Genomic DNA, 115,343 nt, shown 5'->3' with positions numbered 1-115,343 from the left:
GTTCGCTTCGAAGTTCCGCAAGGATGACGGGACCGAGGTCGGCTTTCGCCCGCCAACCATGCATGTCACCTCGAAGATCCGGCATGCCACCCCGATTCAGGGGCCGGATTTCGACTATCTTGCGGGACAGGTAACGCGAACACCGAAAGTCAGCATTCCGTCGCCTTCGATGCTGCATTTCCGGGGTGGGCGTGAAGCCATCTCGACAGAAATCTATCCGGATATGGAAGATTTCTACGCCGACCTGGCCGCCGCCTATCGCGATGAAATTGCTGATCTGGCCGGCCGTGGCTGCCGCTATCTGCAACTCGACGACACCAACCTTGCCTATCTTTGCGATCCGCAGATCCGCGAGGCCACAAAGGCGCGCGGATATGATCCTGACGACCTGACCCGGCTTTATTGCCGGATGATCAATGAAGCCATCCGCGACAAACCGGCGGACATGGTGGTGGCCACTCATCTTTGCCGCGGCAATTTCAAAAGCGCCTGGGTCGCACAGGGCGGCTATGAGCCGGTGGCTGAAATCCTGTTCAGCGAGATGGCCGTCGATGCCTTCTTCCTGGAATATGACGACGAGCGGTCAGGCGATTTTGCCCCCTTGCGGTTCATGCCGAAGGACAAATCCGTGGTACTCGGCCTGATGAGTTCCAAGACAGCGGCAGTCGAACCGGTCGATGCCATCCGCAAACGCATTGATGAGGCCGCTGCCTATGTCGATCTCGAACAATGCGCACTCAGCCACCAGTGCGGCTTTTCCTCCACCGCCCACGGCAACGATCTCGGCTTCGACGATCAGTGGCGGAAACTTGGCCGCTGCGTGGAAATCGCCCGGACCGTCTGGGGCGACAAATAAGCCCGGTAGCGGGTCAATCAGGTCGGCGGAAGATGATCATGATCGCAGTGCTCGTGATCGCTCAGGGCCTGAACGATACGACAATCGGCAACCCTGCCTCCGGCACAGGCGCTGATCATATGCTCCAGTTCGGTCTTCAGGCTGGTCAGTAGCCGGATGCGGTTATTGACCTCCTCCAGCCGCTCCCGGGCAATCGCATCAATCTCCTCGCAGGACTGTGCAGGTTTGTCGGCAAGGCTGAGCATCTGCCTTACATCATCAAGCGAGAAACCCAGCGCACGGGCATGCCGGATGAAAGCCAGCCGGCTGACCGACCCGTCAGAATAAACCCGTTGATTTCCCGCAGTCCGCGCCACCGCCGATACAAGTCCGATCTGTTCGTAATAGCGAATCGTCTGAACCTTGCAGCCTGCGGCGCTGGCGGCTTCACCAATGGAAAAATTCATCAAACCCTCTTGAAGCTCTAGTTACTGTAGGTATTAGGTAGGGTGTCATGGAACATCATTCAAACCGGAGGCAAACCCCATGAGCGGCTGCTGTCACCATGACCATCCTGAAGTTTTTGACGGCATGTCGAGCGGGTTTCGCCGTGCACTCTGGGCTGTCATCATCATCAATGCGGTCATGTTTGTTGTCGAGATGACCGCCGGGCGGCTGGCAAATTCACAGGCCATGCAGGCTGATGCGCTGGATTTCGCCGGTGATGCGGCAACCTATTTCCTGAGCTTCATCGTCCTCGGCAAATCCCTGAAGACCCGCGCCACCGCCGCCATGGCTAAAGGCATCAGCCTCGCCCTGCTTGGCCTCTGGGTCTTCGGGTCAACCGTCTGGCAGGTTTTCATCCTGGGCCTGCCGGAAGCCACAATCATGGGCTGGATCGGCGGTCTGGCACTGGCAGCCAATCTGGTCAGTGTTCTGATTCTGATGAAATATCGTGATGGCGATTCAAATGTCCGTTCGGTCTGGCTCTGCAGTCGCAATGACGCGATCGGAAACATCGCGGTGATTGCGGCCGCCGGACTGGTTATCGCAACGGGCACCGCCTGGCCGGACCTTGTCGTCGCCGGGATCATGGCCTGTCTGTTCCTGTCTTCTGCCTTCCAGATCATTCGTCAGGCGCAGGGCGAAATGCGCAACGCCGGAAACTGATCACCATGGCGGGCAGGCAACAGGGCAAGACACCGCCGGTCGCCAATGGGGAAACCCTGCGCCGTGCCGCCGAGCGCTATGTTGCCCGCTATGCCAGTTCTGCCGAGCAGCTCCGGCGTGTTCTGAACCGCCGTGTCCTGCGATCAGCCCACGCGCATGACACGGACCCGGAGGAAGGCGCCCGCATTGCCGAGGAGATCGTCAGCCGGTATGTCAGGCTGGGCATTCTTGACGACGCAGCTTTTGCCCGTGGTCGCACTGCCGCCCTGTTCCGGCGTGGCGCCAGTGCAGGTGCCATCCGGGGACGCCTGATACAGCAGGGGCTGGAGGCTGAGGATATCGAGAATGCCATCCGGCATCTGCTGGCGGAAACGCCGGAGATCGACACGGTCCCGGATATGGACCGCGCAGCCGCCGTCTCCTATGCCCGCCGCAGCCGGCTGGGCCCGTTCCGGCGCAAACCGGCCGACGCGGACCAGCGCCAGCGTGAAATGGCCCGGCTTGCCCGCCGGGGATTTTCCTATGAGGTTGCGAAATGGATTATCGACGCCGAAACTGAAGACGACCTGACTGATTGACCGACGATGGAGAATTGAACGAGATGACCGTCATTTATCACAACCCCCGCTGTAGCAAATCCCGCCAGACCCTCGCCCTGCTGACGGAAAACAATGTAGAGCCGGAAATCGTCGAATATCTCAAGACGCCACCGACCACCGGCGAACTTGGCGAGATTCTGGTCAAGCTCGGCATGAAGCCTGCCGAGATCCTCCGTCGCAAGGAAACGAAAGAAGCCGGTCTTGATCCCTCAACCCTGTCGGATGCCCAGATCATCGCTGCAATCTCTGCGAATCCGGCCATTATGGAACGGCCGATTGTCGTCAAAGGAGATCGCGCTGTGATGGGTCGCCCCCCGGAAAACGTTCTGGAACTTTTGCGTTAGTCCTCGTGAAGTAAGGACAATCCACAGTTTCCCGCTGAAACGGATTATCGCATAAAGCCGTCATGAAAGACGGCGCGAAACAGAGAACCACAAGTAAGCTTGCGGCATTGTGCCCGATGAAAGTCGGCGCGCGGGGCATTCTGCTTGGCAGTATCTGCGGCCTGATCATCCTCTCGTCTCTCGGTGTCATCCTGATGGGAAAGGTTGCGGAGAGCCTGATAAAACAACAGGCAGAGCACGAATCCCTGTCTGCCGCGACTCTGATTGCCCTACAATTACCGAATATCGAACAAATCGCCGACACCGGACAGATGAATACAGCAGAACGCGCCCTGCTCGAAAGTATCCGGCAGATGGGGCGCATCTTTCGCTTCAAGCTGTTTGATGCATCCGGAAATCTGTCACTTGTCTCTGACGATCTCACCAAACCAGAAAAGCAGGAAAGCAGACTGGCGGATCACAATGAGACGGCGATCAACGTTCTTGCCACGGGAAAGCCCTATGTGAAACTCGCGGATGGAACCGGCAAGCCTGACCGCCCGGACCTCTATGTCGAAACATATGTTCCGGTCATCCGCGAGGGGCGTCGGGTCGCTATTGTCGAGGTCTATGTCGATATGTCTGCATTCAGGACCGGCATTACCCGCAGCTTTACGATCTATGGCCTCCAGATATCCGGACTGACTATTCTGGTTCTGTTGCTGCCCCTCGGAGGCGTCATTCTGCTTATGCGCCAGTTGCAGCAACAAAATCAGGAACTGGATCAGGCCCGCCTTCATGCACTTGACGCAGAACGGGCCAAGACAACCTTTCTGGCCAATATGAGCCACGAACTCCGGACTCCCCTGAATGCCATTCAGGGGCTGACACAGGTCATGATCCGGGGCGATCTTGGGCCGCTGGAACATCCGAAATATCTTGAATATGCCAAGGATATCAATGCCAGCGGAAACCATCTCCTGTCCCTGATCAATGACATTCTCGACATCTCGAAAATTGAACTCGGCGAACAGGCATTGCATGAATCCCGCTTTGATCTGGCAGCGCTGCTGACCGAGACGGTCAGGATCGTCACGGCATGGGAAAAAAGCAGCGACCTGACATTCATCACTGAAGGGACCAAACAGCCGGTATTCGTAATTGGCGACCGCAGAGGCATCGCGCAGATTGCCCTGAACCTGTTATCCAATGCCGTAAAATTCACCAAGAAGGGCGGAACCATCACAACCACCCTGCAGCGTATGAAAAACGGTGCTGTTCAGATCGATATTTCCGATACCGGCACAGGCATCGACGCGCAGGACATTGCTCATCTCATGCAGCCATTCCGGCAGGCGGGAAACAGCGCCCATGTCGCCAACGAAGGCGGTGTCGGACTGGGGCTGGCGCTTTCCAGAGCCATCATCCAGGCACATGGCGGAGACATCACAATCAAAAGCAAGGCCGGCGTCGGGACCACTGTTACCTTTGAGCTGCCCGCGCTGCGGGTCATGCGCCCCGCACAATCCCTGCTCGATACTCCGGGGCCTGCGAACGCAGAAAGCTAGTCGGGCACAGTCACGACAAGCTTCAGACGCGCCCGCACAGAGTCCGGAAAGCCGTCTGATACAGGGGGCTCTGCAGTCACACGGGATATATTGAGGTCCTTGCCAGTGGACAGAACATCCTCGACCAGTGGAAACAGCAATGCTTCTTCCCGGCGGATATGCCGATGATAATTATCAATGAAACAACGACAGTTTCGGGAAAAAACCTCTCTGTCGACGACCTGACCGTCAAGAAGATGCCGCAACAGATTCAGGATATCCAGAGCCGCAGAACGCAGTTCCTCATGCTCACCGAGGAGGATCCGCAAAATATCCCTGACATCCGGATATTCCTGTAACAGCCTCTGAACGAGATACTCTTCGGTCCGGTGATGAGACTGATCCGGGTAATCCAGACTGTAGCGCAGAATATCATCCAGCAATTCATAGTCTGGTTCGCCATCCGCATCGAGCAGGCTCAGTTCGCGGGCGAAAGCATCCAGCAATCTCAGAATGTTGCGATGGTCCTTTCTCAGTCCGTTCAGAATGTCCTGCATTCCCGTCTCCCTGTTTTTCTTTCAGAACGGCGCCACCCCCCCTTTTGCCCGGACGATTGTTCTGACGGTTCACAACGTCGCACTATCGCACCGTCAATCAGGCTTCCGCATTGATTCAGCGCAATGCTCCCCGCTGACTATTGCTTTCCGGCTTGTGTTCGACCATTTTCCGGCTGTCCAGAAACCAGCGAAGCACCCCGCATGTCCGGCATCACACTCTCTGCCCCGATCGCGCCAGGCGAACTGATCGACAAGATCACGATTCTCGAAATCAAGTCAGAGCGCATTGAAGACCCGGCGAAGCTCGCCAATGTCGAGACCGAACTGAAAACCCTGTCGGCGACACGGGACCGGCATATCGGGGCGTCAGACGAGATGATCGCCCTGACCGCCAGCCTGAAATCAATCAATGAAGAACTCTGGGTTATCGAGGACGACATCCGCGATTGCGAACGCAATGGTGACTTTGGCGAGACATTTATCAGGCTGGCACGGGCTGTCTATCGCACCAATGACCGCCGCGCTGATGTAAAGAAACAGATCAATATCCTGCTCGGCTCCAGCCTTGTGGAAGAGAAATCCTACGCAGCCTATTGACGGTCCGGCGCTGGCAACGGTTAATCCCGATATGAATGGCGATACCAACACACAACCGGCAGCACAGACCGACCTGTCTGCCCAGCCGGCACATATCCAGATGTTCGCGCGGGCGGCAGATGACCACAAGAAAGGTCGTATGGATGCCGCCGTGGCCGGCTATGCCGAAACACTCCGGCTGAAACCGGATTTTGCCGACGCCCTGAACAATATGGGCGTCGCGCTGCGTGCCCAGGGCAAGTTTGAGGCCGCCGTCGCCTGCTACAAACGGTCACTTGCGCTGCGCCCGAACAATCCCGGCGCCTGGTCAAACATGGGCAATGCGCTGCGGGAAGTCGGACGGCTTGAAGAAGCCTGTGTCGCCCATCGCAAGGCCGTCGAGCTGAAGGGGGATGCGCCGGAGGGTATCTATAATCTTGGTCTGGTGCTGCGGGATCTCGGCAAGATCCGGGAGGCGATGGATTGCTTCAACCGCGCCATCGCCATGCGGGACAACTATTTCGACTGCCTGTGGGACCGGGCGCTGACCTGGCTGCTGATCGGCGATTACAAACGCGGGTTCGATCACTATGAATGGCGCTGGAAACTGGACCGCAGCCCCCCACGCAAGTTCGATATGCCGGTGTGGGATGGCAAGGATCTCGGCGGCAAGTCGATCCTGCTGCATGCCGAACAGGGTTATGGCGACATGATCGAATGGGCCCGCTTCATCCCGCTGGTGAAGCAACGGGGTGCCGGTCGGGTGATCGTAGAATGCCAGACCGGTCTGCTGCGTCTGCTGGCCACTGTCGATGGTGTCGACGAAATGCTGATCAAGGCACAGAAACCACCGAAATGTGATGTCTATTATCCATTACTGTCCCTGCCCAAAATGTTTGGCGTGACGATGGAGACCCTGCCCAACACCGTCCCCTATCTCGGCCCGCCTGAAATCCACGGCAAGAAACTGCCCGCCGTCAATGGCGCAAAGCTGAAAGTCGGCATCGTCTGGGCCGGCAAGACCACACCGAAAGACCGTTCCTGTGGCCTTGAACATTTCATCGAAATCATGGATATGCCCGGCGTCGCCTTCTACAGCTTCCAGAAAGGAGGCCGCAAGGACGATATCGTCCGGCTTGGCGCGGAAACCCTGATCACCGATCTTGATCCGCTGATTGAGGACTTCGCAGATTCCGCTGCCTTCATGTCCCAGCTGGACCTCGTCATCACCATCGATTCAGCCCCTGCACATCTGGCCGGGGCGGTGGGGGCAAAGACCTGGTGCCTGCTGATCCATAACGCAGACTGGCGCTGGCTGCTCGACCGTGACGACTGCCCCTGGTATCCGACGATGCGACTGTTTCGCCAGCCCCGGCCCGGCGACTGGACAGCTGTCTGGAAGCAGGTCACACCTGCATTCCGGGAATGGGTGGCAACAGAGATGGCCAGCCGGCAACCGTAAAGCGAGGCTCCGGCGGGCTCCCCGGACAGGGCACGCAGAATTGATCTGCCGAACTCCAATAAAGTTCCTGAATATCTTTGCCTTTCAATCAGTTCGGGCGTAGTTTCCTGACTGGTTACAATTCCCTCTTGGTTACAGGACAGGCATGCTCAAGCGCCGTTTCACCGTCGCAACCCGGATTGCCGTGGCGCTGGCCGTGGTCATCGGTGCGACAACGGCAAGCTCGTCTACGCTTACCTTTCTGCATATGGGCACCGGGTCCGCCAGCGGAACTGTCTTCCCGCTGGGAGGATTGCTCGCCGGCATTTTCTCGAACCCTCCGGGATCACGGGACTGCGAGCGCGGTGGAAGCTGCGGCGTCCCCGGCGTTATCGTCACCGCCACCTCCAGCGAGGGGTCGGTGGAAAACATCACCGAAATCCAGGCAAAGAATTTTGATCTGGCGCTGGTACAGGGCGATGTCGCGTTCTGGGCCTATTACGGCCTTGGCCCCTACAAGGGACAGGAGCCGATACGTTCGCTCCGCGCAATAGGCTCGCTTTATCCGCAGGCCGTGCATCTTGTCGTTCCCGCCGATTCCGACATCGAAGATCTCAGCGACCTTGCCGGACGACGGGTTGCCGTCGGCGAACTGGGTTCCGGTACGCCGGTGATGACCGATGTCGTGCTGGCCGAACGCGGCATAAAGAAAGGCGATTACGAAGCCTATTACATGAAACCCGGTGCTGCGGCTGACTCACTTGCCGCCGGCGCACTGGATGCAGCCTTCTTTGTAACCGGATATCCGGACGCCTCGATTTCAGGTCTGGCCCAGCGCCTGCAAATCCGCCTCGTGCCGCTGACCTGGGATGATTTTGACGAGTTGATCACCAAGTACAGCTTCATCACCGGCGGTGTCATCCCGGCTGATTATTATCCCGGAATTCCCGCGACACTGACCCTCAATGTCTCCGCCCAGCTGATTGCCCGCGAAGACATGGACGAGAAACTGGTCTATGGCGTTACCCGTGCTCTCTGGCACGAAACCAGCCGCAAGAAGCTTGAAAAGAACCACCCGCGCGGTGCCCAGATCCGTCTGAAAGCTGCCCTGAACGGGGTCGGTATTCCCCTGCATCCGGGCGCACGGAAGTTCTATCAGGAAGTCGGTCTGTTAAAGTCCCCCTTCTGATTCCTTCCTTCCGCCTGCCAAAACAGTAGCCAGTTTATCCCGGATCGGGATAGCATATCCGCGCATCCGTATCGGGGGATCTGATGATGAAAATAACCGGATTTAAAACCTGGACCGGAACAGTCGTTTTTACGGCCAGTATCCTGCTGTTCGCACAGGCCGGCCTTCAGGCATTCTTTGGTCTGCCCGACAACAAGGTCTCGGTGCGGACGGACAGCGACTATCGCTACATCACATCAAATGCGATACCCGATCATTCTCCCGGCAATTTCCCCAACCGGCGCAACCCCAACAGCATCTCCGAACAGTCATTAGCCTTTCGTGTGCCGCTGCATCCGGCGCTGACCGGTCGCCAGACATCTGTCGGCATGAATGTTTTTGCCGTTGCGACAAATGGTGTCCCTTTTGATCCCTCCGCTGCGGAATGGTGGCAGCGCGACCGCAATTCCGGATGGCAGTACGAGCCACTGTCTTCTTCTGTCGACCTTGGCCTCGACAAGCATAATGCGCATGTACAGCCAAACGGCACCTATCACTATCACGGTATTCCGACCGGACTGGTCGAGGACGTAACCCCGGACCGGCATTCAAAACTGATCGCCTATGCGGCAGACGGTTTTCCGGTTTACCTGCGTTATGGATACAGCGACCCGGAAAACCCGGCGTCGGCGGTGGCCGACCTCACCCCAAGCTGGCGGCTCAAATCCGGATCACGTCCCGGCGGGCCGGGCGGGCGCTACGATGGCAGCTTCATCGAAGACTATGAATATGTCGCCGGTCTTGGCACACTGGATGAATGCAATGGTCGCCAGACCGTCACCCCCGACTATCCCAATGGCACCTATGCCTATTATCTGACCCGGGACTGGCCTGTCATCCCCCGTTGCCTGAAGGGAGAGCGGGACCGCAGCTTCCTTAAAATGGGACCGGGCGGGCCAACACGAGGGTCAGGCGGACGAGGCGGGGCATCTGCTTCGATGCATAACGACCGGCCGGGCGGTGGTGGCCGTCCCGGTGGTCCCCCGGACTTCAACAAAGCCGGAGAAATGCTGGGAATAGACGGCGAAACCCTACGCCGTGCACTGGGCCCGCCCCCACCGGATTTCGACAGCGCCGCCCAACGGCTCGGTATCCCGGTTGAAAAACTGCATGAGGCCATGCGGGCAGCAGGTGGCGGACGACGGCCCTAGGCCGTTCCGCATCTGGCAAAGTTGTCATTCGGGAACAAACCGGATCATCCCCTGAACAATAAAAGTAACAATCCGGCGAAGGTCCGGGATATTCAGTCAACGTAATTTGAATTCACAGACATACCTGAAGCAAATAACTGGGCTAAGATAAGCTTGTATTAAGCTACTCTTTTCCATCAGCCGATGGATAAAATGCTTTATCAGGAGAAAGCATTTGACCACATCCGCCCGGGATTTTTACAGAATTGCGCGCAATGACGATAAAATTCTTGACCGTTTGTCAGGCATTCAAGACGAAGCCGTTTTCATTGGTACCATTGAAGACATCGCTCGCGAACGGGGCATCACCCTTACTTCCGAGGAAATACGTCAGGCCATCTTCAATCTGACGGAAATCGTGCAGAGCGTTGCAAACGACGACGAACTGACCGATTTCGAACTGGAAATGATCGCTGCCGGGGTACCTGTGAACTGTGAGAGAGAAACCATAAAAGCATAGATAATCCAGTATCCGGCTAAACCAGCAGCAGCGGGCAGAGTTAGCCGCTAGCTGCGTCCGCCGATATCGCGGAAGCCACCCAGCGCCTTTCGGGTGGCTTCCGTATCCGTGCCGTATGCGATAAAGCGATAACCTTCCTGCAACCGGCCGTTCAGGGCATCCATATCCGGATCAACCTGATGAATGCCCATTGCCTTGCCGGTTGCCGAGCAGGCTTCCCGATATGTCGCACAGGCGGCTGTAAACGGGCCTGCGGTAAAGTCTCCCGCGCATCCAAGATCAGCATACAGATCGTACGGCCCTAAGCCGTTCCGCATCTGGCAAGGTTGTAATTCGGGAACAAACCGGATCATCCCCTGATCGATAAAAGTAACAATCCGGCGAAAACCCGGGATATTCAGTCAACGAAATTTGAATTCACAGTCATACCTGAAGCAGCTTACCGGGCTAGGATGAGTTTGTAGTAATCTACGCTTTTTCATCAGCAGATGGATAAAACACTTCATCAGGAGAAGGAAATTGACTACATCCGCCGAAGACTTCTACAGAATAGCGCGCAATGACGATGAAATTCTTCACCGTTTGTCAGGCATTCAGGACGAAGCCGTTTTCATTGGTACCATTGAAGACATCGCTCGCGAACGGGGTTTCTCCCTTACTTCCGAGGAGATACGCCTGGCCATCTTCAATCTGACGGAAATCGTGCAGAGCGTTGCAAACGACGACGAACTGACCGATTTCGAACTGGAAATGATCGCTGCCGGAATACCCATAAACTGTGAGCAGGAAACCGTAAAAGCATAGATAATCCAGTATCCGGCTAAACCAGCAGCAGCGGGCAGAGTTAGCCGCTAGCTGCGTCCGGCGATATCGCGGAGGCCACCCAGCGCCTTTCGGGTGGCTACCGTATCCGTGCCGTATGCGATAAAGCGATAGCCTTCCTGCAACCGACCGTTCAGGGCATCCATATCCGGATCAACCTGATGAATGCCCATTGCCTTACCGGTTGCCGAGCAGGCTTCCCGATATGTTGCACAGGCGGCTGTAAACGGGCCTGCGGTAAAGTCTCCGGCGCATCCAAGATCGGCAGACAGATCGTACGGCCCGAGGAAGACCGCATCGACACAATCCAGCCCGGCGATTGCCGCGACATTGGCAATGCCACGGGCGGATTCGATCTGTGGCGCGATCACCGGGGCAAAACCCTTGTGATAATCGGCAAAGTCATCACCCCAGGCATTCATTCGTGACAGGCAGACCCCGCGTTTGCCCGCCGGGGGATAGACCAGATGGTCCGCAAAATCCTGCAACGCCCCGGCATCTTCGACCTGGGGAACAATGAAGCCGTGAGCGCCAATATCCAGAAGCCGCCGTGCAAGAATCGGATCGGCTTCCGGCAGGCGCACCAGCGGTGCCACATCATAACGCTCGCAGATGACGAAAATCGCTTCCGCCGTCGCAAGGCCGGTTGCCGTATGCTCCATATCCACGGCGATCCAGTCGAACCCCAGCGTTGCCATCGCTTCCGCCATGGCGGGCGATCCGCTGCAAACCCAGCCACCAATTGTTGCTGCACCCTCACCAAGTGCTGTCTTCAACCGGTTCTGATACTGCCGTCCGCTGATGCTCATGGCTCAAACTCTGCGTGATTTGGGGGAAAGCCGCAACCAAAGGCCCCGGATCAATGGCGGAAATGCCGCATACCGGTCATCACCATCGCAATCCCGGCTTCATCGGCGGCGGCGATAACCTCGTCATCCCGCATCGATCCGCCGGGCTGGATGACGGCGGTTGCACCCGCATCCACTGCGGCCATCAGGCCATCCGCAAACGGGAAGAAAGCATCTGAGGCAACGACGCAACCGTCTGTGCGCTTGGTCTTGTCACCGGCTGCCGCGGCGGCCTCGGATGATTTGATAACGGCGATCCGGGCTGAATCGACCCGGCTCATCTGTCCGGCACCGACACCCACGGTCGCACCATCCTTTACATAAACGATGGCATTCGACTTCACATGTTTGCAGATCCGGAAGGCCGTCAGCAGATCGCGCATTTCCCGGCTGTCCGGTGCCCGCTTCGTCACCACCCGCAGATCGGCTTCGGCAACGCGGCCATTATCGCGACCCTGCAACAGATATCCGCCAGCGACTGTACGAATGGTCATGCCCGGTGCTGCCGGATCCGGCAGGCCACCGACTTCAAGTACACGAACGTTCTTCTTGGCCGACAGAATTTTCCGGGCAGCCTCATTGATTTCCGGTGCGATCACCACTTCCGCGAACAGTTTGGCGATCTCTTCCGCCGTATCCGCAAACAGTGGGCGGTTCAGGGCAATGATCCCGCCAAAGGCGCTGACCGGGTCACAGGCCAGTGCCCGCCGGTAGGCATCCAGCGTCTCGGACGCAACAGCCACACCGCAGGGATTGGCATGCTTGATAATCGCAACAGCAGGCTCACCAAATTCGGCCACCAGTTCATAGGCCGCATCTGTGTCATTGATGTTGTTGAAGCTGAGTTCCTTGCCCTGCAACTGGGTCGCCGTCACCACACCCGGGCGCTTTTCCGATCCCGCATACAAGGCGGCGGACTGGTGCGGGTTTTCGCCATATCGCAGGGTCTGCTGCAACTTTCCGGAAACCGAAAGCACCGGCGGGAACGCACTGTCTTCATCAGTCTGCGTCGTCAGCCATGTGGAAATTGCGGCATCATAGGCAGCGGTACGGGTGAATGCCTTGGCAGCCAGTCGGCGACGGGTCGCCGCGGTAGTGCCGCCATTGTTCTCCTTCATTTCTCCCAGCACCAGATTGTAGTCTTCCGGATCGCTGATCACCGTCACAGAACGATGATTCTTCGACGCCGAGCGGGTCATCGCCGGGCCACCGATATCGATCTGCTCGATGCATTCATCAAACTCTGCGCCCGACGCCAGTGTTTCCTCGAACGGATAGAGATTGCAGACCAGCATGTCGATGGGAGCAATACCATGCGAGGCCATCGTCTTGCCGTGTTCCCGGTTATCCCGCAGGCCCAGCAGACCACCGTGAATTTTCGGATGCAGCGTCTTGACCCGGCCATCCAGCATTTCCGGGAAACCTGTATGGTCTGATACTTCCGTCACCGGAATACCCGCTTCGGCCAGCATTCTGGCAGAGCCGCCAGTCGACAGAATATGGACACCCATGTCCGCCAGTACCCGCCCGAACTCGACCAGACCGGTCTTGTCATAGACGGAAATCAGGGCGCGCTGGATTGGTGGGGTGGTTGCATCAGACATCTTGGTCGGGCTCCGGTTCAGACATGGCTACGATAAGTGCGGCGCAATATGCGTCGAAAGGCCAGTTTGTTCCAGTCATCACGACCGGAAAAGAATCCCGTTCAGCCACATATGCAGGCCAGAACAGGAAAACATCGATAAAATTCAAACCAATTACTTGATGTATAAAATAATTTTATTACCTAGCTGACGGGAGAACACAGATAAGGACAAGGGAATGGTGATTGCCAAGAAGGTGCTGAAACGTGCCGAGGAATTTTTTCAGCTGGAGGCATCCGGCGGTATTGTACTGATTGCCGCATCAGCTGTAGCGCTGGTAATCGCCAATGTCGGATTGGGCCCGATCTACGACGCCATTCTGCAGGCTCCCTTTTCCATCATCGTCGGCCCGCTTGCGATTGAAAAAAATGTCCTTCTGATCGTCAATGACGGCCTGATGGCGATCTTCTTCCTGCTTGTCGGTCTTGAAATAAAACGCGAGTTCCTCGACGGCGAACTTTCCAGCCGCAGTCAGGCCATGTTACCGGCCATTGCAGCCATCGGCGGCATGGCGGTGCCGGCGGGCATCTATGCCTTTATCGCCTGGGATGACCCGGTTGCACTGAGTGGCTGGGCCATCCCCGCCGCAACAGACATTGCCTTTGCCCTCGGCATTCTGGCGCTTGTCGGATCGCGGGCACCGCTGTCGCTGAAAGTCTTGCTGACCGCCATCGCGATCTTTGACGATCTCGGGGCGATTATCATCATTGCGCTGTTCTATACATCCGATCTGTCTCTACTGTCGCTGCTGGTTGCTGCGATCTCGATCATCGGGCTGGCCATTCTGAACCGGATGAACGTCCGCCAGCTCACTCCCTATATACTGATCGGGCTTGTTCTGTGGGTCGCAGTGCTGAAATCCGGGGTCCATGCAACACTGGCCGGTGTCACCCTCGCCATGTTCATCCCGCTCGGTGGCGGTAAGGAAAAAGACGGCGACGAGCCGCTCCGCTATCTCGAACATATGCTCCACCCCTGGGTTGCCTACGGGGTGTTGCCCGTATTCGGTTTCTGTAACGCGGGTGTATCCTTCGCCGGACTGGGGCTCGAAGTACTCACCCACCCGGTCACGCTGGGCGTTGCACTCGGTCTGGTGATCGGTAAGCAGATCGGCATCTTCGGATCAATCTGGCTGTCCATCAAAACCGGCCTGGCCAAACTGCCGGAAGGTGCGGACTGGCGACAGATCTATGGCGTCAGTGCACTGTGCGGGATTGGCTTCACCATGAGCCTGTTCATTGGCGGGCTGGCTTTCAGTGATCCGTCCTATGCGGCACCGGTACGTCTTGGCGTCCTCGGCGGATCGGTGATCTCGGCCATCATCGGGTATCTGGCGCTCACTGCCGGGCGCGCGCCTCTGCCGGAACGAAAACCGGCCTGACGGTCAGGTCCGCAGCAGGTACAGCGCCACCGTTGCCACGAATGGTGCTACCAATGTCGTCGTGAATACGGACATCGCGGCGACATTGCGTCCGTTCTCATGCTGCGAACAGACGATAACCAGCATGACGCCAACCGGCCCGCAGGCATTGACGACAAGAAAAGCCGTCATGACCGGATCAAAGCCAATCGCCAGACAGGCGAACCAGGTCAGTATCGGGGCCACCAGCAACCGCAGGATCATCACCGGCGGTGCCAGCCGCCAGACATCCTGACGGTCAGCCGTGGCAAGACTGGCCCCCAGAATCAGCAGTGCCAGCGGTGCAAAGGCACCCGCCATCATCTGCAACGGGAACAGCAACGGCGTCGGCAACACGATATCGGTAACGTTCAGCCCCAGTCCGATGATGATCGCCGGAATAACGGGGCTGGATATCGACGCTTTCATCGATGCCTTCCAGTCCCCCGCCCCGGCAGTCAGCGCCAGAACACCAACCGACATGATCAGAATGGAATGCAGCGTCATGATGACCGCCTGCGGTGCGATATAGGCAGGCCCGAACGCCAGTTCGATCAGCGGAATTCCGTAATTCCCGGTATTCGGGAAAGCGATGGCAATCGCGATGACCGGTATGTGGCGATGTTCCGTCTTCAGCCAGCGCCCTGCCATCCAGCCAAGGCCAAACAGCACAAAGAACTGCACGATCGTGAACCAGGCAATATTACCAAGCGAGGATAATGATGCCTCGGTCGTGGCAAGATGAAAGATGATGAAGCAGGGCAGGGTGATGTTGAGATGCAATCTGCCGAGTGTCGGCAAATCCAGACTGAGCCAGCGTTGTGCAAACCAGCCCAGCGCGATCATCACCATGATAGGCAGCGAAACGCCGTAAATAATATCGAACAGAAGACCCAAGACAGATGACCTGAAAAGCGGCGGGAGGGGGAAGATGCACGCTGGCAGGCCTGTCGTCGAGAAGGATGATACCGCCCGGGCCACGGATACTTGCCAAGCCGGGCGCAAACCGGCACTTTCAGGGCCAGTTCATTGTCGACCGGACAGGTTCTCCAACCAAGGAATTGTCATGCGTTTCAGCTTTGTCATTGCCGCTATTGCCCTTGTCTTATCACCGATTGCCGCCTTCGCTGAAGACGCCATTGGCGTTGTCACCCGGCTGGAAGGCGATGCAACCGCATCAAAGAATGGCCTGGTTCGTACTCTTGATCCGGGCAGCGAAATTTTCCTGTCTGAAGTGCTCTCCACCGGACCGGAAACCCGCCTTGAACTGGTTTTGACCGATGATACCCGGATCATTCTCAGCGATCAGACCATTGCCTCCGTTGCTGATTTTGCTTTCGTTCCTGCCGAAGACCGGGGAAACGCGGTGATCTCCCTGCTGCGCGGCGCCTTCCGGGCGATCAGCGGACGGATTGCCGACATGCAGGACAAGGAACTGGTCTTCCGGACACAGGCAGCAACCATCGGTATCCGCGGCACAGATTTCTTCGGCGGTTATGAGGGCCGCAAACTGGGTGTTGCCCTGCTGGATGAAGACAGTGCGCTGAGCGTCGAGAACGATCATGGCAGCGTTGATCTGGCCGGACAGTTTCAGGGCACGGATGTCGAACCCGGTATGGCCCCGGAAGCAGCCCATGAATGGCCACAGTGGCGTATTGAAAAATCCCGGGAACGTGTCGCCTTCTTCAGCCGGTCATTTCCTGATTTCGATCCGCTGCAGAACCGTTATCGCCGTCCCGACTGACCCCGCACCGCACTGTCGCCGCGACCGGTCAGAACAAATGGCCGGACTTTCGTGTCTTGGTGTCGATATAGAAGGCGTTGTGGTCATTTGACGGGAAGATATGCGGTACCCGTTCAGCGACCGTGACGCCGGCCTCCTGCAGGGCTTCAACCTTAAGCGGATTGTTGGTCATCAGCCGTACCTGACGGACCCCGAGGGACCGCAACATTTCAGCCGCCGGACGGTAAATTCGTTCATCTGAGTCAAAACCCAGCATCTCGTTCGCCTCGACCGTATCCGCTCCCCGGTCCTGCAACTCGTAGGCCCTGAGCTTGTTGATCAGGCCGATCCCCCGGCCTTCCTGCGCAAGATACAGCAGAATGCCGGCCCCTTCCTTGGCAATGGCATCAATCGCCCCCCGTAGCTGGTCGCCGCAGTCACAGCGCAGACTACCGAGCAGGTCACCGGTGAAGCATTCGCTGTGCAATCTGATCAGTACCGGGTCATTAAGCTGCGGCTCTCCGATCACGATTGCGAGATGTTCCTTGCCCCCATCCGCCGGGCGAAAGGCAACAATACGCGTTTCCTCCGCATCGATGAGTGGCACCGCGGCATCACCGACCACCGTCAGTTCCCCACCCCCCGTGGCCTGAAACGCCCGGACATCGGCGGTCGAAACGCGCAGCAGGTCACGGTCACTGGCAACACCTTCCAGGCTGCCCGCCGGGCCGGGGGCCAGTAATGCCGCCGGCAACAGTCGCGCCGCACGGGCCAGGGCCACAGCGCCGTTCCAGTAGCTGTCCTCATCCCCGGGTGCCGCCCGTGCCGGAGCCTCAACCGCACCGGGCAAAGCCGCCGCCGGATCAGCCAGGGCCCGCACAGCCTGTGCCGGAAAGCCCCTTGGCAGCGACAGGGCAATCGATCCGGACGCCGCATCCGAGAGGCCAAGAATACCGGCGCGCCGGGCCGTCACCGCCAGCATCAGATCATGACCAACCACGTGCCGCAGACTGTCGAGGCTTTCTTCCGACGCATATTCCGCTGCCTGCACCAGGGCCGCGCTACCGTCAGCACCGGTCACCAGGACAATGGCACCCCGGCGCAGTTCGGCGATGGCACGGTTAACACGACTATAGGGGCTAGCAAGAGACCAGGCGGCATTCATGGAAGAACTCATTCGATCACGATATCGTTCAGATATGTGAGGTTCCGCCGTGATGCACAAGCGCCTTGTCGCAGGATGCGGCTTGCGGTGCTGTCTGTCCGGGGCTAGACAAATAGTAGTCGGTAAGCCGAATGGAGTTCCGGAATGAGTGTGCAAGGACAGATCACGGGCAAGCGGATACTGGTCGTCGATGATGATCCGGCGTTAACGGAATCTCTCGCCGAGCAACTGCGGCTGCATGAAGACTTTCTGGTTGAAGTCTGCGACACCGCCGCCGGTGCCATGGAAGTAGCGAAAGCCGACTATCACGATATCATCCTGCTGGATGTCGGCCTGCCGGATATGGATGGCCGGGATGTCTGCAAACTGATGCGCAAGGCCGGCGTCAAATCCCCGATCATCATGCTGACCGGGGCCGATACGGATGCCGACACCATTCTGGGACTGGATGCCGGTGCCAACGACTACATCACCAAGCCGTTTCGCATGGGTGTCCTGCTGGCCCGCCTGCGGGCACAGATCCGCCAGCATGAGCAAAGCGAAGATGCCGTTTTCCAGATTGGCCCCTACAGCTTCCAGCCGGCGCAGAAGCTGCTGCTGCTTGGCGACACCAACAAGAAGGTCCGCCTGACCGAAAAAGAAGCCGCCATCCTGAAATATCTGTTCCGGGCCGGCGACAAGGTCATCGGTCGTGATGTGCTGCTGAACGAAGTCTGGGGATATAATGCGGGGGTCACCACCCATACGCTGGAAACCCATGTCTATCGCCTGCGCCAGAAGATCGAGAGTGATCCGTCGAACGCAAAAATTCTGGTGACCGAACCCGGCGGCTACAAACTGGTTCCCTGAGACCGGGTTCCAGCCTCCCGCCTTTATTCACCGAACTCATCTTCATCCTTCGAGACGGGACTTCGTCCCTCCTCAGGATGAGGAATGTAGATTGAAGGGTGCCTCATCCTGAGGAGCGGCATAGCCGCGTCTCGAAGGATAAAGAAAACCACCTATTCTCCGGCCACAAAAAAACCGCCGCCCCGGACAATCCGGAGCGACGGCTTTCTGTGAACGGAGAACCGATCAGTAGCGGTAGGCGTCGGGCTTGAACGGGCCCTGCTGTTCCACACCGATATAGGCAGCCTGATCAGCATTCAGCTGGGTCAGCACGGCACCGAGTTTTTCGAGGTGCAGAGCCGCAACCTTTTCATCGAGATGCTTCGGCAGGACGTAAACCTTGCGTTCGTAATTCGCATGGTTCTGCCAGAGTTCGATCTGTGCCAGCACCTGATTGGTGAAGGAGGCGCTCATCACGAAGCTCGGATGGCCAGTGGCACAGCCGAGATTCACCAGGCGGCCTTCAGCCAGCACGATGATCCGCTTGCCATCCGGAAATTCGACTTCGTCGACCTGCGGCTTGATGTTGTCCCATTTGTGATTACGCAGCGCGCCGATCTGAATTTCAGAATCGAAGTGACCGATATTGCAGACAATTGCCCGGTCCTTCATGTCACGCATGTGATCGATGGTGATGACGTCGATATTGCCCGTCGCGGTGACGAAGATATCGGCACGCTTCGCAGCGTCTTCCATCGTGACAACTTCAAAACCTTCCATTGCCGCCTGCAGGGCGCAGATCGGGTCGGCTTCTGTCACCATCACGCGGCAACCACCGTTGCGGAGCGATTCGGCTGAACCCTTACCCACATCGCCAAAACCGGCGACACAGGCAACCTTGCCCGCCAGCATGACGTCGGTACCACGACGGATGGCATCAACCAGACTCTCGCGGCAGCCATACTTGTTATCGAATTTCGACTTGGTGACACTGTCGTTCACATTGATGGCAGGAACCGCAAGCGTGCCCTTCTTTTCCATCTCGACCAGGCGATGAACGCCGGTGGTGGTTTCTTCTGACAGACCCTTCACGTCTTTCAGAAGTTCCGGAAACTTTTCATGCATCATGATGGTCAGATCACCGCCATCATCGAGGATCATGTTCGGTGTCCAGCCATCCGGGCCCTGAATGGTCTGCTCGATGCACCATTCAGCTTCCTCTTCGGTCTCACCCTTCCAGGCGAAAACCGGGATATTCTTCGCGGCGATGGCAGCGGCTGCCTGATCCTGCGTCGAGAAGATGTTGCAGGACGACCAGCGCACGGTGGCGCCGAGGTCGATCAGGGTTTCGATCAGCACGGCTGTCTGAATCGTCATATGCAGACAACCGGCGATGCGGGCACCAGCCAGCGGCTTTGCTTTGCCGAATTCCTCACGCAGCGCCATCAGGCCCGGCATTTCGGTTTCGGCGATAGCGATTTCCTTACGGCCCCAGTCGGCCAGGGAAATATCTGCGATCTTGTAATCGGTAAAACTCATGAGGGGAACGCTCCATCATCAAAATAAAGTCAAAGCTGACGGGTTCATGCCGCCAGCCGTTCAGGTGTCCTGTGTCTCTTCGACAGGATATAAAGGAATGTTTATATGTTTATCAAGGAGAGATTTGTTCCGCCGACGACAGAAAGTTGAAGCGAAGCGGCGAAAAGAGCTAACAGGAGCCCTCGTTGAAATCATCCAGCAGCGACGCAATCCGCCCCTGATCGCTCTGTTCCATGATGGTCTGGGCATGCCGGGTGGCGGCGTGAAGATCGAGATTGAGGATACGCTGTTTCACCCGGGGAATGGATTGTGCAGACATCGACAGATCACGCAGGCCCAGCCCCAGCAGCAACGGTGTAAAGCGGATGTCCCCTGCCAGCTCTCCGCAGATTGAAACCGGTATCTTGCTGCGCAGGGCGGCTTCCGTGGTGAACTGAATCAGCCGCAACACAGCAGGATGACAGGGATCATAGAGATGCGCGACCTGCTCGTCCGTGCGGTCAATCGCCAGTGTATATTGCGTCAGGTCATTCGATCCGATGGCGAAGAAATCAACAAATCCGGCCAGCGAATCCGCCGCCAGCGCCGCACCCGGCACCTCAATCATGACCCCCAGCGGCGGCAGAGGGTCAGGCAGGGCAACCTTCCGGCGTTTCAGCCGGGTGACGACCTTCTTCATGATCTCATGCACCCGCCGGATTTCCCGCGCAGATGTCACCATCGGCAGCAAGATCCGAACCGGTCCATGCACAGACGCCCGTAAAATTGCCGCGAGCTGGGTTTCCAACAAGGCCGGGTTGGCCAGTTGCAGACGAATAGCGCGCATCCCGAGCGCCGGGTTCTGACCCGGCAGATAGGCATCACCCAATGCCGAGGACAGTTTTTCACCCCCCGCATCCAGCGTGCGGATGGTGACGGGGTGGCCTTTCATGGCCTTAACGATACCCGCCAGTTGTTCATATTGTTCATCTTCATCCGGCATGCCCGGTCGGTTCATGAACAGAAATTCACTGCGTAACAGGCCAATACCTTCCGCCCCCGCAGCCAGAACACCGGCCATTTCACCGGGCAACTCGACATTCGCCATGATGCCGATGCGATGGCCGTCCGATGTTCTCGGTTCAACATCACGCAGCCGTTCCAGTGTCCGGTTCTGGCGGATCAGGTCTTCGCGCAACTGGGTATAACGGCGAAGCGTGTCGGCGGTCGGGCGCAGAATAACCCGCCCGCGACGGCCGTCGATAATCACCGTCTCGCCATTGCGACCGGCGGTCAGCAACTCCGGCGCACCCAGCACGGCCGGCAGTCCCAGCGAACGGGCCAGAATGGCGGTATGACCTTCAGCCCCGCCAAGTACGGCGGCAAATCCCCGGATACGGGCTGGATTCAGCAGGGCGGTATCAGCCGGGGACATTTCCTCGGCAAGGATAACGGATCCGTCAGGGGCCGCTTCGATCCCGATGCCCGTATCCTTGGTCAGATTGCGGATCAGACGGCTGCCCACTTCCAGAATATCATCGCCACGGGCCGCCAGATAGGCATCCCCCATCGCCCGGAATTCAGCCGTTATCTCGCGGATTTCCGACTGCACCGCCCCTTCCGCATTACGCAGGTCACTGGTGATGCGATGCTCAACACCGCGGACCAGCCGCGATCCCTGCAGCATCCGGGCATAGACATCCAGCAACAGTCCGGCTTCCTCGGCAGCATCACCCGGCAACTGAGCGGCTTTCCGACGCAGCGTGCGCAATTGCCGCAAACCGGTTTCAACAGCGTCACGAAAACGTTGTAATTCCGCATCTGTCTCGGTTGGCTGGATCGCCCGGTCCGGTGCCTGCAGCATCTCGGCATGGCTGATCCAGACGGTACCAATGGCAATTCCGGGGGAAACCCCGACGCCGTCAATTCTGTGTTCTGCTAATTCCATAATCAGTGGCTGGTGAACCCTCCGGGCTCTTCGCCTGCCTATTCCTCGCCAAACGCGTTTTCAACAAGTTCACGGATTGCCGCCATCGCCGCTTCCGCCTCTGTGCCTTCTGCCCGGATTTCAATCTGACAGCCTTTTGCGGCCGCCAGCATCATCAGCCCCATGATCGAACGGCCAGATACCTGGTTATCGCCTTTCGAGACGACCAGTTCGGCTTCAAACTGCTCTGCCGTCTTGACGAACTTCGCTGCCGCGCGGGCATGCAAACCACGTTCATTGCAGATGGTCAGATGCTGCGGAGCGACCGTCATGCGTCACCGTTCAGAAGACGGGAAGCCACATTGATGTACTTGCGCCCGGCTTCCTGTGCACTGGTCACCGCATCCTCCAGTGACTGTTCCGTGCGTACACTTGCCAGCTTGATCAGCATCGGCAGATTGACGCCTGCAATCACCTCGACCTTCGCCCGGTCGATCACTGAAATCGCCAGATTGGACGGTGTACCGCCGAACATGTCGGTCAGGATGACAACCCCCTCACCACTGTCCGTCGCCTTGACCCGTTCGAGGATTTCAGCGCGGCGTTCTTCCATATCGTCATCCGGCCCGATACAGACCGGTGCCACCTGCTCCTGTGCGCCGACCACATGTTCCAGCGCAGAGATCATCTCTTCCGCCAGCCGGCCATGGGTAACCAGTACCATGCCGATCATTTGTTGCCTCCCTGTTGATTCAGCTCTCTGTGGCGTAATTCAGCCGTCACACCCCGTTCGGCAAACCAGCCGGCCAGCGCCTCCGCCAGAAAGACGGAACGATGCTGACCACCGGTACAGCCGACAGCCACCGTCAGATAGCTCTTACCCTCTTCCTCAAACCGGGGTGCCAGCAGTTCCAGCAGCCCGGTCAGTCGCGTCCAGAAATCATCAAAGCCGGGGTCCGTCCGGATAAAATCCTGAACGGCCCGGTCCTGCCCCGTACCGGGACGCAACACCGGATCATAGTGCGGATTACGCAGGAAACGCACGTCAAACACCAGATCAGCATCACGCGGCAGGCCATTACGGTATGAAAAAGACTGCAAAAACACCCGCATCGCAGGCTTTCCGGCCAGACTGAAGCGCTGCTGCATGGTTTTCCGGAAATCACTGACAATCATGGTCGAGGTATCAATTACCGTATCTGCCCGTTCGCGGACCGGGGCCAGGCGCTGGCGTTCCAGATCGATCCCGACACTGACCGGCCGGTCATCGGCCAGCGGATGGCGTCGCCGGGTCTCCGTGAACCGGCGCATCAATGCGTCCGTTTCACAATCCAGATACAGCAGATGCGGCGCTTCACCAGCCAGTTGTCCCAGTTCATCCAGCATGCCGGCAAAGGCATCGGCAGCAAATTCGCGGGTCCGGATATCGACGCCGACAGCAACCTGCTGATCTGCGGCCGCCCCGCCAATCAGAGCCGGTAACAGTGACAGCGGGAGATTATCGACCGCTTCATACCCCAGGTCCTCCAGCACTTTCAGAGCCGAGCTTTTCCCGGCACCGGACATGCCGGTGACAATGACAATGCGGCGGGATTTCTGATCCGTCATCTCAACAACCTCGATACTGCAATGCGCAGTTTTGCCGCCGCTGACGCCTCAAACGGGTTCATCGGCAACAGCGGAAACTCCAGCCCCAGATAGGTCACATGACCAATCTCCGGAAGACGTTCAATTTCGTCGGGGCCGACAAGGTCAACCACAAGTCCCAGTGATGCTGTCCGGTGCTCCATACTGATAATACCCAGACCACGGACTTCAAGCTTGCCGGCAATGGTTCCGGGCGGTGCACAGAGAACGCGTTCACCACGCCGTTCCAGAATGGTCTGGTCATCCGAGACAAGGGTTGCCCCACCATCAATCAGGCGCAAAGCCAGATCAGACTTCCCGCTGCCCGGTTTGCCGCGGAGCAAAATCCCGCGGTCACCAAGTGCAATACAGGTTGCATGTTCTGTCGTCACCGCAGGATCGGTCATCACAGGGTGATATCTTCATCCGGATGGGATGCACGGTCGATGGCAATACCTGCCAGAAAATCACCATGCGCGACGAGCCCCTTATGATTCCGCCCGATCACCGTGCCATCCCGTGCCGCGCGGTATTCCGCCGGGGCTTCCTGTGGCGCTTCAATCCGGTAAATCCGGCAGACCACATCACCTTCCATCACCGCATCCCCAAGATCGGCAACCGGTTCAAACAGCCCCGCATGGTCAGAGATCAGGAAACTGCGTTCGTCCGGCATTTCCATTTCGACTGTCGGTGTAGCCTCCAGCGGCTCATCCAGAATCTCGAAATGGCGCAACAGGTTACGAATGCCGCGTTCGGCAATCGACACGGTTTCAGTCGTCACCGTGCCACCGCCGCCCAACTCCGTATACATGAAGATCTTGCCCAGCCCTTCAACCACGCCATCCATCATGCCAGCCGAATCGACCTCAATGGATTCCAGTGCCACAGGCGCACCAAAAGCCGCCATCGCCGCACGGGACCGAAGCATCAGCGCCGGATCATCAAGATAGTGAATGCCAATGAACGGCATGAACTTCAGGGTTTTTCCGCCGGAATGGATATCGCAGACACAGTCAGCCAGCGGCAACAGGTTGCGGGTGACATAATCCGCGATCATTTCAGTGATTGTGCCATCCCGCCGCCCCGGGAAAACCCGGTTCATATTCGCACCATCTATCGGTGAACAGCGGCTGGCAGCAAGAAAGGCCGGATAATTGAGAAAGGGCAGGATGATGACCCGCCCCTGTATGGTCGCCGGGTCCAGTTCACGCGCCAGTTTGACCAGAGACACCGGCCCTTCATACTCATCACCGTGATTGGCCCCGGTGAACAGCAGGGTCGGCCCTTCGCCGTTGGCGATACAGGTCACCGGCATCCGGATCGCACCCCAGGCAGACTCATTGCTTGAATGCGGAATATTGAGATAACCGTGCTGCCGTCCCGGCAGACCGAAATCAATAGTGGCGGTGATTTTAGATGGCAGATCAGACAAGGTTCGGTCCCTGAAAATCGCAGTCGGGGACCGTACCATTACCAACCCGCTAATCAATGATGATCAGCAAGGCTCACGCCGGTTAGATATGCTGTCTGGCAGAAAAATAACCCGCGCCATGCCCTGTCAGGGGGGAGACGACATGGCGCGGGGTCGAGTGACCGGCTTGATCAGCCAACCAGCCCTGGGAAAACGATGCCGTTGATCAGAAGAGCTGCGCTGGTAAAGCTGACAGCGAAATAAAACACATCCATCAGAGTAATCCTTTTGACGGAACACCCGCCGCAACATGCGCCGGGTCAGATGTAATTATCCCCGGCGGCGCGCGCCCTGAAGGGGGGAGAGGCAGCGCGCCGCATCGGGGTGGTCAGCTGCGTCAGCCGATCATCCCGGGGAAAAAGGCCCCGTTGATCAGAAGAGCTGCAGCCGTAAAGCTGATCGCAAAGAGGAACGTATCCATGGGAGTGCTCCTTTCGTTTGGGTTTCGATGAGCGGGACTGTGATCCCGTTGATAAATTAAATCAAACGAGATATTCTTAGAGTCAGAACAAGGATTTTTTAATCTATGAATCTGAACCAGTTGCGTACCTTCGTCGCCGTTGCAGAGGCAGACAGTTTTGCCGATGCCGCCCAGCGTGTTTTCCTGACCCCCGCCGCAGTCAGCCTGCAAATGCGCAGTCTGGAAGAAGAGATCGGCGCCTCCCTGTTCGACCGCAGCCGGCGACCGCCGCAGCTCAGCGCCCATGGCCGCCACCTCATCCCCTTCGCCCGCGATGCGCTGGCCACGGTTCAGGTTTTCAAGGATCAGGCGCGGTCTGCCAACGAGCTTGCCGGGACACTGGCGCTGGGCTGCATCAGCGGCATCACCTCGAATGTGCTGCCACGGGTGTTGCGTAACCTGCGGCGCACCCACCCCGCTGTCCGGGTCCGGATTGAGGAATCAGATTCCGGCACGCTTTCCCAGCGTGTCGCCCGTCGCGAACTGGATGCAGCCATCGTCACCGATCCGGCGATCCGTAATCCGGACCTTGAATATGTTGCCGTCATCTCGGAACCAATGATGGTGATCGCCGCCGCCCGCCATAAAGGTAAGGGGGACCTCGAACTGCTGGAGAAGCTGCCCTTCCTCAGCCTCAACCGGGCATCCGGTGTCGGCCAGCTGACCGATGCTGAACTGAAGCGCCGGGGAATTGTCACCCGCGATGCAATGGAACTGGATTCCACGGTCTCGGTCATCCAGATGGCGGCCGCCGGACTGGGTGCCGGGATTGTACCGCGCCAGAGCCGCCTGAAGGACAGTGCCAGCAAGCTGTGGAGCACCCCCTTCGGATCTCCACCGCTGATGCGCAAGGTTGTCTTTGTCGAGCGACCGCAAAGCCAGCGATCCGAACTGGCCCGTGCAATCTATGACGAACTGATGGAAATCCTCTGACCGGTCAGACGGTCGGGGCTGGCGATGATTGCGGATCAGGATCCGGGCGAAAGCGCCGGGTCATCCAGACCAGCAAGATCAGCCCCGGCAGGGCAATCGCTGTCGTGAACAGAAAGAACCCGATCCACCCGGCTGTTTCCGCCAGCCAGCCAGACGAAGCCGACAGCAGATCACGCGCCGCCGCCATGAAAGAGGTCAGCAGCGCATATTGCGTTGCCGTATAGGCCAGGTTGCACAGGCTCGACATATAGGCAACGAACGCCGTGATCGACATCGCACCGGCAATATTCTCGCTGGCGATGGTGACAATCAGCATCGGCACGCTGTGGCCAACATAAGCCTGTGCCACAAAAACCAGATTCGACAGGGCTGCAAGACAGCCGCAAACCAGCAGGGCACGGATAATGCCGAGGCGATAAACCACAGCGCCCCCAATCAGGGCACCAATAATTGTTGCCCCAAGACCAAATCCCTTGCTGATCGACGCCACTTCAAGATCGGTGAATCCCATATCCACATAAAACGGATTGGCCATCGCCCCGAGATAGGCATCCCCCAGCTTGTACAGCATGATGAAGACTAAAATCGCCAGCCATCCCGGACGCTTCATGAAATCGGCGAAGGGAGCGATAACGGCAGTCTGGAAAAACTGTCTGACGCGGCCACGACTGGCAGATCCGACAATCTCCGGCTCGTCCGGTTGTGGCGGTTCCGGCGTCACCAGCACGGCAATCATTCCGACGATGATACAGGCCGCCATCACCACATAGACAACACTCCAGTCCAGCGCCGCATGCAAACCGATGGCCCCGCCCCCGGCAATCAGCAGGCCGATGCGATATCCCTGAACCGCCATGGCGGCCCCGGCGCCCTGTTCTTCATCCGACAGCAGGTCGACACGATAGGCATCAATCACGATATCCTGGCTGGCCGAACAGAAAGCGACAATCAGGGCGAAAAAGGCGGTCAGCGTTGGTGTGACCGTCGGATCCGTGGACCCCAGCGCCACAATTGCCGCCATCAGGCAGACCTGTGTCAGCAATGCCCAGCCCCGTCGCCGGCCAAACCGGGTCGTCAGCCCGGGGATCGGCAGACGGTCAATCAGCGGTGCCCAGAGAAACTTGAGAGAATAGGGGCTGCGCGCAATGGCAAACAGACCGATGGTGGTCAGTGAAACACCGACATCCCGCATCCAGTAGCTCAGGGTCGAAAAAACCAGCAGCAGCGGCAGACCGCTGGAAAAGCCGAAGAAGAACATCGTCAGCACGCGACGCTGCAGATAAACCTGTATGCCACCCGGCAGGCGGGCGGTCACTGGCTGCTCTCCAGCAGGCGGTCCACAGCATCATGGACAGCAGATACCGGCAGTTGCGCGAGACAGGGATACATGCCGTCGATCGCCTCGAACCGGCAATCCCCCAAACAACCCTCGCAGGGCATGGACTGATACTGAACGGTGAGATTGTCCGGCAGCAGTTCCGGCGCATAAGGCACAATCTCGCCAACATAAGCTGCCGAGGCGATACATAAGGTTCGCCCGCCCACCGCCGCCGCCAGATGCATGACCGCCGTATCGGCAGAGATGACCAGCGCCGCCCCACGCAGCATCGGCACCAGTTGCTCAAAGGTCGAGGTATCAAAACTGACATTCGGGCGGGCAATCAGATCGGCATAATCCGGATTTGCCTCCAGTTCCCCCGGCGCACCGAGAAACCTGACCTCGGTACCCACCGGCAACCGGTCCAGCAATGCGGCATATCGTGTGGCTGGCCATTGCTTCTCTTTGACCGCCGAGAAGGCCTGAATCAGGACCGTTGGCCGGTCGAAATGCGCTGCTTCGGGCAGACGGACCGACGGCAAGGGCAATGCCGGTGGTGGAGAAACCTCTCCCGTCAGCCAGTCCGCAAAAGCCGCCCAGCGCAGCATCTTGTCCTGCAGAACAGGGCCGGAGTCCCAGACCTGACTGAAGCGCTGTTCATGGCCTGCCAGTGCAGACGCATATTTCTCCCAGGGCTTGGCTTTCATCGCCACAGTCCGCGGCGCGGCACAGGCCAGCATCATCCGTTCATCGATCTCGGGATGGCGCAGGAAGTCAGTTGAAACAACCAGCCTGAAATGACGCCGGTAGAGCATCATCGACTGTTCACTGCGATAGGACATGTTCTTGCGGAAACGTGGAAAGTCGATGGTGATGACCTCCCAGTCCTCCGGCAGCAGAAAGGCGGTTCTGGCACCGTCGCGGCGCAACAGGATGGTGATCTTTTCTCCCGGCTCCGCCAGCGCGGCAAATCGCTCTGCCAGATGCGAGAACAGAATTGTGTCACCCAGCCCGCCGGCAGAAACCAGCAACACACCGGAGGCCTCACCCGTCCGCGACGGTCGCGTTGCATCGGCAAACCGGTCGGCCATTGCCGCCAGATAGGAACTCATACCGCACTCCGGATTGCGGGGCCGGAAGATCGCCGACCTTCAGACCAACGGAACTGTCGCAGGGAATATCTCATGCATCGGCTGTAGCACCGCCAGCGCGCAGGCTGCAACGCTTATTCCGCAGCCTGACTTGCCGGCAACTCCAGCATATCGCTGACCTTCTGCCACACAGCCTCTGTCGGCACGCTTGCCACACAGGGAAACACATCAAACTTGGTCGCTCTTTTGTGGCAGCGCCAGTAGCAGTGATAACAGTCCATCTCGACATTGATGAAATGCGCATTCGGAGGGCGAATCGTCTCCGGATAGGGAACAAAACTGCCATAATGGCCGCCACCAACAATAACCAGTGTTGGCGTGCCCACCGCAATACCAAGATGCGCCGGACCAGTATCATTACTGACCATCCCCGCCGCATAACGCAACAGGTCCAGCAACTCCGGCAGGCTTGTACGGCCAATCAGATCGATCACACCCGGCCGGTTCAGCCGGTAGCGAAGCTGTTCGTGAACATCGGATTCTCCCGCTGCACCGACGAAGGCAACCCGAAATCCGTGATCCAGCAACTGCTCGGCAATATCCAGATAGCTCGCGAACGGCCAGCGCCGGCCATACTCGTTCGATCCGAAATTCAGCACCACATAAGGACGGCCTTCGTCTATCGGTGGCGGCTGGTCACGCCAGGCAATCGACGGCGTCAGCGGTGTAATCGATTGCCCGGCAATCGCCGAGATGAAACGGAAATGCCGGATCGTTTCATGTACCGGATAGGCGCCGGTATCAATCACACGGGTAAACCGGGCGAGGTAATAATCGAACTCCGCCTCGGTGGCGGCGCTGATATAGGGCCGGGAGACGATGGTCTCCGCCGCACCTGACAACCAGACCAGGCTGTCTGCCGCAATCGCCTTGCGGAAGAACATGTCACAGACGGTTGTCTTCGGGTTCTGCCAGCGAATCAGCAGGGCAATTCTGAGCCTGTACCAGGCACGCCGTTCAAAGGCGTGCTCATCAATGGCAATCACCCGATAACCGGCAAAGGCAATATCAGTCAGCCCTGCCCAGGACTTGCAGCCAACGATGGTGATGTCGCTGCGTGGAATACCGAACGCCTCGGCATAGCTGTCCAGCGTCGGCCGGAACAGCACCATATCCCCGATGCCATCCAGACGGACAATCATCAGGCCACGCTTCGGCTTCAGTACCGGCAGAAAGCGGGCGATCCAGTCACCCGGCCGAAACAGCCACCAGCGCCGTCGCATACCCCGGCGGGGCAGCGAACGGAAGCTGCGCAGCGTCTTCGGCATCAATCAGGCGTCAGCTTGCTTCGCGCTGCCGCGAGGCTTTCTTGCGCTCATGCGGGTCCAGCAGGCTTTTGCGGAGGCGAATCGACTCCGGCGTCACTTCCACCAGCTCGTCTTCATCGATATAGGCCAGTGCCTGTTCCAGCGTCATCCGGCGCGGCGGCGTCAGCTTGATCGCATCATCCTTGCCCGAGGCCCGGATATTGGTCAGCTGCTTGGCTTTCAGCGGGTTGACTTCAAGATCACCGGTTTTCGAATTCTCACCGATGATCATGCCTTCATAAAGGGCGGCACCCGGATCAACGAACATGACCCCGCGCTCTTCAAGATTCCAGAGCGCATATGCCACCGCATTTCCGGAACCGGTGGAGATCAGCACACCATTCCGGCGTCCCTGAATCGGTCCTTTGTAAGGAGCATAGGAATGGAACAGCCGGTTCATGATGCCGGTGCCCCGTGTATCGGTCAGGAATTCACCGTGATACCCGATCAGGCCACGTGCCGGCGCATGGAAAGTCACCCGCGTCTTGCCGCCACCTGACGGGCGCATATCGGTCATTTCTGCCCGGCGCAGGCCCATCTTTTCAACCACGACACCGGAATATTCGTCATCCACATCGACCACGACTTCTTCAATCGGTTCCATGCGCTGACCGCTGTCAGGATCGTTCTTGAACAGCACGCGCGGACGGCTGATAGACAGCTCAAATCCTTCACGGCGCATATTCTCGATCAGAACACCAAGCTGAAGCTCACCACGTCCGGCAACTTCAAAGGCGTCCTTTTCAGCGGATTCGGTAACCCGGATGGCGACATTGATTTCAGCCTCACGCATCAGCCGGTCACGGATCATGCGAGAGGTAACCTTGTCACCCTCACGCCCGGCAATCGGTGAATCGTTAACGGCAAAGGTCATCGCCAGCGTCGGCGGATCAATCGGCTGGGCCGGCAGGGCCGCCGTCAGTTCGACATCACCGATCGTATTGGCAACCGTAGCCGTCTGCAGACCCGCGACAGCGATGATGTCACCGGCAACAGCTTCCTCAACCGGCACACGTTCCAGACCCCGGAAGGCCAGAATCTTCGACAGGCGACCCTGCTCGATGACCTTGCCCGTTGAATCAAGGCCACGGATGGACATGTTCCGCTTCGCCACGCCCGTGGCAATCCGGCCAGTCAGGATACGGCCGAGATAGGGATCGGATTCCAGTGTCGTCACCAGCATCGAGAACGGCGCATCCGCATCACCGGCCGCCGGTGGTACATGCCGGACGATGGTGTTGAACAGGGCGGCCAGACTGTCGGTCTGTTCCGTCGTCTCAGATGCCCAGCCCTGTTTCGCCGAAGCGTAGAGGATCGGGAAGTCGAGCTGTTCGTCAGTGGCGCCCAGGGCGGCGAAAAGATCGAAGACTTCTTCATGCACTTCGTCAGGCCGGCCATCCGGCTTGTCGACCTTGTTGACCACCACAATCGGCTTCAGGCCAAGCGCCAGAGCCTTCATGGTGACAAACTTGGTCTGCGGCATGGCCCCTTCAGAGGCATCGACCAGCAGGGCAACACCGTCGACCATGCTGAGAATACGTTCCACCTCGCCACCGAAATCGGCATGGCCCGGTGTGTCGACGATATTGATGCGGGTACCTTCCCAGTCGACCGAGGTACATTTCGCAAGGATGGTGATCCCGCGTTCCCGTTCCAGGTCATTGGAGTCCATGGCGCGCTCGGCGACCTGCTGGTTCTGCCGGAACGTACCGGACTGTTTCAGCAGCTGGTCGACCAGAGTGGTCTTGCCATGATCGACGTGCGCGATAATCGCAATATTGCGGAAGCTCATAATGAATCCGTTTCAAATGCCCTGCTTCGGGCGGTAATGGGCGTCCCTTACAGACGGCCCCTGTGTCAGATCAGTGTCTTCAACGCCCGGGAAGGACGCGCGCCATAGTGACTGATGATCTCGGCGGCGGCTTTCGCACCTATATGATGCGCTTCGCTCAGGCTTCTGCCGTTCGTGTAACCGAACAGGAATCCTGCGGCATATAGATCACCTGCACCCGTTGTGTCGATGACTTTCTCAACAGGAGCCGCATCAAGCACATGTATTTCATCTCCCGCGACGATAACCGCACCCTTTTCGCTGCGTGTCAGGGCGACCGTTTCACAGGCTCCGCGGAGATGCTGAAAGGCATCATCAAAGTTCTCAACCTGATACAATGACTTAATTTCGTCTTCATTGCCGAACAGGATATCCACATGACTGGTAATGAAGTCACGGAACTCATCGCGATAGCGGTCAACACAGAAGGAGTCCGACAGGGTCATCGAAACCTTGCGGCCCGCTGCATGGGCAATTTCCGACGCCCGCCGGAAGGCTTCTTTCGCCTTTGGCGGATCAAACAGATAGCCTTCCATATAGGTCACCTGCGATGCCGCGATGATCTCCGGATCAATATCTTCCGGGCTCAGTTCAACACAGGCCCCGAGATAGGTGTTCATCGACCGCTGGGCGTCTTCCGTCACGATAATCAGGCAACGCGCCGTCGATGGCCCGGTTGTCGCCATGGGCGTCCCGAAATGCACACCCGTCGCCCGCAGGTCATGCGCAAAGATGCCCCCGAGCTGATCGTCCCGCACCTTGCCGATATAAGCCGCCTTGCCGCCAAGCGATGCAATGCCAGCCGCTGTGTTGCCTGCCGAACCACCAGATTGCTCGACACCGGCCGGCATACGCTCGTAGAGGGCGTTCGACCGGTTTTCGTCAACCAGGTTCATCGCACCTTTGATAATTTCGTTGTCCGCCAGAAAGCTGTCATCAGCGCTGGCGATCACATCAACAATGGCGTTGCCAATGCAGGTCACATCAAATCGGGTATCAGTCATATGCCGTTTTTTCCTTGCCGGTCCGGAAGCGGGCGCAGTATAGGCATGCGCGCGTGATAGAAAAGCCGCGATCCCCCTTATCATTTAACCGTTCGAGAGATCGATGTTCGACGCCTTTTCCAAAGCCCTGAAACAATTGCCTGATCCGGCGTTCCGCCGCGTCCTTCTGCTGGGCATTCTAGGTGGCCTTGTCGTGCTGCTGATCCTTGGCGGACTGGTCTGGTGGGGTGCACGGGAAGCCATGCTCGCCTGGACGCAGCCGGAATGGGGCTTTGACTGGCTGAATGAATTTATCGGCAGCGCGGTCGACTGGCTGCTGGGAATCGTAGCTGGCCTCGGCGGTGTCGCCATTGCCTGGTTCCTGTTTCCGCTGGTGGTGACCTCGGTTGTTGGCCTGCTGCTGGAAGATGTCGCCCGCGCCGTTGAACGAAAGCACTATCCGGAACTCGGTGAAACCCGGCAGGTGCCCGTCCTGACCAGCATCATCAACTCGCTGAAATTCATTACCACCGCGGTACTGCTGAACATTCTGGCACTGCCGCTCTATCTGCTGCCGGGTGCAAATATCCTGATCTATTATGGCCTGAACGGTGTGCTGCTGGGACGGGAATTTTATCAGATGCTGTCCGAGCGTCGCCTGAACGAAGCCGATGCCCGGATACTGAAGCGCCGCAATTCCGCCAAGATTTTCGGTTTTGGTGTGCTCGTCGCCTTTGTCATGACAATTCCGGTTGCCAATCTGGCAGCCCCGCTTGTCGCGACGGCAGCGATGCTGCATCTGCTTGAGCGTCTTCGCCGCACCGCAGCATAGAGCGATTCTAATTTGGTATCAATGTGATCGGGAAAAAACCGAAAGCAAATTGGCAGGAAAGCTTTTCAACATTGCGAAATAAAGTTAAACAGACGCACTATCGATTCGCACGGGGTTTGCGATATGGCAGATGACACTTCCGACAAACAAGAAAACGATCTGGACGCGCCGCCGTTGAAGCCGTTCTCAAAAAAGGGCACACACAGCCCGGCGAAATCGCCTTCTGCGGGCTATCGCCCCGAACCTGCGCGCCGTGTGGTTGACCTGCCCGGCTATTCCCGCAGACCTGTTGCCGGCGGCACAGGCGAGGAAGCCAAGAAGCTTTTCGTTGGCAAGGAAATCAACCTTTCCGGTGAGATCCGGGAATGTGAAACCCTTGTTGTCGAAGGTACTGTGGAAGCAGCCCTGTCTGACGCCCGCAGCATTGAAATTCTGGAAAGCGGCCTGTTCAAGGGTGCAGCAGAAGTTGATGATGCGGAAATCAGCGGCCGGTTTGACGGTGAACTGACTGTCCGAAACCGTCTGCTTGTTCGCGTCGGCGGACAGGTGCTCGGGACAATTCATTACGGCGAGATCGTTATTGAAGCTGGTGGCGAAGTCAGCGGCCAGATCAAGAAGATCGCCTCCCCTTCGGAGCATGACGACTGATGGTCAACCGGGTGATCGGCCTTTCACTGGCCTTTGCCTGCACCGGGCTGTTACTGACAGGATGCACCACGACACAGGAACCGGAGGCCGTCGCACAGGTGGCTGCATCGGTCGACGTGGTGGAAAAACATGTACAGGAAGCACCGCGTTATCGTCTGCCCTTCGCAGACAATCCGCAGCAACTCTATGGTCTCAGCGATAATCAGGTAACCCGGATTTTTGGCGAACCGGGTTTTCGGCGCCGTGACAAGCCGGCCGAGATGTGGCGCTACACCACAGACGGCTGCATTCTCGATGTCTTCCTCTATCCGGATGGCACCGATTATCGCGTCGCCCACGCGGAAGTGCGTGATCCTGCTGTCGCCCGGCAACTCAAATCAGACCATTGCCTAACCTCAATCGTGGACCGGCGAAACGGCTGACACCGGTCACAGGACCCGGGATATGATATCCGCCAGCCGGTTCCCCCAGTCCTGTTGCCCCTGTGGTGTCGCGATCCGGTCGTTGCGGATTTCGATCATCACATGCGCCAGCCCGCGCGACACCGCATGTCGCTGCAGGGTGTAGTAAACATCATCTGCCGGGCTGTAGGGTTCGTTTTCACCGACAACCAGCCCCGGCATGGCCGACAATGCGTCGAGCAATGGCCCGGCCAAAGCCGTATCCCCGTTATGCAGAATACCGATATCCCAGGGCCGGGTCTTACCGCTGTGAACCGGTGTGTAACTGTGCAGGGCAATCACCGCGGTCGTCAGCGCCGCGCGCCGGTCCAGCAAATCCCCGATCCCCTGATGGTAGGGGATATGATGATCTTCAAAACGCTGCCGCCGGTCCCTGTCTGATAACTGCTGATTCCCCGGCACAACCACACCATCACTGACAGAAACGATTGAGCCTGCCGCACCTTCCGGCCGGTTCATATCAATCACAAGACGGGAAAGACCAGCCGCTGCAACCGGTGCATCCAGCCGCTCGGACATGCGCTCGGCAACCTCGATCGCGCCCGGATCCCAGGCGATATGTTCGCTCAGCCGGGCTGCATCCAGCCCCAGATCAGCATAGCGGTCGGGTATGAAGTTGGTTGCATGGTCACAAATGATCACGGCCTTCCCGCCGGATGCAGGGCGGGTCAAAGCTATCGTTTCAGGGGCCGTCATAAATAACACTCTTCAATGGTTGCAGGCTGTCCGCTATCGGCCAAACTGTAGCCTGACAAACGACCGGAAAGAGTCAACGGGAAGGACAAGCCTATGAAGGCAATCATTGTCGGCGCCGGAATCGGCGGGCTGACAGCCGCGCTGCAACTGCATCGCCGGGGTATCGAGGTCGCTGTTTATGAACAGGTCAGCGAGATCAAACCGCTCGGTGTCGGTATCAATCTGCTGCCGCATGGCGCCGGCGAACTGATCGGTCTTGGGCTTGGTGACGCGCTCGCGGCCACCGGGATCGAGACGCGCGAAATCCAGTACCGCACAAGATTCGGCCAGCTGATCTATGCCGACCCCTGCGGCCTCGCCTCCGGCGCGCCGTTTCCGCAATATTCCATCCACCGGGGACATCTCCAGTTCCTGCTGCTGGAAGCACTCCGCCGCGAGGCGGGGGATGTGGTTCGGTCAGATCACCGGCTGGAAACATTTGACCAGACGGCAACCGGTGTCACCGCACAGTTTATCTCCGGCACTGACCCCGCACAGACCACCACCGCAACAGGCGATATTCTGATTGGTGCTGATGGCATCCATTCTGCGGTTCGCGCGGCCCTGCACCCGAATCAGCCACCGGTCAGCTATGAAGGGGTGATGATGTGGCGCGGTGCGCATGAACAATCACCCTTCCTTGATGGCCGGACGATGGTGATTGCCGGAAACCACGACGTGAAGCTGGTAACCTATCCGATCTCCTCCGAGGCCGCGAAGCGGGGCAAATCACTGGTGAACTGGGTCGCTGAAGTCCGCTTCGACACCCCCCGTCCGCTTAACCCCGGCGACTGGCGCCGCGAAGGCAGCCGGGAATTTATCAGTCGCTTTCATGAATTCGGGCTCGATTTCCTTGATCTGCCTGCCTTGTTTGCCGCAACCGAAACCGTGTTTGAATATCCGATGATCGACCGGGAACCGCTCGACCGCTGGACCTTTGACCGGGTTACCCTGCTCGGCGATGCCGCTCATCCGATGTATCCCATCGGCGCAAACGGTGCGTCACAGGCAATTCTGGATGGCGGCGTGCTGGGCAATTGCCTGACCGAACACGGACCTCTGGATGGTCTGACCGCCTATGAAGCGGCCCGTCGGGAGAAAACCAATGCCGTCGTATTGCGCAACCGGAAGTCCGGCCCCGAAGCGGTTCTGGACCTGGCCGACGCAAGAGTCAAAACCCCGGCAGACCGGATTGAAGACCTGATTTCACAGACAGAACTGGAACAGCTGACCACCGATTACAGGCGGCTTGCGGGCTATGATGCAGAGAGTCTGAAACGCCGGGCTACCGAACAATAACTGCTGAAAGACTTGACCCGCGCGCGCCCTGCTGCCATTTTCAGCTTATGTTAGACAGAAATATCACAGATCTGGTGCTACGACTTACAACCCCGGCCGCCTGAGCGAGCCGGGCTGACGCCGTTCTGTTTCTGATTTTCTGACGACATATTTCCATGACCATGACATCCAAGATTATCCCCGCCTCTGGTTCCCTCCGTGCTGACGCCATAGCACTTCTGCGACTTATCGGCGGCCGCCGGAGCTGATTCGCGGCTCATCCGGCGTCCGTAGATACTGCCGCTCCCCCGTTTAATGATTCCAGACAGACGCGCAGAGCGCAGCCTGTCATCCAGAGGAGCAAGACCCATGGCCAAGATGCCCATTCACAAGTACCAGAAGTTCCAGCCCATCGATTTGCCGAACCGTCAGTGGCCCGGCCGAACCATCGACAAGGCACCGATCTGGTGTTCCGTCGATCTGCGTGACGGCAATCAGGCGCTGATCGAACCGATGGACGCCGCCCGCAAGACCAAAATGTTTCAGATGCTGGTGGATATCGGGTTCAAGGAAATCGAAGTCGGTTTTCCATCCGCCTCGCAGACGGATTTCGATTTTGTCCGCAAGCTGATCGATGACGGAATGATTCCCGATGACGTCACGATTCAGGTCCTGACACAGGCCCGTGAGCATCTGATCGACCGGACATTCGAATCCATCGACGGCGCCAAAAACGCCATCGTCCATCTCTACAATTCAACCTCCACCCTGCAGCGCCGCGTGGTCTTCAATCAGGACCAGGCCGGGATCATGGATATCGCCGTGAAAGGCGCTGAACAGGTCCGCAGGCTGGCAGATGCGCAATCAGCCACGAACATCATCTACCAGTATTCCCCGGAAAGCTTTACCGGCACGGAACTGGATTATGCCCGCGATGTCTGCGAAGCCGTCATGGACGTGTTTCAGCCGACACCGGAAAAGCCGATCATCTTCAACCTGCCGGCAACTGTGGAAATGTCGTCTGCCAACATCTATGCCGACCAGATCGAATGGATGGACCGCAATTTCAGGAACCGCGATTCGATCATTCTGTCCCTGCATCCTCATAACGACCGGGGCACCGGTGTTGCTGCTGCAGAACTGGGCGTCATGGCCGGCGCGGACCGGATCGAAGGCACCCTGTTCGGTAACGGCGAGCGCACCGGCAATGTCGATGTCGTGACCCTGGCCCTGAACATGTTCACGCAGGGGGTAGATCCGGAACTGGATTTCTCCAACATTGATGAAGTCCGGCGCTGCGCAGAATACTGCAACCAGTTGCCCGTGCATGAACGCCATCCTTACGCCGGGGATCTGGTCTATACCGCTTTTTCCGGATCGCATCAGGACGCGATCAAGAAGGGCATGACCGCCATGAAGTCATCCAATTCGCCGGTCTGGGAAGTCCCCTATCTGCCGATTGACCCGATGGATGTCGGTCGCTCCTACGAGGCCGTGATCCGGGTGAACAGCCAGTCCGGCAAGGGCGGCGTTTCCTATGTGCTGAACAATGAATATGGCCTCGACCTGCCGCGCCGTCTGCAAATCAGCTTCACCGATGTGGTGCAGCGGGTTGCTGACGAGACCGGCAAGGAAATCACACCGGGCGAAATCTGGCGGATTTTTGAGGAATCCTTCCTGACACCGGCTGAGCCGATACAGTTCGTGGAGCATACCTCGATGCCGGATTCACATGCTTCTGAACGGCGTGTCCTGACCGCAACCGTCAATCATGAGGGTGAGCGCAAGGTCATCACCGGCACCGGCACCGGCCCGATTGATGCCTTTGTCACTGCCATCCGGGAGAATTGTGGTCAGGAAATCCGGGTGCTCGACTATCATGAGCATTCAATGACCACCGGCTCTGATGCCCGGGCAGCAGCCTATGTCGAGGCAGAAACGCCGGATGGCCGGAAGGTCTGGGGTGTCGGTATCCATACCAACATCACCGCTGCCTCACTCCGCGCCGTCGCCAGTGCGGTCAATCAGGCTTATGGCACAGCCTCCGACAGTGCTGCACAGGCCGGCGTAACCCGTCTGCAACTGGTCTCCTGACCGCCTGTCCTTGCGGATCATATCCGGAACCCGGCCTTCATGACCGGGTTCCGTCTTCCGGCAAGGTGAGCCAGAAACGGAGCCTCTATGCGACCGACCCCAAAACAGGTTCAGGATCCCACACCAACGGCGATTGCACCTGCCGTCAGGCCGTTCCATCATAAGGCATGGAACATCAACGACTTCCGGCAGAATTCAGCCAGCGCAAAGAACTGACGGACTGGCTGCTCGACGCCTTCCCGGAAATTGCCGCCCGGGATAAGGGAGCCATCTCGCCCATGCGGGGAGGGCCGGTTCCGGCACTGGTGCGGTTCGAAGCCATGAAGCCCGGCGACTATGCCCGCAGCCGGAATTTTACCGATGGTGCGGTGACCCGACTGTCTCCCTATATCCGCCACGGCATCGTCGGGCTGGCCGAGGCGCGGGACGAGGTTCTGTCACGCTCCGGCCCGAAAGCCGGGTACAAGCTGATCCGCGAACTGGTCTGGCGGGATTACTGGCTCAGGATTCATGATGTCATCGGGGATGATGTCTGGGCGGATCGCGAGAACTGGAAAACAGGTTTCAGCGCCGAAGATTATCAGGACAACCTGCCGGACGATATTTCCACCGGCCAGACAAGTCTTGCCTGTATGGATGACTTTGCCCGCGAACTGGCTGATACCGGCTATCTGCATAATCATGTCCGGATGTATGTGGCAGCCTATGTGGTGCATCACCGCCAGATAAAATGGCAGGCCGGGGCGAAATGGTTCCTGCTGCACCTGCTGGATGGCGATGAAGCGGCGAACAACCTGTCCTGGCAGTGGATAGCCAGCACCTTCTCAAGCCGCCCCTACTACTTCAATCGCGAGAATCTTGAAGAATATACCCGGGGCGTTCATTGCCGGGATTGCCCCCGGCAGAATAACTGCCCCTTCGACAAAAGTTACGAGGATCTGCAGGCAGAACTGTTCCCGAAAATGGCTGCCCGAAAATGACATCTCTGATCTGGATACATGAAGATGCCCTGGGCGCTGACAGCCCCGCCGTAAAAGCCGCACCCAAAGCACCGAGGGTCATTGTCTTTGACGATGCATTCCTGATGCACCGCCCTTACGGCATGAAGCGACTGACCTTCATCTATGAATCGGCGATGGCCTGTGGTGCGGAAATCTGGCGCGGGCCGACGACAGAAGTCTTGCTGGCGCGGGCGAAGGAACTGGCGTGCGACCGGATCATTGCAACCACCCCGGTCGCACCGGACCTGAAGCGTCTGGTTGCCGAAATACGCCAGCAAATCCCGCTTGATCTGATCGATCCACCGGCACTGGTCACACCCGACGGCAAACCGGATATGAAACGCTTCTCCCGGTTCTGGAAAATGGCTGAAGCATCCGCCGTGAAGCCAACAGACGAGAAACCGGGCTGAAGGATACCCTCCGGCTACCTGCCATGTGATCCCGGACTCCGATCCGGGAACCAGTCAGAAACCGCAGTTTCCTCCGCCGTAACCGGTCTCAGACACTTACGATCTTGCCGGGGTTCATGATGTTCTGCGGGTCGAGGGCGAGTTTCAGGGAACGCATGACGCTGACTGCATCGCCACCATGTTCCGCCGTCAGGAAATGTTTCTTGCCATAGCCGATGCCATGTTCGCCGGTACAGGTGCCATCCATAGCCAGCGCCCGGTGAACGATCCGTTCATTCAGGGCCTTTGCCTCTTCCAGCTGCTCTGGTTTTTCCGGATCAAAAATGAACAGCACATGGAAATTTCCGTCACCGACATGGCCGACGATGGGGCAATAAAGTTCCGACTTTTCGAGATCCCTGTAGGTCTCGGTAATACACTCGGCGAGACGGCTGATCGGTACACAGACATCCGATGAGAAGGCTTTGCAGCCCGGCCGCATGGCAAGGCCCGCATAATAGGCGTCATGCCGTGCCTGCCACAGTTTCGAGCGTTCTTCCGCCAGCGTCGACCAGCGGAAGTCCGTGGCACCATATTCCCCGGCGACGGCCTGAACCTGTTCGGCCTGTTCAGCGACACCGCGTTCGGTGCCGTGGAATTCAAAAAACAATGTCGGGGCAACCGCATAATCCAGTCCGGAATACTGGTTCACCGCATCCAGCTGATCCGCATCCAGCAGTTCGATCCGGGCCACCGGCACCCCCATCTGGATCGTCGTAATCACCGTATTCACCGCATCTTCAATGCTGGGGAAGGCGCAGACCGCCGCTGAAATTGCGTCGGGAATACCATAGACGCGCAGCGTGACTTCCGTGATGACCCCCAGCGTGCCTTCCGAGCCGACAAACAGCCGGGTCAGATCATAACCGGCAGCCGATTTGCGCGACCGGCGACTGGTCCGGATAATCCGTCCGTCCGCCAGTACCACGGTCAGCGCCAGCACATTCTCGCGCATCGTGCCATAACGCACCGCATTGGTGCCCGACGCCCGGGTCGCTGCCATGCCGCCAAGACTGGCATCCGCCCCCGGATCAATGGGGAAAAACAGTCCGGTATCGCGCAGATATTCGTTCAGCGCCTTGCGGGTCACGCCCGCCTGCACCGTAACATCCATATCCTCGGCATTGACCTCGACAACCTGATTCATCATCGACAGGTCAATACAGACCCCGCCCATAAGCGCCTGGGTATGACCTTCAAGCGAAGTGCCCGTACCGAAGGGAATGACCGGAACCTGATGTTCCGCACAAAGCTTCACCACGGAGGCCACTTCTTCCGTGCTCTGCACAAAAACCACACCATCGGGCGGGGCCACTTCATAATAGGCCTCACCCCGGCCATGCTGCTCGCAGACCGATGCCGACGCGGAATAGCGATTCCCGAACATGTCTGCCAGTGCCGCCAGCACAATGCCGGTTTCTTTGCGCTGGACTGCTGTTTCTGCTGACATCGGTATTCCCTTCCCTGACCGCACAATGACTGGAACTCAAGGGTTTATGCTAGGCCTGGGCGGAAGTGAAAACAACCGATCCCGGAGATTGTAGAAGCGGTGCAACCGGCTATGATTATGCCCGGACAAAAGACTGGATTACGAAATCATGAGTGTTGAAGAAGACTATCTCTGCCTGCACGAATTCCCTGACACGGCGCGACGCACGCTAAAGCCGGAACTCTGGCAATATCTGCTCGGCGCGACAGAAACCGAGACGACTGCAAAGCGCAATCGTCTGGCGCTGGATACGCTGGCCTTCCGCAAGAAAGTGTTGCGCGATGTTCGCAAGGTTGACTGCTCAACAGAATTTTTCGGCGCGAAGCTACAGCTTCCCGTGATGCTGGCCCCGATTGGTGGCCTGGACGATCTGCATCCGGAAGGGGGCAAGGCGGTCTCCCGCGGGGTCGAAGCTGCCGGGGCGATGTATATGCATTCCTATGTCGGCCGCAGCCCGATTCCGGATTGCCGCGCCGCTGCACCAGACGCAGAACTTGGATTCTCGCTCTATATCCGGGGTGGAGATGACTGGATTGATGAATATGTGAAACAGGCTGTCGATGCCGGTTTCCGGTTCTTCGGCATCACTGTCGATTCAGCCGTCTACTCCCGCCGGGAGCGCGATATCTCTGCCCGTTTCGCCAAGCCCTGGCGTGTTGGCACTGACGATACGCGGCACTATCAGGCAGGCTTCGACTGGGATGCGGTCAAACGCTTCCGCGACCGTCATCCTGATGTCCGTCTGGTCCTCAAGGGTATCGAAGATCCGGCAGACGCAGAAATGGCCCTCGATGTCGGGTCGGCCGCGATCTATGTGTCGAACCATGGTGGCCGCCAGCTCGATCACGGCATTGGCTCCATCTCTGCCATGAAGGAAATCATCCAGCAGGTTCGCGGCCGGGCGCCGGTGATTGTCGATGGTGCAATCTGCCGCGGGTCGGATGTGGTCAAGGCGCTCTGCCTCGGCGCAGATATGGTCGCCATCGGCCGGCTTTACGGCTACGCGCTGTCCGCTGCAGGGGCTGAGGGTGTGACCCGTATGCTCCAGCTGTTGCAGGAAGAAATCCATGAAGTGATGGCCCTGCTGGGCGTCACGTCACTGAGCGAACTGGGACCGGAATTTCTGGTCTCGGCACCGCCAGTAGTTGAACCGCATCAGCTCTCGGCCTTCCCGCTGATCAGCCGGGAATAGTACCGGACCTCAGCTGTTTCCGGACAGCACGGTTCCCGCCAGATAAAGCGAACCACAGATCAGAATGCGGCAGGGCTTCGGCTCTGCCGCAATGATCGCCCTGATTGCCGCCGCAACATCACCGGCCTCACTGGCCGTTATGCCGACGGCGCGAGCGGTACCTGCTGTCTCCTCCGCCGTCCGGGAATTGATCTCTCCCGGAATGGCGACGGCCTGCAAGCTGGTGACATGCGATGCCAGTGGTTTCAGGAAATCATCTGAAGCCTTGGTATTGATCATGCCAGAGACCAGATGGACCGGCCAGTCATCCCATTGCGACAGGACCGCCGCCAGCATTTCTCCGGCCCCGGCATTATGTCCGCCATCAAGCCAGAGTTCAGTCCCCGGTGACAACAGGTCGACCAGTTCCCCTCTGGTCAGCCGCTGCATGCGTGCCGGCCAGTCAACTGCCTGCAATCCAGCATGACGGGCATCGAGGGGCACGGTAAATCCCGGCAGGTTTTCCAGTGCGACAACCGCCGTCGCTGCATTGATGACCTGGTGATCACCGGGCAGTGACGGACGCGGATAGTCCCGTGTCTGGCGGCTGGTTCCGCGCAGGCTGAAACCCTTACCTGTCTGTTTCACCAGCCAGTCCCGGCCCGCCGCGAACAGGGGCGCGGAAGCGTCATCAGCACGCTGTTGCAGAACCGCCAGTGCCTCCGGCTTTTGCGGGCCGGAAATGCAGGCCACACCCGGCTTGATAATCCCGGCTTTCTCGCCGGCAATCGCTTCCAGCGTCTCACCGAGAAACTGCACATGATCGATGGAGACAGGGGTGATCACGGTCAGGGCCGGACGGTCAATCACGTTTGTTGCATCCAGACGCCCGCCCAGCCCGGTTTCCAGCAACAGGATATCTGCGGGTGTGCGCGAAAATGCCAGATAGGCAGCAACCGTGGTGATTTCAAAATAGGTGATCGGATCCGGACCGTTCGCCTGCTCGCATTCCTCCAGCAGGTCGGTCAGCATCTGTTCCGGGATCAGTTCACCGGCCAGACGAATGCGCTCGGCAAAGCGCACGAGATGGGGAGAGGTATAGACATGCACCCGGTATCCCGCAGCCTCCAGCATCGCCCGCATCATGGCGATGGTCGAGCCTTTGCCATTGGTTCCCGCGACATGCACTACCGGTGGCAGCTTCGTTTGCGGGTCGCCAACATGTGACAGCAGCCGCCAGACCCGGTCGAGCACCAGATCAATGGACTTGGGATGCAGCCGCATCAACCGTTCGAGAACGGCATCACTTTTTCGGTTTGTCACTCTTGTCTTCAATGATTGGGGTCGCGGGCTTGGCCACCGGCGTATCTGCCGTCATGAAATCCGTATCGTCACCAGCGTCCGGCACCGGTGTCTTCGCTGGCCTGGATGACGTGAGTATCCGGAGAACACGACCGATACGCTGATTCAGTTCATCGCGCGGCACGACCATATCAAGCATGCCATGTTCCAGCAGATATTCTGACCGCTGGAAGCCTTCCGGCAGGGTTTCACGAATGGTCTGTTCAATCACGCGGGCACCGGCAAAACCGATGATCGCACCGGGTTCTGCCAGCGCAATATCGCCAAGCATGGCAAAAGAGGCGGACACACCACCGGTCGTCGGATCGGCCAGCAGCACAATATAAGGCAGCCCCGCTTCCTTCACTTCGCTGACGGCAACCGTTGTCCGGGCCATCTGCATCAGCGACAGGATGCCTTCCTGCATGCGGGCACCACCCGAAGACGGCACGGCAAGGAACGGCGCTTTCAGCTTCACGGCCTTGCGGGCCGCGGCAACAAAGCCCTCGCCCACGCCGATTCCCATGGAACCGCCCATATAGCTGAAGTTCAGCACCGCAGCGACCGTGGTCACGCCACCGATCTTGCCGGTGGCGACGATGATCGCCTCATCCTCACCGGACTTGGTATGGGCATCCTTGATGCGGTCTGTATAGCGCCGGGTATCCTTGAACTTCAGCGGATCGACCGGCGGCTTCGGCAAAATTTCACGCTCATACTTGCCGTCATCAAACAGCACCTCCAGACGCTGGATAGCGTCGAGGCGCATATGATGGCCGCAATGGTTACAGACCCGCCGGTTCTTCTCCAGATCCCGGTGAAAGATCATCTGCTCGCATTCCGGACATTTGTGCCACAGATTGTCCGGCACCTCCGTCCGCTGAACGAGTTGCTGGATCTTCGGTCGAACGAAATTTGTCAGCCAGTTCATGCGACATCCTTTTTCAGTCGCGCTTTACGCACGCCATCGGCCAGCGCGCTCACATGACCGATTACAGCGTCCACCAGGCCCGGCTGGGCCACGCCCTTATCATCAATATTATCCGCGACCAGCTGCACCAGAGCAGAACCAACCACCGCAGCATCGGCCACACGGGCAACCGCAGCTGCATGCTCCGGCGTCTTGATACCAAAACCAACAGCAATCGGCAGGCCACTGGCCTTGCGCAGCTTCTCGACCGCACCGCCGACAGCACTGAAATCCGGCGTCGCGGTACCGGTGACACCGGCAATCGAGACATAGTAGACAAAACCGGACGTGTTCTGCATTACCTTCGGCAGCCGCTCCGCATCCGTGGTCGGGGTCGCCAGCCGGATGAAACTCAGTCCGCCGGCATTGGCCTGAAGGCACAGCTCGTCATCTTCTTCCGGGGGCAGATCAACCATGATCAGCCCGTCCACACCGCATTCCAGGGCATCCGTGACAAAACGGTCAACGCCATAGCGGTAGATCGGATTGAAATAGCCCATCAGGATAACCGGGGTCGCGTCATCCTTCTCACGAAACCGCCGGACCATGTCCAGCGTCCGCGCCAGCGTCTGACCCGCAGCAAGGGCGCGTTGGCCGGCCAGCTGAATGGCAAGGCCATCAGCCATCGGATCCGTGAAAGGCATACCAATCTCGATGACATCAGAGCCACCGGCCGGCAGCCGGGAGAGGATATCCTCGAAGGTTGCCGGATCCGGATCACCGGCGGTGAGATATGTCACCAGTCCCGCCCGGCCTTCCTCGCGAAGCACCCCGAACCGGGCGTCGATCCGCGCTGTACCGCGCAGCCCGCTCACAGTTCCACCCCCAGATGTTCGGCAACGGCAAAGACATCCTTGTCACCACGACCGCACAGATTCATCACCAGCAGATGGTCCTGCGGCAGATCAGGGGCGATCTTGATGACATGAGCCAGTGCATGACTTGGTTCCAGCGCCGGAATGATGCCTTCAAGCCGGGTGCAGGTCTGGAACGCGTCGAGCGCCTCCTTGTCCGTGACCGCAACATATTCAACGCGCCCGGTATCATGCAGCCAGCTATGCTCCGGCCCGATACCCGGATAATCCAGACCGGCGGAAATCGAATGACCCTCCTCGATCTGGCCATCTTCATTCTGCAACAGATAGGTACGGTTACCATGCAGCACGCCCGGCGCGCCACCATTCAGGCTGGCCGCATGCTGTGGCGTATCCAGTCCGAAACCACCGGCTTCGACACCGATAATCCGGATATCCCGGTCATCAAGGAAGGGATGGAACAGGCCGATGGCATTCGAGCCACCCCCAATGCAGGCGATCAGGCTGTCCGGCAGGCGGCCTTCCGCCGCCATCATCTGTTCGCGGACTTCATTGCCGATGACGCACTGAAAATCTCGCACCAGCATGGGATAGGGATGCGGGCCGGCAGCGGTTCCGATGATGTAGAACGTCTCGTCCACATTGGTAACCCAGTCCCGCAGCGCCTCGTTCATGGCATCCTTCAGCGTGCCGCGACCGGAGGTAACGGGAACGACTTCCGCGCCCAGCAGCTTCATCCGGAACACATTCGGGGCCTGACGTTCGATATCGGTCTTGCCCATATAGACAACACAGGGCAGTCCGAACCGGGCGCAGACCGTGGCCGTGGCCACACCATGCTGACCGGCACCGGTTTCGGCGATGATACGGGTCTTGCCCATCCGTTTCGCCAGCAGAATCTGGCCAAGCGTATTGTTGATCTTGTGCGCGCCGGTGTGATTCAGTTCGTCGCGTTTGAAATAGATCTTCGCGCCGCCGAGTTCTTCCGTCAGGCGCTCTGCGAAATAAAGCGGGCTTGGCCGGCCGACATAATGCTTCAGGAAATAGTCCATTTCCGACTGAAAGGCCGGATCGGCTTTCGCAGCATTATAGGCTTTTTCGACCTCGAGAATCAGCGGCATCAGGGTCTCGGCGACGAACCGTCCACCGAACATACCGAAATGGCCGCGCTCATCCGGTCCGGCCCTGTAAGAATTCAAGCTTTCCATGGCCGCGTTTATAACGAAGCCGGGCGGGCGGTGAAAGCAAAACGGCGAGATTTCCCGGCATAACCGGGAACAATCATCACCCACCCTCACACGAAACGCCGCTCCTGCGTCATGCGGGAGATGACGTTGGTCGTGAAATAGTGTTTTTCCCGCGAATAAAGGCAGATTGTCAGCGGACAGAATCCCAGACTGCGGGTCAGATCGACCAGCCGACCGGATTCAATATCCTGCCAGACCATGCTCATCGGTATCCAGGCCATGCCAAGCCCATGCAATACCATTTCCCGGATACCGGCGGTAAAAGCGCTTTCGCAGAGCGGGCGCATAACACTCTGAATCGAAAACCAGTCAGGGCAATGCTGCCTGAGAGCACTCCAGAAGAAACTGCTCTCCGGATACAGAATGACAGGAGACCCCTGCGGCAAACCACCATCCGGCGTCAGACCATATCGCAGCCCCCCTCCGACCACCGGCACCAGGCGGTCATTGCCCCATTCATGGCGCCGGAAACTGGCATCAAACGGCAGCGGCTTCTCCTCCGGTGTTTCATAACACATCAGCGTGTCGGCATCGCCCCGGATACACATGGATATGCAATCCCCGCGATTGGCGGTCCGAAGCCGGTAGTTCAGCGGATAACCCGCCGCCTCTACGGAACCGATGAGGTCCGGCAGGGCCGAAAAGGTCAGCGCATGCTGGGTGGCGAAGGTAACCCGCTGCGGCATACCCGCAGAATCGCGAATGGACTGGTGCAGGTCGTTCAGCCGGGACAGAAAGGCCCGGATATCCGCCTCCCGCGAGACAACTGAATCCCGGATCGTCACCTTGTTGGTCTCGCGGTCGATAATATCCTGTCCCAGCCAGTCTTCGAAGGCACGAATCCGTCGGGAAAATGCGGGCTGGGTTACTGCCCGCCGCTCTGCCGCACGGGTGAGATTTCCCTCCTCCAGCAACACCAGAACATCCTCAAACCATCTGGTATCCATGAAACCCTCCAAACATCAAACACCCATATAAATAGTATGAGCAGCAAAACAAATCAGCATTTCTCAGTCGTCAGACAAAGACATATGTTGCCAGCCCTAGATGGAAAAATAAGAGAAACATTATGCCTGAAGCTCAAGGCGACCAACAGAACGAAACATCCGCGACCAGCCCGGCATCCCTTGCGCTATGCAAAAACCTTTCGGCAAGACTGGCAATATTCCCGCGTATCCGCCTCGGCCACCTGCCGACCCCGCTGGAGCCGATGGACCGGCTGAGCGAGATGCTTGGTGGTCCGCGTATCTGGATAAAGCGCGATGACTGCACAGGGCTTGCCGGTGGCGGCAACAAGACCCGAAAGCTGGAATTCCTGATCGCCGACGCGATGGAAAAAGGCGCGACCTGCGTCATCACACAGGGCGCGACACAATCAAACCATGCACGCCAGACAGCGGCCGCCGCCGCAACGCAGGGGCTGGAATGCCATATCCTGCTGGAAGACCGCACCGGCTATAACGACGATCCTTACAATCTGAACGGCAATGTGCTGCTGGATCAGCTCTATGGTGCGACAATTTCCAAACGCCCCGGCGGTGCGGATATGGCCGCAGAAATGGAGAAGCTGGCTGAAAAGCTGAAAGCCGGGGGTCAGGTTCCTTATATCATCCCCGGTGGCGGATCGAATCCGGTCGGCGCACTGGGTTATGTCAATTGTGTCCGCGAACTGGTCGAACAGGCCGCCGAAACTGATCTGTCGATAGATCTGCTGGTTCATGCGACCGGCAGTGCCGGCACCCAGGCTGGTCTGGTGGCCGGGCTTGCCGCCATTGAAAGCGATATTCCCCTGCTCGGGATCGGCGTTCGGGCACCAAAGGAACGGCAGGAGCAGTCGGTTTTCGATCTTGCCGTCAAAACCTCACAGCATCTCGGCTCCGGCGCGGTTGTTGCCCGGAACCGGGTGCGCGCGAACTGTGACTATGTCGGCCCCGGATACGGCCTGCCGACCGACAGCATGAAGGAAGCCGTCACCACGCTGGCCCGGACCGAAGGTATCCTGCTGGACCCGGTCTATTCCGGAAAAGGCATGGCCGGCCTGCTGGATCTGACCAGAAAGGGTCAGTTCAAGGACCTGAAGAATATCGTCTTCCTGCATACCGGGGGCAGTACCGCCCTGTTTGGCTATCCGGAAATCTTCGGACTACCCGGTTACATCGATTAATTCCGACATCATCATTTCATTAACGAGAGGACAGATCATGAAAGCAGTCAGACTTTTAACCGCAGCAGTTGTTGCCACAGGATTTATGGCAACCCTGCCCGCATCGGCAGCAGACCTCACCGGTACCCTTGCCAAAATCAACGAGAGTGGCGAGATCGTGCTCGGCCACCGCGAAAGCTCCGTGCCTTTTGCCTATCTCGACGAGAACCAGAAGCCGGTCGGCTATTCCATGGACCTGTGCCACAAGATCGTTGATGCGGTCTCGGAAGAACTCGGCAAGAAACTGACCATCAAATATGTGGCGGTGAACCCGAAAACCCGGATTGCACTGATGGCGAATGGCACCATTGACCTGGAATGCGGTTCAACCACCAACACACTGACCCGTCAGCAGCAGGTTGAATATCTGCCGGTAACCTTTGTCACCGGCACCAAGATCATGGTCCGGAAAGGCTCCGGCATCAGCTCTGTCAAAGACCTCAACGGCAAGGCTGTCGCACTGGCACAGGGCACCACCAACGAACGTGCCGTCAAGGCTGCCGGTGAAAAGCTCGGCATCGAATTCAAGGTGCTGCCGGTACGTGACCATGCCGAGGGTATGCTGTCGCTGGAAACCGACCGCGTTGACGCCTATGCCACCGACCATATCCTGCTGTTCGGCCTGATCGCCAAGTCCAAGACACCGGAGAAATTCGAGGTTGTCGGCGATTTCCTGTCCTTTGACCCCTATGCCCTGATGGTTCGCCGGGATGACAGCGCCTTCGAACTGATCGGCAAGAAAACCCTGGCCGGGCTTTTCCGCTCGGGCGAGATCGATGCGATCTATGACAAGTGGTTTTCGCCGCTTGGCGTCGGGCAGACCGATCTGCTGAAGGCAGCCTTTACGCTTGGTGCACTGCCTGAATAATCCTGTACTGCCGACCCGGGCCGCCATGATGGCGGCCCGGCTGAATTCTGCCGCGTTCAGGGGGACGGGATGAATTATAACTGGAACTGGGGCGTTCTTTTCGAAGACCCCTATTACGGCTGGTTGCTGAGCGGCTTTGGCTGGACTGTCGCCGTCGCGCTGTCGGCCTGGTGCATTGCCTTTGCCGTCGGTTGTCTTGTCGGGATCGGCCGGACCGTTCCGAACCCGACCATACGGGCCTTCTGCACCGCCTATGTTGAACTTTTCCGCAATATTCCACTGCTCGTGCAGATGTTCCTCTGGTATTTCGTGCTGCCGGAAATCCTGCCCGACGATATGGGCCGGTGGATGAAACGGGACATGCCGAATCCGGAATTCACGACCGCCGTTCTGGCGCTGGGCTTCTATACCGCATCGCGCATTGCAGAGCAGGTACGCGCCGGGATCGAAGCGGTTCCCGCCGGTCTTGCCGCTGCATCAACGGCACATGGCTTCAGCACCGCCCAAACCTATCGCTATATTCTGCTGCCGATTTCACTGCGCCTTATTGTGCCGCCAATGACATCGGAATTCCTGACCATCTTCAAAAACTCATCCCTCGCCCTGACGATCGGGCTGCTGGAACTGCTGGCGCAGAGCCAGCAGATTTCGGAATACACCTTCCAGGGTTTTGAGGCGCTGACCGCCGCCACCGTCATTTATGTCTCGATTGCCCTGATTGGCACCATCATCATGCAGTTGCTGGAACGCTTCACCTTCATTCCCGGCTATGTCGGTAAGGGAGGCTGAGATGGGTGATTTTGATTTTGGTGTCATTATCCAGTCACTGCCGTTTCTCGGCGAGGGCATGCTGCTCAGCCTCTGGCTGACTTTCCTGGCGATCATTGGCGGTATTGTACTGGGTACTCTGCTGGCACTGGCCCGACTGTCCGGCATTGCGCCACTGTCGATGCTGGCTGCCGGATATGTTAATCTGATCCGCTCCGTACCACTGCTGCTGGTGCTGTTCTGGTTCTATTTTCTGGTACCGCTGGCGCTCGGACGACCGATCGGAAGCTTCTATTCCGCCCTGATCGCCTTCGTCATGTTCGAGGCAGCCTATTACTCGGAAATCATGAGGGCCGGTATTCAGAGCGTCCGGCGCGGCCAGGTGCAGGCCGGTCAGTCAACCGGGATGAACTACTGGCAGATTCAGCGTTATGTGGTTCTGCCGCAGGCCTTCCGGAACATGGTCCCGATTCTGGTCAGTCAGGGCATCATCCTGTTTCAGGATACGTCGCTTGTCTATGTGGTCAGCCTGCAGGACTTCATGACCTCCTCCTCCATTGTCGCCAAGACCGAAGGCCGGCTGGTTGAAATGTATGTCTTTGCCGCCTTCGTCTATTTTGTAATTTGTCTGACCGGCTCAATTTATGTCAGACGCCTGAAGGAACGGATTTCCGTATGATCAAGATTGACAGCATCAGCAAATGGTATGGTGATTTTCAGGTTCTGACCGATTGCTCGACCAGCGTTCAGCAGAAAGAAGTAGTTGTTGTCTGCGGCCCGTCAGGCTCCGGCAAATCCACCCTGATCAAATGCGTCAATGGTCTGGAACCGGTTCAGAAAGGCACGATCACGGTTGAAGGCCAGGTCGTGACCGACAAGGCAACCGACCTGACCGCCTTGCGGTCGCGTATCGGCATGGTGTTCCAGCATTTCGAACTCTATCCACATATGTCCGTCCGGGAAAATCTCTGTCTGGCGCAGGAAAAGGTCTTAAAGCGCAGCCGGGACGAAGCCGTTGAACGGGCTGAAAGCCTGCTGAACCGGGTTGGCCTGATTGATCATATCGACAAATATCCGGGCAATCTGTCCGGCGGGCAGCAACAGCGTGTCGCCATCGCCCGCTCGCTCGCCATGGATCCCATCGTCATGCTGTTTGACGAGCCTACATCAGCCCTTGATCCGGAAATGATCAACGAGGTGCTGGATGTAATGGTGGAACTGGCGACGGAAGGGATGACGATGATGGTGGTGACCCATGAAATGGGCTTTGCCAAGAAAGTCGCCGACCGTGTGGTCTTCATGGATGAAGGCATCATCATCGAAGACCGCCCGACCGAAGATTTTTTTGGCAATCCGGAAAGTGACCGGGCAAAGGACTTCCTGTCAAAAATCCTCAACCACTAGACTTGTACTCCCGCTTTATCCTCAGCATGTGAATACACGCAGGTCAGCCATGCAGCCCGCGCGGAAGAATTCACATGAAAAATCCGGTAATTAATAGTAGATATTGACCGGTCCAGTGAGGAATGGAAGCTCTGATGGAACTCGACGCACTCATACTCTCCCGTATCCAGTTCGCAGCGACGATTGCCTTCCATATCCTGTTTCCGTCTTTCACCATCGGTCTTGCCAACTGGCTGATGGTCCTCGAATGGCGCTGGCTGAAAACCCGCGATGACACCTGGCGACGATTGTTCGACTTCTGGTCGAAGGTGTTTGCCGTTTCCTTCGGCATGGGCGTCGTCTCCGGTGTCGTCATGAGTTACCAGTTCGGCACCAACTGGAGTGGCCTGACCGCCGCCGCCGGAAATATTCTGGGCCCTCTGCTGGGTTATGAAGTTCTCACCGCGTTTTTTCTCGAAGCCGGATTCCTCGGCATCATGCTGTTCGGGTGGGACCGGGTCGGCGAAAAGCTGCATTTCACGGCTACCTGCATGGTGGCCATCGGTACCCTGATCTCAACTTTCTGGATCATCTCCGCCAACAGCTGGATGCAGACGCCGACGGGCCATGATCTGGTTGATGGTGTGTTCATTCCTGCCGACTGGTGGGCGATCATCTTCAACCCGTCTTTCCCGCTCCGGCTGGCCCATATGGTAACCGCCGCCTTCCTGACCACTGCCTTCACCATTGCCGGTATCTCCGCCTGGTATGTCTGGCGTGGTGATATCGGCACCGGCGCCCGGCGGACCTTCGCGATGGCTGTCCTGTTCGCCGGCCTTGTCGCGCCGGTGCAGATCATCATCGGTGACTTTCACGGCCTTGATGTGAAGGAATACCAGCCCGCAAAGCTGGCGGCGATGGAAGGCCACTGGGACAGCGATGAAAGCCCGGTGCCGCTGCGTCTGTTCGCAATCCCCGACGCCCAAGCCGAGAAAAATCATTTTGAAATTGCCATCCCCTATCTCGGCAGCCTGATCCTTGACCACAGCCTGGATGGCAAGATTACGGGTCTGAAAGATTTTGACGCCGCCGACCGCCCGCCCGTCGGTATCGTGTTCTGGAGCTTCCGTATCATGGTCGCCGCCGGGTTGCTGATGGCATTGGTCGGGCTGATCGGGCTGTTCCTGATGTGGCGCGGGAAACTGGCAACAACCCGGCCCTATCTTGCCGTCTGCATGGCCATGACGCCGATTGGCTTCATCGCCGTGCTGGCCGGATGGGTGACAACCGAGGTCGGTCGGCAGCCCTATGTAATCTACGGACTGCTGCGCACTGCCGATGCCGTATCTCCGGTCAGCGCAGGCAGCGTTGCCTTTTCCCTTACCGCCTTCATGATTGTCTACACCATCGTGTTCGGAGCCGGGACCTGGTACATCCTGAAGCTGTTGCGCAAGGGACCTGTCAAAGCAGAAGCCGAAAATGCGGCATATGTCCGTGAAAAGGGTCCGGTTGCCTCTCTTACAGAAGGGGGACACTGATCATGGAGTTCCTGCATGACCTGCTGCCGCTGATTTATACCGGTATCATCGCCTTCGGTATTCTGATGTATGTCTGGATGGACGGGTTTGATCTGGGTGTCGGTATCCTGTTCAACGCGGCCCCGACTGAAGCCGATCGTGATCTGCTGATGAATTCCATCGCACCGGTCTGGGATGGCAATGAAACCTGGCTGGTGCTGGGCGGGGGTGCCCTGCTGGTCGCCTTCCCGATGGCCTATTCCATCATCATGCCCGCACTCTACCTGCCCTTCACCGTCATGCTGCTTGGCCTGATCTTCCGGGGGGTGGCCTTTGAATTCCGGTTCAAGGCGGAACGAGGACGCCGGTTCTGGAATCTGGCCTTCGGCATCGGCTCACTGGTTGCCGCTGTCTCGCAGGGGATTGTTCTGGGGGCCTATCTCGACGGCATCACCGTCGTGAACGGGGTTTTCGCCGGCGGTTCCTTTGACTGGCTGACACCTTTCTCCATCCTTACCGGCTGTGCCGTGGCCTGCGGTTATGCCCTGCTGGGGGCTACATGGACGGCCATGAAAACCGAAGGGGCACTGCGCGACTGGGCGTTCGGACTGGCTGACCGCATGTGTATCGGCGTCCTGTTCTTCATGGTCGCTGTCAGCATCGGCACCGCTTATCTCAGCGACGAGATAGCCGGGCGCTGGTTCAGCTGGCCGAATATCGGATGGCTCGCTCCGGTTCCGGTGATTACGGCACTGGTTGCGCTGCTGCTGTTCCGGGCGGTTCGGCAACGTGACGAGATAGCCCCGTTCGTTCTGACCCTCATCCTGTTTCTTCTCGGCTTCATCGGTCTCGGTGTCAGCCTGTGGCCCGCCATCATTCCGCCGGGCATCACGATCTGGCAGGCAACCGGAGACCCGGGATCACAAACCTTCCTGCTGGTCGGCGTTGTCGTGCTGGTGCCCTGTATCCTCGGTTACACAGCCATGACCTACTGGATTTTCCGCGGCAAGGTGAAAGCCGATGGCGGATACCACTAAAACCGGCAAACCCCCTCGCCGATGGCTCTGGTTCATCGGCCTGTGGGCAGCGGGTGTTCTCGCTGTCGCTGCCCTGTCCTATGGTCTGCGCTGGCTGATCCTCGGATAGCATCCTTCGAGACGCGCTTGCAGCGCTCCTCAGGATGAGGTCCGTTGCGTAGAAGTCCTCATCCTGAGGAGGCGCCACCCGCCGTCTCGAAGGATGGCGTCGATGCACAGACTTCATGACTCACTGATTCCGTAAAAACGACCATTCCCGCACCATCATTTATGGCCTGTTCACCGCTTCCGCGTTAGAGAAGAGGCAACAAAGATCATCTGGAGGAACAGGACATGAGTGACGTTCGGGTTGAATCGGATTCGATGGGTGACATTGATGTCCCGTCGAATGCCTACTGGGGAGCACAAACCCAGCGCTCCATCGAGAATTTCCGCATCGGTGAAGAAAAGATGCCGCTGGCTCTGATCCATGCCTTCGGAATTCAGAAGAAAGCTGCCGCGAAGAGCAACATGGCGCTCGGCAAGCTGGATGAAAAGCTCGGGACTGCGATCTGTGCTGCCGCCGACGAGGTCATCGCCGGCGAACTGGATGCGCATTTCCCGCTCAGTGTCTGGCAGACCGGTTCCGGCACCCAGACCAACATGAACCTGAATGAAGTCATCGCCAATCGTGCCAATGAAATTCTGGGTGGCGAGCGCGGCGGAAAGTCCCCGGTTCATCCGAACGATCATGTGAATATGAGCCAGTCATCAAATGACAGCTTCCCGACGGCCATGCATATCGCTCTGGGGATCGAGGTCAGCCAGACGCTGATGCCTGATCTGGAGACCATGCATCAGGTGCTGGAGACCAAGACCGAGGAATTCACGCATATCGTGAAAATCGGCCGTACCCATTTGCAGGATGCCACGCCGCTGACACTGGGGCAGGAATTTTCCGGCTATACCATGCAGGTTTCCGAGAACGTCAAACGCCTTGAGAAAAGCCTTACCCAGATTTATCAGCTGGTTCAGGGTGGCACCGCAGTCGGCACCGGACTGAATGCACCGAAAGGCTTCGACAAAGTGTTCTGCGAACAGGTTGCGGGCATGACCGGACTGCCGTTCGTACCGGTCGCCAACAAGTTTTATGCGATGGGCAGCCACGATGCGATGACCAATCTGTCGGGCAAGCTGAACACCATCGCGGTTACCATGACCAAGATCGCCAATGATATCCGGCTGCTCGGTTCCGGCCCCCGGTCCGGACTGGGCGAGCTGTCGCTGCCCGAGAACGAGCCGGGTTCCTCAATCATGCCCGGCAAGGTCAACCCGACCCAGGCTGAAGCCGTGACCATGGTGGCGGCCAAGGTGATGGGCAACCACACCACAGTCACTTTTGCCTGTGCTTCCGGCCATCTGGAACTCAACGTGTTCAAGCCGGTAATCGCCTATTGCCTGTTGCAGTCGACCCGTCTGCTGTCCGATGTCATTCGCAGCTTCACGGATAACTGCCTGACCGGCCTGAAGGCAAATGAGGCGCGGATAAAGGAACTGGTCGACAATTCGCTGATGCTGGTCACCGCCCTGAACCCGCATATCGGATATGACAACGCAGCAAAGATTGCCAAGAAAGCCCATAGCGAAGGATCCACCCTGCGGGAAGCGGCACTGGCCACAGGTCTGGTCACGGCCGAGCAGTTCGATGAGTGGGTCGACCCGGCCAAGATGGTTCAGCAGCCGGACTGACGGAAAACAGCAATGTTGTCCGACCCCGCGCTGCTGACGGGCTTTATCCTGACCATAACGGCGATCGTCGTCTCGCCGGGGCCGGACAACATGCTGATCATCCGCAATGCACTGATCTCGGGCCGGGGCGTCGGTATGGCGACAGTTGCCGGCGTTCAGACCGGCATTGTCGGGCATACCCTGCTGGCGGCCCTCGGTGTGTCTGTTGTCATTGCCTCCTCCCCGATTATGTTCCGGACAGTCGCCATCTGCGGAGCGACCTATCTCGGCTGGCTGGGCCTGCGGGCGTTCCGGGCAAGCGGCAATCTGACGATGGGCAGGGGCGCCCATGTCACCGCCCTGACAGGATTCAGAGATGCCACCATAACCAATCTGCTGAATCCAAAGGTCATCATTACCTTTCTGGCGATGTTCCCGAACTTTCTTGACGTGTCAGCCGGCAATATCCCGCTACAGCTCACGGTCATGGCGCTGCTGATGCTGGTCATTAACGGTCTGTGGCAGATTATTCTGGTTCTCGCGGCTGATCAGGCCCGCCAGTGGCTGACCCGCCCAGAGGTTCAGCGCGGTATCAATTATGTGACGGGAACCGTGTTCATTGCCTTTGCCTGCCTGATGCTGTGGGAACATCTGCTGTCGGTGGCGTAAGTCTACACAATCTGGCCATACAGGTAATAACAGCCAAGCAGAGCCCCGCAGGTAATCACCACCGCACGCAGCAGGCGCACCGGGACCTTCCGTGCACCCAGCACACCAATCCAGCCACCCAGTATACTGGCCACCGTGATCACCCCCGCTTCATGCCAGGCGATGACATCTTCCAGCAAAAACAGAACAATCGCCCCGAACTGGATGAAGATGGAAAACAGGTTCTTGCAGGCATTGGCGGTGCGATAATCGTCACCAAACACGAAAACCAGCGCCGCCAGCATGATGATCCCCATACCGGCACCGAAGAATCCGCCATAGGTCGAGGTAACGAACTGGATGGCGAGCACCATCAGCGTCGCTGTCGCCACCGAATAGCGTGCCCGGAACCGGATTGATATCTTTGCCAGCCGCGGTCCGAGCGCAAACAGGGCAGTCGCCATGAACAGCAGCCACGGTACCATCGCCGCAAACCGGACATCCCCGGCGCGCAGCACCAGCCAGGCGCCAAGACCACCGCCGATCAGACTGATGAGCATCAGGTTCCGAAGCGGCACATCCGTTGACTGGATAAGCCGCCGGTCTGTCAGCACGCTGGCAACACTGCCGGGAACCACGGCAATGGCGCTGGTCGCATTGGCCGCAACCGGTGACACACCAACGGCCAGCAGCGCCGAAAATGTAAAGAAGGTTCCGCCGCCGGCAATTGAATTTATACTGCCTGCGACAAAGCCGGCGAGCGCCAGCAGCGCCCCATCCGTTAATGACATTTTCCACCCGGTATTTTTTAAGGCAGTATTTTTGACCTATCCGGAGAAGGCAAGGAGGATCGCCGGACCATGAAGGAAGCGCCACCCACGCCTGATGATGAATTTCTGCGCAAACGGTCCGTCGTCATCGCCGGTCATGCAACCAGCATATCGCTGGAGGATATTTTCTGGCATCTGCTGAAGGATCTGGCTGAACAGCGGGAGCAGTCGCTGGCCTCACTGATTACCGAGATTGATTCACAACGCCGGGTAAATCTCTCCAGCGCGCTTCGTGTCTTTGTGCTGAAATCGGTACTGGCTGATAAGCAGGGCGAGCGGGAAGACCGCCTGTGATCGTTCAGGTCAGACCGGTATAGGGCGGGGCCGGGTCATATTGCATCTGATGCTGGACCTTGCGGGCAAAGTCCGGACCGAACAGCTCGCCTACCAGCCAGAGCGCCATATCAATCCCGGCGGAAACCCCTTCCGAAGTCAGCAGATTGCCGTCCCTGACATAGCGATAACCGGAGAGCACTTCCCCGGCCAGTCCCTGATCTTTTGCCTGCTGGATACGTCCGTGATGGGTCGTGATCCGCTTGCCCTGCGCCGGACCTGCGGCGGCCAGAACAAGAGAGCCGGAACAGACCGATGTCACCCAGTTGCATCCCGGTGCCACTTTCGCGATCCAGTCCAGCGTCGGCCTGTCATCCAGCAGCGGGTTAACGCCCTGCCCACCCGGAACCAGAATAATGTCCGGCTGCGGGCATGTCTCAAACGACCAGTCTGTCTCGAACCGCAACCCCTTGGCGCTGGTGATCGTGCCGCCAGTCGCCGAAACAATAGACGGTTCCAGAATACCACCCAGCTTGGCAGCAACCCCGATGACTTCCCAGGGGCCGAACAGATCGAGATCTTCGACATTCTCGAATGCGTGAAAGACAAATTTCATGTCAGCCCCACCGGCTAAACAGGTGATCAGTCTGCGGGATGATCGGGTTTTGCCATACCGACAACATTGAATCCGCAATCCACATACATGGTTTCACCGGTCACGCCGCTGGACAGCGGGCTGAGCAGATAGAAACCGGAATTGCCGACCTCATCGAGTGTCACCGCGCGGCGAATCGGGCTGCGTTCTGCCGTCTTTTTATAGACATACCGCGCATCAGCGATAGCAGAACCGGCAAGAGTGCGCATCGGACCAGCAGAAAGCGCATTAACCCGCACGCCGTCGCCACCCAGATCAACCGCCAGATAACGCACGCTGGCTTCAAGTGCTGCTTTTGCCACACCCATGACATTATAGTTCGGCATCACCTTCTCGGCACCGAGATAGGTCAGCGTCAGCAGGGAACCGCCTTCATTCATCATCGGTTTTGCAAGACGCGCCACCTCCGTGAAGCTGAAGCAGCTGATATGCATGGTGCGCAGAAAATTTCCGCGGGTCGTATCGAGATAACGCCCCTGAAGTTCCGACTTGTCGGAATAGGCAATGGCATGCAGGACAAAATCAATGCTGTCCCATTGCTTGCCAACCGCTTCGAAGACGTTTTCCAGGCTCGCTGAATCCGAGACATCACAGGGCAGGACAATGTCGGAACCGACACTCTCCGCCAGCGGTGAGACCCGTTTGCGAAGGTTTTCATTCTGATAGGTGAAGGCAAGCTCTGCGCCATGTTTCGACAGGGCATTGGCAATGCCCCATGCAATGGAATGATCATTCGCGACGCCCATAATAAGGCCCCGCTTGCCCGCCATGACCGGTTTCAGCCCATCCATATTGTTCTACCCGATGGTTGTGTCCACCGGCCTCTCTTTCCTGCCTTCCCGGGATTATTCTTCATCGACGTCGATCAGGCCTCGTACCGCTTGAAAACGAGCGAGGCATTGGTTCCCCCGAACCCGAAGCTGTTCGACATCACGCAATTGATGCCAGCCTTGTCCTGCATCTCCGTGATGATCGGCATACCTTCTGCCCCCTCATCCAGTTCTTCCACATTGGCAGAAGCCGCAATGAAATCATTATCCAGCATCAGCAGCGAATAAATCGCCTCATGTACACCCGTGGCCCCCAGTGAATGGCCCGTGAGTGACTTGGTCGAGGAGATCGCCGGAATACGATTGCTCTCGCCAAAGGTGGCGCGAATGGCTTCCAGTTCCTTGGTGTCGCCGACCGGGGTCGAGGTACCATGGGTGTTGATGTAATCAACCGGCGCTCCGGCCGTCGACATCGCCAGCTTCATGCAGCGGGCCGCACCCTCACCGGACGGCTGAACCATGTCATAACCATCAGATGTCGCACCGTAACCGACGATTTCGCCATAAATCTTCGCACCACGCGCCAGCGCATGCTCCAGTTCCTCGACAACCACCGTGCCACCGCCACCGGCGATCACAAAACCATCGCGGTTCTTGTCATAGGGACGCGAAGCGCGGGTCGGCGTGTCATTGTAATTCGATGACAAGGCAGGCATCGCATCGAACAGAACGGTCATCGTCCAGTCCAGTTCCTCGCCACCACCGGCGAAAACGATATCCTGTTTGCCCATCTGGATCATCTCGTAGGCATTACCGATGCAATGTGCACTGGTGGAGCAGGCCGAGGTGATCGAGTAATTCACGCCCTTGATCTTGAACGGGGTCGCCAGCGTTGCCGAATTGGTGCTCGACATGGTCCGGGGGACCATGAACGGCCCAACCTTGCGCGGACCACGCTCACGGGTCGTGTCAAAAGCTGCGAGCAGGTTCTTGGTCGACGGCCCGCCCGATCCCATGATCAGACCGGTACGTTCGTTTGATACGTCGCTGTCTTCCAGCCCGGCATCGGCAATCGACTGCTGCATGGCGAGATAATTGTAGGCAGCGCCATCACCCATGAAACGGCGCTGCTTGCGATCAAGACGTTCGTCCAGATCGATCTGCGGCGCGCCATGGACGTGACTGCGCATACCAAGTTCTGCATATTCCGGGCAGAAAACAATGCCCGAGCGACCGGTTTTGAGGGAATCAAGCACCTCACCACAATCGTTACCGATCGGCGAGACGATACCCATGCCGGTAATGACGGCGCGTTTCATCAGGTAGTCTCCGGTTGTTGGAACAGGCCGACCTTCATGTCCTTGATCTCATAGATGGTTTCCCCATCCGCTTTCACCACACCATCGGCAATGCCCATGACCAGGCGGCGCATGATGACCCGTTTGAGATCAATATGATAGGTAACCTTCTTCACGGTTTCGAGGACCTGGCCGGTAAATTTTACTTCACCGACACCGAGCGCACGTCCGCGCCCCGGTGCCTGCATCCAGCCGAGAAAGAAACCGACAAGCTGCCACATCGCATCCAGACCCAGACATCCCGGCATGACCGGGTCGCCCTCAAAGTGGCATTTGAAAAACCACAGGTCAGGCGTGACATCGAGTTCAGCGACAATTTCGCCCTTCCCGTATGCGCCACCTTCCGAGGAAATGTGAGTGATGCGGTCAAACATCAGCATGGGCGGCAGCGGGAGCTGGGCGTTTCCCGGCCCGAACAGGCGACCATGCCCACATTCCAGCAGTTCTTCGTAACTAAAGCTGTTCTGTTGTTCCAACGTGTTGCCCCGTTGCTATCTTGCGAATACTGCCACATCCATAAAGCACCGGATGGCACGGTGCAATCACGGGTGACGCTATGAAAAACCTTCGCTATGGCTTGGCAAATCTTTCGAATCGTTCTAATTTTCATTAACGGCTCTCTTGTGCCCCATCAGCATGACACCATATGAGACCTGACAGTGACTGGATTGTTTAAGACATGACACGACCATTTCAGAAAGTTTGCGAGCAACTGCGGGACGCCGGGCTCCGCCCGACACGGCAGCGTATGGCGCTGGGTAAGCTGTTGCTTGAAGGCGACGATCGCCACGTAACTGCCGAGCAGCTTCATCAGGAAGTTGTTGGCAGTGGCGTGCAGGTATCCCTTGCGACGGTCTACAATACCCTGAACCAGTTCACCGGCGCCGGTCTGCTGAAAGAGATTGTGGTTGAGTCCGGTCGTTCTTATTTCGATACCAACATCAACGCCCATCATCACTTTTTCTGTGAGAGCACGGGCAGCCTGCTGGATATCGACGCCGAAAGCATTCCTCTCGGCACCATCCCGACACCACCCGCAGGAACGGAAATTGCCGGTGTCGAGGTAATCGTGCGTCTGCGGGCAACAAAATAGTTTAGAACTATTCTAATTTATTGACACCCGCGTCACGACCTCCCATAACTATCAGGTCACACAGCAGTGATACCATCCTGACCTTCCGGACCGGTTGGTCGGATGTTCTGTTAACTGATTTTGGGAGAGGCAATCATGTCCCTAGCTGGCTCGAAGACCGAAGATAACCTGAAAGCTGCTTTTGCTGGCGAAAGCCAGGCTAACCGTCGCTACCTCTATTTCGCTCAGAAGGCGGATGTTGAAGGCTACAACGACACGTCTGCCCTGTTCCGCTCCACTGCGGAAGGCGAAACCGGCCATGCTTTTGGTCACCTCGAATTTCTTGAAGAAACAGGTGATCCGGCAACCGGTGAGCCGATCGGCAGCACCGAAGCCAACCTGAAGTCCGCTGTTGCGGGTGAAACCCATGAATACACCGATATGTATCCGGGCATGGCACGCACCGCGCGCGAAGAAGGTTTCGACGAAATCGCAGATTGGTTCGAAACCCTCGCAAAGGCTGAAAAGAGCCACGCCGGCCGCTTCCAGAAAGCGCTCACCGAGCTCGGCTGATAGCGAAAACCGACGCTGCCGGCAGTCGGCTGGCAGCGTCGGTCTTTATCGTTATGTAAGATATTTCAGATTCAGGCAGGAGAGGCATCATGCAGGAAGGTAATCTGGACGCGCCGGTTCGGCACCCCATTGACTGGAACAACCCGGATTTCTGGGACGAATCGAAGCTTGAGGCAGAACTGGAACGGGCGTTCGATATCTGCCATGGCTGTCGGCGCTGTTTCAATCTCTGCGATTCTTTCCCCCGCCTGTTCGACCTGGTCGATGAAAGTTCAACCGGCGAAGTCGATGGCGTTGCAAAGGACGATTACAAATCCGTCGTCGATGCCTGCACGCTTTGCGATCTCTGCTTCATGGTGAAATGCCCCTACGTTCCACCCCATGAATTCAATCTCGATTTTCCGCATCTCATGCTCCGGCATCGTGCCGTCGAGCTGAAGAAGGGCGGCCAGCCTTTCATGGAAAAGCAGGTCAAGGAAACCGACCGCAATGGTAAGCTGGGTGGCGCTGTTGCCGGACTGACCAACTGGGCAACCGACCGCAAGAACGGCCTGACCCGTCCGGTCATGGAAGGCGTCGCCGGTATCGACCGCAACGCAGACCTGCCGAAATGCACGGGCCGCACCCTTGTCGGCCGGGCAAAATCGAACCCGCCGCAGGTCAATAAAGATGCCCCCGGATATGGCCGCAAGGCGGTGCTCTATGCCACCTGCTTCAGCAACTACAACAACCCTGAAATCGGCGAGGCCGCACTGAACGTGATGGCAAAGAACGGCGTCGAGACCGAGGTTGTCTATCCGCGCTGCTGTGGCATGCCGCAACTGGAAAGCGGCGATATCGAGCGCGTTGCCGAACATGCGAAAAGCGTGGTGAAGGAGCTGCTGCCCTATGTGGAGAAAGGCTACGACATCGTTGCCCCGATCCCCAGCTGCGCCCTGATGATGAAATTTGAATGGCCGTTGATTCTGCCCGAGAATGAAGACATCGCGAAACTGTCGAAAGCGACCTTCGATATCACCGAATTCGTTGTCGACATGAACAAGAAGAGCGGACTGGCTGAAGGTCTGCAACCTCTTGATGGCGGTGTGACCATGCATATCAGCTGCCACAGCCGGGCCCAGAACATGGGCGCGAAGGCAACCGAGATGCTGCGTCTCATTCCGGAAGCCGACCTCGCGGTGATTGAGCGTTGTTCCGGTCATGGCGGCGCCTGGGGTGTGATGAAGGACAACTTCGAAACAGCCCTGAAAATTGGCAAGCCGGTTGCCCGCACCGCGCTGAAGAACAACAAGAAATATGTTGCCAGCGAATGCCCGCTGGCCGGTGCCCATATCCTCCAGGGAATGGAAGCCATACGGAAAGATGAAGACCCGGCCGTGCCGGAACAGTCCGTCCATCCCATCCAGATTTTTGCCCGCGCCTATGGCCTTTAAGCCGGCGCCAGGGGCAACACACAGACGACAAGGAGCCTGAAATGATGGTCAAGAAGATTGAGATTACCCAAGACGACATCATGTCGATGAGCGAGTACGGTCCGCTTCGCAAGGACAAGCGCCGGGAAATGGCCGCCCACAAGAAACAGCGTCGTCTTGAGCTGGGCCCCTTCGCCACCTTCTATTTCGAATCCTACGAGACGATGTGGCATCAGGTTCATGAAATGCTCTACATCGAAAAGGGGGGTGATGAGCAGCTCGCTGACGAACTGACGGCCTACAATCCGCTGATCCCCAAAGGCCGGAATCTGGTCTGCACCCTGATGTTCCAGATCGAAGACGAAACCCGCCGCCGCAATGCGCTGAAACGGCTGGGCTGGATCGAAGACATGATCACCCTCTCGTTTGACGGTGAAACCATCAAGGCCGAACCGGAACAGGATGTGGAGCGGACGACGCCGGAAGGCAAAACCTCTGCCGTGCATTTCCTGCATTTCCGGTTCACCGACGAACAGGCCGCAAAATTCAAGAATGAAGGCACCCAGGTGATTATCGGCACCTCACATGAGAACTACACTCATATGGCGGTGCTTCCCGAAGCCGTCCGGGCCGAACTGGCCCGCGACCTGCACTGAGCTGATCCCTGAACCGGCCTGACCTGATCTCAGTTCAGGCCGCGTTCTTTCTCGATGCGGTCCCAGGACGCATTGATGGTCGCCAGCTTTTCCGTGGCCTGATCAATAAATTCATCCGGCATCCCCTGAGCCACCAGCCGGTCAGGGTGATGATCCCGGACCAGTTTGCGATAGGCTGATTTCAGTTCGTCATCACTCATCTCGCGGGTAACGCCGAGCACCTTGTAGGGATCAGGAGCGTCATCAAGCCGGATATGGGTTGCGATGATCCGCTCAACCGAGGCATCCGGCAGATCAAATTGCAGGGCCACGCGTTCCAGAAAACGCTGTTCATCAGGATGCAGCACGCCGTCCGCCATGGCGATGACGCACAGTCCGGCCAGCAATTCCTCAAGAACCGCCTTGTTGTTGCGAAACAGCGCGCCAAGCTGCCGGGCATATGGTTCAAACCCGCCCGCATCCTTGCGGGCTTCATCAAACAGGCTGCCTACCTTTGCCGCATCTTCCGGTGCGACCCGAAAGATGCGCTTGAACGCATCAATCTCATCACGGGTGACCTGTCCGTCGGCCTTCGCCATCTTGGCGCACAGCACGATGACACCGACCGCGAATGCCTGCCGTTTCTGATCTTCAGTGACATGACCAAACGCAGGCGCCATACCGCCACCGCCGGTTTCGCCACCCCGCATCCGGTCATAAACATGACCGCCCGCCAGTCCAATGATCGCGCCGAGCGGTCCGCCAAGCGCCAGACCGGCTGCAACACCCACTACCTTGCCCCAAATGCTCATTGCGCATTAATGCCAAAGCAGGGAAGTGAGCGAAAGTCTATTCGGCAGGAACCTGAATTGGTTTCGTTGCCGGCCCCAGACGACCAACGCCCGGCAGCTTGATCGCCGGGTCCAGCGGATCAATCCCGAAGGTCAGGCCAAGCAGGTTGATCTCCAGCCCCTCCTCCTTTGCCGCGAGGACACCGAGGACTCCCAGAACGTTCAGCTGGAATCCGGTGCCGCTCGGTGCCGAAGCCACAATATTCGACGGAATCCAGTCCTTGCCGATGGCAGTTGATGGCAAATCCATCTTCAGGTCCGGTACTTCCCGGCCAATATGTGCAATGAAGGTATTCGAGTTAGGCCCCGGCCAGACCCGGTATTCATCCGGATAAGGATAGGTCTTCACCGCAGCCTCGATGTCATCAATGATCCGGTCAACACCCGGCCCCCGCAGATCGCGGAGCAATTCGGGGGCTGACCCGAACCAGCGGCCATCCGGCTCCCGGCCATTCACCGAGATCACAGACATGCCACGTCTGGCCCGCCAGCCGATCACTTCATAAACACGGTAACTGTCCGCACCTGTGCGCTTTGCCGCAATCCAGCTATGCACACCGAATGCACCGCGCCAGGACCATGCGCGTGCGGCGAACACCTGCACAACAGCTTCCTGCGTTGTTGCGGGGTCCGGTGACTGATCGGTGGATTCACGACTGGCCGTCTGCCAGCTACGCGACATGTCGGCAAGCCCCGACGTCACGGCGACCAGTGGCCCAGCAGCCAGCACAGCCAGCAGCACCAGAGTTCGTACGATCCATTTCATTCTGTTCCTGCCATCTGTGGGTCGTCGGAGCTGTAATAATACAGATTGTCCGCCAGCCGATGATTGCAAGGCTGCTTGCAGGTCTTTAACGGACAACGCAAACTTCGCCTTATGAGAGATATTTCAGATCTTCGGCTCAAAGGATAGCCTCTTGTACGACTGCCCCTGCCGATGAGCGCACACGACATTATCTCAACAGCGAAAACCGTTCTGTCCGATCCGGATTTTCAGACCGCGTTTCCTGCTGCGCAACCTGTCCCGGAACAACAGCCCCCGCCTGAATGGCTGGAATCCTTTTTGCGGTCCATTGTCGATTTTCTCAAATGGTTGCTTGACCGGCTGCCGGATGGCTCCGGCCTGAGCGACCTGGTGAATGTCGTGCAGGGTCTGGGAGATATCGCTCAGGTAATCCTGCTGATTGTTCTGCTGTCTGTTGCGGTGATGGCAACGGTTATAGCTTATCGATGGCTTGCCCCCCGGATTCGCCAGCTGAAAACCGGCAGTCCGACAGACCAGGGCACAGACAGACAAACAAAGGGGGCAGAACATCACGACCTGCTGTCCACCGCCCGGAAGCTGATTGATGCAGGCGATCTGGATGCCGCGGCGGCCTGTCTGTTCCGTGCCGCGCTGGGATCGGTACTGGATGACGATGAGCGCCGGGAACGCCGGTCCCAGACCGCACGACATCTGGTCAGCCAGCTTCAGGGAGACGAGCCAACCCGCCATCTGCTGCAGCGACTGGTTGGCGTTCGGGAGGCCGTTCACTATGCAGGCCGTACATCCTCACCACAGGAGTTCGAGAGCCTGTTTGCCGACGTCAGCGCTCTGATTCGGAGGCATCAGAAGGCATGACCAGCAACATATTCTCATCCCGCACAGTTGCTGCCCTGATTATCACCGGCATTCTGTCATTCACCGGTATCATCCTGATCTCCGTTTTCGCGCCGGACCAGGCTGTCCGGCGTGATTTCAGAACCAGCACCTATTCGGTCTCTGCCGTCGGTCATAAAGGACTGGCAGAGACATTCAGGGCCACCGGCCGGACAGTGATAATCAGCCGCACCAGCTCTGCCGCCAAGGCAGGGAATATGAACCTGCTGATTGCCGCAGAACCGCGGGACAGGGAGCTGCTCCGCGATTTCCTGAAAACCGTCGGGCGGGATCAGCGAACTCTCTATGTCCTGCCAAAACGATTCCCCCACCCGCATCCCGAAAACCCGTTATGGATTAGCGAGGCCAGCCTGGCACCGGCACCGCAGGTCGACAAGATTGCAGACATCCTTCTCGACGGGCTGACCGTCTACAGAACCGGAAGAACAGCCGCGCTAACGGGCATCTTCGGACGCAATGCCCCTCGCCCGGATGTCGACGACTTGCAGTTGCTGCATCAGTCTGCCGGAATGTTCCCGGTGCTGAGAATCGGGGACGGTGTACTGCTGGCGAAAATCGGAAACCGGTTCAGCAATCATTATATTTTGTCCGATCCGGATATTCTGAACAATCAGGGGCTGCTGCGTGGACGTAACGCAGAAGTGACCTACCGGATTATCCAGACTGCCGGACCAGAAGACGCCGCGATCATTTTCGATGAAACCATTCACGGCTTTGGCCAGAGCCCGGACCTGTGGCGGAATATTCTGACGCCGCCGCTGCTGGCTGCAACCCTGACGGCTCTGACTGCCCTGATGCTGCTGATCCTAGCCGGGATAAAACGGTTTGGCCCGCCGCTGCGCCGCCAGCGCGAATACAACATGGGCCGGGCGGCACTTTACGATGTGACGGCCACCCTGCTGGAACAAAGGGGTGATACCCGCCTGCTGGGCCGGGAATATGCAGCGATGACAATCCGGAAGGTGGCCGCCTCGCTGCATCTGCCCTCCGGACTTTCAGATGAGCAGAAAGTCCGGCGGCTGGCCATCATTGCACGGCGCCGGGGTGTCGCAGGCGATATCCATCAGATGCTGGACCATCTTGGCTTTACCGGCACCGCCAAAGCCGCCAGCAAGTCCGAAACCCGCTTCTGGGCCGGGAAACTAAACCACTGGAGTCATGAGGTTATGCATGGGACCCGATGAAATCGGCGCGTTCAGCGCCAGATTGCGAGAAGAGATTGCGAAGGTCGTTGTCGGCCAGGACGTGGCTGTCGACCTGCTGACGGTCGCCCTGCTGTCAGAAGGCCATCTGTTGCTGGAAGGTGTTCCCGGCACGGCCAAAACATTGCTGGTACAAAGCTTTGCCGCCGCCGTGGATATGAAATTCGGTCGGATCCAGTTCACCCCCGACCTGATGCCGGGCGATGTCATCGGCACCAATCTGTTCAATTTCCAGAGCAACAGCTTTCATCTGACCAAGGGACCGATTTTTACCGAACTGTTGCTGGCTGACGAAATCAACCGGACTCCGCCGAAAACCCAGGCCGCCCTGTTGCAGGCCATGCAGGAACGCGTGGTCACCATTGACGGTGACAGCTATCCGCTGGGCAATGGCTTCATGGTCATTGCAACCCAGAACCCGATTGAACAGCAGGGAACCTATCCGTTACCTGAAGCACAGCTCGACCGGTTCCTGTTCAAACATATCATCGACTACCCGGACCGCGATCAGGAACGGGCAATTGTCGCCCGTCATGGTCATCGCAGCACCATGCCGGACCTGACCGCCTTTGATGTGCAGCGTGTTGCCTCGCTCGCCGAGCTTTCGGATATCCGGAGCGCCGTCGCCAGACTGCGCATCACTGACGACCTGATCGACTATATCGTCGATCTTGTCCGCGCAACGCGGGAACATCCGTCACTGTCCGTCGGGGCCTCTCCACGGGCGGCCAATATGCTGGCGATCGCCTCCCGGGCACATGCTGCCCTGCAGGGACGGGATTATGTCATCCCCGATGATATTCAAACCCTCGCACTGCCGGCTTTGCGTCATCGCATCCAGCTTTCGCCGGGCGCCGAAATCGAAGGCGTCACAACAGAGTCTGTCGTCAACGCCATCCTTGCCGAGATCGCGGCCCCCCGCTGATGTTCATGCCGACCGTCCGTGCGGCCCTGCTGGCCGGTGTCGTTGTCATTCTGTCGATCATGGTGGTGACCATCATGCCCGATTACTGGATGATGCCGCTCTGGCTGATGCTGCTGGTTCTGGCCGTGATCCTGTTCGACGGCTTGCGTCTGGCACGGGCGGGCGATGTCCGCGTGCATATGGACGGGCCGGCGGCCCTGTTTGTCGGAGAGGCTGAACGGGCCGGCATTCTCATTAACGCACAGATACCGCTACACCGGGTGCAACTGGCCGTCGAATGTCCGGATGACACTGTGATGCTGTCATGGCGCAACCTGCCCGGTGACCTGCCAGCCGGCGAACACAGGGAAGATCTGGATATTCTGCCGGTCCGCCGCGGCATTGCGCATGTTCCGGCAATCTGGATTGCCTGGGAAGGCATATGGCGGCTGACCCGGCGCAGCCTCCGGATTCCGGTTGGTGCCGACGTGCCGGTGATACCTAATATTCGTGCTGTCCGGCGGGCCGCGATTGCCTTCGACGCACGCGACAGCCTGTTTGGCAGCAAACCGCAGCTGCTGCAGGGCGACGGGTCCGAATTTGATGCCCTGCGGGAATATGTACCGGGGCTGGACCACCGGTCGATTGACTGGAAACAGACCGCCCGGCACCGGCAGCTGATCTGCAAGGAATTCCGGACCGAGCGGAATCATCAGATCGTCATGGCCGTAGATAATGGCCGGCTGATGGGGGAGACAATCGACGGTATTGCCCGGCTGGACCACGCGGTGACTGCCGCACTGCAACTTGGCTATATCGCCCTCAGGGACGGTGATCGCTTCGGCCTTCAGGGATTCAATGCCGATCTGGATGCGGGAATGCCCCCGGTTGGTGGCCCCCAGGGATTTACCATGGTCCGGAAAATCGCCGCCGAGATTGGCTATAGCACGGCGGAAACCAACTTTACCCTGTCACTTACCCGCATTGCTGCAACCCTGAACCGGCGCTCGCTGATCGTTGTGCTGACTGATTTTGAAGATGTGATCTCCGCAGAACTGATGATGGAAAACATCGCCCGTCTGTCACGGCGGCATCTGGTTCTGTTTGTCACCTTCTCGAACAGCACACTGGAAGCACTGCAAAACAACACCGTCACGTCACTGGCTGACATGGGACGGGCCATCGTTGCGGACACCGCCCTGCGGGACCGGCGGATTGTACTGGAACGGCTGCGCCGGATGGGTGTCGATTGTATCGAGACAACAGCCGGAGAATTCGGAACCGAACTGCTGAACAGTTATATGCGCCTCAAGCGGCGGGATGCGATCTGATGGCAGGCCCCGTCAAGACAGTAGCCGCCGGTTCTGCTCTGAAAAGCACTGTTTTTCGACAGGAACGCGAACATCTGTGGCGCGAACTGGACAAGCTTGTCACCCGGATAGAGAAAAAGGGACTGCGCAAACTGTCCGCCGAAGACACCCTGAAACTGCCCGTCCTGTATCGTCAGACCCTTTCTTCCCTGTCAGTGGCCCGCGCAACCTCGCTTGATGCTGCGGTTCTGGCTTATCTGGAGACGCTCTCGACAAGGGCTTATCTGGCGATTTACGGGATCAATACCGGCTTTACGGCAAGCCTCTGGCACCTGATATGGCACAGTCTGCCTGCGGCCATACGACAGGGTGCAGCCTATATCCTGGTCGCCGGGATTATCTTCACATTCGGCGCCCTGGTCAGCTATCTGCTGGTCGCCGGAAATCCAGACTGGTTCTACAGCTTCATCCCGGCGGAAATGGCCGGAGGACGAACACCAACCACGTCTGACACCGATCTTCGGGCTGTCATATATGATGATACCGGATTGCATATCAGTCACCTGCAGTTCTTTACCGCCTTCCTGTTCTCCCACAATGCGGGGATCGGCCTGCTGGCCTTTGCTCTCGGTTTCGCCTTTGGCATCCCGACCATGCTGCTGCTGTTCTATAATGGCTGTTCCGTCGGCGCCTTCATCGCCCTCTATGCAAGTCGCGGCATGGCCGTCGATCTCGGTGGCTGGCTGACAATTCACGGGACAACAGAAATACTGGCAATCCTGATCTGCGGAGGCGGCGGTCTGATGCTTGGTCAGGCCGTCGCCTTCCCCGGTCGCCTCAGCCGTCTCGACAATCTCGCAGCAACCGGACGGACCGCCGCGCAGATGCTGGTTGTTGCTGTCGTTATGCTGTTTGTCGCCGCTTTTCTTGAAGGCTTCGGACGACAACTGATTCAGGATATCGCGGCCCGTTACGGTATCGGCCTGATCATGCTGACACTCTGGATGACCTGGTTTCTGACAGGAGGTCGCTCTGGCCGCCGCTGACCATAAGACCGGACAGCGCATCCTGATGACCCCTGAAGGGGTCCCGCTGACCATCAGGCTTGCTGATCGCGGCACCCGTTTCGGGGCACTGCTGATTGACCTGATTGTGCTTGGCTTTCTGGTCAGTCTTGCCTGGATTCTGTCGTTTCTTGGCCTCTGGTTTTTCAACGCGAATTTCAATATTGATGACAAGCTTGCCCTCGGCATTACCTTCAGTATCAGCCTTGTTCTCTCTTTCCTGATCCGGAGTTTCTATTTCTGCTGGTTTGAAATTCGCTGGCGCGGATCAACTCCGGGCAAGCGTATGCTGGGCATCCGGGTGGCCGACCGCCATGGCGGCAGACTGACCGCAGAAGCTGTCATTGCCCGCAACATCATGCGTGAAGTCGAACTGTTCCTGCCGATCACCTTCCTGACGACCGCACCATCTGACAATGTCGAAGCCTGGCAGACCATTGTGACGGCGGTCTGGATCGGCATCTTCGTCTTCATGCCGTTCTTCAACCGGGACCGGCTGCGGGTTGGTGATCTGGTTTCCGGCACCTGGGTCATCATCGCGCCACGCCCGCGACTGCTACAGGATATTGGCGAGGCAATGTCATCCCGCCTGTCTCCGGCGAAGCAGACCCTGCCGCATTCCAGTTTCACACCGGCACAGCTTTCTATCTACGGCGTCTATGAATTGCAGACACTGGAGACCGTTTTGCGCGCAACCGGAAAATCGGCGGATGCCACCCGCCGGGATGTGGCGCGGCGGATCGCCCGTAAAATCGATTTCACCAAACCTCTGCCCGATGCAGCCTGCCAGCCCTTTCTCGAAGCGTTCTACGTCGCGCAACGCGCCCGGCTGGAGGCTGATCTGCTGATGGGCAGGCGCAAGGAAAAGAAAGAAGCTGAAGACGATGAAACGGGCTCAGCCTGACGATGCTCAGATCAGCCGGGGGTTGGGGAAGATAACCGAAACGACAGTCCCCGGGCGTTCTGTACCAGCGGCAAACTCTGTCCGTTCCACTTCACCTCCGAGGGCGGCGGCCAACCGGTCAACGATCCGTGAGCCCAGTCCGCCACTCAATGTCGAATTCCCGCTGTCCAGTCCGACACCGTCATCAGACACCCGAAGCACATAGGTTTCACCGTCATGCCGCGATGTCAGTGACACGGTAACCGTACCTTCTGCATTCCCGGGAAAGGCATATTTGACCGCGTTGGTCGCCAGTTCGGTGACGATAACACCAATCGAGACCGCATCCTTCGACAGAAGCTGGAGATCTTCACTGCTGCTTTCCAGCGTCACCGGCCCGACCTCCTGCAGGTTGACGCGCAGATCTTCAACAATCGCCTTGATGAAATCCGGGGCTTCAACGCTGTCGCCGCTTTCACTGATCCGCAGACGCCGCTGGGCCGAGGCAATTGCCAGCACCCGGTCTCTCGCAGCACGAAGTGCGGCAACGCATTCGTCATTGTCAGACTGATTCGCCTGCAAACCCAGAAAAGCCGCCACAAGTTGCAGCGAGTTACCAACACGATGATGAACATCACGCAACAGGGCTTCTGCACGACGGGTGCTCTCTTCTGCCTCATCCCTTGCTGCCGCCAGTTCTTCCGCCCGGCGCCGCATGCTCTTGACCAGTTCGCTGTTTTCCATGCTCAGCGTCATCTCGTTACGCGCCAGTGCGAGATATCGCCGGCGGCTGAGAATAATCGCCAGGCAAAGCGTAATAACCGCGCCGCCCATCGCCACGCCTGCCGCAGCAAGCATCCAGTCAGAAAGGGCTTCGGCTTCCGCACGACGTTGCGCGAGCAGACTGGTCTCTTCTCTCTGAAAGGCCGCAAACTCGAAATGCAGATCCGGTATGATGCGGTTTTCAAATGACTTGCTGAACAACAGCACAGCCCCTTCGAAATTCGCTTTCGTCGCAGCATCCAGCGCCTTGTCGATGAGTATCTGATGAGTAACAAGCAGCTTGGCTATACGTTCCAGACGCGCCCTCTGTTCCCTGTTATCCCCCACCCGTCCCTGCAGACGCTCCTGCATCCGGGGAAGGTCAGCCCGTGCCGTTGCATAGGGTTCCAGAAACCGGGGGTTGCGGCTCAGAATATACCCACGGAATCCAAGTTCCATATCCTGTACGAGAACCTCATATTCACGCGCATCTTCCTGAATCTGAAGCGTGTGTTCGATCCAGCTGTCCGCCTTGATCTGCTCCATCATCAGCCATGACGCCGCGATCACAGCGATCACGATCAGGCCCAGACCTCCAAACAGAAAAATGTAGATTGTCCGGAAACTCATGACACTGCCAAGAGCGGCATTGACCGACCCGAGCTGATCCGGGGAGATAGGGTCCGTTTCGGAACTTTCTTGATTCACAAGCGTACATCCTGTTCTGATGGTATTGAAATCTGGTGGATCGGCAGTCCTGATGACAAAGAATACTCAACTTTCCGGAAAACGCATATTGATCGTCGAGGACGAAATCCTCGCGGCAATGGAACTCACGGATATTCTGGAGAGCAGGGACTGCACAATTGTCGGGCCAGTGGCCAGCCTGAAGGATGCCCTGCCGCTGGCGGAGGAATCCGAATATGATGCGGCGATTCTGGATATTACGTTGCGGGATGGTGAAGTTTTCCCCCTGGCGCAGTGGCTTCAGGAGCATCAGGTACCGTTTATTTTCGCCACCGCCTACGGGTCATCTGCCGGCCTGACAGAAGAATTCAGCCATTATATGCTGGTGCCAAAGCCCTATCCTGAACAACGTCTGGTCCGGGCTCTTGATCAGGTTATTAACGGCTGATCAGCCTTCATCATCAGATGAAGCCGCCTGCTGCCGTGTTTCCTTCCACTTCTCAAGACTCTCGAAAATAAGTTCGCGGACAGCAGCACTCCGGGATGCAGCCCGGTTTTCAAACCGCCAGTCATCGATTTCCTCAAGCTCGCTGTCATTCAGCATGACCTGCAATTTGACGACACGCTTTTCCATCGCCTGATTTCCGATCCCTCTATTCTACCAGTTCCGCCCGGGGCGCTTTCAGACTGTAGGCCAACGCCGTTCTCAGGGCGCGTTCCCGATAAGGTTTGGCCAGGACGAAGGTGGGTTCATAATCCTCACCCGTCAGCACTTCATCCGGAAAGGCCGTAATGAAAATCGCGACGGCGGACATTTCCGAACTGATCTGCTTGACCGCATCCAGCCCGGTGCCACCGCCTCCAAGATCAAAATCTGCCAGCACGACATCCGGCCGGTGTTTTGCCGCCAGTGCCACTGCCTGATCACGGCTGCGTGCCATGGCGACAACTTCCACCCCCAGGCTTTCCACCAGCATGGCGACACCTTCGGCAATCAGGGGCTCATCTTCAATGATCAGCACCCTGCCCGTCACCCCCTGCTCCAGTTCCGCCCGGGCCACCTTTGCAAGATCAGCAGCCTCCGCGACCGACAGCCGAAGTGCAGCAGCAGCATCCTGAGAGGCAAGCCCCATAACTTCTGTCAGAATCAGCATCAGCTGGCCGGGTGTCGCAACAGGTGCGGTTGAGGCCAGCAGGTCGCTGCCGGAGAAATTGTTTTTCCGTTCCGTCCCTGCTACCGCCGTCCAGACAGACAGCGCATCACAAAACAACCGGCTGCGACGGGCATCTTCCGGCAAGCTGACAATCTGATCGAGATCAAGCAGAGCAAGAGCTGCCCAGGCGATTTCATCACCAAACAGCTGATCGTTCATTGCCGCCCGGAAAAACTGCCGGAGCTGCATGATCTCTTTACTGAGCGTTACGCTCGCCTCTGCCATCTCACCCTCGAATACTCAAATTGTCGTCAGCCCGGGCTGTTCTGCAACAGGCCGGGCTGATCCGTTTTACCGGCCATACAGGTCAGGCTTTCGGCTGATCCTCCGGAGCGGTCTCCGTCTTCTCATCCGCAGTTTCAGAGGGCGCTTCTTCCTCGTCAACCGGCTCACCGTCATCGATACCAAGCGCCTTTGCCTGATGCTCGACCAGTTCCGCAATACCCTTGCGGGCAAGGCGCATAAGTTCGGTGAAAGCCTCGTCCCCGAAAGGCTCTTCCTCAGCCGTCGCCTGAATTTCGACGATACCACCATCGCCGCTCAGCACAAAATTGGCATCAGCCATGGCCGTGGAGTCTTCAAGGTAATCCAGATCCAGCACCGGCTCGCCGCGGAAGATGCCGCAGGAAATTGCCGCAACCGGGGTTTCAATCGGCATCGTTGTCAGGCTGCCCAGCGACTGCATGTGCTGTAATGCCGCGTAAAGAGCGACAAAACCGCCGGTAATCGACGCTGTCCGCGTGCCACCATCAGCCTGGATGACATCGCAGTCGACCTTGATCTGCACTTCGCCCAGACCTTCAAGATCAACCACCGCGCGAAGGCTGCGCCCGATCAGGCGCTGAATTTCCTGGGTGCGCCCGCTTTGCTTGCCGCGGGCCGCTTCACGCGCCATGCGATCACCCGTTGCCCGGGGCAGCATACCGTATTCAGCCGTAACCCAGCCCTTTCCGGAATTGCGCATCCAGCCCGGAACCTTTTCGTCAACGCTGGCGGTACACAGCACCTGTGTATCGCCAAAACAAATGAAGCAGGAGCCTTCTGCATGCTTGCTGACTCCCGTCTCGATCGAAATGGGTCGCAATTCGTCAAATTTACGGCCTGAAGGGCGCATTTTTCTCTCCTTGTGCGTCTATAACCGCCGTTCTAGCCGATCCGCCAAGACAGGCCAAGCAATGCGGACTTGACCACCGCATTCACCGGTTAAAAAGAGAACGTAATCGCGGTGCCTGTTCCGGGAAACATTCAGGGAGGAATGCCATGTCGTCTGGTTTGCCTGTTATCTCGATTTCCCCGCGTATCCGGCGTTCCCCTTTTTTCGATGCCACCCGCCGCTGGGGCTTCAGCGCCTATACCGTTTATAATCACATGTATATGCCGCTGTGGTTTGAAAGCCCGCTGGCCGATTACTGGAAGCTGGTCAATGACGTGACCCTCTGGGATGTCGCCGTCGAACGGCAGGTCGAAATTTCCGGCCCCGATGCACTGCGCTTCACACAGCTTCTGACCCCGCGAGATCTCAGCAACTGCGCCATCGGACAGTGCAAATATGTGCTGCTCTGTGACGAGAAGGGCGGCATCGTCAACGACCCGCTGCTGCTCCGGCTTGATGAAGACCGGTTCTGGCTGTCGATCGCTGATTCCGATGTGCTGCTCTGGGCACGCGGCATCGCCCTGAATGCCGGGATGGATGTGCAGATTCATGAACCCGATGTTTCACCCCTGCAGTTGCAGGGACCGAAGGCCATGGAAGTCGCCGCAACCCTGTTCGGTGACGATATCCGCAGTCTCTCCTTCTTCCGTTTTGTCGAGACAACCCTGGACGACATCCCGTTGCTGATCTCCCGCTCCGGCTGGAGCGGCGAATTCGGCTATGAAATCTATCTGCTGGATGGCCGCTACGGCGATCATCTGTGGGAACGGATCATGGCCGCAGGCAAGCCCCATGGCATCGCCCCCGCGGCCCCCAATCATATCCGGCGGCTGGAAGCGGCCATGCTGTCCTATGGTGCTGACATGACAATGGACAACAATCCGTTCGAGGTCGGACTGGGACGGCTGGTGAATCTGGAGGCCGAGATCGATTTCATCGCCCGCGACGCCCTGCAGCAGATATCCGAAACCGGCCCGGAACAGTTGCTGGTCGGTCTGGTCATCGACGGCGAGCCTATCGCCTCGAACGACCGGCCCTGGCCGATGCTTCGTAATGGCAATCTGGCCGGCAAGATGACCAGCATCACCCATTCCCCGCGCATCGGACGGAATATCGGTCTCGCTTACCTGCCGACAGCGGAAGCCGTGCCCGGTGAACGCTTTGATCTCGTCACCCCGGATGGTGAGCGAACCTGCGAAGTCGTGCCCACCCCGTTCTGGGATCTGAAGAAAAAACGGGCGTAGCAGCCACGTCCGGATAACCGGGTTCCGGCCTGTCGCTGGAGATTCACAAAAAACCTGATATGATCAGGAACTTCCACTCATTACCTGCGTTTACCCTTTGCGCCACATGTCATCGACATCGTGGCTATTTTTGTGTCAGGGCCCCATGTCGGCGCCTCATCCAGAACGGGAGAAACGAATTTATGTGTGGAATTGCAGGCGAGATCAGGTTTGACGGGAAACCGGCAACACTGGGCGCACTGGAACGAATGAACGAAGCCATGACACCGCGCGGCCCGGATGCTGCGGGTGCCTGGGCACAATCAGGAATTGGCCTCGCCCATCGTCGCCTGAAGATCATCGACCTGACAGACCGTGCCGGTCAGCCCATGACCGACCCTCAGCTCGGCCTCTCCATCGTCTTCAATGGCTGTATTTATAATTACAAGGAACTGCGACTCGACCTGCAGGCGAAGGGCTATCAGTTCTTCTCCAGCGGTGATACCGAGGTCATTCTGAAAGCCTATGATGCCTGGGGTGAGAATTGCGTCGACCATTTCCACGGCATGTTTGCCTTCGCCATCGCAGAACGTGACAGCGGGCGATTGTTTCTGGCCCGCGACCGTCTCGGCATCAAACCGTTATACCTCGCTGAAACACCCGGCGCGCTGCGTTTCTCGTCGTTTCTGCCAGCCCTGATTGCAGCGGGTGATCTGGATACCGACATCGACCCGGTCGCCCTGAATCATTACATGTCCTTTCATGCGGTTGTTCCCGCACCCTTCACCATCCTGAAAGGCGTGCGCAAACTGCCGCCGGCTTCCGTAATGCGCATCGAACCGGATGGCCGTCGCCATACGCGGGTCTACTGGAATCTGAATTTTGGCCGCAAACCGGGTGATGAAGCCCGCAGCTTTGAAGACTGGCGCGATGCAACGCTGGAGGCCCTGCGGGTTGCCGTTCGCCGCCGTCTGGTCGCTGATGTCCCGGTCGGGGTGCTGCTGTCTGGTGGCGTTGATTCATCGCTGATCGTGGGACTGCTGGCCGAGGAAGGGCAAACCGGCCTCAACACATTCTCCGTCGGTTTTGAAACCGTTGGCGACGAAGCCGGGGATGAATTCAGATATTCCGACATCATTGCCGAACAGTTTGGCACAAAACATCACAAGATCAGCGTCAACAGCCGGGAACGGCTGCTGCCTTCCCTTGAAGGCTGCGTCTCTGCCATGGCGGAACCGATGGTCAGTCATGATGCCATCGGCTTCTATCTGCTGTCCCAGGAAGTCGCGAAAGACCTCAAGGTCGTCCAGTCCGGACAGGGTGCCGACGAGGTGTTCGGCGGCTATCACTGGTACCCGCCGATGGTCGGCAACAACGATCCTGTTGGTGAATATTCACGGGTTTTCCGGGATCGTGATTACGCGGAATATTGTGACGCCGTTGATCCCCGGCATCACGGTGGCGACCACAGCCTCGATTACATTACCGAACGCTTTGCCGAAGCCGGCGCCGACGACCCCGTCGACAAGGCACTGCGCATGGATACCACGGTCATGCTGGTCGATGACCCGGTCAAACGGGTCGATAACATGACAATGGCCTGCGGGCTGGAGGCCCGGGTGCCGTTTCTTGATCACGAACTGGTCGAACTGGCCGCCCGTATCCCTGCCGAGCACAAGATTGCCGGTGAAGGGAAACATGTTCTGAAGGAAGCTTCCCGTTCGGTTATTCCGTCAGCCGTTATTGACCGGCCCAAGGGTTATTTCCCGGTACCTGCGCTCAAACATCTGCAGGGCGATGTGCTGGAGCGGGTGCGCGACATTCTGTCACAGCCTGCCGCCAGAGAGCGCGGTCTGTTCCAGCCTGCCTATGTCGACAAACTGCTGGCAGCGCCGACCGAGCATATGACCCCGTTGCGCGGCTCAAAGCTCTGGCAGATTGCCCTGCTGGAATACTGGTTCCAGGTTCAGGGAGTCTGAGATGAGTACCAAGCGCGCAGCCACCCGTCCCGGGCGGACGCGGGATGCCTCGCTGCTGCCGGCAGACCATCGCACCGCCCGGCCTGACAGCAATGCCACGATTCATTGCGGCTGGGGACGGCTGATCTTCGGCAACACCTTTGCCAGCGCCGAAGCGGTTGCCGAAACCCTCTGCACCGAAAAGTCCGACGAACGCGACATCGCCATCTATATCTCTGATCCGCATGTCGCCCTGTCCGTCGCCCCGCAGGAGCTGTTTCTGGATCCCAGCCATACATTGCGACTGTGGCTGCCGCATTACCGCCCCCGGAAAGAACAGGTGCCCGGGTTTAACGTCCGGCGATTACGCGACCGGCAGGATGCGGAAGCTATCAACCGGCTTTATGCGCTGCACAAGATGGTGCCCATCGAAGTTGAAGATCTCAGCAGCCGCAAGAACAGCCGGACCTTCACCTTTCTGGTCGCCGAAGATGCCACCTCCGGTGATATCGTCGGAACCGTCATGGGTGTCGATCACAAGCGCGCCTTCAACGACCCGGAACTGGGTTCCAGTCTCTGGTGTCTGGCCGTTGATCCGCAATGTTCAACACCCCGCGTAGGTGAAATGCTGATCCGCACCCTGGCCGAGCATTATCAGGCCCGGGGCCGGTCTTTCATGGATCTCAGCGTGATGCATGACAATCAGGCCGCCCTGCAACTCTATGACCGTCTCGGCTTTGTTCAGGTCCCGCAGTTCACGGTCAAGCGCAAGAACCCGATCAATGAAAACCTGTTCATCGCTCCCCAGCCGGAAGACGCCCTGAATCCCTATGCCGGGATCATCGTCAAGGAAGCCCGCCGTCGCGGTATCTCGGTCGATGTTGAAGATGCAGATTCCGGTCTGTTCAGGCTGTCCCTTGGTGGCCGGTCGATCACCTGTCACGAAAGCCTCACCGACCTGACCTCTGCCGTTGCCATGACACGTTGCGACAACAAGGCGCTGACACGGCGGCTGCTGGCCCGGCGCGGACTATCAGTTCCCGATCAGCGCAACGCCGGATCAAAAATGGAAAACCGGGCCTTCCTGCAGGAACATGGCCGGGTCGTTGTAAAACCTGCCCGGGGTGAACAGGGCGCCGGTATCAGTGTCGATATCCGCTCGGAAGACGAACTCGAAGCCGCCATCGAGAAGGCTTACAGCTATCACGATGTTGTTCTTCTGGAACAGTTCTGCCGTGGCGAAGACCTGCGGATCATCGTCATCGACGGGCGGGTGGTGGCCGGTGCGATCCGGTTGCCCGCAGCCGTTACCGGCAATGGCCAGGACGACATCAGCGAACTGATCCGTGTTCAGAGCCGTCGCCGGTCAAATGCCACCGGCGGGGAAAGCACCATTCCGCTGGATGCCGAAACTGAACGATGCGTAACGCTCGGCGGATACCGGATGCACGACATCCTGCCGAAAGGCGATATCCTGAATGTACGCAAGACCGCCAATCTGCATACCGGCGGCACCATCCATGATGTGACATCACGTCTGCATTCCAGCCTCTGCCGGGCTGCCGAACATGCAGCGACAGTACTGGAAATGCCTGTCGTCGGACTGGACTTTCTGGTCCCTGCCGTCGACCAGCCCGACTATGTCATCATTGAAGCGAATGAACGACCGGGCCTCGCCAATCACGAACCTCAGCCCACTGCTGAAAAATTCATCGACATGTTGTTTCCTCAGACCAAACGGAGATCCGAATGACCCTTACCCCCGTGCCAGACAGCCCGGCACCGCTGGCTGTCTCTGCCGAACGCATCGCCAACACCGTGGTCGAACTGGTCTCAACGCCAAGCCCGGTCGGCTTTACCGACAACATTGTGCGCCTCGTCTGTGGCAAGCTCGACGCCATGGGGGCGGAGTACGAGCTGACCCGGCGCGGGGCCATCCGGGTCAATCTGAAAGGCCGGAAGTCCAGTCCCGACCGGGCGGTTGCCGGGCATGTCGATACACTGGGCGCACAGGTCAAGATGCTGAAGGAAAACGGCCGGCTGGAACTGGTTGCCATCGGCCACTGGTCGTCACGTTTTGCGGAGGGCGCGCGGGTCACAATCTTCACTGATGATGGTCCCCGGCGTGGCACCATTCTGCCGCTGAAAGCATCCGGCCACACCTACAACAAGGAGATCGACACCCAGCCCGTCGACTGGCGCCAGCTTGAAATCCGGGTCGATGAAATCGTCAAGAACCGTCGTGATCTCGAAGAACTGGGTTTCAATATTGGCGATATCGTCAGTATTGACGCACAGCCCGAACTCACCCCCGCCGGTTTCATCAATTCCCGTCATCTGGACGACAAGGGTGGCGTGGCCGCCATGCTGGAGGCACTGCGCGTCATTCATGAAGCCGGTGACAGCATCAGCCTGCCCATCGACTGCCATTTCCTGTTCACGATTTCCGAGGAAGTCGGCTCCGGCGCATCAGCCGTGCTGCATGGTGATGTCTCCGAACTGGTCTCCGTCGACAACGGTACACCAGCGCCCGGACAGAACTCTTCCGAATTCGGGGTGACGATCGGCATGGCAGACCAGACCGGGCCGTTTGACTATCACCTCACCCGGCATCTGATCGGTCTGTCAAAGGATCACGCCATTGAGCATCAACGGGAAGTCTTTCGCTTCTATCGCTGCGATGCGGCCTCAGCGGTCGAAGCCGGGAATGACATCCGGACCGCGCTGATTACCTTCGGTGTCGATGCCAGCCACGGCTATGAGCGGACACATATTCATTCGCTCGAAAGTATCGCCAGACTGCTCACCATCTATGTGCAGTCCGACGCCGTGGCTGATCGCGACAGGCATGAACTTCATACCCTCGAAGGGTTCCCCGAGCAGCCGGCAGCAGAATAACCGGCGGCAATCAGCCGCCGATCTTCTGCAGAATTTCCGCGATCGCCTTTTCCGCGATCTCGGCCAGTTGTTCCGGGGTCCGGTTCTGGATCGGGTGAGGCACCCAGACCAGGTCAGCCGTGAAACCAAGCGCCGTCATCTGCGCCTCGGCAGCCTGTGTGAAGGCTTCGGAGGCAACAGCGCAGCCGGGAATGCCGCGACGATCAAGAGTCAGCTGGTCATGCAAACTGCACGACGTACAGGACCCTCAGTCGGCGAGGCCTTCGACCACCACATCGCACTGCTCGATAATGTCCTGAATGACAGAATCCGGTGCGGGCTTTGTATGGGTCGGCTTCTCGAACCGCAGCACCTTGCAGCCCCGCTCGCTGAGCAGCCGGTCAATGGTGTCGAGAAACTCGACGCTGCGCTCTTTCGAGATCGACAGCAGACCGATGGTGGTGTCCGGCCCCAGTGGCGGAGCCTTCATTCGATGCCGGATGACGGGCGATGTCTCCGCCGTCGGATCCCGCATGGTGTAGGACGCAGATGTCATGTTCCAATCTCCTTTGATACGATCTGAACTTCCTTGGCCCGGCGCTGGGCGGTCCAGCCACCGATAACTGCCGAAAACAACCCTCCCGGCCCCCCGGCGCGAACGACCAGCAGGCCGCCGGGATGAAACTTGTCGACCATTTCCTCTGCCCGGGACGGGTCAATACCCATGCTGACCCCTCCGGCTCCGCGGATAATATCCTTGCCCGGACGCCGCAGCGACTCGATCAGGGCAGCTTCGATTTCCGGGCGACCCCATCCCGCCTGCTTGTAGATCGCATAATGATCCGGCGACAGAACCAGTATCGCATTTCCCCAGGCCGCCAGTTTCGGATGACAGACCCCGGCCAGCCCCATTGCCAGTGAGCGGGACAGATCTTCCGGCCCCTGTGCGGCCTGATCCGCGATACCCTGCACCCCGTCACCATGGAACAGCGTCACGCTGGAGGTACCCGGTGCATGACCGCGCGCCACATTCAGCGGTACCCAGTCAGGGTCAGTTTCATCTTCGGCAAAGCAGAAAGTGTATTTGCCGGGGTTACCCATCACCGACCGGTCAATGCCTTGCGGTTTGCCGCCACCGACATTGCGAATGATCAGCTGAAGTGCCCGCCCGATGGTGGCGTTGGCACGATTGCCCTGCCCCAGCGCGTTACCGGCCCAGTTCATGCCGATCCGTTTGGTAACCGGTCCGTTGACAATGACCACCGGTCCCGAGAACCACAGCGTCGCCAGCAGGCCATGCATGGAAAATTCAGGAATCAGTGCAGCTTCCAGCGCGGCCAGAACGACCGGGAAATAATCCGGCCGACAGCCCGCCATGACCGCATTTATCGCCACCTTCTCAACCGTACATTCCACCAGATTGGGCGGCACGATACCGATAATTTCATCTGCCTTTCGGGTGGTTCCGGCCAGCATCCGGGCGATCCGCAGATCGGTCGGAGGAGTGATCGGCAGACCGTCGGACCAGCCACGGTCATAGGCAATCTCCATCGGATCATCATTCTCATCGACCTCGATGGAGCGCGAATTGATCTTGATGTCGCCGAATTTCAGAGCCAGCCGTTCCGGCATTCCCGGATCCATGGTTTTCGAGCCGCAACCCGGCCGGAAGACCGGCAGTCCGTCACCCAGATCAGGGTCGCCGGTTAGGCTGATCCATTCCGCCCGGTCCCATCCGAAGGTTCGTGCGACCTCCTGACCATTTTCATAGCGAATCAGGGTCGGAACCGTCTCGACACCCAGCGACCAGGAGGTCGCCAGCCCGGTATCATCCAGTGCGCCGCCAAGATCTTCCGGAAAGGCCGGATCATCCTGACTGTAAATTTTCATCGGCGCGGTCTGCGCAAGCTTACCCAGCACTGGCGTCACCAGCTGACAGGTTTCGCAATCGCGCTTCAGAACAACCACCCATTCCATCTGACTACCCTCACCCGTTTTTTATCACTCTAGGATAAATAAGTCCGGACTACTAGAGACTGCTTTCAGAGGAAATCATCCGGCCGCCAGGGCGCAGGAATGTGACGTGATGGCTCTCCAATGGCCGGACCGGCAATATATTCATAACCGGCAGCTACCAGCGGCGACAGAAAGGCGCGGTCGCAGAGATTTCGAACCGCCCCGCCAAGCCCCTGCTGTTTTGCCTTTTCAATAACCCGCGTTGCGTCGCGAAGAATCGTACCATCCATGACATCCGGCAGACGAAAACTGATGAAATGCACATCCGCTTCCGCATATTTACCCACAAGATCACTGTAGACTGACGCTGGCAGGCCTGCCTCAAGATCAATCGACAGATGTGTTCCGAACCCATGCAGGAAAACCCCGAGTTCACTGACCCGGCCGAGCGGTGCGCCGTCCGGCACAGCCGAGAGGTTGAACGACAGGAGATTGCGCAACGGGGCGGGGACGAACTGCAGCACCTCACGCAGTTCTTTCTGTCCGTTCCGGCTGGCTACGGTTTCAAAATGCAGCTGAATAACGAGATGAACGCGGTCACCACGGCGGATGGCAAAAGTCAGGTCCAGCAGCGCCTCTTCCAGCACATCAATATCGAACCGGATGATCTCTGCCGGATACGGGTTTTCCCCGAGAATATGATAATCGCTGAGCGGACGGGAAGTACCGACAATCAGTTTCCGGGCACTGCACCGGAAGGTCGCGATACGCCCCGTCGGTGCATGCCAGTACGGATTGAACAGATACTGCAGCGGCGCATCATGCGGGCTGGCCAGCGACCGGCGTAATCGCGCACGACGGCCTGCCCGTTCCACATCCGGCACTATACCTTTCTGCCCGTCCCCGGCATCTGCCGCCTGACTGCGGTTCCGGAACCGCTGGATAATCTCAGCCGGTGTATGACCATCCGGATAATCCAGATCGTCGAGGTTCTCGGCGCAGGTGAATATCCGGACACCGTCCAGCCCTTCCTCGCCGTGAACATCATTGAGAATCCGGGAACCGATGGCCGCTGCCCGCACTTCCGCCGCCTCGGCGGAACAGTTCGAAAAGATGACAAGATACTGATCATCGCTGCACCGGATGAAGGAGTCACCGGCCGTGCAGTGATCTTTCAGTGCGGCTTCCGCATGGCGCCGGATCGCAGGGCCGAATTTTGCCCACTTATCCGCCCCCATCCCGATCCGCAGGTCACTGAGTCCGATGAATGCAATCTGCCCGACCGAAACCGGTCCGTTCTTCAGCAGACGACGAACTCTCTCAACAACTTCAGCGACGATCTCGGGCATAACCGAACTCCCTGAATCGATTTATGCCGACAGTATGCAGATAATTGACGCCTGTGTACGACCTGTCTTTACACTGAGACGTCATTTTTTGCTGACATCAAAATGTTGACATTAAAAATGTTAACATTTAACGTTTTTACATGGAGAGAATGAATGCTTAACCGTGCACCCAACCTTGCCACACAGGTTCTGACCGATCTGGAGCGGCGTATCTACGGGGGATCCATACCGCCGGGAACGAAGGTAAATGAAAGTCATCTGGCGACCGAACTTGGCGTCAGCCGCGGCCCCATTCGCGAGGCCTGCCGTGCCCTGGAAAGCGAGCGCATCATTGAAGCCTTCCCGCAGCGGGGCAGCTTTGTCCGCAAGATATCCGTCAAAGAGGCAACGGACCTTTTCGCCATCCGGGAAGAGCTGTCAGGCATCATTGCCAGGGGCATCATAGAAAACGCGCCTGCCGGTTTTGCAGATCAGCTTCAGGTCTTTGTAAATGAAATGGATGCGGGTATTGCGGCCGGTGACCTCGAAAGCTTTTTCCCGACCAATCTGCAGTTCCACAAGATCTTGCTCAGCGGTACAGGGAACAGGCGGCTGGAAGATATCTTTCTCGGCCTGTTCAAGGAACTTCGTCTTTTTCGTATCCAGAGCTTTCTTCCGGAACGGCATTTCCCCGACCGGGTTCTGGCCTACAACACCGACTCGAACCGCGGTCACGGACTGATTATCGCGGCCATCCGGTCCGGATCATACGAGACACTGACCGATGCCCTTCGCCAGCAGGTACGGGCATCGCGGGATCGCAGTTTCCAGGCCTTTGCCCGCTCCACCGGCGGTGGAGAATCATCTGTCGGAGAGGTTGCCTGACATGACACAGCGACGCGGCGAACTCCTGTTATCAACGGCTCTGCTGATCCTTTCAGGATGGATATTCTACAGCTCTTCCGGGCTGCAGGGCGGTGCCGGACGCTTTCCGCAGGTCGCCGCCGCACTGATCGGAATCAGCAGTGTCATGACGCTGTTTCGCAATTTTCTGAAACCGGCCAGCGACACCGAAAAACCGTTTACCGGCGTTGTCTGGGGACGGTTGCTGGTGGTCGTTGCCGCTTTCCTCGCGGCACTGGTTTTGCTGAAACCGATCGGGTTCCCGATTGTTTCTTTCCTGTTGTTTGTCATCTGCGCCAGCGCAGCAGACAGCGCGGCTTTTTCGCGACGCGCACTGCTGACCAACAGTCTGGCCGGACTGTTCTTTGTCACCCTGCTGACGGCCTGCTTTGTCGTCTTCCTCAGGGTCACATTGCCGATGGGGATACTGCCCCTTTAATTCAACCACCCGGGAGGAAACCATGCCGAGCATAAAGACTCGTTCGAAATACACCCTGACCGCAGTCGCGGTCGCTGTTGCCGCATCACTGACGGCAACATCTTTTACGCCAGCCGCAGCTGACTTTCCCGACAAGCCGATCACGGTGATTGTCGGAACCGGTGCCGGAGGCGGTGCCGACCGGTTTGCCCGGACGATCGCCAAACATGCACCAAAGCATCTCGGCGTCGACATGGTCGTTGTCAACAAACCCGGCGGCGGCGGACAGGTTGCACTGAATGACTTCATCGCCAACGGCGAAACAGACGGCTATACCCTGTTCACAGCACTGATCCCCCATATCATCTACTGGAGCCAGACCCGTCCCGACGGCCAGAGCGGCTTTCAGCTGGACGATCTGGTTCACATTGCCCAGCCGGTTCGCATACCGTCAGGCTTCATGGTTCCGGCCAGCAGCGAATTCAAAACCTTCGATGATCTGGTCAAGTTCGCCAAAGCCAACCCCGGCAAACTTACCATGGGTATGAATGGCAAGCGGTCCGGCGGTCATGGTCTGGTGAAAATGCTGGAGAAGGCAGCCGGTATCGATATCGCGGAAATCGCCTATGGCGGCGGTTCAAAGCAGGTCAAGGGCGTGCTCAGCAACGAGGTTGCCGTGCTGAATACCAACGTCATGCATGCCGTTCAGTACAAGGATGAACTGCGCCCCCTGGCTTTCGCCGGAGAGAAACGCAGTGCCCTTGCACCGGACACACCAACGCTTCGTGAACTGGGTTACGATGTCGTTGACTATGTGACCCGTGGTTTTGTTGCACCGAAAGGTATCGATATGGCCCGCGTCGAAATTCTGCGCAAAGGCCTGAAAGCGATGTCGGAAGACCCCGGTTTCATAGCGGACCTGAAGGCGCTGGGTCTGCCCGCAGACTACATGAACCATGAGGAAACGCAGGTCTATATCGACAACTTCCTGAAGAACAACGACTGGCTGCTGAAAGAATTCAAGCAGTAAGCAGTCCGTAACATCATACCCGGGAAGAGAAGACCATGGTCGAATTCATTATGGATGGGCTGAGTTACGCCCTGTCACCAGTCGGTATTGGCCTGATCTTCCTGGGCGTGACGCTCGGCATGTTCGGCGGTGCCTTGCCGGGCATCAGTGCTTCCGTCTCGATTGCACTGATCCTGCCGCTGACCTTTACCCTTGATCCCGCCAGCGCCCTTATTCTGCTGGGTGCCATCTATATGGCGGCGGAATTTGGCGGATCGATTTCTGCCGTTCTGCTGAATACACCGGGAACACCGGCGGCCATCTGTACCGCCATGGACGGCTTTCCCCTTGCCGGCAAGGGACGGGCACGGGAAGCAATCTCGATTGCCGTGATCGGCTCCGCCATTGGCGGGCTGTTCGGGGCCGCTGTATTGCTGTTCTTCACACCAACCCTGGCCCGATGGTCACTGGCTTTCGGGGCGCCGGAAACCTTCTGGCTGGCCATCGCCGGTCTTGCCACCGTCTGCACCCTGACAGCCCAGTCCTTTGCCAAGGGGATGGCGATGGCGTCACTGGGGCTCTGGATGTCGACTGTCGGTATTGATCCGACATCCGGTTATTCCCGCTTTACCTTCGGAACCTATCAGCTTGAATCCGGCATCAGCCTGATACCGGCCATTCTCGGCTTCTTCGCAATGGCGCAGATGCTGAATCTGATTGGTCAGGGCAAGGAGCATGTTGCCGAGCTGCCCAGGCAGCCGGGCGCTGTCGGCAAGGCCTTCGCCCGTGCCGTTGCCCGGCCCTTTCTCATTCTGCGGTCCAGCATCATCGGCGTCCTGATCGGCATCCTGCCCGGTGCCGGTGCCTCGATTGCCAGCTTCATCGCCTACGGAGAGGCAAAACGCAGTTCCAGCGAGCCGGAAACATTCGGCGAAGGCAATCCGGATGGCATCTATGCTGCGGAAAGCGCCAACAACGCAATGGTCGGCGGATCTCTGGTTCCTCTGCTGGCGCTCGGTATTCCCGGATCGGCCAGCGCCGCCATTCTGTATGGTTCACTGACCATCAACGGGATCATTCCCGGACCACGGCTTTTTATTGAGCATGGTGATGTCGCCTACCGCTTCATCGTCGCGCTGTTTCCGATCTGCCTGGCAATGCTGCTCACCGGTCTGGTGCTGATGCCGCTCTATTCGCTGATCCTGCGGATTCGTGTCGTACATATTGTTCCGGCTGTTTTTGCGCTGACCATCGTGGGAGCGTTCTCCGTACGCAATAATGCGTTCGATATCTATGTTGCCTTTGCCTGCGGATTGCTGGGATTCATTCTGCTCCGCCTGCGTTATGCGATCGCGCCCCTAATTCTTGGCCTGGTTCTCGGGCCTCTGGTCGAGGAAAGCTACACCCGTTCAGCTTCACTGGCTCGTGTGGACGGTTCACTGCTGGCCTATTTCTTCGGGCGTCCGTTATCGATCGTACTGATCAGTATCACTGTGATTATCGTGCTCTCTGCCTTCTGGGCGCCGATGATCAAACCCTGGCTCAATCGCCAGAGACAAGGAAAGCAGGTGAAATGAGCAGGAGCGAATTCCACGGATACCGGCGCGCTGATGGCAGTGTCGGAATCCGCAACATCGTTGTGGTGATGTCGATCACCGGCCTGACCAGTCCGGCCGCACGCCGGATCGGCAGCATGGTCCGTAACACTCACACAATCTGTATGCCCTACAACACCGGACTGCTTGGTGAAGACAAGGCCACCCATCTGCGTACGCTTGAAGGGCTGGCCTGTAATCCAAACGTTGGCGCCGTGCTGCTGATATCGGACCATGTACCCAAACTGGAGAAAATGGCCGCCACCCTGCGCAGCAAAAAACAGCAGGTCGACTGCCTGTCGATGGATGATGTCAATCAGGATGCCATTGCCCTGGTGGCTGAGGGCACCCGGCGTGCCGCCCGGCTGGTCCGCAAGATTTCCGGTCAGCCACGCATCCCGGCCAGGCTGTCAGAATTACGGATTGGCCTGAAATGCGGGCGATCCGACCCAAGTTCCGGCCTCGTCGCAAACCCCGCGGTGGGCACCTATATCGATCAGCATATCACCTCCGGAGGATCTGCAATCTTCGGTGAGGTTGTCGAATGGCTGGGCGCGGAACATCTTCTGACCGGACGTGGCGCAAATGAAGACATATCCCGGAAACTGCTGGAATTGCCCCGTAACCGGGAAAACCGCGCCGTGATGGCAGGACTGGACCTGCTCGGCAGCAACCCCAGTCCGACGAATATTCGCTCCGGCCTCTCGACGATCGAGGAAAAGTCGCTGGGGGGCATCTCAAAGACAGGAACTCAGCCGATCTCCGGTATTCTTGCCTATGGCGAAGCCCCTGATATGCCCGGACTGTTCGCCATGGATACACCGAACTATGCGCCGGAGCACCTGACCGCCCTGTCAGCAGCCGGATGCCAGTTGCATCTGTTTACCACAGGTGCCGGGAACAGCTTTACAAACGGTCTCTGCCCAACCTTGAAAATCTGCGCCAATGACACTGCCTGCGACTATCTGGGTGAGCAAATCGACATACCGCTTGATGGCATAATGTCAGGCCGGAGATCCATGGAGGAAGCAACCCTTCAGATTTCCGAAAATGTCCGGCAGACTGCTGACGGCAAACTGTCCTGGGGGGAAATTCTGGGCGAAGGCGACGATATCGTCAGTCGCTTTGATGCTGCGCTCTAGCCATGAAAAAGATCGTGAAAGCCGTTACATTATTTGCCGAGGATCATGTCGCCACCCTGCTGGATGCCGCCCGGTGCGGTGATCTGGTGGAGCTGTCATCCGGTGAGCAGGTGCAGGCCCGGGAAGACATGGATATCTATTTCAAGATTTGCATCCGCCCCGTACGCAAGGGAGAAGTTATCCGCAAATACGGGCAGGCTATCGGCGAAGCGACAACAGATATCGCGCCGGGCGAAAAAGTCCATATTCACAACCTGCGATCACGCCGGGCAGTTGCTGATAACTGATGAACCGGTCTGACCGGTTCTCAGCTCCGGGAGCGGTCAATAATGGCTGTGGTGCTGTGGCCTTCCTCGATATCGACCAGCATGACCTCACCGCCAGCCGCCTGCACGATATCCGCACCGACAACTTCGCTGACGGCGTAGTCCGCGCCCTTGACCAGCACGTCCGGGCGGATGGCCCGGATCAGTTCCAGCGGGGTATCCTCGCCAAAGATTGTCACCACATCAACGGCAGCCAGCGAAGAAAGCACGGTGGAACGGGCGGCTTCCGTCTGCACCGGACGCTCAGGACCTTTCAGGCGCTGGACACTGGCATCACTGTTGAGGCCCAGGACCAGCCGGTCACAGGCCGCCCGCGCCTTGCGCAGCAGAATGACATGGCCGGGATGCAGCAGATCGAAACAGCCATTGGTAAATCCAACCTTCAGACCCTGACGCCGCCAGCGAGAAACCCGCTCCAGCAGCGCAGCCCGCACCAGCACCTTGGCTTCAGCCGCCGCAATATCCTGATGATGCAGGGCCGCCATCAGTTCCTCGGCAAAGACCGCAGCGGTACCAACCTTGCCGACAACAATCCCCGCAGCCGTATTTGCCAGCCGCGCCGAGTCGAGATGAGAAACACCGGCACTGATCGCCGCCGACAAGGTTGCGACAACCGTGTCACCCGCCCCGGAAACATCGAAGACTTCCCGCGCTTCAGCCGGCAGATGAAATTCCTGGCCGCTGCCTTCAACCAGTGTCATGCCTTCCTGACTGCGGGTCACCAGAACATTCTGGATGCCGCATTTCGCAGCCAGTTCGCGGGACGCCACAATGGCATTATTGTCCCCGTCAACCGGCAGCCGGGTTGCAACACCCAGTTCCTTCTTGTTCGGTGTGACCAGAGTCGCCCCGCGATAACGCTCGTAATCATCACCTTTCGGGTCAACGATGACCGGCCGGCCCATGGCCAGTGCCAGATCAATCAGATCACGCGACAGACCATCATCCAGCACGCCCTTGCCATAATCAGACAAGACCAGAACGTTGTATTCACCCAGCAGATCGCGGGCGAGATCGATGATCTTGCGGCGCGTCGTCTGGTCGGCCGGAGTGGTGGTCTCCTGATCAGCCCGCAGCAACTGCTGACCGGACGCGAAATACCGGGTCTTGATGGTGGTCTGGCGTCCGCGTTCAACCAGCAGGAAAGGTTCCGTGCGTTCCGCCTCTGCAACCAGATGGGTGACATCCCGGCCTGCATCGTCATCACCAACAATCGTCAGGAAGGCCGAGCTTGCACCAAGTGCCGACAGATTGCGCACCACATTACCGGCACCCCCGAGCATGGATTCCGCATGATCCATGCGCAGAACCGGAATCGGCGCTTCCGGAGAAATCCGGTCAGCCCGGCCATAGATGAAGCGGTCCAGCATCAGATCGCCGACAACCAGCACCTTGGCCGAAGACAGTTTCTCGACATCCGCAGCGAGGGTGGAAGGGTCAGTCACGTCGATCTCTCCGGTGCAAACAGTCAGACAGCAGGGGCGGGTACAAGACCCAGTTCAATCTCCAGCGCACCGCACAGCATCTGGCCAAGAGTGATATGCATTTCCTGAATGCGCGCTGTCACATCAAAGGGCACAACCAGCAGCGGATCGGCCAGACCCGGCAGATCACCCCCGTCCCGCCCGGTCAGCCCGGCTGCAATCAGCCCCATAGCCTTCGCCTGTTTCAGCGCCAGCGTTACATTCGGGCTGCGTCCGGATGTGGTGATGCCAAGCGCGACATCACCGGCCTTGCCGATCGCGTGAATTTGCCGGGCGAACAGCTGGTCGAAACCCAGATCATTGCCGATGGCGGTCAGGGCGGATGTATCCGTGGTCAGGGCGATTGCTGCAATCGGTTCACGATTGCTGACATACCGGACGGCCAGTTCGGTCGCCAGATGCTGGGCATCACCGGCACTGCCGCCATTTCCGAAAAACAGAATCTTGCCGCCATTGCGCACTGACGTCGCGCAGACTTCCACCAGACGGGCGAACGGTTTCTTCAGCGCGTCGCGGGTTGCTGTTGCCGCTGCCATATGCTGTTCGAACTCGCTGTCGTAGAAGCGGTCAGGATCAAATCCGCTCATGATTTCCGTCCGTTATTTTTGCTGCTTATAACATTCCCGCCGGGCCGGGCCACGGATTTCAGTGCCCGCCGGTGGTTGCGAAGTGCGAACAGCGAATCCACCGTCAGCGCCACCAGAATGATGCCCCCGCCAAGCAGGGTCAATGGTCCCACCCCCTCATCCAGTGCCCACCATACCCAGACAGGACCGAGCACCGTCTCCAGCAGCAGGATCAGGCTGACCTGTGCCGCCGGCAGATAACGGGGGCCGACCGCAAAGGCAATGAAGGCGACCGGCAGGACAAAACATCCCATCATCAAAATCCAGGGAGCGGATTCAGATGTCATGACCGGCGTTGCGCCGACAGACAGCGCCAGACCGGCCGTCAGAAATCCGGAAATCGAAACCGTCGGTGCCATATCAATCGAACTGTTGGCCCGGAAAATCGTGAAGGCAGCAGCCAGTGAGGCAGCGGTGGTAATGGCCATCGCATCACCAAAGATCGCCCCCTCCCCGAGATTTGGCAGCGCAATAATGGCGACACCACAGAGCGACACGGCAATCGCTGCCCAGGTTCGCCAGCGTAGCTGTTCCCCCAGAAAGAACAGCCCGAACAGGCCGGAGAACAGAGGCGATGTGGCGACGAGAATGAGCACATTGGCGACGGAAGTATTGTCCATCGCCAGAACGAACGTGAAGGCGTTCAGGGAAAAGAAAAATGAAGCAATCAGTCCGGCCCGGCCGATACTGAGATAAGACGCCAGGGCCCGGCGGCGCTTCAGCAGCAGATATCCGATGGTGATGGTTCCGCCATAAAGCAGACCACGCCAGAAAATCAGCGTCCAGGGATCGGTTCCGGCCAGCCGGATAAGCAGCGAATCCGGCGTGAGCACCAGCACGCCGCCAATGGTGATGAAAAGGCCTTTGGCGAGATCAGACATGATCTGACGGTTGTCGGCAGAAATAGCCCGATGTCAAAGTTATTCAGCCCGCCGACGATTCGGCCCGCCGTTCACTTGTCGAGAACCGACTGGATACGCTGCCTCAGATCAGTCACCGATACCGGCTTTACCATATAGCCGTTCGGCTCCAGATCTCTCGCCTTCACAACCGTATCGATATGACTGTCTCCGGTCAGGAAAACCACGGGCGTATTACGAATCGACTCCAGTTTTGCGGCCCGGAGTTTTCGTAAAAAGGTGAGCCCGTCAACCGGTTCCATATGGATATCACACAGCACCAGATGCGGTCGCACCCGCACGACCTGCTGCAATCCATACTGTCCTTCCTCTGCCTCATAGATATTCAGAATATCGAGTTGGCGCAGTGACTTGCATATCAGCCGCCGGATATAGCCCTCATCATCGATAACCAGAACACGTGTATTTTTGAAATCGACCGCCATCAGTCAAAATGCCCCGTCACGTCATCAACCTGTCAATTGCATCCCTTAATTCATCAACAGTAGGTGACAGCACTGTCGCCACCAGTTCTGCTGATTCAATATCCTCAGCGTCCAGCATATCCTGCAGGTCCGATGCAAGATTTCCCAGCCGCGTTGCGCCAATTGACAAGGCAGCCCCTTTCAGAGAATGGGCTTCCTCACGCGCAGTAGGCACATTACCGACGCTTACTGCAACCTCAATCCTCTTTATCCTGTCCGGCAGATCCTCCACGAACTCCCGGAGAAAGTCCCGGGCCTCGTCATCAAAAGCCCCGAAGCTGTCGGTCAGCCTGTCGAGTGCAAAAATATCCGGATCAATGCTGTCCATAACGGCGGACGGTACCGGTTCTTTCGCTCCTCCCCGCTGACGGAGGTCCAGAGCCTGTGGCAGTCTGGATTCCAGCATTGCTGCAAGCCGGGCACTTTCAATCGGTTTGGTCAGATAGGCATCCATCCCGGCATCAAGACAATGCTGTTCCGTCCCGACCAGCGCATCTGCCGTCAGGGCAACAATGGGCAGATGACGGCCGGTTCCTGCTTCCCCGGAACGGATCGCTTCCGTCAGTTCAAACCCGTCCATTTCCGGCATATGAAAGTCTGTCAGCAACAGGCCAAAGCCGTCTTCTTCCAGTCGTTCCAGCGCCTGCCTGCCGTCATTCACAACTTCATGTGCATAACCAAGGCGCTGCAGATGACGGCTGATGACAACCTGATTCGTCTTATTGTCCTCTGCCACCAGAATAACGGCATTCGCAGCACGGGCCTGTTCCAGCGGCGGCGGGACGAAACCGGCGTCAGACGCCATTCCCGTCATATTCAGCTTCTCCAGTTCCACCCGGCCCCGACTGGCCGCCATCACGTTCCATAGTCTGATACGCCGGACCGGGTGGATCAGATTGGCGTAGTAGCCCGCCCGTTCCGCACTGCTGAGGGACGAGAACAGCAACCGTGATGCAACCAGAACCAGCTTGCGTTCAGGATCGGGGGCAATCCGGTTAAGCTGCCGGGCCAGAGATACTCCCTGTCCACCAGCCAGCATCGCCTCAACAAGAATCAGGCCAGGAAGAGTCCCGGCTTTGGCAGCATCAAACAGGGCCTGCGGGCTATCCAGCCGAACCGGGTCGGGTGCTCTGGCAAACCGAAGTGCCCGTTCAATCATTTCAAAGGGCGTATCTTCAAACCCGACGACAGCAACGGCACAGTCCGAGATATCCGCAGGCGGCATGACCGGTCGCGGATCAACGATTGTCATGGGAATTTCAACCCAGAATGTTGACCCCTCTCCCGGAACACTCTCAACGCCAATGCGGCCTCCCATCATGTCGGCAAGACGATGCGAGATGGCCAGACCAAGCCCTGTCCCGCCAAACTTCCGGGCGGTCGAGCTGTCCGCCTGCTCGAAAGGCTGAAACAGGCGGGCCTTCTGTTCTTCCGACAAACCGATGCCGGTATCCTCCACCTCCAGCCGCAGCCTGAGTTCACTGCCAGCCTCTGTCGGGCAAAGAATCGGCAGACAAATGCGCAGGGACACTGTGCCGGTTTCCGTGAACTTGATCGCATTCCCGCCAAGGTTCAGCAGAATCTGACGCAGTCTGGTCGGATCACCCTTCAGCCGCTGTGGCAGCCGGGGGTCAATATCGACAGCAAGATGGAGACCTTTTTCCTCGGCCCGCAAGGCCAGCAGGTCTCCCACATCCTTGGTGATCTCACCCGGATCGATATTCAGCATCTCGATATCGAGACGCCCGGCTTCAATCTTCGAGAAGTCGAGAATATCGTTGATGATACCAAGCAGCGCCGAGGAGGACTGCCGGATGATGGTGGTCATGCCGCGCTGGTCATCATCCAGTTCGGTCTGGTCCAGCAATTCGGCCATCGACATGACACCATTCATCGGTGTGCGGATTTCATGACTCATCGAGGCCAGAAAATTTGATTTCGCCTGCGTTGCCGTTTCAGCGACTTCACGGGCCTGCTCAAGGGCAAGGTTGGTACAGGCCAGTTCTTCTTTCTGCGCAACGATCCTGCCCCCGATTCGCCGACGCCATTCGAACAGTCCGACAAACATCAGCAACAGAAGGCTGACACCGATTTCCCAGGATGCCGCCCGCAATGCTGTCGCGATCTGAAGTGACCGGTCAACAGACAGATACAGGGTCCAGTCCGCTGCATTCAGTGGCAGGGCGATCTCATGATCTGCTCTGCTGAGCTGGCTGCCCACCGGCAGGAAAACATTCCCGTCCCGCTCGCTCAGAATCAGTCTGCCATATTGCTCCGGAAACGCCTCGATGAAGCGGTTAAGCTGGCGCAATGCCAGATCGACGGCGACGACTCCCGCAAAACGGTCTTCCAGATAGATCGGACGTCCAATGGTGATGACCGGCCCCTGCCCCCCGTTGTCTTCATAAACCCGCGTCAGAAACTCGCCTTTTTCCGGGTTCCTCTCCGGCGCACCCGCCGCAAACCGTTCTGATTCAAGCACCTTGTCGGAATAGGCAACCCAGGTTGATGGCACCCATGGATAGACCAGCTGAAAGCGGTTCAGAGAAGTGTAATAGACCCAGGGAATATCCGGCTGTCTCTCACGGGCCAGACGAAAGACCGTGCGCAGGGCCAGCGCCATCTCCATCTCGGCCATGAAGTCATCCTTGCGACCGGTGAGCGGGCCGACCCCTGTCATATTGCCGACCAGTGACGGGCTGAACCCGCGGGCCGGATGGTCCAGATTGAAATGCCCGTTCGCGTCTTCCTGCAGGGCAAGGAACAGATCGGTCGGCGGGGCGAAAGGCGGCCTGCTTTCATGAAGATCAATCGCCAGCCGCTGCAGCAATGCGACGACCGTTGCCGCATTATTGATGACGTCATCCAGATCACCGGCGACCTTCCGGGCGTTGATCATCGCCTTGTCCTGAAGCTGAGACTCATAGTCCAGAAAGCGGGTCACAGCGAAACTCACGGCCCCGGCGGTAACGGCAATATAGAAGGCAGCCAGTATCAGCCGGAGGCTCCGCTTATCACCGGACAAGATCCGTTCACTCACTACAGAAACTCCCTTTGAAGCAGCAATGATACTGTCGATATACAATCACCGGCGCAACAATATGCTGACAGTGTTAATGCCAGCCTGCCAAGCATCCGCTTTCGCTGTCTTCCGCGCCGGTTTATAAGCCGGTCATGTGTGGAATTAACGCAATATTCGCCTACCACCCGGATGCGCCACCGGTCGCACTGGCAGAGCTGATTGCTGTCCGTGACCGCATGGCCAAACGCGGGCCGGATGGCGCGGGCGACTGGATGTCCGCCAACAACCGGATTGGTCTGGGACATCGCCGCCTCGCCATCATTGACCTCAGTCCTTCCGGGCATCAGCCGATGCTGGCTGGCGGCCCCGATGATCCGGTCATCACCTATAACGGCGAGATTTATAATTACCAGGCGCTGCGAAGTGAATTGCAGGCCGCCGGCATCCGGTTCCACACTGAATGCGATACAGAAGTGATCCTGCGCCTCTATCAGCGCGACGGTATCGACGCTTTCACGAAGCTCCGAGGCATGTTTGCCATCGCTATCTGGGACCCGAAGCGTCACGAGATGATACTGGCCCGCGACCCCTTCGGTATCAAACCGCTGTATCTTGCGGATGATGGCAAAACAATTCGCGTTGCCTCTTCTGCCCGGGCGCTCTCGGAACGGCCGGAAGTTGACAGTCATATCTCCGCGGCGGGTGCGGTCGGATTTCATCTGCTGGGCAGTGTCCCCGATCCCTTCACCATCTGGCAGGGCATCATCGCCTTGCCGGCCGGAACCAGCATGGTTGTTGGCCGCAACGGGGCGTCATCTCCCCGCAAGTTTTTCGATCTGGCTACAGAGATCAACGGACCGGGTGCCGGCGAAGGTGATCTGGCATCGGCATTGCGTGACAGTGCCGCCGCCCATCTGGTCGCCGATGTCCCGGTCGGGCTGTTCCTGTCCGCCGGACTGGATTCAACCACCATCGCCGGTCTGGTTTCAGAAATTTCCGGCGATCCGGCCCGGGCCATCACTCTGGGTTTTGAGGAATTTGCCGACACGCCCCGTGACGAAGTACCGCTGGCAACCCTTGCCGCACGTCATTACGGCTGCGACCATGATATCCAGCGGGTATCTGCCCGTGAATTTGCTGACAATGCAGAAACCATCACAGCCGATATGGATCAGCCGACCATCGACGGGGTGAATGTCTGGTTTGTCAGCCGCGCCGCCCGGCGGGCGGGCCTGAAAGTTGCGCTCTCCGGCCTTGGCGGAGACGAGATGTTCTGCGGTTATGACACCTTCACGGATGTCCCGAAAATCAGACGGCTGGCGCGTATGGCGCTGGGGTCACGCAAGCTCGGCGTTGCTGCCCGTCATGTTATCGGCGCCCTGCCGCTCCGTGGGCGGTCGCCGAAAATCTCCGGCCTGTTTGAATATGGTGGCACAACCGAGGGGGCCTGGCTGCTGCGCCGCGCCCTGCGCATGCCGTGGGAGCTGGATCAGGTCATGGACCCGGACATGGCCGCAGAAGGACTTGGCATGCTTGCCATCGAACAGCGCCTCCGGGCAACCCGTACCGGTATTGATAATCTGACAGATCAGATTCAGGCACTGGAGACAGGCTGGTACATGCAGAACCAGTTGCTGCGGGATGCAGACTGGGCCGGTATGGCACATGGGCTGGAAATCCGGGTTCCTCTGGTCGATCCGGTCCTGTTCCGGCATATCCGCAGGCTCACCGCCAGCGGCCAGCGGCCCGGCAAACAGAACATGGCCAGAAGCGCCCGCCCGCTGCTGCCCGGAGAAATCCTGAACCGCCGGAAAACCGGCTTCTTCGTTCCCGTGGCAGACTGGGTACTGGGCGACAGGCCGGCAGGAAAATCCGGCAGAGGTTATCGTGGCTGGGCGAACCGGATTGCCGGACAGTTCGGGTTCTAAAGACGGGCGCTTTTCCGCTCGTAAATCGTCGAGGCATCTGCTTCCATCGCAATACCATCCACCGGATAAAACCTGTCGATCTCCGGCACGACCGGACGGGCATTATCAGCCCGGATCCACAGGCGCAGCAGCAGACGCTTGCGGTCGGCCGTATCCCAGTCGTCATAGGCCGTGCGGGCATGCAGGGTGGTCAGATTGTTGAAAAACAAGGCCTCGCCCGGCTCCAGAGCAAAATGCAGGCAATGTTCGGGGCTGTCCGCCAGTTCATCAAACAAGACCAGCGCCGCCTGCTGCCGGTCGGTCAGGGGATGCCCGTCCTCAGCCGCCCAGGTGATATGCTCACGCAGATAAACGCAGCTGACCCGTCCTGCGGATTCTGAAAATACCGGCACCCGGTAATCGGTGATTTCCGGTTCGCCCGGCGGCTGTTCCCCGCGCCAGTGATAGGGAAATCCCCGGTATAGTTCGGCCAGCAGGTCCGGCGCCTGCTGTTGCATGGCATCATGTACAGACAACGCATTGGTCAGGCGGGACAGCCCGCCGGTACGGGCCTGACGAACACAAAGCAGACCAACCAGATCATTTGCATCCGTATGCAGCCGCAGCTCACGGCTGGTCCGGTAGCCGCGTTCATTCGGATTGGTGCCGGATACATCGGTGACATGCCCCAGCCGGTCGCCAAGGCGGCTCTGTGAAACCGCATGTCCGAAGCAGGCCCCGATCAGACGAAAGGCACGGGCGGTCTGTTCAACCGACCACCGGTCGACGGGGACGCCTGTGAGGACAACAACGCCTTTACCATCCATCAGGCTGTCCCTGACAGGTTTGAGCGCCTGTAAAAGCGGTGCCAGAAGTTCAGGGGATCTGGCGAAAGACGGGTCGCTGATATCATCCGTCTTCAGCTGATCCAGTATCCGTTCAATCAGTTCCAGCCGTTCACCCAGCGGAACCATGAAGGTTGATTTTCCGGCCACTTCGCCGGCCAGCCATCGGTCGATACCCTGCATCATCAGTCCTCCGGTTGCGCGGCCAGCAAACGGTCGAAATAGGCAATCGTGCGGCCCAGCCCGTCACGCAGCGGAACGGTGGGATTCCAGCCCAGTTCCGCCTTTGCAAAGCTGATATCCGGGCAGCGCTGCATCGGATCGTCTTCCGGCAGTGGCCGGAACACCAGTTCCGAAGACGACCCGGTCAGGTCAATCACCAGTTCGGCAAGCTCACGGATCGTGAACTCTCCCGGATTGCCAAGATTCATCGGGCCGGTCACATTATCCGGTCGGGTCATCAGCCGGACGAAGCCTTCAATCAGGTCATCCACGTAACAGAAAGACCGGGTCTGATTGCCCTCACCATAAATGGTGATCGGCTCACCCGTCAGGGCCTGAATAATGAAATTGGAAACCACACGGCCATCATTCGGATGCATGTTAGGGCCGTAGGTGTTGAATATACGGGCAACGCGAATCGGCAGTTTATGCTGACGGAAATAGTCGAAGAACAGGGTTTCTGCGCAGCGTTTTCCCTCATCATAACAGGCACGCGGGCCGATGGGATTGACGTTTCCACGATAGCTTTCGGGCTGCGGATGAATTTCCGGGTCACCGTAGACTTCGCTGGTCGATGCCTGAAAGATCTTCGCGCCTGTGCGTTTTGCCAGACCCAGCACGTTGATCGCGCCATGCACAGTGGTCTTCGTGGTCTGTACCGGATCGGCCTGATAATGCACCGGTGAGGCGGGACAGGCGAGATTGTAGATCTCGTCAACTTCCACATAGAGCGGAAAGGTCACGTCATGGCGCATGAACTCAAAATGCGGATTCTGCAGCAATGGCAGGATGTTATCGCGCGATCCCGTAAACAGGTTGTCGACACAGAGGACATCACAACCATCATCCAGCAGTCGTGCACAGAGGTGCGAGCCCAGGAATCCGGCCCCGCCGGTAACCAGAACCTTGCGTCGTTGCAGCATCAGGATTTTCGTCTCACTTCTGAAAAGGAAGACGACGTTACCACCACCGATTTGCCCCTTCAAACCCGCGTTTCAGGGTCCGCTGCCCGGAATAGGCTTCATCTATTGCATTTCTTTCGGTTTCAAATGGTATCTGACCGTTTAATGACCGCCCACTCTGGACTATGTTAGGTCTGTCCGGGAAGAATAACCCGGTCAGTTGCGGGGAATATCGAGATGGTACTGTCACCCTACGCGGTGCAGTCGCGGGAAAATGATGAACTGAAAAGCCAGGAAGCTTCTCTGGTCGATACCGCGCGCCGGATCGCCAAGGACCGCCAGGGCCGTTTCGCCGTGCATATTCACCTGTCCGACCTTCGCCCCCATCCCCGCCGTGAACAGTTCATCCGGATCGCCACGCGGACCTTCGATCATCTCGTCACCCGTATGGACGCGCAGGTCTTTCTGCTGGGCAACCTCGACATCATGCTGGTGACCAAGAACACCCGCATGGCCGATATTGACGAATCCGTCTACAAGCTCCGCGCCCTGTTTCATGAAGATCCCATCGCCTTTGCCGACCCGGTCTCCGGTGAAGACCGTTTCTGCACCTGGTACAACCTGCTGCAGGAATACGAAATCTGGCTGCGTATCGTTGCCGAGCTGGCCTCTGAAGAACGCAATCCGCGCAAGGCCCGTGCCCGCAAGGCAAACCAGCCCGCCGAACTGGAAGGGATGGATCCTGACCGGCTGGCCAAGGTCGATCTTGCGCTGCAGAAACTCAACATTGCCGGAATTATCCGCAAGCAGGCTGCCGTTGATATCGCCATGGTGCAGGGGTCTGCCCGTATCATGTTCGAGGAATACACGGTTTCCGTCATGGACCTCCAGCGCACCGTCGCGCCGGAGGTCAACCTGCTGTCCGACCGCTGGCTGTTCCAGCATCTGTCGCTGACGCTGGACCGCCGGATGCTGTCGGTCATGTCGCGTATTCCGCTGACCAGTGAGGGCATGAGTCTCAATCTGAACATACCAACCGTTCTGTCCGATGAGTTTCAGGTGTTTTGCGACAGGCTGCAGGATAACGGGGGCGCCCGTGTACTGGTCGAGTTGCAGCCCATCGATATCTTCGCCGACCTCGCCGAATATACCCGGGCACGGAAGGTTATCCGGGATGCCGGCTTTACTGTGATTGTTGATGGCATCAACCATCTCGCACTACAGTTCATTGATCCCGGCGAACTCGAACCGGATATCGTCAAGATCATCTGGTCGAACGAGGTCAAGGACCTGCTGATCGGTGACCGGGCCGAGGAGTTTGCCCTGCTGCTCGACCGTGTTGGCCGCGAGCGGGTGCTGTTGTCACGCTGTGACTCGGAACATGCCGTACGCTGGGGTATTGACCTCGGACTGACGAAATTCCAGGGGCGGTATATTGATGCCATGCTGGGGGCGACGACCATGGCCGCCTGCGAAAAAAGCCAGATGTGCACGTTGCAGCAATGCGTTACCCGGCGCAGCGCCATCGGCGGCTCCCTGCCCCGTGAATGTCCGAATCCGCCGATGCTGAACGCCGTGCGCGAAATCACCGCACCAAAGCTGATGCGCCCGAAACGGACGGAGGGCTGAAATCATGGCAACTCAGCCGAAAACCCAGCAGTCCGTTCTGCCAAGCCAGGAAAACCTGTTGCTGGATTATGTCCACCGGCTGGAACGCCACCGGGCCGGGCGACGTGCCGTGCATATTCATATCTCGCGCCTGCGGGCTGAGAACCGGCGCGAAAACCATGTCCGGATTGCGGCAAACGCCTTTGAGACCCTGATTCGCAACCGGATGGGCCAGATATTCACCCTGAGCAATACCGATCTGTTTTTCGTCTTCAAGATGGAGGCGATGGATGAAGCAGAATCTGCACTGGTGCGAATCCGTTTTCTGTTCAGCGAAGATTCACTGCTGTCGAAAGACCTTTCCGGAGAAGCAGCGGATTTTCTGACCTGGTACAATATCGAGCAGGAATATGAGCAGGTTCTGAAGCTGGCGCAGCAATTCGTTCACGAAGAGCGCGAACGCCGGGTCCTGGAAGAAGCCGAACAGGCAGTCGCCAAGTTTGATGACCGGCCAAGAGGGACGGACATGACGCCGGAGGTCCTCGCCAAGGTAGAGGAATCTCTCAGCCGCGCCGACCTGTCGAACATGATGCGGCGACAGTCCGTCTGCGCCATTGTGGGTCAGGCCCCGCCGCAACCGGTCTTTTCCGAGCTGTTCATTTCCATTTCCGACCTCCGCAATACCTTGCTGCCGGACGTCAACATGGTCTCCAGCCGCTGGCTGTTTCAACATCTGACGGAGACCCTGGACCGGCGGATGCTGTCACTGCTCAACAAGAATGATGACCGCTCGATCACCGGCGACATCTCGATCAACCTCAATATTGCGACCCTGCTGTCTCAGGAGTTTCTCAGCTTCGACGACAATGTGAAGGCCGGCATGCGGGGGTCCATTGTCATCGAGTTGCAGCAGGTCGATATCTTTGGTGATCTCGGTGCCTATATGTTCGCCCGGGACTTCACCCATGAACGCGGCTATCGCATCTGCATTGACGGCCTGACGCAGATGACCCTGCCCTTCATTGATCGCGAGCGGCTGGGGGCGGATATGTTCAAGATCGTCTGGGATCCGCGCGCGGCCGCAGCCAGCAACAGTGACGCCCCGGAGAAAATCCGCGACATCGTTCAGCGCAACGGTGCCATGCGGGTGATTCTCTGCCGTTGTGACAACAATGATGCCATTGAGTTCGGCCACCGATGCGGCATTCAGTTGTTTCAGGGCCGTCATGTCGAAACCCTGCTGGCATCCGAGATGCGCCGCCGTCAGATGCCCGGACTGAACCGTCAGTACTGACCTGATAAACAGACATGTCTGAAAAACCGAAAGTCTCGCGCCGTCACTTCCTTGGCACTGCTGCTGCGACCAGCGGTCTGTCGGCTCTGCCGCTGCGCTCATCCCGTTCCGCCGACCGGGATGTGGTGGTCATCGGGGCCGGCATTGCCGGTATTACGGCTGCCCGCCTGCTTCGGGAACAGGGCTATTCGGTGACCGTTCTGGAAGCCCGGTCGCGTATCGGCGGACGGGCCTATACCGAAAGCAAGACCTTCGGCATCCCCTATGATCATGGCTGCGCCTGGCTGCATAGCGCTGACATCAACCCGCTGACCGATCTTGTCCGGGGGGCGGGTTACGACGTTCAGGATGAAGGCAGCCGTGACATCTGGCTGCATTTCGATGGTCAGGAAGCAAGCGACGGCGACTATGCCAGCGCGGGAGAAGCCTATGGCATGCTGCAGGACCGTCTGGAAAGCTGGAGCGGTGAGCGGGACATGTCAGTCGCTGAGTTGTCCCCGCCAAATGACCGGTTCGACCGTCTTGCCCATGCCCGTCTCGGCCCGCTGGAAGCCGGTGTCGAAACCAGTTCCCTGTCGGTCGCCGATGTAAATGTACAGGAAGGTACCGGCGTTGAATACATGGTCCCCCGCGGGATGGCCAAAGCCATTCTGGACGGTATTGGCGGTGTCGATGTGGAACTCGGGAAACCCGTCGACCTGATCGACTGGAGCGGCGATGCGGTTGCCGTCTCCGGCACCTGGGGCACCCTCACGGCGCGAACAATTGTCATTACCGTCTCATCCGGCGTGCTGGCTTCCGGGCATCTCCGTTTTGTGCCCGCGCTTCCGGAATGGAAACACAGCGCCATCACGACCCTGCCGATGGGCGTGCTGGAGAAAACCGGTTTTCTGCTGGCGCCCGGCAGCATCACGGATGCAGATACAAACACCCTCTATGTTCAGGGCAGCGAGACAGCGATGATCTGGGATTATCTGCTGAAACCTTTCGGCTCCGATCTGGTGATTGCCTTTTCAGGCGGCGAGGACGCCCGCGATCTGCACAAGCTGACGGATCAGGACGCGACTGAAGCAGCTCTGGAAGGTCTGATCTCCGTCTTTGGCTCCGATATCCGCAAGGCCGTCCGCAAAACGCATCTAACGAACTGGGCTGATGACCCCTGGGCGCTCGGTGCTTATGCCGCAGCCACCCCCGGCAATCTGAAAAGCCGGCAAGCCCTCAGCCAGCCCGTTGCAGAACGGCTTTTCTTTGCCGGCGAGGCGGTGATTCCGGAGTGGGCCACGCAGGCAACTGCCGCCTGGCTGTCCGGCAGGCAGGCGGCAGAAGATATCATCCGCAAGCTCGGTTAAACGTCGAGGTTCGCAACCTTCAGGGCGTTGGTCTGAATGAAATCACGTCGCGGTTCAACCACATCACCCATCAGGGTCGAGAAGATTTCATCCGCTTCATCCGCGATCGAGACCTTCACCTGCAACAGGGTCCGCGCATTCGGATCCAGCGTCGTCTGCCAGAGCTGATCCGGGTTCATCTCGCCCAGCCCTTTGTAACGCTGAACCGCGATGCCCTTGCGGCCAACTTCCATGACGGTTTCGACCAGATCAATCGGGCCGACAATCCGCCGCTCCATATCTTTCGCGAAGAACGTCCCGTGCTGGGCGAAGAATTCCTGCAACTGAGCAGCCAGCATGTCGAGACGCCGGGCTTCACTGCTGCGGATCAGGGACGCATCAATCGCATAGCGTTCCGTCACACCACGGAGCGTGCGCGAGAAAATAAGACGGCCATCTGTTTCCGAGACACCGGCCCAGCCCTTCTCATATTCGCTTTCCAGTGCATTCAGGCGCGTGGCTATATAACCCGCGACGGCCGCACCCTTCTCGGTGTCGTTCAGCATTTCAGCATTCAGCGCCCCGGCAATCGCGGCCTGTTCTGCAATCCGTACCGGCATATGCCGGCTGATTGCATCCAGCAGCCCTTTCGCCTCCCGTGCTGTATTCACGATCGCCCGCAGGTCGGTACCCCGGATCTGCGTTCCGTCATTCAGGGTAAGGCCAGCCTCGTGAATACCCGTATCGACCAGGAAGTCACCGAGTGATTTCTCATCCTTGAGATACTGCTCGGAATTGCCTTTCTTGGCGCGATAGAGCGGCGGCTGAGCAATATAAAGATATCCCTTCTCGATCAGTTGCGGCATCTGACGATAGAAGAAGGTCAGCAACAGGGTCCGGATATGACTGCCATCGACGTCAGCATCGGTCATGATGACAATCTTGTGGTAGCGGCATTTCTCAATATTGAAATCATCCCGGATACCGGTGCCGAGCGCCGTGATCAGGGTGCCGATTTCGGCGGAAGACAGCATCTTGTCGAACCGCGCCCGCTCCACATTGAGAATTTTACCCCGCAGCGGCAGGATCGCCTGATTCGAGCGATCACGCCCCTGTTTGGCAGAGCCACCGGCGGAATCACCCTCGACCAGGAACAGTTCGGATTTCGCAGGGTCACGCTCCTGACAATCCGCCAGCTTTCCGGGCAGCGACGAGATATCCAGCGCACCCTTGCGGCGGGTCAGTTCGCGTGCCTTGCGCGCGGCCTCACGGGCGGCGGCGGCTTCGACAATCTTGCCGATGATCTTCATGGTCTCTTTTGGATGTTCCTCGAACCACTGGTCGAGCTTTTCACCCACAACCGATTCCACAATCGGCCGGACCTCTGACGAGACCAGCTTATCCTTGGTCTGTGACGAGAACTTCGGATCCGGCACCTTGACCGACAGGACACATGTCATCCCCTCACGGGCATCATCGCCGGAGATCGAGACCTTCATCTTCTTCGCCAGACCCGAATTCGTCGCGTAATTATTGATCGTACGGGTCAGCGCGCCACGGAAACCGGCGAGGTGCGTACCGCCGTCCCGCTGCGGAATATTGTTCGTAAAGCAGTGCATGCTCTCGTGGTAGCTTTCGTTCCACTGCAGCGCGACCTCAACGGTAATACCGTCCTTCTCACCGAAAGCAACGATGGCACCCTCTGTCACCGATGTCTTGTTGCGGTCCAGATACTCGACGAAAGAAGCCAGCCCGCCCTCGTAATGCAGGTCGACGACGGTGTCTTCCACGCCACGGGAATCCGTCAGCTTCAGCGCCACACCGGAATTCAGGAACGCCAGTTCCCGCAGACGGTGTTCCAGCGTCGGAAAATCGAATTCCGTCATGGTGAAGGTTGTGCTGGCCGGCATGAAGGTAACATGCGTCCCCTTCTGGCCATTTGCCGGGCCGACAACACGCAGATGGTCAACCGTATCGCCATGTTCGAAACGAACGGCATGTTCCTTGCCGTCCCGGAAAATCCGCAGTTCCAGATAATCTGACAGCGCGTTTACAACCGAGACGCCAACGCCGTGCAGACCGCCGGAAACCTTGTAGGAATTCTGGTCAAACTTACCGCCGGCATGAAGCTGGGTCATGATGACTTCCGCCGCAGACACACCCTCTTCCTCATGCATATCAACGGGGATACCGCGACCATTATCGGTCACTGTCACGGAACCGTCACCATTGAGTGTTACGGTCACCAGATCGCAATGTCCGGCCAGCGCCTCATCAATCGCATTATCGACGACTTCATAGACCATATGATGCAGGCCCGAGCCGTCATCGGTATCACCGATATACATGCCGGGTCGCTTGCGCACCGCTTCGAGCCCACGCAGAACCTTGATCGATCCGGCATCATAAGCTTCCGGGTCTATGGGCAGGGGTGTATTTTCTTCACCAGTCATGATCTTCAGCTATCCGGTTGGGGGTAAAGGGTCGCATCTTCTATACGCACGAAACAGGCGCGCCGTTCCAGCGCACTGAACTGAACACGATCTGCGCCGGTCAGAAACGCCTGGGCACCGATCTCGTCAATTTCGTCAAACAGGGCCGCACGCCGACCTTCATCGAGATGGGCACAAACTTCGTCCAGCAACAGCAGCGGCGCAAATCCGCGCAGCCGCGCCTGCATTCTGGCATTCGCCAGTACGATACCGATCAGCAGCGCCTTCTGTTCACCGGTTGAGCAATCTGCTGCCGGCATGTCTTTTGCGGCGAACCGCACCGCAAGATCGGCCCGATGCGGGCCGAATGTGGTCACACCGGCGGCGGCATCCAGCGACCGGTTCGAAAACAACCGCGCTTTCAGCGCCAGTTCCGCATCAAGGGCCGGGCGATCCTGCAACAGCCCCGCCGTCTCACAATCATAGGACAGCAGTGCCGTCGGAAACGCACTGGATTCCTGATCCGCGGCGAGGTTCGCCAGCCGAGTCACGATATCCTGACGCGCAGCCGCAATCGCAATCCCGAGGCCGGCCATCGTCTCTTCAATCGCCGCAACCCATGCCGGGTCGACCCGACCCTCGCGCAACAACCGGTTCCGCTGGCGCATCGCATTTTCATAGGCATTGACCCGCGAGGCATGTTCCGGATCAGCACCAAAAACCATCCGATCCAGAAACCGCCGGCGTTCGCCAGCACCTTCGATAAACAGCCGGTCCATCTGCGGTGTCAGCCAGAGCATGCCAAGATGGCGGCCAAGATCAGCCTGTGCCTTGACCGGCTCGCCATCAATCGCAACCACCCGGCGCTCACGGCCATCGCCCGTCACTTCACGGGCCGTACCAATTTTCATCTCGCCTGCAGCAGTACGAATTCCGGCGGAAACACCCCAGGTTTCGGTCTCCGCGGCATCCTTGCGCAACACATCGCCAATTTTTGCGCGCCGCAAACCACGTCCCGGTGACAGCAGCGATATCGCTTCCAGCATGTTCGTCTTGCCGGCACCGTTTGATCCGAACAGCACCGTTGTCTGTCCTGCCACCTTCAACCGGGCGAAGCCATAACAACGAAAATTCGTTACCGTGACATCGTCAACCGACAGCCCCCCCGAAGGTCCGGTCATGGACAGCGGCAGGGCCGTGTCATCAACGCGGTTGGCCGGATCGGCATATCCCAAACCGTCACACCCTCATCGGCATCAGCACATAGAGCGCCGAAGCATCGCCGCTATCGCTGACAATGGTAGGCGAGGACGCATCGGACATCAGAAAAGATGCATGATCGCCTTTGATCTGATCGAGAATGTCGAGCATATAGCGCGAATTGAAGCCGATCTCGATCGCGGTTGAATCATAATCAATCTCGACCTCTTCCGTGGCCGACCCGTTATCCGGGCTGGTTGCCGACAGAATGAGATTGGAAGGCTGAACCTCCAGCTTGATCGCCCGCGATTTCTCGGTCGAAATGGCTGAAACACGGCCAGCCGCATCAACCAGACTGCGCCGGTCAACACTCATCTGCTTGTCGTTATCTGCAGGAATGACCCGCTGATAATCCGGGAAGGTGCCATCAATCAGCTTCGAGCTGAGCACCGCCTTGTCGAAGGCGAAACGAATACGCGTATCAGACAGGCTGATCGAGAGCACCGTACCGGTTTCATCAATCAGCTTGCGCAATTCGGCGACCGTCTTGCGGGGCACAATCACGCCCGGCATTTCAGACGCGCCGTCCGGCATCGGGGTCTCAACACGGGCCAGGCGATGACCGTCGGTGGCAACCGCACGCAGCACGGGCTCGCCGTTGCTTTCCGTTGCATGCAGATAGATACCGTTGAGGTAATACCGGGTTTCTTCCGTCGAGATGGCGAAATGCGTGCGGTCAATCAGTGCCCGCAGATCAGCGGCAGCCAGCTCAAACTGGTGCGGTAGGTCATTGCTGGTCGTCGCCGGGAAATCATCTGTCGGCAGACAGGGCAGCGAGAACTTCGACCGGCCGCTGCGCAGGGTCAGGTTTTCACCCACCGCTTCGATCTCAACCTGGCTGCCATCCGGCAACCGGCGGACAATGTCATACAGCGTATGAGCCGGCGCCGTTGTCGCCCCGTCCGTCGTCACCGTTGCCGGCGTGGTTTCGACAATATCAATATCCATGTCAGTCGCCGTCAGGCTCAGCGAATCACGATCCGCCGACAGCTTTACATTGGACAGGATGGGAATTGTGTTACGCCGTTCAACGACACTCTGCACATGTGAGAGAGACCTGAGTAGCGTCGCCCGTTCGATCGTCAGTTTCATTGCGTCTCGGATGCTTTGTGGTTATCGGAACCCCGACCCCTGAACAGGCCGCAGGACCAAGCCGTTCGTCACTGGCCTGACGAGTCGGACTATACCAGAAATCACCGAAGTCAAAAGCGAAAGCAGGCGGAAACCGGCAGCTAACAGCCGCTTTCCGGCCTTTAGCTTTCCAGCATGCGCCGAAGCAGTTCCACGTCTTCGGCAAAGCTTGGATCAGCGGCCCGAAGTTCGTCGACTTTCTTCACCGCATGCATGACCGTTGTATGGTCGCGACCACCGAAATGCCGGCCAATTTCCGGCAGGGAACGGGCGGTCAGATGCTTCGACAGATACATCGCGATCTGGCGCGGACGGGCCACAGCGCGGGCCCGACGGGCAGAAACCATCTCCGCGAACTTGATATTGAAATGTTCGGCAACCCGCTTCTGGATCTCCTCGATCGTCACCCGCCGGTCATTTGCCCGCAGCAGATCGTGCAGAACATCCTGAACGGTCTCCAGCGTGATCTCGCGACCAACCAGCTGGGAATGGGCAATCACCCGGTTCAGGGCACCTTCAAGCTCACGCACATTCGATGTGATCTTGTGAGACAGGAATTCCATGATCTTGTCCGGCACCGGCACGCCCATCTTCTCCGCCTTGGACTGCAGAATGCCCAGACGAAGCTCATAGGTCGTGGAATGGATGTCGGCAACCAGCCCGCAGCCCAGACGTGAGCGCAACCGCTCTTCCATGTCTTCCAGCGCCGCCGGTGACTTGTCGGCGGAAATAACGATCTGACGGCCCTGATCGACAAGCGCATTGAAGGTGTGGAAAAATTCTTCCTGGGTCGAATCCTTGCCGCCGATGAACTGTACATCGTCAATCATCAGCACATCGACCGAGCGGAACTGCTCCTTGAAATCCATCGTATTGCGCTCACGCAATGCCCGGATAAAGCGATACATGAATTTTTCAGCCGACAGATACACAACGCTGCGATGCGGCGCGAGTTTCTGAATATGCCAGGCGATGGCATGCATCAGATGGGTTTTGCCCAATCCGACACCGCCATACAGAAACAGGGGATTGAAAGTAACCGCACCGGCCTCGGCCACACGCTGCGCCGCCGCATAGGCAAACTCGTTCGGCTTGCCGACGACAAAACTGTCGAAGGTAAAACGCGGATCAAGCGAAGCGCTGATATCCGTACGTTCATCATATCGCGCAGACGGGCGATAGGCAGAGGCAGGGGCACTGTCCGGCAGCGGCGCAGACGCAGGCTTGCTTCCCGCATCATCATCCTCGCTCTCCAGCCGGGCCACATCTTCGGCGCGACCGGGACGGACAATAACTTCCACACCCTTGATTTTCGGATTCTCGTCACGCCAGAGCTCTTCGATACGCGCGGCGTAATTTGAAGCAACCCAGTCCCGCATGAACCTTGTCGGAGCGGCAACACGTACTACCCCACTGTTACGAACCTCGGCGAGGGACATCGGCTTCAGCCAGCTTCTGAAAGCGGCATCACCAAATTCCTTCTTGAGTTGCCCCCGGATTTGCACCCACTGGGATTCAATTGCCAGATCGTTGCGAGCTCGCTCCATTCTATTCCGTCTTCCCCTGCGCGCATCCGACAGTCGGCAATCCGTCAGCATACACAACGTTAACATTCAACTTCGGTGACCCGCCGGACAGGCACCGTTCAAGACATCCGGAAAAAATCCCGGCAAACACAGATTTAAATGTTCCCCAAGGACTCCGGACCCCAATCCGGAGACCAATGGCAAATAAGCCTGCATTCAACTTTTGGTTCAACTATCCGATGCAAAGACTAGGAAGCCCAAGACTTAAAGAATTCAGACAGACGACCGGTACTCTTCTCCTCAGACATCTCACCCAAAACACAGCCGCACGGCATTTTTTCTAAAAAGATCCGAGTCGACTACATTTTGGCGACAGAGGCATTGCGCCTCCGATGAAGAGCAGACTATCTGCGGTCCGTGAGCCGCGCAACGGCTGAATCCGGCTATGATCCAAATAAAATTCTTGACTTTGAAAAGGTCATTTTGACCCCGTCACTTGGCTTTAAAATGACCAAAAGGGGCTTGCATAAACGTCATTTAAGGGATGTGACAACCATCACCGGCGAGAACGAAAAAAGGCGCTGCAATTGCAGCGCCTTGAACTCGTCGGCGTTAGAAGATCGCCAATATATGCACGTATTAAGCGCCGAGCGTCTTCACCCGGTTCGACAGGCGGGAAATTTTCCGCGCTACCGTGTTCGCGTGAAAGATGCCGCGGCTGACGCCACGCATCATTTCGGGCTGGGCTTCTTTCAGGGCTGCCGCAGCGGCGGCCTGATCGCCAGCGTCCAGTGCCATTTCGACCTTCTTCACGAAGGTACGAATGCGGGCGCGGCGCGCAATATTCACATCGGTGCGACGACCGTTTGTGCGGATGCGCTTCTTCGACGACTTATGATTGGCCATGTGTTTATCCTGTATCAGCGTTCTTAGCCGGAGGCGGGCTTATACAGACCGCCCCGGGCACCGTCAAGCGATGAAGGCCTGAATTACTGGTGTTTAAAACTCGGACGGCGCTTTTCAATGAAGGCCGCCATCCCTTCCTTCTGATCTTCCGTCGAAAAAGTCGAATGGAACAGACGCCGTTCAAAGCGCACCCCTTCTTCCAGGGTCGTCTCATAGGCCCGGTTCACCGACTCTTTTGCCATCAGCACGGAAGGCAGCGACAGATTGGCAATGGTTTCCGCGGTCTTCATGACATCATCCATCAGATCCGCCAGCGGCACGATCCGGCTTACCAGCCCCGCACGCTCGGCTTCCTCGGCATCCATCATGCGGCCGGTCAGGCACATTTCCATGGCCTTTGACTTGCCCACAAAGCGGGTCAGACGCTGGGTGCCCCCGGAACCGGGAATGGTTCCGATGGTAATTTCAGGCTGACCGAATTTCGCATTATCCGCAGCAATGATGAAATCGCACATCATCGCGACTTCACAACCGCCGCCCAGCGCATAACCGGCAACCGCCGCAATGACGGGCTTGCGGCATTCCGCCACACGGCCCCAGTCAACGGTGATGAAGTCTTCCTTATAGACATCCATATAGGTCTTCGGCTGCATTTCCTTGATGTCCGCACCAGCGGCGAAAGCCTTCTCGCTGCCGGTAATGACAATGCATCCGATTTCCGTGTCCGCCTCAAAATCATCCAGTGCCTTGGCGAGTTCACGGATCAGAGGCGATGAAAGCGCATTCAGCGCCTTCGGGCGGTTCAGGGTAACAACCCCGACCTTGCCCTTTTTCTCTGCAGTAATGTTCTCGTAAGCCATGATGTGCTTTTCCTTTGAATAACCTCGTGGTGCAGGGCGCTCCGCAATCAGTCCGGCGTCAGCGTGAACCGGACAGTCGTTGGCGCGCCCCCGCTGATCTGCTCAATCGTGAGCGTTTCTCCCTCGCGCCGGTAACTGCCGGCGGCAAGACGGCTCCAGCCGAGTTGTGGCAATGTTGCATCATAGAAGTCGGTAATCGCAGACATCGCCGCGTCCCCTTCCGCCCATGCTTCGACAATTCTGCCGCGCGTGGTCTCGAACACGGTTGCAGCATCGGCCACTTCGATCAGGCCCGGCATCAGCGGCATATCCTCAATGACAGACAGGAACTGGTCGTTCTCTGCACCGTCAGCGGGGATCGCGAAACCGGCGGCGATCACTGTGAGCGCGGTAATTAGGGACCTTCTGGTCAGCATGGGCCGATCTGATACATCACCGCTGCCGCTTTGCACAATAGAAACTCGACCGGCCGGACTGCACAATGCGATGAACCTGACAGGGTGTGGCTTCCTTGCGACAGCCGGGGCAACTCTCTCCCTCACGGCCATAAACCGCCCAGTCATGCTGGAAATATCCAAGCTCACCGCTTGCCTGAACATAATCCCGGAGAGAGGATCCACCGGCGGCAATGGCCCGTTCCAGCACCTGTTTGATCGCCGGGACAAGTTTCTCAGCCCGGACCAGCCCCACATTTGCCGCCTGCCGCCGTGGCGAGATTCCCGCGTGATACAGCGCCTCGCAGACATAGATATTGCCCAGGCCGGCGACGATCCGCTGATCCAGCAGGGCTGACTTGATGGGCGTCTTCCGGCCCTCCAGCCGGGCCGCGAGATAAGGCCCGTTGAAGGCATTACCCAGTGGTTCCGGCCCGATATCCCTGAAATAGGCATGATTATCCAGGTCCGCGCCTGCGATCAGGTCCATATAGCCGAACCTCCGGGGGTCACAAAACCGCACCCGGTCGCCATCTTCCGTCGTGAAAATGATATGATCGTGCTTTTCCGGCGCAATGCCGCCATCTGCCCGGTCAATGACCATCCGCCCGCTCATGCCGAGATGAGC

Annotated in this window: 114 protein-coding genes (2 of these 114 only partly in view); 58 read left to right on the top strand and 56 right to left on the bottom strand. The window is 58.2% G+C overall.

Annotated features, from left to right (window positions below):
* A protein-coding gene (locus GH722_09330) for a 5-methyltetrahydropteroyltriglutamate--homocysteine S-methyltransferase (protein MRG71973.1) crosses the window boundary here: on the top strand, positions 1–856 show its 3' portion. Its footprint begins 263 nt before the window's first position; the window shows 856 of its 1,119 coding nt (coding positions 264–1,119); its start codon lies beyond the left edge, outside the window; the stop codon is at positions 854–856.
* A 17-nt stretch (positions 857–873) separates the two neighbouring features.
* On the opposite strand, the gene GH722_09325 is transcribed toward GH722_09330, so the two are convergent.
* Positions 874–1,305 carry a MerR family DNA-binding protein gene (locus GH722_09325; GenBank protein ID MRG71972.1) on the bottom strand — a complete coding sequence of 144 codons (432 nt, stop codon included), beginning with the start codon at positions 1,303–1,305 and terminating at the stop codon, positions 874–876.
* A gap of 76 nt (positions 1,306–1,381) precedes the next feature.
* Between GH722_09325 and GH722_09320 the strand changes: the two genes are divergently transcribed.
* The 4 genes from GH722_09320 to GH722_09305 all read left to right on the top strand — a co-directional run bounded on the left by GH722_09320 (position 1,382) and on the right by GH722_09305 (position 4,495).
* Complete coding sequence (locus GH722_09320) at positions 1,382–2,005, top strand: cation transporter (protein MRG71971.1); 624 nt, start codon at positions 1,382–1,384, stop codon at positions 2,003–2,005.
* Positions 2,006–2,010: 5 nt separating this feature from the next.
* Positions 2,011–2,583: a RecX family transcriptional regulator gene (locus GH722_09315; GenBank protein MRG71970.1), complete on the top strand. Its 573-nt coding sequence runs from the start codon at positions 2,011–2,013 to the stop codon at positions 2,581–2,583.
* Between the two features lie 14 nt (positions 2,584–2,597).
* Positions 2,598–2,948: an arsenate reductase (glutaredoxin) gene (gene arsC / locus GH722_09310; protein ID MRG71969.1), complete on the top strand. Its 351-nt coding sequence runs from the start codon at positions 2,598–2,600 to the stop codon at positions 2,946–2,948.
* 62 nt (positions 2,949–3,010) lie between these two features.
* Positions 3,011–4,495, top strand: coding sequence for a hypothetical protein (locus GH722_09305; GenBank protein ID MRG71968.1), 1,485 nt, complete (start codon positions 3,011–3,013; stop codon positions 4,493–4,495).
* On the opposite strand, the gene GH722_09300 is transcribed toward GH722_09305, so the two are convergent.
* On the bottom strand, positions 4,492–5,031 hold the full coding sequence (locus tag GH722_09300) for a hypothetical protein (GenBank protein MRG71967.1): 540 nt from the start codon (positions 5,029–5,031) through the stop codon (positions 4,492–4,494). The two genes, GH722_09305 and GH722_09300, sit on opposite strands and share 4 nt — an antisense overlap.
* A 210-nt stretch (positions 5,032–5,241) precedes the next feature.
* Here GH722_09300 and GH722_09295 point away from each other — a divergent pair, with 210 nt between their 5' ends.
* From GH722_09295 to GH722_09275, 5 genes are all read left to right on the top strand, one after another.
* On the top strand, positions 5,242–5,628 hold the full coding sequence (locus GH722_09295; protein MRG71966.1) for a hypothetical protein: 387 nt from the start codon (positions 5,242–5,244) through the stop codon (positions 5,626–5,628).
* A 31-nt stretch (positions 5,629–5,659) separates the two neighbouring features.
* Positions 5,660–7,069: a tetratricopeptide repeat protein gene (locus GH722_09290; protein MRG71965.1), complete on the top strand. Its 1,410-nt coding sequence runs from the start codon at positions 5,660–5,662 to the stop codon at positions 7,067–7,069.
* Positions 7,070–7,214: 145 nt separating this feature from the next.
* Positions 7,215–8,237 carry a TAXI family TRAP transporter solute-binding subunit gene (locus GH722_09285; protein MRG71964.1) on the top strand — a complete coding sequence of 341 codons (1,023 nt, stop codon included), beginning with the start codon at positions 7,215–7,217 and terminating at the stop codon, positions 8,235–8,237.
* An 83-nt stretch (positions 8,238–8,320) separates the two neighbouring features.
* Positions 8,321–9,427, top strand: coding sequence for a YHYH protein (locus tag GH722_09280; protein ID MRG71963.1), 1,107 nt, complete (start codon positions 8,321–8,323; stop codon positions 9,425–9,427).
* A gap of 214 nt (positions 9,428–9,641) precedes the next feature.
* Entirely contained in the window at positions 9,642–9,926 is a 285-nt protein-coding gene (locus GH722_09275; protein MRG71962.1) for a hypothetical protein, read from the top strand.
* Positions 9,927–9,973: 47 nt separating this feature from the next.
* On the opposite strand, the gene GH722_09270 is transcribed toward GH722_09275, so the two are convergent.
* Positions 9,974–10,243, bottom strand: coding sequence for a hypothetical protein (locus tag GH722_09270; protein MRG71961.1), 270 nt, complete (start codon positions 10,241–10,243; stop codon positions 9,974–9,976).
* 202 nt (positions 10,244–10,445) lie between these two features.
* Between GH722_09270 and GH722_09265 the strand changes: the two genes are divergently transcribed.
* Complete coding sequence (locus GH722_09265) at positions 10,446–10,730, top strand: hypothetical protein (GenBank protein MRG71960.1); 285 nt, start codon at positions 10,446–10,448, stop codon at positions 10,728–10,730.
* Positions 10,731–10,777: 47 nt separating this feature from the next.
* Here GH722_09265 and GH722_09260 read toward each other — a convergent pair whose 3' ends face one another.
* Positions 10,778–11,557 (bottom strand): 2,4-dihydroxyhept-2-ene-1,7-dioic acid aldolase, encoded by a 780-nt coding sequence (locus tag GH722_09260; GenBank protein ID MRG71959.1) that lies wholly within the window; start codon positions 11,555–11,557, stop codon positions 10,778–10,780.
* 50 nt (positions 11,558–11,607) lie between these two features.
* The gene (gene purH / locus GH722_09255; protein ID MRG71958.1) at positions 11,608–13,200 is read right to left on the bottom strand and encodes a bifunctional phosphoribosylaminoimidazolecarboxamide formyltransferase/IMP cyclohydrolase; all 1,593 of its coding nucleotides are present in this window, start codon (positions 13,198–13,200) and stop codon (positions 11,608–11,610) included.
* Between the two features lie 217 nt (positions 13,201–13,417).
* Here purH and nhaA point away from each other — a divergent pair, with 217 nt between their 5' ends.
* Positions 13,418–14,620, top strand: coding sequence for a Na+/H+ antiporter NhaA (gene nhaA, locus GH722_09250; protein ID MRG71957.1), 1,203 nt, complete (start codon positions 13,418–13,420; stop codon positions 14,618–14,620).
* A gap of 3 nt (positions 14,621–14,623) precedes the next feature.
* Here the strand turns inward: nhaA and GH722_09245 are convergent, their stop codons facing one another.
* Positions 14,624–15,535 (bottom strand): hypothetical protein, encoded by a 912-nt coding sequence (locus GH722_09245; protein ID MRG71956.1) that lies wholly within the window; start codon positions 15,533–15,535, stop codon positions 14,624–14,626.
* A gap of 34 nt (positions 15,536–15,569) precedes the next feature.
* Here GH722_09245 and GH722_09240 point away from each other — a divergent pair, with 34 nt between their 5' ends.
* Positions 15,570–16,382 carry a hypothetical protein gene (locus GH722_09240; protein MRG71955.1) on the top strand — a complete coding sequence of 271 codons (813 nt, stop codon included), beginning with the start codon at positions 15,570–15,572 and terminating at the stop codon, positions 16,380–16,382.
* A 28-nt stretch (positions 16,383–16,410) separates the two neighbouring features.
* On the opposite strand, the gene ribA is transcribed toward GH722_09240, so the two are convergent.
* A complete protein-coding gene (gene ribA, locus GH722_09235; protein ID MRG71954.1) occupies positions 16,411–17,538 on the bottom strand; it encodes a GTP cyclohydrolase II in 1,128 nt (375 codons plus the stop codon).
* Positions 17,539–17,670: 132 nt separating this feature from the next.
* Here ribA and GH722_09230 point away from each other — a divergent pair, with 132 nt between their 5' ends.
* The gene (locus GH722_09230) at positions 17,671–18,375 is read left to right on the top strand and encodes a response regulator (protein ID MRG71953.1); all 705 of its coding nucleotides are present in this window, start codon (positions 17,671–17,673) and stop codon (positions 18,373–18,375) included.
* Positions 18,376–18,600: 225 nt separating this feature from the next.
* Here the strand turns inward: GH722_09230 and GH722_09225 are convergent, their stop codons facing one another.
* From GH722_09225 to doeB, 7 genes are all read right to left on the bottom strand, one after another.
* Positions 18,601–19,893: an adenosylhomocysteinase gene (locus GH722_09225; protein ID MRG71952.1), complete on the bottom strand. Its 1,293-nt coding sequence runs from the start codon at positions 19,891–19,893 to the stop codon at positions 18,601–18,603.
* 169 nt (positions 19,894–20,062) lie between these two features.
* Positions 20,063–21,820, bottom strand: a complete 1,758-nt coding sequence (gene ptsP, locus GH722_09220) for a phosphoenolpyruvate--protein phosphotransferase (GenBank protein ID MRG71951.1) — start codon at positions 21,818–21,820, stop codon at positions 20,063–20,065.
* A gap of 38 nt (positions 21,821–21,858) precedes the next feature.
* A complete protein-coding gene (locus GH722_09215) occupies positions 21,859–22,131 on the bottom strand; it encodes an HPr family phosphocarrier protein (protein MRG71950.1) in 273 nt (90 codons plus the stop codon).
* Entirely contained in the window at positions 22,128–22,532 is a 405-nt protein-coding gene (locus GH722_09210) for a PTS fructose transporter subunit IIA (protein MRG71949.1), read from the bottom strand. Before GH722_09210 ends, GH722_09215 begins: the two co-directional genes overlap by 4 nt.
* Complete coding sequence (gene rapZ, locus GH722_09205; GenBank protein ID MRG71948.1) at positions 22,529–23,407, bottom strand: RNase adapter RapZ; 879 nt, start codon at positions 23,405–23,407, stop codon at positions 22,529–22,531. Before rapZ ends, GH722_09210 begins: the two co-directional genes overlap by 4 nt.
* On the bottom strand, positions 23,404–23,817 hold the full coding sequence (locus GH722_09200) for a serine/threonine protein kinase (protein ID MRG71947.1): 414 nt from the start codon (positions 23,815–23,817) through the stop codon (positions 23,404–23,406). Before GH722_09200 ends, rapZ begins: the two co-directional genes overlap by 4 nt.
* 14 nt (positions 23,818–23,831) lie before the next feature.
* Positions 23,832–24,896, bottom strand: a complete 1,065-nt coding sequence (gene doeB / locus GH722_09195; GenBank protein ID MRG71946.1) for an N-alpha-acetyl diaminobutyric acid deacetylase DoeB — start codon at positions 24,894–24,896, stop codon at positions 23,832–23,834.
* A 526-nt stretch (positions 24,897–25,422) separates the two neighbouring features.
* On the opposite strand from doeB, the gene GH722_09190 reads away from it, so the two are divergent.
* Positions 25,423–26,289, top strand: coding sequence for a LysR family transcriptional regulator (locus tag GH722_09190; protein ID MRG71945.1), 867 nt, complete (start codon positions 25,423–25,425; stop codon positions 26,287–26,289).
* A 4-nt stretch (positions 26,290–26,293) separates the two neighbouring features.
* Here GH722_09190 and GH722_09185 read toward each other — a convergent pair whose 3' ends face one another.
* The 5 genes from GH722_09185 to GH722_09165 all read right to left on the bottom strand — a co-directional run bounded on the left by GH722_09185 (position 26,294) and on the right by GH722_09165 (position 32,900).
* Positions 26,294–27,547, bottom strand: a complete 1,254-nt coding sequence (locus tag GH722_09185) for an MFS transporter (GenBank protein MRG71944.1) — start codon at positions 27,545–27,547, stop codon at positions 26,294–26,296.
* Between the two features lie 53 nt (positions 27,548–27,600).
* Positions 27,601–28,719, bottom strand: a complete 1,119-nt coding sequence (locus GH722_09180) for a lipopolysaccharide heptosyltransferase family protein (GenBank protein MRG71943.1) — start codon at positions 28,717–28,719, stop codon at positions 27,601–27,603.
* A gap of 113 nt (positions 28,720–28,832) precedes the next feature.
* Positions 28,833–30,014: a glycosyltransferase family 9 protein gene (locus tag GH722_09175; GenBank protein ID MRG71942.1), complete on the bottom strand. Its 1,182-nt coding sequence runs from the start codon at positions 30,012–30,014 to the stop codon at positions 28,833–28,835.
* Between the two features lie 22 nt (positions 30,015–30,036).
* Positions 30,037–31,857, bottom strand: coding sequence for a translational GTPase TypA (gene typA, locus GH722_09170; GenBank protein ID MRG71941.1), 1,821 nt, complete (start codon positions 31,855–31,857; stop codon positions 30,037–30,039).
* Between the two features lie 65 nt (positions 31,858–31,922).
* Positions 31,923–32,900, bottom strand: a complete 978-nt coding sequence (locus GH722_09165) for an adenosine kinase (protein ID MRG71940.1) — start codon at positions 32,898–32,900, stop codon at positions 31,923–31,925.
* A 103-nt stretch (positions 32,901–33,003) separates the two neighbouring features.
* On the opposite strand from GH722_09165, the gene GH722_09160 reads away from it, so the two are divergent.
* From GH722_09160 to GH722_09150, 3 genes are all read left to right on the top strand, one after another.
* Positions 33,004–33,711 carry a hypothetical protein gene (locus GH722_09160; protein MRG71939.1) on the top strand — a complete coding sequence of 236 codons (708 nt, stop codon included), beginning with the start codon at positions 33,004–33,006 and terminating at the stop codon, positions 33,709–33,711.
* Positions 33,712–33,834: 123 nt separating this feature from the next.
* Positions 33,835–34,359: a polymer-forming cytoskeletal protein gene (locus tag GH722_09155; GenBank protein ID MRG71938.1), complete on the top strand. Its 525-nt coding sequence runs from the start codon at positions 33,835–33,837 to the stop codon at positions 34,357–34,359.
* On the top strand, positions 34,359–34,781 hold the full coding sequence (locus GH722_09150) for a hypothetical protein (GenBank protein ID MRG71937.1): 423 nt from the start codon (positions 34,359–34,361) through the stop codon (positions 34,779–34,781). Before GH722_09155 ends, GH722_09150 begins: the two co-directional genes overlap by 1 nt.
* A 6-nt stretch (positions 34,782–34,787) precedes the next feature.
* On the opposite strand, the gene GH722_09145 is transcribed toward GH722_09150, so the two are convergent.
* Entirely contained in the window at positions 34,788–35,516 is a 729-nt protein-coding gene (locus GH722_09145; protein MRG71936.1) for an N-formylglutamate amidohydrolase, read from the bottom strand.
* A 93-nt stretch (positions 35,517–35,609) separates the two neighbouring features.
* Here GH722_09145 and GH722_09140 point away from each other — a divergent pair, with 93 nt between their 5' ends.
* The 4 genes from GH722_09140 (at position 35,610) to GH722_09125 (ending at position 40,338) form a co-directional block, all read left to right on the top strand.
* The gene (locus GH722_09140) at positions 35,610–36,854 is read left to right on the top strand and encodes an NAD(P)-binding protein (protein ID MRG71935.1); all 1,245 of its coding nucleotides are present in this window, start codon (positions 35,610–35,612) and stop codon (positions 36,852–36,854) included.
* A 294-nt stretch (positions 36,855–37,148) separates the two neighbouring features.
* On the top strand, positions 37,149–38,927 hold the full coding sequence (gene leuA, locus GH722_09135; GenBank protein MRG71934.1) for a 2-isopropylmalate synthase: 1,779 nt from the start codon (positions 37,149–37,151) through the stop codon (positions 38,925–38,927).
* Positions 38,928–39,094: 167 nt separating this feature from the next.
* Positions 39,095–39,907 carry a deoxyribodipyrimidine photo-lyase gene (locus GH722_09130; GenBank protein MRG71933.1) on the top strand — a complete coding sequence of 271 codons (813 nt, stop codon included), beginning with the start codon at positions 39,095–39,097 and terminating at the stop codon, positions 39,905–39,907.
* Entirely contained in the window at positions 39,904–40,338 is a 435-nt protein-coding gene (locus tag GH722_09125) for a hypothetical protein (GenBank protein ID MRG71932.1), read from the top strand. Before GH722_09130 ends, GH722_09125 begins: the two co-directional genes overlap by 4 nt.
* Positions 40,339–40,426: 88 nt before the next feature.
* On the opposite strand, the gene GH722_09120 is transcribed toward GH722_09125, so the two are convergent.
* The gene (locus tag GH722_09120; protein MRG71931.1) at positions 40,427–41,827 is read right to left on the bottom strand and encodes an FAD-binding protein; all 1,401 of its coding nucleotides are present in this window, start codon (positions 41,825–41,827) and stop codon (positions 40,427–40,429) included.
* Positions 41,828–41,975: 148 nt separating this feature from the next.
* Here GH722_09120 and GH722_09115 point away from each other — a divergent pair, with 148 nt between their 5' ends.
* Positions 41,976–43,058 (top strand): alpha-hydroxy-acid oxidizing protein, encoded by a 1,083-nt coding sequence (locus tag GH722_09115; GenBank protein MRG71930.1) that lies wholly within the window; start codon positions 41,976–41,978, stop codon positions 43,056–43,058.
* A 9-nt stretch (positions 43,059–43,067) separates the two neighbouring features.
* Here GH722_09115 and GH722_09110 read toward each other — a convergent pair whose 3' ends face one another.
* The 5 genes from GH722_09110 to GH722_09090 form a co-directional block, all read right to left on the bottom strand.
* On the bottom strand, positions 43,068–44,360 hold the full coding sequence (locus tag GH722_09110) for a bifunctional folylpolyglutamate synthase/dihydrofolate synthase (GenBank protein MRG71929.1): 1,293 nt from the start codon (positions 44,358–44,360) through the stop codon (positions 43,068–43,070).
* Positions 44,341–45,309: an acetyl-CoA carboxylase carboxyltransferase subunit beta gene (locus tag GH722_09105; GenBank protein ID MRG71928.1), complete on the bottom strand. Its 969-nt coding sequence runs from the start codon at positions 45,307–45,309 to the stop codon at positions 44,341–44,343. The genes GH722_09110 and GH722_09105 overlap by 20 nt, the downstream gene beginning before the upstream one ends.
* Positions 45,306–46,154 (bottom strand): tryptophan synthase subunit alpha, encoded by an 849-nt coding sequence (locus GH722_09100; GenBank protein MRG71927.1) that lies wholly within the window; start codon positions 46,152–46,154, stop codon positions 45,306–45,308. Before GH722_09100 ends, GH722_09105 begins: the two co-directional genes overlap by 4 nt.
* Positions 46,155–46,159: 5 nt before the next feature.
* Positions 46,160–47,371: a tryptophan synthase subunit beta gene (trpB, locus tag GH722_09095; protein ID MRG71926.1), complete on the bottom strand. Its 1,212-nt coding sequence runs from the start codon at positions 47,369–47,371 to the stop codon at positions 46,160–46,162.
* 86 nt (positions 47,372–47,457) lie between these two features.
* Entirely contained in the window at positions 47,458–48,357 is a 900-nt protein-coding gene (locus GH722_09090) for a LysR family transcriptional regulator (protein MRG71925.1), read from the bottom strand.
* A gap of 122 nt (positions 48,358–48,479) precedes the next feature.
* Here GH722_09090 and GH722_09085 point away from each other — a divergent pair, with 122 nt between their 5' ends.
* From GH722_09085 to GH722_09045, 9 genes are all read left to right on the top strand, one after another.
* Positions 48,480–49,574 (top strand): D-cysteine desulfhydrase, encoded by a 1,095-nt coding sequence (locus GH722_09085; protein ID MRG71924.1) that lies wholly within the window; start codon positions 48,480–48,482, stop codon positions 49,572–49,574.
* A 37-nt stretch (positions 49,575–49,611) separates the two neighbouring features.
* Complete coding sequence (locus GH722_09080; protein MRG71923.1) at positions 49,612–50,481, top strand: transporter substrate-binding domain-containing protein; 870 nt, start codon at positions 49,612–49,614, stop codon at positions 50,479–50,481.
* Positions 50,482–50,550: 69 nt separating this feature from the next.
* On the top strand, positions 50,551–51,270 hold the full coding sequence (locus tag GH722_09075; protein ID MRG71922.1) for an ABC transporter permease subunit: 720 nt from the start codon (positions 50,551–50,553) through the stop codon (positions 51,268–51,270).
* Between the two features lies 1 nt (position 51,271).
* Positions 51,272–51,928, top strand: a complete 657-nt coding sequence (locus GH722_09070; protein MRG71921.1) for an ABC transporter permease subunit — start codon at positions 51,272–51,274, stop codon at positions 51,926–51,928.
* Positions 51,925–52,653 (top strand): ATP-binding cassette domain-containing protein, encoded by a 729-nt coding sequence (locus tag GH722_09065; GenBank protein MRG71920.1) that lies wholly within the window; start codon positions 51,925–51,927, stop codon positions 52,651–52,653. Before GH722_09070 ends, GH722_09065 begins: the two co-directional genes overlap by 4 nt.
* Positions 52,654–52,787: 134 nt before the next feature.
* Positions 52,788–54,170: a cytochrome ubiquinol oxidase subunit I gene (locus GH722_09060; GenBank protein ID MRG71919.1), complete on the top strand. Its 1,383-nt coding sequence runs from the start codon at positions 52,788–52,790 to the stop codon at positions 54,168–54,170.
* A 2-nt stretch (positions 54,171–54,172) separates the two neighbouring features.
* On the top strand, positions 54,173–55,186 hold the full coding sequence (gene cydB, locus GH722_09055; protein ID MRG71918.1) for a cytochrome d ubiquinol oxidase subunit II: 1,014 nt from the start codon (positions 54,173–54,175) through the stop codon (positions 55,184–55,186).
* Positions 55,187–55,519: 333 nt separating this feature from the next.
* Positions 55,520–56,914, top strand: coding sequence for a class II fumarate hydratase (gene fumC / locus GH722_09050; protein MRG71917.1), 1,395 nt, complete (start codon positions 55,520–55,522; stop codon positions 56,912–56,914).
* A 12-nt stretch (positions 56,915–56,926) separates the two neighbouring features.
* Entirely contained in the window at positions 56,927–57,562 is a 636-nt protein-coding gene (locus GH722_09045) for a hypothetical protein (protein ID MRG71916.1), read from the top strand.
* Positions 57,563–57,564: 2 nt separating this feature from the next.
* On the opposite strand, the gene GH722_09040 is transcribed toward GH722_09045, so the two are convergent.
* Entirely contained in the window at positions 57,565–58,332 is a 768-nt protein-coding gene (locus GH722_09040; GenBank protein ID MRG71915.1) for a TSUP family transporter, read from the bottom strand.
* Between the two features lie 69 nt (positions 58,333–58,401).
* On the opposite strand from GH722_09040, the gene GH722_09035 reads away from it, so the two are divergent.
* The gene (locus tag GH722_09035) at positions 58,402–58,665 is read left to right on the top strand and encodes a hypothetical protein (protein MRG71914.1); all 264 of its coding nucleotides are present in this window, start codon (positions 58,402–58,404) and stop codon (positions 58,663–58,665) included.
* 4 nt (positions 58,666–58,669) lie between these two features.
* Here the strand turns inward: GH722_09035 and GH722_09030 are convergent, their stop codons facing one another.
* The 4 genes from GH722_09030 to fabA all read right to left on the bottom strand — a co-directional run bounded on the left by GH722_09030 (position 58,670) and on the right by fabA (position 61,903).
* Positions 58,670–59,260 (bottom strand): DJ-1/PfpI family protein, encoded by a 591-nt coding sequence (locus GH722_09030; GenBank protein ID MRG71913.1) that lies wholly within the window; start codon positions 59,258–59,260, stop codon positions 58,670–58,672.
* Positions 59,261–59,286: 26 nt separating this feature from the next.
* Positions 59,287–60,069 carry an SDR family oxidoreductase gene (locus GH722_09025; protein ID MRG71912.1) on the bottom strand — a complete coding sequence of 261 codons (783 nt, stop codon included), beginning with the start codon at positions 60,067–60,069 and terminating at the stop codon, positions 59,287–59,289.
* Positions 60,070–60,164: 95 nt separating this feature from the next.
* A complete protein-coding gene (fabB, locus tag GH722_09020) occupies positions 60,165–61,388 on the bottom strand; it encodes a beta-ketoacyl-ACP synthase I (GenBank protein ID MRG71911.1) in 1,224 nt (407 codons plus the stop codon).
* Positions 61,388–61,903: a 3-hydroxyacyl-[acyl-carrier-protein] dehydratase FabA gene (fabA, locus tag GH722_09015; GenBank protein ID MRG71910.1), complete on the bottom strand. Its 516-nt coding sequence runs from the start codon at positions 61,901–61,903 to the stop codon at positions 61,388–61,390. The genes fabB and fabA overlap by 1 nt, the downstream gene beginning before the upstream one ends.
* A gap of 203 nt (positions 61,904–62,106) precedes the next feature.
* Between fabA and GH722_09010 the strand changes: the two genes are divergently transcribed.
* From GH722_09010 to GH722_08995, 4 genes are all read left to right on the top strand, one after another.
* Positions 62,107–62,520, top strand: coding sequence for a transcriptional repressor (locus tag GH722_09010; GenBank protein MRG71909.1), 414 nt, complete (start codon positions 62,107–62,109; stop codon positions 62,518–62,520).
* Between the two features lie 135 nt (positions 62,521–62,655).
* Entirely contained in the window at positions 62,656–63,072 is a 417-nt protein-coding gene (locus GH722_09005; GenBank protein ID MRG71908.1) for a rubrerythrin, read from the top strand.
* Positions 63,073–63,161: 89 nt separating this feature from the next.
* On the top strand, positions 63,162–64,505 hold the full coding sequence (locus tag GH722_09000; protein MRG71907.1) for a glycerol-3-phosphate dehydrogenase: 1,344 nt from the start codon (positions 63,162–63,164) through the stop codon (positions 64,503–64,505).
* 41 nt (positions 64,506–64,546) lie between these two features.
* Positions 64,547–65,140, top strand: coding sequence for a DUF3501 family protein (locus GH722_08995; protein MRG71906.1), 594 nt, complete (start codon positions 64,547–64,549; stop codon positions 65,138–65,140).
* Between the two features lie 29 nt (positions 65,141–65,169).
* Here GH722_08995 and GH722_08990 read toward each other — a convergent pair whose 3' ends face one another.
* Positions 65,170–65,931 (bottom strand): DnaJ domain-containing protein, encoded by a 762-nt coding sequence (locus GH722_08990; protein ID MRG71905.1) that lies wholly within the window; start codon positions 65,929–65,931, stop codon positions 65,170–65,172.
* 37 nt (positions 65,932–65,968) lie between these two features.
* Positions 65,969–66,736 carry a DUF3750 domain-containing protein gene (locus GH722_08985; GenBank protein MRG71904.1) on the bottom strand — a complete coding sequence of 256 codons (768 nt, stop codon included), beginning with the start codon at positions 66,734–66,736 and terminating at the stop codon, positions 65,969–65,971.
* A 171-nt stretch (positions 66,737–66,907) separates the two neighbouring features.
* Here GH722_08985 and GH722_08980 point away from each other — a divergent pair, with 171 nt between their 5' ends.
* From GH722_08980 to GH722_08955, 6 genes are read left to right on the top strand one after another with little or no spacing between them, the layout of a single operon-like run.
* The gene (locus tag GH722_08980; protein ID MRG71903.1) at positions 66,908–67,591 is read left to right on the top strand and encodes a DUF4129 domain-containing protein; all 684 of its coding nucleotides are present in this window, start codon (positions 66,908–66,910) and stop codon (positions 67,589–67,591) included.
* Positions 67,588–68,814 carry a hypothetical protein gene (locus GH722_08975; GenBank protein MRG71902.1) on the top strand — a complete coding sequence of 409 codons (1,227 nt, stop codon included), beginning with the start codon at positions 67,588–67,590 and terminating at the stop codon, positions 68,812–68,814. Before GH722_08980 ends, GH722_08975 begins: the two co-directional genes overlap by 4 nt.
* Positions 68,801–69,757 (top strand): AAA domain-containing protein, encoded by a 957-nt coding sequence (locus GH722_08970; GenBank protein ID MRG71901.1) that lies wholly within the window; start codon positions 68,801–68,803, stop codon positions 69,755–69,757. The genes GH722_08975 and GH722_08970 overlap by 14 nt, the downstream gene beginning before the upstream one ends.
* Positions 69,757–71,067, top strand: a complete 1,311-nt coding sequence (locus GH722_08965) for a DUF58 domain-containing protein (GenBank protein MRG71900.1) — start codon at positions 69,757–69,759, stop codon at positions 71,065–71,067. The genes GH722_08970 and GH722_08965 overlap by 1 nt, the downstream gene beginning before the upstream one ends.
* On the top strand, positions 71,067–72,092 hold the full coding sequence (locus tag GH722_08960; GenBank protein MRG71899.1) for a stage II sporulation protein M: 1,026 nt from the start codon (positions 71,067–71,069) through the stop codon (positions 72,090–72,092). The genes GH722_08965 and GH722_08960 overlap by 1 nt, the downstream gene beginning before the upstream one ends.
* A gap of 25 nt (positions 72,093–72,117) precedes the next feature.
* Positions 72,118–73,014: an RDD family protein gene (locus GH722_08955; protein MRG71898.1), complete on the top strand. Its 897-nt coding sequence runs from the start codon at positions 72,118–72,120 to the stop codon at positions 73,012–73,014.
* 6 nt (positions 73,015–73,020) lie between these two features.
* On the opposite strand, the gene GH722_08950 is transcribed toward GH722_08955, so the two are convergent.
* A complete protein-coding gene (locus GH722_08950) occupies positions 73,021–74,385 on the bottom strand; it encodes a hypothetical protein (protein ID MRG71897.1) in 1,365 nt (454 codons plus the stop codon).
* 97 nt (positions 74,386–74,482) lie between these two features.
* Here GH722_08950 and GH722_08945 point away from each other — a divergent pair, with 97 nt between their 5' ends.
* A complete protein-coding gene (locus GH722_08945; protein MRG71896.1) occupies positions 74,483–74,890 on the top strand; it encodes a response regulator in 408 nt (135 codons plus the stop codon).
* On the opposite strand, the gene GH722_08940 is transcribed toward GH722_08945, so the two are convergent.
* The 3 genes from GH722_08940 to GH722_08930 form a co-directional block, all read right to left on the bottom strand.
* Positions 74,891–75,076 (bottom strand): hypothetical protein, encoded by a 186-nt coding sequence (locus GH722_08940; GenBank protein MRG71895.1) that lies wholly within the window; start codon positions 75,074–75,076, stop codon positions 74,891–74,893.
* A 19-nt stretch (positions 75,077–75,095) separates the two neighbouring features.
* Positions 75,096–75,881: a response regulator gene (locus GH722_08935; protein ID MRG71894.1), complete on the bottom strand. Its 786-nt coding sequence runs from the start codon at positions 75,879–75,881 to the stop codon at positions 75,096–75,098.
* 82 nt (positions 75,882–75,963) lie between these two features.
* Complete coding sequence (locus GH722_08930) at positions 75,964–76,770, bottom strand: ribonuclease PH (GenBank protein MRG71893.1); 807 nt, start codon at positions 76,768–76,770, stop codon at positions 75,964–75,966.
* 146 nt (positions 76,771–76,916) lie between these two features.
* Here GH722_08930 and GH722_08925 point away from each other — a divergent pair, with 146 nt between their 5' ends.
* From GH722_08925 to GH722_08910, 4 genes are all read left to right on the top strand, one after another.
* A complete protein-coding gene (locus GH722_08925; protein ID MRG71892.1) occupies positions 76,917–78,053 on the top strand; it encodes a dimethylsulfoniopropionate demethylase in 1,137 nt (378 codons plus the stop codon).
* 182 nt (positions 78,054–78,235) lie between these two features.
* On the top strand, positions 78,236–80,011 hold the full coding sequence (locus GH722_08920; protein MRG71891.1) for an N-acetylglutaminylglutamine amidotransferase: 1,776 nt from the start codon (positions 78,236–78,238) through the stop codon (positions 80,009–80,011).
* A 1-nt stretch (position 80,012) separates the two neighbouring features.
* On the top strand, positions 80,013–81,743 hold the full coding sequence (gene ngg, locus GH722_08915) for an N-acetylglutaminylglutamine synthetase (protein MRG71890.1): 1,731 nt from the start codon (positions 80,013–80,015) through the stop codon (positions 81,741–81,743).
* Positions 81,740–82,888 (top strand): osmoprotectant NAGGN system M42 family peptidase, encoded by a 1,149-nt coding sequence (locus tag GH722_08910; GenBank protein ID MRG71889.1) that lies wholly within the window; start codon positions 81,740–81,742, stop codon positions 82,886–82,888. Before ngg ends, GH722_08910 begins: the two co-directional genes overlap by 4 nt.
* 10 nt (positions 82,889–82,898) lie before the next feature.
* Here GH722_08910 and GH722_08905 read toward each other — a convergent pair whose 3' ends face one another.
* The 4 genes from GH722_08905 to GH722_08890 all read right to left on the bottom strand — a co-directional run bounded on the left by GH722_08905 (position 82,899) and on the right by GH722_08890 (position 86,172).
* Positions 82,899–83,114 (bottom strand): hypothetical protein, encoded by a 216-nt coding sequence (locus tag GH722_08905; protein ID MRG71888.1) that lies wholly within the window; start codon positions 83,112–83,114, stop codon positions 82,899–82,901.
* A gap of 21 nt (positions 83,115–83,135) precedes the next feature.
* Entirely contained in the window at positions 83,136–83,423 is a 288-nt protein-coding gene (locus tag GH722_08900; GenBank protein MRG71887.1) for a hypothetical protein, read from the bottom strand.
* The gene (locus tag GH722_08895; protein ID MRG71886.1) at positions 83,420–84,844 is read right to left on the bottom strand and encodes a thioredoxin; all 1,425 of its coding nucleotides are present in this window, start codon (positions 84,842–84,844) and stop codon (positions 83,420–83,422) included. Before GH722_08895 ends, GH722_08900 begins: the two co-directional genes overlap by 4 nt.
* A gap of 65 nt (positions 84,845–84,909) precedes the next feature.
* The gene (locus GH722_08890; protein MRG71885.1) at positions 84,910–86,172 is read right to left on the bottom strand and encodes a hypothetical protein; all 1,263 of its coding nucleotides are present in this window, start codon (positions 86,170–86,172) and stop codon (positions 84,910–84,912) included.
* 153 nt (positions 86,173–86,325) lie between these two features.
* Here GH722_08890 and GH722_08885 point away from each other — a divergent pair, with 153 nt between their 5' ends.
* Genes GH722_08885 through GH722_08860 form a run of 6 tightly spaced genes read left to right on the top strand, consistent with a single transcriptional unit; the run spans position 86,326 to position 91,505 of the window.
* Complete coding sequence (locus tag GH722_08885) at positions 86,326–87,036, top strand: FCD domain-containing protein (GenBank protein MRG71884.1); 711 nt, start codon at positions 86,326–86,328, stop codon at positions 87,034–87,036.
* A complete protein-coding gene (locus GH722_08880; GenBank protein ID MRG71883.1) occupies positions 86,936–87,493 on the top strand; it encodes a hypothetical protein in 558 nt (185 codons plus the stop codon). The genes GH722_08885 and GH722_08880 overlap by 101 nt, the downstream gene beginning before the upstream one ends.
* A gap of 22 nt (positions 87,494–87,515) precedes the next feature.
* Complete coding sequence (locus GH722_08875) at positions 87,516–88,502, top strand: hypothetical protein (GenBank protein ID MRG71882.1); 987 nt, start codon at positions 87,516–87,518, stop codon at positions 88,500–88,502.
* 35 nt (positions 88,503–88,537) lie between these two features.
* Complete coding sequence (locus tag GH722_08870; GenBank protein ID MRG71881.1) at positions 88,538–90,058, top strand: C4-dicarboxylate ABC transporter permease; 1,521 nt, start codon at positions 88,538–88,540, stop codon at positions 90,056–90,058.
* Positions 90,055–91,218: a hypothetical protein gene (locus GH722_08865; GenBank protein ID MRG71880.1), complete on the top strand. Its 1,164-nt coding sequence runs from the start codon at positions 90,055–90,057 to the stop codon at positions 91,216–91,218. The genes GH722_08870 and GH722_08865 overlap by 4 nt, the downstream gene beginning before the upstream one ends.
* A gap of 2 nt (positions 91,219–91,220) precedes the next feature.
* Entirely contained in the window at positions 91,221–91,505 is a 285-nt protein-coding gene (locus tag GH722_08860; protein ID MRG71879.1) for a hydrolase, read from the top strand.
* Between the two features lie 20 nt (positions 91,506–91,525).
* Here the strand turns inward: GH722_08860 and rfaE1 are convergent, their stop codons facing one another.
* The 5 genes from rfaE1 to GH722_08835 form a co-directional block, all read right to left on the bottom strand.
* Positions 91,526–92,989 carry a D-glycero-beta-D-manno-heptose-7-phosphate kinase gene (gene rfaE1, locus GH722_08855; GenBank protein ID MRG71878.1) on the bottom strand — a complete coding sequence of 488 codons (1,464 nt, stop codon included), beginning with the start codon at positions 92,987–92,989 and terminating at the stop codon, positions 91,526–91,528.
* Positions 92,990–93,012: 23 nt separating this feature from the next.
* Entirely contained in the window at positions 93,013–93,564 is a 552-nt protein-coding gene (locus GH722_08850; protein ID MRG71877.1) for an SIS domain-containing protein, read from the bottom strand.
* A gap of 47 nt (positions 93,565–93,611) precedes the next feature.
* A complete protein-coding gene (locus tag GH722_08845; protein MRG71876.1) occupies positions 93,612–94,535 on the bottom strand; it encodes an EamA family transporter in 924 nt (307 codons plus the stop codon).
* A gap of 71 nt (positions 94,536–94,606) precedes the next feature.
* Positions 94,607–94,999 carry a response regulator gene (locus GH722_08840; GenBank protein ID MRG71875.1) on the bottom strand — a complete coding sequence of 131 codons (393 nt, stop codon included), beginning with the start codon at positions 94,997–94,999 and terminating at the stop codon, positions 94,607–94,609.
* Positions 95,000–95,015: 16 nt separating this feature from the next.
* Positions 95,016–98,078 (bottom strand): response regulator, encoded by a 3,063-nt coding sequence (locus GH722_08835; protein MRG71874.1) that lies wholly within the window; start codon positions 98,076–98,078, stop codon positions 95,016–95,018.
* A 134-nt stretch (positions 98,079–98,212) separates the two neighbouring features.
* Between GH722_08835 and asnB the strand changes: the two genes are divergently transcribed.
* Positions 98,213–99,988: an asparagine synthase (glutamine-hydrolyzing) gene (gene asnB / locus GH722_08830; protein MRG71873.1), complete on the top strand. Its 1,776-nt coding sequence runs from the start codon at positions 98,213–98,215 to the stop codon at positions 99,986–99,988.
* Here asnB and GH722_08825 read toward each other — a convergent pair.
* Both GH722_08825 and GH722_08820 read right to left on the bottom strand, forming a co-directional pair.
* On the bottom strand, positions 99,985–100,998 hold the full coding sequence (locus GH722_08825) for a gamma-butyrobetaine dioxygenase (protein ID MRG71872.1): 1,014 nt from the start codon (positions 100,996–100,998) through the stop codon (positions 99,985–99,987). The genes asnB and GH722_08825 overlap by 4 nt on opposite strands.
* A complete protein-coding gene (locus GH722_08820; protein ID MRG71871.1) occupies positions 100,998–101,957 on the bottom strand; it encodes an NAD-dependent epimerase/dehydratase family protein in 960 nt (319 codons plus the stop codon). The genes GH722_08825 and GH722_08820 overlap by 1 nt, the downstream gene beginning before the upstream one ends.
* Before the next feature lie 216 nt (positions 101,958–102,173).
* On the opposite strand from GH722_08820, the gene GH722_08815 reads away from it, so the two are divergent.
* The 3 genes from GH722_08815 to GH722_08805 are packed head-to-tail and all read left to right on the top strand — an operon-like array spanning position 102,174 to position 106,187.
* The gene (locus tag GH722_08815) at positions 102,174–103,565 is read left to right on the top strand and encodes a hypothetical protein (GenBank protein MRG71870.1); all 1,392 of its coding nucleotides are present in this window, start codon (positions 102,174–102,176) and stop codon (positions 103,563–103,565) included.
* Between the two features lie 4 nt (positions 103,566–103,569).
* On the top strand, positions 103,570–104,838 hold the full coding sequence (locus GH722_08810) for a hypothetical protein (protein MRG71869.1): 1,269 nt from the start codon (positions 103,570–103,572) through the stop codon (positions 104,836–104,838).
* A 14-nt stretch (positions 104,839–104,852) separates the two neighbouring features.
* Positions 104,853–106,187 (top strand): FAD-dependent oxidoreductase, encoded by a 1,335-nt coding sequence (locus GH722_08805; GenBank protein ID MRG71868.1) that lies wholly within the window; start codon positions 104,853–104,855, stop codon positions 106,185–106,187.
* Here GH722_08805 and gyrB read toward each other — a convergent pair.
* From gyrB to mutM, 8 genes are all read right to left on the bottom strand, one after another.
* Positions 106,184–108,619: a DNA topoisomerase (ATP-hydrolyzing) subunit B gene (gene gyrB / locus GH722_08800; GenBank protein MRG71867.1), complete on the bottom strand. Its 2,436-nt coding sequence runs from the start codon at positions 108,617–108,619 to the stop codon at positions 106,184–106,186. The two genes, GH722_08805 and gyrB, sit on opposite strands and share 4 nt — an antisense overlap.
* 5 nt (positions 108,620–108,624) lie before the next feature.
* Positions 108,625–109,779, bottom strand: a complete 1,155-nt coding sequence (gene recF / locus GH722_08795) for a DNA replication/repair protein RecF (protein ID MRG71866.1) — start codon at positions 109,777–109,779, stop codon at positions 108,625–108,627.
* Positions 109,780–109,837: 58 nt separating this feature from the next.
* Positions 109,838–110,950, bottom strand: a complete 1,113-nt coding sequence (locus GH722_08790) for a DNA polymerase III subunit beta (protein MRG71865.1) — start codon at positions 110,948–110,950, stop codon at positions 109,838–109,840.
* A gap of 161 nt (positions 110,951–111,111) precedes the next feature.
* Positions 111,112–112,536 carry a chromosomal replication initiator protein DnaA gene (dnaA, locus tag GH722_08785; protein ID MRG71864.1) on the bottom strand — a complete coding sequence of 475 codons (1,425 nt, stop codon included), beginning with the start codon at positions 112,534–112,536 and terminating at the stop codon, positions 111,112–111,114.
* Between the two features lie 618 nt (positions 112,537–113,154).
* A complete protein-coding gene (rpsT, locus tag GH722_08780; protein ID MRG71863.1) occupies positions 113,155–113,421 on the bottom strand; it encodes a 30S ribosomal protein S20 in 267 nt (88 codons plus the stop codon).
* A gap of 83 nt (positions 113,422–113,504) precedes the next feature.
* A complete protein-coding gene (locus GH722_08775; protein MRG71862.1) occupies positions 113,505–114,281 on the bottom strand; it encodes an enoyl-CoA hydratase in 777 nt (258 codons plus the stop codon).
* Between the two features lie 47 nt (positions 114,282–114,328).
* The gene (locus GH722_08770) at positions 114,329–114,697 is read right to left on the bottom strand and encodes a hypothetical protein (protein MRG71861.1); all 369 of its coding nucleotides are present in this window, start codon (positions 114,695–114,697) and stop codon (positions 114,329–114,331) included.
* A 16-nt stretch (positions 114,698–114,713) separates the two neighbouring features.
* Positions 114,714–115,343, bottom strand: the 3' portion of a protein-coding gene (mutM, locus tag GH722_08765; GenBank protein MRG71860.1) for a bifunctional DNA-formamidopyrimidine glycosylase/DNA-(apurinic or apyrimidinic site) lyase. Its footprint extends 213 nt past the window's final position; 630 of the gene's 843 nt are visible here — the last part of the coding sequence; the start codon falls outside the window, past its right edge; the stop codon is at positions 114,714–114,716.

It is taken from the genome of Alphaproteobacteria bacterium HT1-32 (assembly GCA_009649675.1).
In the GTDB taxonomy this organism is placed as follows: Bacteria; Pseudomonadota; Alphaproteobacteria; order Rhodospirillales; family HT1-32; genus HT1-32.
The sequence above is the reverse complement of the archived record's forward strand: the minus strand, read 5'-3'. Positions and strand labels throughout refer to the sequence as shown.

Excerpts from the sequence above, each read along its gene's own strand:
- GH722_09320 (MRG71971.1), top strand. The coding sequence starts at position 1,382 with ATGAGCGGCTGCTGTCACCATGACCATCCTGAAGTTTTTGACGGCATG.
- GH722_09315 (MRG71970.1), top strand. The coding sequence starts at position 2,011 with ATGGCGGGCAGGCAACAGGGCAAGACACCGCCGGTCGCCAATGGGGAA.
- GH722_09305 (MRG71968.1), top strand. The coding sequence starts at position 3,011 with ATGAAAGACGGCGCGAAACAGAGAACCACAAGTAAGCTTGCGGCATTG.
- GH722_09300 (MRG71967.1), bottom strand. The coding sequence starts at position 5,031 with ATGCAGGACATTCTGAACGGACTGAGAAAGGACCATCGCAACATTCTG.
- GH722_09290 (MRG71965.1), top strand. The coding sequence starts at position 5,660 with ATGAATGGCGATACCAACACACAACCGGCAGCACAGACCGACCTGTCT.
- GH722_09285 (MRG71964.1), top strand. The coding sequence starts at position 7,215 with ATGCTCAAGCGCCGTTTCACCGTCGCAACCCGGATTGCCGTGGCGCTG.
- GH722_09280 (MRG71963.1), top strand. The coding sequence starts at position 8,321 with ATGATGAAAATAACCGGATTTAAAACCTGGACCGGAACAGTCGTTTTT.
- GH722_09270 (MRG71961.1), bottom strand. The coding sequence starts at position 10,243 with ATGCGGAACGGCTTAGGGCCGTACGATCTGTATGCTGATCTTGGATGC.
- GH722_09260 (MRG71959.1), bottom strand. The coding sequence starts at position 11,557 with ATGAGCATCAGCGGACGGCAGTATCAGAACCGGTTGAAGACAGCACTT.
- purH (MRG71958.1), bottom strand. The coding sequence starts at position 13,200 with ATGTCTGATGCAACCACCCCACCAATCCAGCGCGCCCTGATTTCCGTC.
- nhaA (MRG71957.1), top strand. The coding sequence starts at position 13,418 with ATGGTGATTGCCAAGAAGGTGCTGAAACGTGCCGAGGAATTTTTTCAG.
- GH722_09240 (MRG71955.1), top strand. The coding sequence starts at position 15,570 with ATGCACGCTGGCAGGCCTGTCGTCGAGAAGGATGATACCGCCCGGGCC.
- ribA (MRG71954.1), bottom strand. The coding sequence starts at position 17,538 with ATGAGTTCTTCCATGAATGCCGCCTGGTCTCTTGCTAGCCCCTATAGT.
- GH722_09230 (MRG71953.1), top strand. The coding sequence starts at position 17,671 with ATGAGTGTGCAAGGACAGATCACGGGCAAGCGGATACTGGTCGTCGAT.
- GH722_09225 (MRG71952.1), bottom strand. The coding sequence starts at position 19,893 with ATGAGTTTTACCGATTACAAGATCGCAGATATTTCCCTGGCCGACTGG.
- ptsP (MRG71951.1), bottom strand. The coding sequence starts at position 21,820 with ATGGAATTAGCAGAACACAGAATTGACGGCGTCGGGGTTTCCCCCGGA.
- GH722_09215 (MRG71950.1), bottom strand. The coding sequence starts at position 22,131 with ATGACGGTCGCTCCGCAGCATCTGACCATCTGCAATGAACGTGGTTTG.
- GH722_09210 (MRG71949.1), bottom strand. The coding sequence starts at position 22,532 with ATGATCGGCATGGTACTGGTTACCCATGGCCGGCTGGCGGAAGAGATG.
- rapZ (MRG71948.1), bottom strand. The coding sequence starts at position 23,407 with ATGACGGATCAGAAATCCCGCCGCATTGTCATTGTCACCGGCATGTCC.
- doeB (MRG71946.1), bottom strand. The coding sequence starts at position 24,896 with ATGGTACGGTCCCCGACTGCGATTTTCAGGGACCGAACCTTGTCTGAT.
- GH722_09190 (MRG71945.1), top strand. The coding sequence starts at position 25,423 with ATGAATCTGAACCAGTTGCGTACCTTCGTCGCCGTTGCAGAGGCAGAC.
- GH722_09185 (MRG71944.1), bottom strand. The coding sequence starts at position 27,547 with ATGTTCTTCTTCGGCTTTTCCAGCGGTCTGCCGCTGCTGCTGGTTTTT.
- GH722_09180 (MRG71943.1), bottom strand. The coding sequence starts at position 28,719 with ATGAGTTCCTATCTGGCGGCAATGGCCGACCGGTTTGCCGATGCAACG.
- typA (MRG71941.1), bottom strand. The coding sequence starts at position 31,857 with ATGAGCTTCCGCAATATTGCGATTATCGCGCACGTCGATCATGGCAAG.
- GH722_09165 (MRG71940.1), bottom strand. The coding sequence starts at position 32,900 with ATGACTGATACCCGATTTGATGTGACCTGCATTGGCAACGCCATTGTT.
- GH722_09160 (MRG71939.1), top strand. The coding sequence starts at position 33,004 with ATGTTCGACGCCTTTTCCAAAGCCCTGAAACAATTGCCTGATCCGGCG.
- GH722_09155 (MRG71938.1), top strand. The coding sequence starts at position 33,835 with ATGGCAGATGACACTTCCGACAAACAAGAAAACGATCTGGACGCGCCG.
- GH722_09150 (MRG71937.1), top strand. The coding sequence starts at position 34,359 with ATGGTCAACCGGGTGATCGGCCTTTCACTGGCCTTTGCCTGCACCGGG.
- GH722_09145 (MRG71936.1), bottom strand. The coding sequence starts at position 35,516 with ATGACGGCCCCTGAAACGATAGCTTTGACCCGCCCTGCATCCGGCGGG.
- GH722_09140 (MRG71935.1), top strand. The coding sequence starts at position 35,610 with ATGAAGGCAATCATTGTCGGCGCCGGAATCGGCGGGCTGACAGCCGCG.
- leuA (MRG71934.1), top strand. The coding sequence starts at position 37,149 with ATGATTCCAGACAGACGCGCAGAGCGCAGCCTGTCATCCAGAGGAGCA.
- GH722_09130 (MRG71933.1), top strand. The coding sequence starts at position 39,095 with ATGGAACATCAACGACTTCCGGCAGAATTCAGCCAGCGCAAAGAACTG.
- GH722_09125 (MRG71932.1), top strand. The coding sequence starts at position 39,904 with ATGACATCTCTGATCTGGATACATGAAGATGCCCTGGGCGCTGACAGC.
- GH722_09120 (MRG71931.1), bottom strand. The coding sequence starts at position 41,827 with ATGTCAGCAGAAACAGCAGTCCAGCGCAAAGAAACCGGCATTGTGCTG.
- GH722_09115 (MRG71930.1), top strand. The coding sequence starts at position 41,976 with ATGAGTGTTGAAGAAGACTATCTCTGCCTGCACGAATTCCCTGACACG.
- GH722_09105 (MRG71928.1), bottom strand. The coding sequence starts at position 45,309 with ATGAACTGGCTGACAAATTTCGTTCGACCGAAGATCCAGCAACTCGTT.
- trpB (MRG71926.1), bottom strand. The coding sequence starts at position 47,371 with ATGGAAAGCTTGAATTCTTACAGGGCCGGACCGGATGAGCGCGGCCAT.
- GH722_09090 (MRG71925.1), bottom strand. The coding sequence starts at position 48,357 with ATGGATACCAGATGGTTTGAGGATGTTCTGGTGTTGCTGGAGGAGGGA.
- GH722_09085 (MRG71924.1), top strand. The coding sequence starts at position 48,480 with ATGCCTGAAGCTCAAGGCGACCAACAGAACGAAACATCCGCGACCAGC.
- GH722_09080 (MRG71923.1), top strand. The coding sequence starts at position 49,612 with ATGAAAGCAGTCAGACTTTTAACCGCAGCAGTTGTTGCCACAGGATTT.
- GH722_09075 (MRG71922.1), top strand. The coding sequence starts at position 50,551 with ATGAATTATAACTGGAACTGGGGCGTTCTTTTCGAAGACCCCTATTAC.
- GH722_09070 (MRG71921.1), top strand. The coding sequence starts at position 51,272 with ATGGGTGATTTTGATTTTGGTGTCATTATCCAGTCACTGCCGTTTCTC.
- GH722_09065 (MRG71920.1), top strand. The coding sequence starts at position 51,925 with ATGATCAAGATTGACAGCATCAGCAAATGGTATGGTGATTTTCAGGTT.
- GH722_09060 (MRG71919.1), top strand. The coding sequence starts at position 52,788 with ATGGAACTCGACGCACTCATACTCTCCCGTATCCAGTTCGCAGCGACG.
- cydB (MRG71918.1), top strand. The coding sequence starts at position 54,173 with ATGGAGTTCCTGCATGACCTGCTGCCGCTGATTTATACCGGTATCATC.
- fumC (MRG71917.1), top strand. The coding sequence starts at position 55,520 with ATGAGTGACGTTCGGGTTGAATCGGATTCGATGGGTGACATTGATGTC.
- GH722_09045 (MRG71916.1), top strand. The coding sequence starts at position 56,927 with ATGTTGTCCGACCCCGCGCTGCTGACGGGCTTTATCCTGACCATAACG.
- GH722_09040 (MRG71915.1), bottom strand. The coding sequence starts at position 58,332 with ATGTCATTAACGGATGGGGCGCTGCTGGCGCTCGCCGGCTTTGTCGCA.
- GH722_09035 (MRG71914.1), top strand. The coding sequence starts at position 58,402 with ATGAAGGAAGCGCCACCCACGCCTGATGATGAATTTCTGCGCAAACGG.
- GH722_09030 (MRG71913.1), bottom strand. The coding sequence starts at position 59,260 with ATGAAATTTGTCTTTCACGCATTCGAGAATGTCGAAGATCTCGATCTG.
- GH722_09025 (MRG71912.1), bottom strand. The coding sequence starts at position 60,069 with ATGGCGGGCAAGCGGGGCCTTATTATGGGCGTCGCGAATGATCATTCC.
- fabB (MRG71911.1), bottom strand. The coding sequence starts at position 61,388 with ATGAAACGCGCCGTCATTACCGGCATGGGTATCGTCTCGCCGATCGGT.
- GH722_09010 (MRG71909.1), top strand. The coding sequence starts at position 62,107 with ATGACACGACCATTTCAGAAAGTTTGCGAGCAACTGCGGGACGCCGGG.
- GH722_09005 (MRG71908.1), top strand. The coding sequence starts at position 62,656 with ATGTCCCTAGCTGGCTCGAAGACCGAAGATAACCTGAAAGCTGCTTTT.
- GH722_09000 (MRG71907.1), top strand. The coding sequence starts at position 63,162 with ATGCAGGAAGGTAATCTGGACGCGCCGGTTCGGCACCCCATTGACTGG.
- GH722_08995 (MRG71906.1), top strand. The coding sequence starts at position 64,547 with ATGATGGTCAAGAAGATTGAGATTACCCAAGACGACATCATGTCGATG.
- GH722_08990 (MRG71905.1), bottom strand. The coding sequence starts at position 65,931 with ATGAGCATTTGGGGCAAGGTAGTGGGTGTTGCAGCCGGTCTGGCGCTT.
- GH722_08985 (MRG71904.1), bottom strand. The coding sequence starts at position 66,736 with ATGAAATGGATCGTACGAACTCTGGTGCTGCTGGCTGTGCTGGCTGCT.
- GH722_08980 (MRG71903.1), top strand. The coding sequence starts at position 66,908 with ATGAGCGCACACGACATTATCTCAACAGCGAAAACCGTTCTGTCCGAT.
- GH722_08975 (MRG71902.1), top strand. The coding sequence starts at position 67,588 with ATGACCAGCAACATATTCTCATCCCGCACAGTTGCTGCCCTGATTATC.
- GH722_08970 (MRG71901.1), top strand. The coding sequence starts at position 68,801 with ATGGGACCCGATGAAATCGGCGCGTTCAGCGCCAGATTGCGAGAAGAG.
- GH722_08965 (MRG71900.1), top strand. The coding sequence starts at position 69,757 with ATGTTCATGCCGACCGTCCGTGCGGCCCTGCTGGCCGGTGTCGTTGTC.
- GH722_08960 (MRG71899.1), top strand. The coding sequence starts at position 71,067 with ATGGCAGGCCCCGTCAAGACAGTAGCCGCCGGTTCTGCTCTGAAAAGC.
- GH722_08955 (MRG71898.1), top strand. The coding sequence starts at position 72,118 with ATGACCCCTGAAGGGGTCCCGCTGACCATCAGGCTTGCTGATCGCGGC.
- GH722_08950 (MRG71897.1), bottom strand. The coding sequence starts at position 74,385 with ATGAGTTTCCGGACAATCTACATTTTTCTGTTTGGAGGTCTGGGCCTG.
- GH722_08945 (MRG71896.1), top strand. The coding sequence starts at position 74,483 with ATGGTATTGAAATCTGGTGGATCGGCAGTCCTGATGACAAAGAATACT.
- GH722_08940 (MRG71895.1), bottom strand. The coding sequence starts at position 75,076 with ATGGAAAAGCGTGTCGTCAAATTGCAGGTCATGCTGAATGACAGCGAG.
- GH722_08935 (MRG71894.1), bottom strand. The coding sequence starts at position 75,881 with ATGGCAGAGGCGAGCGTAACGCTCAGTAAAGAGATCATGCAGCTCCGG.
- GH722_08930 (MRG71893.1), bottom strand. The coding sequence starts at position 76,770 with ATGCGCCCTTCAGGCCGTAAATTTGACGAATTGCGACCCATTTCGATC.
- GH722_08925 (MRG71892.1), top strand. The coding sequence starts at position 76,917 with ATGTCGTCTGGTTTGCCTGTTATCTCGATTTCCCCGCGTATCCGGCGT.
- GH722_08920 (MRG71891.1), top strand. The coding sequence starts at position 78,236 with ATGTGTGGAATTGCAGGCGAGATCAGGTTTGACGGGAAACCGGCAACA.
- ngg (MRG71890.1), top strand. The coding sequence starts at position 80,013 with ATGAGTACCAAGCGCGCAGCCACCCGTCCCGGGCGGACGCGGGATGCC.
- GH722_08910 (MRG71889.1), top strand. The coding sequence starts at position 81,740 with ATGACCCTTACCCCCGTGCCAGACAGCCCGGCACCGCTGGCTGTCTCT.
- GH722_08900 (MRG71887.1), bottom strand. The coding sequence starts at position 83,423 with ATGACATCTGCGTCCTACACCATGCGGGATCCGACGGCGGAGACATCG.
- GH722_08895 (MRG71886.1), bottom strand. The coding sequence starts at position 84,844 with ATGGAATGGGTGGTTGTTCTGAAGCGCGATTGCGAAACCTGTCAGCTG.
- GH722_08890 (MRG71885.1), bottom strand. The coding sequence starts at position 86,172 with ATGCCCGAGATCGTCGCTGAAGTTGTTGAGAGAGTTCGTCGTCTGCTG.
- GH722_08885 (MRG71884.1), top strand. The coding sequence starts at position 86,326 with ATGCTTAACCGTGCACCCAACCTTGCCACACAGGTTCTGACCGATCTG.
- GH722_08880 (MRG71883.1), top strand. The coding sequence starts at position 86,936 with ATGCCCTTCGCCAGCAGGTACGGGCATCGCGGGATCGCAGTTTCCAGG.
- GH722_08875 (MRG71882.1), top strand. The coding sequence starts at position 87,516 with ATGCCGAGCATAAAGACTCGTTCGAAATACACCCTGACCGCAGTCGCG.
- GH722_08870 (MRG71881.1), top strand. The coding sequence starts at position 88,538 with ATGGTCGAATTCATTATGGATGGGCTGAGTTACGCCCTGTCACCAGTC.
- GH722_08865 (MRG71880.1), top strand. The coding sequence starts at position 90,055 with ATGAGCAGGAGCGAATTCCACGGATACCGGCGCGCTGATGGCAGTGTC.
- GH722_08860 (MRG71879.1), top strand. The coding sequence starts at position 91,221 with ATGAAAAAGATCGTGAAAGCCGTTACATTATTTGCCGAGGATCATGTC.
- GH722_08850 (MRG71877.1), bottom strand. The coding sequence starts at position 93,564 with ATGGCAGCGGCAACAGCAACCCGCGACGCGCTGAAGAAACCGTTCGCC.
- GH722_08845 (MRG71876.1), bottom strand. The coding sequence starts at position 94,535 with ATGTCTGATCTCGCCAAAGGCCTTTTCATCACCATTGGCGGCGTGCTG.
- GH722_08840 (MRG71875.1), bottom strand. The coding sequence starts at position 94,999 with ATGGCGGTCGATTTCAAAAATACACGTGTTCTGGTTATCGATGATGAG.
- asnB (MRG71873.1), top strand. The coding sequence starts at position 98,213 with ATGTGTGGAATTAACGCAATATTCGCCTACCACCCGGATGCGCCACCG.
- GH722_08825 (MRG71872.1), bottom strand. The coding sequence starts at position 100,998 with ATGATGCAGGGTATCGACCGATGGCTGGCCGGCGAAGTGGCCGGAAAA.
- GH722_08820 (MRG71871.1), bottom strand. The coding sequence starts at position 101,957 with ATGCTGCAACGACGCAAGGTTCTGGTTACCGGCGGGGCCGGATTCCTG.
- GH722_08815 (MRG71870.1), top strand. The coding sequence starts at position 102,174 with ATGGTACTGTCACCCTACGCGGTGCAGTCGCGGGAAAATGATGAACTG.
- GH722_08810 (MRG71869.1), top strand. The coding sequence starts at position 103,570 with ATGGCAACTCAGCCGAAAACCCAGCAGTCCGTTCTGCCAAGCCAGGAA.
- GH722_08805 (MRG71868.1), top strand. The coding sequence starts at position 104,853 with ATGTCTGAAAAACCGAAAGTCTCGCGCCGTCACTTCCTTGGCACTGCT.
- gyrB (MRG71867.1), bottom strand. The coding sequence starts at position 108,619 with ATGACTGGTGAAGAAAATACACCCCTGCCCATAGACCCGGAAGCTTAT.
- recF (MRG71866.1), bottom strand. The coding sequence starts at position 109,779 with ATGACCGGACCTTCGGGGGGGCTGTCGGTTGACGATGTCACGGTAACG.
- GH722_08790 (MRG71865.1), bottom strand. The coding sequence starts at position 110,950 with ATGAAACTGACGATCGAACGGGCGACGCTACTCAGGTCTCTCTCACAT.
- dnaA (MRG71864.1), bottom strand. The coding sequence starts at position 112,536 with ATGGAGCGAGCTCGCAACGATCTGGCAATTGAATCCCAGTGGGTGCAA.
- rpsT (MRG71863.1), bottom strand. The coding sequence starts at position 113,421 with ATGGCCAATCATAAGTCGTCGAAGAAGCGCATCCGCACAAACGGTCGT.
- GH722_08775 (MRG71862.1), bottom strand. The coding sequence starts at position 114,281 with ATGGCTTACGAGAACATTACTGCAGAGAAAAAGGGCAAGGTCGGGGTT.
- GH722_08770 (MRG71861.1), bottom strand. The coding sequence starts at position 114,697 with ATGCTGACCAGAAGGTCCCTAATTACCGCGCTCACAGTGATCGCCGCC.